Annotated in this window: 66 protein-coding genes, 1 rRNA gene and 1 other RNA gene; 16 read left to right on the top strand and 52 right to left on the bottom strand. The window is 74.6% G+C overall.

Annotated elements, in window-relative coordinates:
* Positions 1 to 127: 127 nt before the first annotated feature.
* The 3 genes from ACIP60_RS34975 to ACIP60_RS34965 form a co-directional block, all read right to left on the bottom strand.
* On the bottom strand, positions 128 to 1,657 hold the full coding sequence (locus tag ACIP60_RS34975; RefSeq protein WP_400692662.1) for a hypothetical protein: 1,530 nt from the start codon (positions 1,655 to 1,657) through the stop codon (positions 128 to 130).
* Between the two features lie 7 nt (positions 1,658 to 1,664).
* Entirely contained in the window at positions 1,665 to 1,988 is a 324-nt protein-coding gene (locus tag ACIP60_RS34970; RefSeq protein WP_282205815.1) for a hypothetical protein, read from the bottom strand.
* A gap of 117 nt (positions 1,989 to 2,105) precedes the next feature.
* Positions 2,106 to 3,503 carry a S8 family serine peptidase gene (locus ACIP60_RS34965; protein ID WP_400692660.1) on the bottom strand — a complete coding sequence of 466 codons (1,398 nt, stop codon included), beginning with the start codon at positions 3,501 to 3,503 and terminating at the stop codon, positions 2,106 to 2,108.
* A 335-nt stretch (positions 3,504 to 3,838) separates the two neighbouring features.
* Here ACIP60_RS34965 and ACIP60_RS34960 point away from each other — a divergent pair, with 335 nt between their 5' ends.
* Positions 3,839 to 5,371, top strand: coding sequence for a hypothetical protein (locus ACIP60_RS34960; RefSeq protein WP_400692657.1), 1,533 nt, complete (start codon positions 3,839 to 3,841; stop codon positions 5,369 to 5,371).
* A gap of 7 nt (positions 5,372 to 5,378) precedes the next feature.
* On the opposite strand, the gene ACIP60_RS34955 is transcribed toward ACIP60_RS34960, so the two are convergent.
* From ACIP60_RS34955 to ACIP60_RS34930, 6 genes are all read right to left on the bottom strand, one after another.
* Positions 5,379 to 7,700: a xanthine dehydrogenase family protein molybdopterin-binding subunit gene (locus ACIP60_RS34955; protein ID WP_400692655.1), complete on the bottom strand. Its 2,322-nt coding sequence runs from the start codon at positions 7,698 to 7,700 to the stop codon at positions 5,379 to 5,381.
* Positions 7,697 to 8,719 (bottom strand): (2Fe-2S)-binding protein, encoded by a 1,023-nt coding sequence (locus ACIP60_RS34950; RefSeq protein ID WP_400692653.1) that lies wholly within the window; start codon positions 8,717 to 8,719, stop codon positions 7,697 to 7,699. Before ACIP60_RS34950 ends, ACIP60_RS34955 begins: the two co-directional genes overlap by 4 nt.
* Positions 8,716 to 9,612, bottom strand: a complete 897-nt coding sequence (locus tag ACIP60_RS34945) for a xanthine dehydrogenase family protein subunit M (protein WP_282205819.1) — start codon at positions 9,610 to 9,612, stop codon at positions 8,716 to 8,718. The genes ACIP60_RS34950 and ACIP60_RS34945 overlap by 4 nt, the downstream gene beginning before the upstream one ends.
* Positions 9,613 to 9,841: 229 nt before the next feature.
* Entirely contained in the window at positions 9,842 to 11,479 is a 1,638-nt protein-coding gene (locus ACIP60_RS34940; RefSeq protein WP_400692650.1) for a beta-N-acetylhexosaminidase, read from the bottom strand.
* A gap of 73 nt (positions 11,480 to 11,552) precedes the next feature.
* On the bottom strand, positions 11,553 to 11,828 hold the full coding sequence (locus ACIP60_RS34935) for a DUF3039 domain-containing protein (protein ID WP_030459614.1): 276 nt from the start codon (positions 11,826 to 11,828) through the stop codon (positions 11,553 to 11,555).
* 60 nt (positions 11,829 to 11,888) lie between these two features.
* Complete coding sequence (locus ACIP60_RS34930; RefSeq protein WP_400692647.1) at positions 11,889 to 12,458, bottom strand: YqgE/AlgH family protein; 570 nt, start codon at positions 12,456 to 12,458, stop codon at positions 11,889 to 11,891.
* A gap of 226 nt (positions 12,459 to 12,684) precedes the next feature.
* Between ACIP60_RS34930 and murA the strand changes: the two genes are divergently transcribed.
* Positions 12,685 to 14,040, top strand: coding sequence for a UDP-N-acetylglucosamine 1-carboxyvinyltransferase (murA, locus tag ACIP60_RS34925; RefSeq protein WP_100838067.1), 1,356 nt, complete (start codon positions 12,685 to 12,687; stop codon positions 14,038 to 14,040).
* Positions 14,041 to 14,115: 75 nt separating this feature from the next.
* Here the strand turns inward: murA and ACIP60_RS34920 are convergent, their stop codons facing one another.
* The 11 genes from ACIP60_RS34920 to ftsE all read right to left on the bottom strand — a co-directional run bounded on the left by ACIP60_RS34920 (position 14,116) and on the right by ftsE (position 27,251).
* A complete protein-coding gene (locus ACIP60_RS34920) occupies positions 14,116 to 14,397 on the bottom strand; it encodes an HU family DNA-binding protein (protein WP_030459611.1) in 282 nt (93 codons plus the stop codon).
* 441 nt (positions 14,398 to 14,838) lie between these two features.
* Positions 14,839 to 16,314, bottom strand: coding sequence for an NAD-dependent malic enzyme (locus tag ACIP60_RS34915; protein ID WP_400692643.1), 1,476 nt, complete (start codon positions 16,312 to 16,314; stop codon positions 14,839 to 14,841).
* Positions 16,315 to 16,637: 323 nt separating this feature from the next.
* Positions 16,638 to 18,932 carry a HelD family protein gene (locus tag ACIP60_RS34910; RefSeq protein WP_400692639.1) on the bottom strand — a complete coding sequence of 765 codons (2,295 nt, stop codon included), beginning with the start codon at positions 18,930 to 18,932 and terminating at the stop codon, positions 16,638 to 16,640.
* 129 nt (positions 18,933 to 19,061) lie between these two features.
* Positions 19,062 to 20,234, bottom strand: coding sequence for a uroporphyrinogen-III synthase (locus ACIP60_RS34905; protein ID WP_233533496.1), 1,173 nt, complete (start codon positions 20,232 to 20,234; stop codon positions 19,062 to 19,064).
* A gap of 174 nt (positions 20,235 to 20,408) precedes the next feature.
* A complete protein-coding gene (locus tag ACIP60_RS34900; protein WP_400692636.1) occupies positions 20,409 to 21,782 on the bottom strand; it encodes a nitrate/nitrite transporter in 1,374 nt (457 codons plus the stop codon).
* Between the two features lie 185 nt (positions 21,783 to 21,967).
* Positions 21,968 to 22,346, bottom strand: a transfer-messenger RNA (tmRNA) gene (gene ssrA / locus ACIP60_RS34895).
* Between the two features lie 151 nt (positions 22,347 to 22,497).
* On the bottom strand, positions 22,498 to 23,763 hold the full coding sequence (locus tag ACIP60_RS34890) for an alpha/beta hydrolase (protein WP_400692634.1): 1,266 nt from the start codon (positions 23,761 to 23,763) through the stop codon (positions 22,498 to 22,500).
* A gap of 67 nt (positions 23,764 to 23,830) precedes the next feature.
* Positions 23,831 to 24,313: an SsrA-binding protein SmpB gene (smpB, locus tag ACIP60_RS34885; RefSeq protein WP_123555373.1), complete on the bottom strand. Its 483-nt coding sequence runs from the start codon at positions 24,311 to 24,313 to the stop codon at positions 23,831 to 23,833.
* A 44-nt stretch (positions 24,314 to 24,357) separates the two neighbouring features.
* Positions 24,358 to 25,590, bottom strand: coding sequence for a S41 family peptidase (locus ACIP60_RS34880; RefSeq protein WP_400692631.1), 1,233 nt, complete (start codon positions 25,588 to 25,590; stop codon positions 24,358 to 24,360).
* Positions 25,591 to 25,644: 54 nt separating this feature from the next.
* Positions 25,645 to 26,550, bottom strand: a complete 906-nt coding sequence (ftsX, locus tag ACIP60_RS34875; protein ID WP_100838059.1) for a permease-like cell division protein FtsX — start codon at positions 26,548 to 26,550, stop codon at positions 25,645 to 25,647.
* Between the two features lie 11 nt (positions 26,551 to 26,561).
* Positions 26,562 to 27,251, bottom strand: a complete 690-nt coding sequence (ftsE, locus tag ACIP60_RS34870; protein WP_035863161.1) for a cell division ATP-binding protein FtsE — start codon at positions 27,249 to 27,251, stop codon at positions 26,562 to 26,564.
* Between the two features lie 261 nt (positions 27,252 to 27,512).
* On the opposite strand from ftsE, the gene ACIP60_RS34865 reads away from it, so the two are divergent.
* Positions 27,513 to 27,704, top strand: coding sequence for a hypothetical protein (locus ACIP60_RS34865; RefSeq protein WP_400692627.1), 192 nt, complete (start codon positions 27,513 to 27,515; stop codon positions 27,702 to 27,704).
* Between the two features lie 157 nt (positions 27,705 to 27,861).
* On the opposite strand, the gene prfB is transcribed toward ACIP60_RS34865, so the two are convergent.
* The 3 genes from prfB to ACIP60_RS34850 form a co-directional block, all read right to left on the bottom strand.
* Positions 27,862 to 28,965 carry a peptide chain release factor 2 gene (gene prfB / locus ACIP60_RS34860; RefSeq protein ID WP_100838057.1) on the bottom strand — a complete coding sequence of 368 codons (1,104 nt, stop codon included), beginning with the start codon at positions 28,963 to 28,965 and terminating at the stop codon, positions 27,862 to 27,864.
* A 34-nt stretch (positions 28,966 to 28,999) separates the two neighbouring features.
* Positions 29,000 to 30,253 (bottom strand): protein kinase, encoded by a 1,254-nt coding sequence (locus tag ACIP60_RS34855; protein WP_400692623.1) that lies wholly within the window; start codon positions 30,251 to 30,253, stop codon positions 29,000 to 29,002.
* A 142-nt stretch (positions 30,254 to 30,395) separates the two neighbouring features.
* On the bottom strand, positions 30,396 to 32,261 hold the full coding sequence (locus ACIP60_RS34850) for a protein kinase (protein ID WP_400692621.1): 1,866 nt from the start codon (positions 32,259 to 32,261) through the stop codon (positions 30,396 to 30,398).
* Positions 32,262 to 32,602: 341 nt separating this feature from the next.
* Here ACIP60_RS34850 and ACIP60_RS34845 point away from each other — a divergent pair, with 341 nt between their 5' ends.
* Positions 32,603 to 35,341 (top strand): FtsK/SpoIIIE domain-containing protein, encoded by a 2,739-nt coding sequence (locus ACIP60_RS34845; RefSeq protein WP_400692619.1) that lies wholly within the window; start codon positions 32,603 to 32,605, stop codon positions 35,339 to 35,341.
* 102 nt (positions 35,342 to 35,443) lie between these two features.
* Here the strand turns inward: ACIP60_RS34845 and ACIP60_RS34840 are convergent, their stop codons facing one another.
* The 7 genes from ACIP60_RS34840 to sbnA all read right to left on the bottom strand — a co-directional run bounded on the left by ACIP60_RS34840 (position 35,444) and on the right by sbnA (position 60,294).
* Entirely contained in the window at positions 35,444 to 40,381 is a 4,938-nt protein-coding gene (locus ACIP60_RS34840; RefSeq protein ID WP_400692616.1) for an NAD-glutamate dehydrogenase, read from the bottom strand.
* 293 nt (positions 40,382 to 40,674) lie between these two features.
* Entirely contained in the window at positions 40,675 to 42,300 is a 1,626-nt protein-coding gene (gene pruA / locus ACIP60_RS34835; RefSeq protein ID WP_400692665.1) for an L-glutamate gamma-semialdehyde dehydrogenase, read from the bottom strand.
* A 94-nt stretch (positions 42,301 to 42,394) separates the two neighbouring features.
* Positions 42,395 to 43,060 (bottom strand): HAD family hydrolase, encoded by a 666-nt coding sequence (locus tag ACIP60_RS34830; RefSeq protein WP_400692613.1) that lies wholly within the window; start codon positions 43,058 to 43,060, stop codon positions 42,395 to 42,397.
* 183 nt (positions 43,061 to 43,243) lie between these two features.
* The gene (locus tag ACIP60_RS34825) at positions 43,244 to 44,068 is read right to left on the bottom strand and encodes an ABC transporter permease (protein ID WP_400692610.1); all 825 of its coding nucleotides are present in this window, start codon (positions 44,066 to 44,068) and stop codon (positions 43,244 to 43,246) included.
* The gene (locus tag ACIP60_RS34820) at positions 44,065 to 51,279 is read right to left on the bottom strand and encodes an amino acid adenylation domain-containing protein (protein ID WP_400692608.1); all 7,215 of its coding nucleotides are present in this window, start codon (positions 51,277 to 51,279) and stop codon (positions 44,065 to 44,067) included. Before ACIP60_RS34820 ends, ACIP60_RS34825 begins: the two co-directional genes overlap by 4 nt.
* Complete coding sequence (locus ACIP60_RS34815) at positions 51,279 to 59,261, bottom strand: amino acid adenylation domain-containing protein (RefSeq protein ID WP_400692605.1); 7,983 nt, start codon at positions 59,259 to 59,261, stop codon at positions 51,279 to 51,281. Before ACIP60_RS34815 ends, ACIP60_RS34820 begins: the two co-directional genes overlap by 1 nt.
* 52 nt (positions 59,262 to 59,313) lie before the next feature.
* Positions 59,314 to 60,294 carry a 2,3-diaminopropionate biosynthesis protein SbnA gene (gene sbnA / locus ACIP60_RS34810; RefSeq protein ID WP_100838049.1) on the bottom strand — a complete coding sequence of 327 codons (981 nt, stop codon included), beginning with the start codon at positions 60,292 to 60,294 and terminating at the stop codon, positions 59,314 to 59,316.
* Positions 60,295 to 60,557: 263 nt separating this feature from the next.
* Between sbnA and ACIP60_RS34805 the strand changes: the two genes are divergently transcribed.
* A complete protein-coding gene (locus tag ACIP60_RS34805) occupies positions 60,558 to 61,205 on the top strand; it encodes a response regulator transcription factor (RefSeq protein ID WP_100838048.1) in 648 nt (215 codons plus the stop codon).
* A 36-nt stretch (positions 61,206 to 61,241) separates the two neighbouring features.
* Here ACIP60_RS34805 and ACIP60_RS34800 read toward each other — a convergent pair whose 3' ends face one another.
* The 7 genes from ACIP60_RS34800 to ACIP60_RS34770 form a co-directional block, all read right to left on the bottom strand.
* On the bottom strand, positions 61,242 to 62,393 hold the full coding sequence (locus tag ACIP60_RS34800; RefSeq protein ID WP_400692602.1) for an acyl-CoA dehydrogenase family protein: 1,152 nt from the start codon (positions 62,391 to 62,393) through the stop codon (positions 61,242 to 61,244).
* The gene (locus ACIP60_RS34795; protein WP_400692600.1) at positions 62,390 to 63,091 is read right to left on the bottom strand and encodes a hypothetical protein; all 702 of its coding nucleotides are present in this window, start codon (positions 63,089 to 63,091) and stop codon (positions 62,390 to 62,392) included. Before ACIP60_RS34795 ends, ACIP60_RS34800 begins: the two co-directional genes overlap by 4 nt.
* Positions 63,061 to 63,957 carry a hypothetical protein gene (locus ACIP60_RS34790; protein WP_400692597.1) on the bottom strand — a complete coding sequence of 299 codons (897 nt, stop codon included), beginning with the start codon at positions 63,955 to 63,957 and terminating at the stop codon, positions 63,061 to 63,063. The genes ACIP60_RS34795 and ACIP60_RS34790 overlap by 31 nt, the downstream gene beginning before the upstream one ends.
* A 2-nt stretch (positions 63,958 to 63,959) precedes the next feature.
* Positions 63,960 to 64,232 (bottom strand): phosphopantetheine-binding protein, encoded by a 273-nt coding sequence (locus tag ACIP60_RS34785; RefSeq protein ID WP_100838045.1) that lies wholly within the window; start codon positions 64,230 to 64,232, stop codon positions 63,960 to 63,962.
* A gap of 122 nt (positions 64,233 to 64,354) precedes the next feature.
* On the bottom strand, positions 64,355 to 65,623 hold the full coding sequence (gene lysA / locus ACIP60_RS34780) for a diaminopimelate decarboxylase (RefSeq protein ID WP_400692593.1): 1,269 nt from the start codon (positions 65,621 to 65,623) through the stop codon (positions 64,355 to 64,357).
* A complete protein-coding gene (locus tag ACIP60_RS34775; RefSeq protein ID WP_400692591.1) occupies positions 65,613 to 67,043 on the bottom strand; it encodes a hypothetical protein in 1,431 nt (476 codons plus the stop codon). The genes lysA and ACIP60_RS34775 overlap by 11 nt, the downstream gene beginning before the upstream one ends.
* 26 nt (positions 67,044 to 67,069) lie before the next feature.
* The gene (locus ACIP60_RS34770; RefSeq protein ID WP_400692589.1) at positions 67,070 to 67,999 is read right to left on the bottom strand and encodes a 3-oxoacyl-[acyl-carrier-protein] synthase III C-terminal domain-containing protein; all 930 of its coding nucleotides are present in this window, start codon (positions 67,997 to 67,999) and stop codon (positions 67,070 to 67,072) included.
* 432 nt (positions 68,000 to 68,431) lie between these two features.
* Between ACIP60_RS34770 and ACIP60_RS34765 the strand changes: the two genes are divergently transcribed.
* Together ACIP60_RS34765 and ACIP60_RS34760 are read left to right on the top strand one after the other, a co-directional pair.
* A complete protein-coding gene (locus ACIP60_RS34765) occupies positions 68,432 to 69,475 on the top strand; it encodes a hypothetical protein (protein WP_400692586.1) in 1,044 nt (347 codons plus the stop codon).
* Positions 69,476 to 70,086: 611 nt separating this feature from the next.
* Complete coding sequence (locus ACIP60_RS34760; RefSeq protein WP_400692584.1) at positions 70,087 to 70,842, top strand: BTAD domain-containing putative transcriptional regulator; 756 nt, start codon at positions 70,087 to 70,089, stop codon at positions 70,840 to 70,842.
* A 61-nt stretch (positions 70,843 to 70,903) separates the two neighbouring features.
* Here ACIP60_RS34760 and ACIP60_RS34755 read toward each other — a convergent pair whose 3' ends face one another.
* From ACIP60_RS34755 to ACIP60_RS34720, 8 genes are all read right to left on the bottom strand, one after another.
* The gene (locus ACIP60_RS34755) at positions 70,904 to 71,632 is read right to left on the bottom strand and encodes a 4'-phosphopantetheinyl transferase family protein (protein WP_400692581.1); all 729 of its coding nucleotides are present in this window, start codon (positions 71,630 to 71,632) and stop codon (positions 70,904 to 70,906) included.
* Between the two features lie 4 nt (positions 71,633 to 71,636).
* Entirely contained in the window at positions 71,637 to 72,584 is a 948-nt protein-coding gene (locus tag ACIP60_RS34750) for an ATP-binding cassette domain-containing protein (RefSeq protein ID WP_400692578.1), read from the bottom strand.
* Between the two features lie 3 nt (positions 72,585 to 72,587).
* A complete protein-coding gene (locus ACIP60_RS34745) occupies positions 72,588 to 72,794 on the bottom strand; it encodes an MbtH family protein (protein WP_100838039.1) in 207 nt (68 codons plus the stop codon).
* Between the two features lie 167 nt (positions 72,795 to 72,961).
* Entirely contained in the window at positions 72,962 to 75,154 is a 2,193-nt protein-coding gene (locus ACIP60_RS34740; RefSeq protein WP_400692575.1) for an MMPL family transporter, read from the bottom strand.
* Between the two features lie 260 nt (positions 75,155 to 75,414).
* Complete coding sequence (locus ACIP60_RS34735; protein WP_400692572.1) at positions 75,415 to 76,725, bottom strand: sensor histidine kinase; 1,311 nt, start codon at positions 76,723 to 76,725, stop codon at positions 75,415 to 75,417.
* Between the two features lie 198 nt (positions 76,726 to 76,923).
* Entirely contained in the window at positions 76,924 to 77,751 is an 828-nt protein-coding gene (locus ACIP60_RS34730; RefSeq protein WP_400692569.1) for an aldo/keto reductase, read from the bottom strand.
* 32 nt (positions 77,752 to 77,783) lie between these two features.
* The gene (locus ACIP60_RS34725; RefSeq protein WP_400692567.1) at positions 77,784 to 78,968 is read right to left on the bottom strand and encodes an MFS transporter; all 1,185 of its coding nucleotides are present in this window, start codon (positions 78,966 to 78,968) and stop codon (positions 77,784 to 77,786) included.
* Between the two features lie 694 nt (positions 78,969 to 79,662).
* Positions 79,663 to 80,172 (bottom strand): DUF6912 family protein, encoded by a 510-nt coding sequence (locus tag ACIP60_RS34720; protein ID WP_100838034.1) that lies wholly within the window; start codon positions 80,170 to 80,172, stop codon positions 79,663 to 79,665.
* 334 nt (positions 80,173 to 80,506) lie between these two features.
* Between ACIP60_RS34720 and ACIP60_RS34715 the strand changes: the two genes are divergently transcribed.
* Positions 80,507 to 81,109, top strand: coding sequence for an Rv3235 family protein (locus ACIP60_RS34715; protein ID WP_400692563.1), 603 nt, complete (start codon positions 80,507 to 80,509; stop codon positions 81,107 to 81,109).
* 89 nt (positions 81,110 to 81,198) lie between these two features.
* Here the strand turns inward: ACIP60_RS34715 and secA are convergent, their stop codons facing one another.
* Complete coding sequence (gene secA / locus ACIP60_RS34710; protein ID WP_400692560.1) at positions 81,199 to 83,979, bottom strand: preprotein translocase subunit SecA; 2,781 nt, start codon at positions 83,977 to 83,979, stop codon at positions 81,199 to 81,201.
* Positions 83,980 to 84,198: 219 nt separating this feature from the next.
* Between secA and ACIP60_RS34705 the strand changes: the two genes are divergently transcribed.
* Positions 84,199 to 85,410 carry a winged helix-turn-helix domain-containing protein gene (locus ACIP60_RS34705; protein ID WP_400692557.1) on the top strand — a complete coding sequence of 404 codons (1,212 nt, stop codon included), beginning with the start codon at positions 84,199 to 84,201 and terminating at the stop codon, positions 85,408 to 85,410.
* A 133-nt stretch (positions 85,411 to 85,543) separates the two neighbouring features.
* On the opposite strand, the gene ACIP60_RS34700 is transcribed toward ACIP60_RS34705, so the two are convergent.
* Positions 85,544 to 86,269 carry a response regulator transcription factor gene (locus tag ACIP60_RS34700; RefSeq protein ID WP_100838030.1) on the bottom strand — a complete coding sequence of 242 codons (726 nt, stop codon included), beginning with the start codon at positions 86,267 to 86,269 and terminating at the stop codon, positions 85,544 to 85,546.
* Between the two features lie 261 nt (positions 86,270 to 86,530).
* The gene (hpf, locus tag ACIP60_RS34695; RefSeq protein ID WP_400692553.1) at positions 86,531 to 87,223 is read right to left on the bottom strand and encodes a ribosome hibernation-promoting factor, HPF/YfiA family; all 693 of its coding nucleotides are present in this window, start codon (positions 87,221 to 87,223) and stop codon (positions 86,531 to 86,533) included.
* A 369-nt stretch (positions 87,224 to 87,592) separates the two neighbouring features.
* Here hpf and ACIP60_RS34690 point away from each other — a divergent pair, with 369 nt between their 5' ends.
* Positions 87,593 to 88,360, top strand: a complete 768-nt coding sequence (locus ACIP60_RS34690; protein WP_400692550.1) for a ComF family protein — start codon at positions 87,593 to 87,595, stop codon at positions 88,358 to 88,360.
* Here ACIP60_RS34690 and ACIP60_RS34685 read toward each other — a convergent pair.
* Genes ACIP60_RS34685 through mtrA form a run of 3 tightly spaced genes read right to left on the bottom strand, consistent with a single transcriptional unit; the run spans position 88,348 to position 92,985 of the window.
* Positions 88,348 to 90,231: an LpqB family beta-propeller domain-containing protein gene (locus tag ACIP60_RS34685; RefSeq protein ID WP_400692547.1), complete on the bottom strand. Its 1,884-nt coding sequence runs from the start codon at positions 90,229 to 90,231 to the stop codon at positions 88,348 to 88,350. The genes ACIP60_RS34690 and ACIP60_RS34685 overlap by 13 nt on opposite strands.
* A complete protein-coding gene (gene mtrB / locus ACIP60_RS34680) occupies positions 90,206 to 92,305 on the bottom strand; it encodes an MtrAB system histidine kinase MtrB (RefSeq protein WP_400692544.1) in 2,100 nt (699 codons plus the stop codon). Before mtrB ends, ACIP60_RS34685 begins: the two co-directional genes overlap by 26 nt.
* Before the next feature lie 2 nt (positions 92,306 to 92,307).
* Entirely contained in the window at positions 92,308 to 92,985 is a 678-nt protein-coding gene (mtrA, locus tag ACIP60_RS34675; RefSeq protein ID WP_030459579.1) for an MtrAB system response regulator MtrA, read from the bottom strand.
* Between the two features lie 225 nt (positions 92,986 to 93,210).
* On the opposite strand from mtrA, the gene ACIP60_RS34670 reads away from it, so the two are divergent.
* The 6 genes from ACIP60_RS34670 to ACIP60_RS34645 all read left to right on the top strand — a co-directional run bounded on the left by ACIP60_RS34670 (position 93,211) and on the right by ACIP60_RS34645 (position 99,462).
* On the top strand, positions 93,211 to 94,284 hold the full coding sequence (locus tag ACIP60_RS34670) for a glycerophosphoryl diester phosphodiesterase membrane domain-containing protein (protein WP_400692540.1): 1,074 nt from the start codon (positions 93,211 to 93,213) through the stop codon (positions 94,282 to 94,284).
* 4 nt (positions 94,285 to 94,288) lie between these two features.
* Positions 94,289 to 94,966, top strand: a complete 678-nt coding sequence (locus tag ACIP60_RS34665; protein ID WP_400692537.1) for a DUF4129 domain-containing protein — start codon at positions 94,289 to 94,291, stop codon at positions 94,964 to 94,966.
* Positions 94,963 to 96,204, top strand: coding sequence for a DUF4350 domain-containing protein (locus ACIP60_RS34660; protein ID WP_400692534.1), 1,242 nt, complete (start codon positions 94,963 to 94,965; stop codon positions 96,202 to 96,204). The genes ACIP60_RS34665 and ACIP60_RS34660 overlap by 4 nt, the downstream gene beginning before the upstream one ends.
* Positions 96,183 to 97,199, top strand: a complete 1,017-nt coding sequence (locus ACIP60_RS34655) for an AAA family ATPase (RefSeq protein ID WP_400692532.1) — start codon at positions 96,183 to 96,185, stop codon at positions 97,197 to 97,199. Before ACIP60_RS34660 ends, ACIP60_RS34655 begins: the two co-directional genes overlap by 22 nt.
* 68 nt (positions 97,200 to 97,267) lie before the next feature.
* Complete coding sequence (locus ACIP60_RS34650; protein WP_400692529.1) at positions 97,268 to 98,581, top strand: DUF58 domain-containing protein; 1,314 nt, start codon at positions 97,268 to 97,270, stop codon at positions 98,579 to 98,581.
* Between the two features lie 68 nt (positions 98,582 to 98,649).
* Positions 98,650 to 99,462, top strand: coding sequence for a hypothetical protein (locus ACIP60_RS34645; protein WP_400692526.1), 813 nt, complete (start codon positions 98,650 to 98,652; stop codon positions 99,460 to 99,462).
* A 305-nt stretch (positions 99,463 to 99,767) separates the two neighbouring features.
* On the opposite strand, the gene rrf is transcribed toward ACIP60_RS34645, so the two are convergent.
* Positions 99,768 to 99,855 (bottom strand): 5S ribosomal RNA (gene rrf, locus ACIP60_RS34640); the annotation flags it as partial.

Genomic DNA, 99,855 nt, shown 5'->3' with positions numbered 1-99,855 from the left:
CCCCCCCCCCCCCCCCCCCCCCCCCCCCCCCCCCCCCCCCCCCCCCCCCCGCCCCGCCCCCCCCCCCCCCCCCCCCCCCCCCCCCCCCCCCGCCGCACACCCCTACCGACTCCGGTCGAGCCGACTGCTACTCGATGACGCCGGGGTTGGCCTCGCCACCGCGCCAGGTGTCCTCGTCCTCGACCAGGTAGTCGGGACGGTGCCCCTGGTTCTTCTTCTTGCTGCCGCCGCTGCCCGAGCCGCCGTGCATCCCGGCCGCGCCCGCCTGCCCGGCACGCCCCTTCCCGATGCCCGACCCGCCCTCGGTGAACGCCCGTCCACCGGCACCGGCCGCCTTCGCACCGCCGATCGTGCCACCGGCCTTGCGCACCAGGCCGCCGGCAGCGCTCTTGCCACCGGCCGCACCGCCCCGCGCACCACCGGCGCCACCGCCGTGCATGCCGCCCATCCCGCCGGCGCCCGCGACACCGCGGGCCCCCGCGGCACCCGAACCCGAGCCACCGGCCCCGGAACCGGCAGCCCCACCAGCGGCGCCCCGGCCGGCCCCACCCGCAGTACCCGAGCCACCGGCCCGACCACCACCGGCGCCACCGGCCCCGGACAACCCGCCAGTCGACACCCGGCCACCACCGCCGAGCCCGCCACCGGGCAGGTACCCACCGCCCAACCCACCGGGCACGTACCCGCCACCACCGGTCCCACCACCAGCGGACCCACCACCGGGCAACGTCCCCACCCCACCGGGCAGCCCACCGACCGACCCCGGAGGCGTCAACCCCACGGACGGCGGGTCGACCCCCAGGATCCCCGTGGACGGCGGCACCGGAGTCGGCGTGAACGTCGGCGGAGTGAACGGCGGCAGATCCCCACCGGGCGGCACCGACCCCACCGGCGGCACCACCGGCACCACCGGATGCCCGGGCTGCGTCGGCTGCGGCACCGAGGGCAGGCCCGGCGAGACGTTCGACGGAGTCGTCTGCTGCGGCGGCACCCCACCCGGGTACTTCGGGTTGGGCATGCTCGGCGGCGTGTGGCCGGGAGGCACGACCGTGGCGGGCGGGTCCGGCGGGAACTTCTGCCCCGGCTCCGAAATGCTGGGCTGACCACCGTCCATGTATGCCGCGGCCTGGGTGTACTGCGGGCCCAGGTGCTCCATCACGCCGATCGCGTACTGGTGCGCGACCTCGGTGGCGGACAGGTCGTGCGCGTTCTTGTTGACCGCGTCGATCCGGTTCATGCCCGACGCGAGGTCGCGCTTGAACCCCTCGTCCGAGCTGGCGAAGCCGTCGCTCAAGGTCTTGCCGACCCGGTCCATGAAGCTCGGGACCTTGATCTGGTCCATGGTCGACTTGGTCTGCTCGAGCGCGCTCGCCGCGTAGGTCATCGCGACGGACGTGTTCTGCGCGTGCGCGGCGGTGTTGGCCATGCCTTCCTGGATCTGCGAGCCCTTCGTCGCGAAGCCCTGCGCAGCTGCACCGGTCCAGTTCGCGGTGGCATGTTCGATCGCCGCCCTCAGGTCCGCGGCGGCCTGGGTCAGCTCCTCGTGCACGTTCTGCCAGTGCTGCCCGACTTCCTTGATCCGCTCGGGACTCGAGCCGGAAACCATGTTCTTGAGCGGGATCAGGGCGTAGCTGTCGAATGGAGTCGTCTCGGCCATCTCTGACTCACCCTGCCTGAATCTGGTTCATGGTTGACTGGCCGTCGTCCTCACGCCCCACATAACGGTCGTGGACGAGCTGGGTCTTGTCGCCGTACTCGGTGATGAGCGCGTCGATGGACGAGATCGTCTGGGTCAGGAACGCCTGCATGTTCCCATGCGCGCTGTACAGCGCCTGGGCCTCGGCAAAGTTGCCGCCGAAGGCATCCTGAGTGATGTCGGTCTTGTACTTGGTGTTGGTCCCGCAGGTGCTGATGTTCTGCTGGAGGGTCCGCAGTCGCTTGACGACTGCCTCCAGCTCTGCAGGGTTGACGCTGTATCCGTCGGACACGAGGCCCTCTCCCCCTGGAGTGTCGAAACTTCCCCGTGGTAGCAATCCAGCTGATGAGTTGTCTGTCCAGCCAGAGCATTCGATCGTATCGCGCTTGGACAGCTTACTGATACACCGTCAACGCGATTGGTTTCCGTCCTGGTACGGGTTACCTCCGTAGGGCGGCTGCTGCTGCGGATAGCCGTACGGCGGCGGTGGCTGCTGACCCGGCTGACCGTACGGCTGCTGACCCGGCTGGCCATACGGCTGCTGGGCCGGAGGCCACCCCGGTGCGGCACCGTACGGGGCACCGGCCTGGGCCTGGAGCCCCTGCGCACGGCGCCGCTTCCGGCCGCTCGCCACCGCAACCGCGATGACCACGATGAGCAGCACGACCAGAGCACCGCAGATGCCCAGGACCAGCGGCAGGGACGATCCCGACGACGACTGGTGGATACCCGATACGGCCTCCGGGGACTTGATTCCACCGGTGCCCGTACCGCCGTTGTCCGAACCCGCCGACACCTCGGGGCCAGCGGACGGGGCAGCAGCACCTGCGGCCAGCGGCCCCTGTGCGGACCCGGCAGGAATGTTCTTGGTCAGTGCCGCGTACGGCTGGACGACTCCGTATCCGTAGTGTGCGTCCGGCAGTTGAGAGGCACCGGCGGGAGTCGCAGCCGTCTTCACCAGCCGGTTGGCCACCTGGCCCGGAGTGAGGTCGGGGTACTTGGCGAAGACCAGGGCTGCCGCGGCGGAGACATAGGCGGTGGAGTCCGAAGTACCGTCGGCCTTGCAGTACTGGCCCTGACAGGAACCTAGTCCCTCGACGCCTGCCATCACCATGTCGGCGCCCGGCGCCGTGAGCATGACCTCAGGACCGTAGTTCGACTTCGCCCAGACCTTCTGGTTCTTGTCCACCGCGCCGACCGCCAACACCCCGGGCACGTTCGCCGGGGTGCGGACCGGGCCGGCATCGTTACCGGAGCCGGCCACGATCAGCACCTTGTGCTGAAGGGCGTAGGCCACCGCTTCGGCGAAGCCGTCCTCCACGCCCCTGGGCGTGACCTGGGAGATGTTGATGACCTTGGCGCCGTGGTCGACCGCCCACTTGATGCCTTGCGGCATGGCATCACTGGTGGTGGTCGTCGTCCCCCGATAGATCGGCAGGATCTTGGCCCCGGGCGCGAGACCGAGTATGCCCTCACCGTTGCCGTGACCGTGGCCGGCGATCAGGCTCGCCATACCCGTTCCGTGTTCCTCGGTCGGCTTGGCCTCCCAGCCATGACCGCTCGGGTCGTACCCCGGCAGCACCGACCCCACCAAGTCAGGGTGGTTCGCGTCGACGCCGCTGTCGATCACCGCGACGATCACGCCGTCGCCCTTGCTGACCGACCACACCTTGTCCAGGTCGAAGTACGCGTTCGCCCACTGCGCGTCCCGCACCTGGTCCGCCGACGCCGCCGGTGCGCCGGCGAACAGCATGCCCGCTGTCAAAGCGGTCGCGCCGAGCGCGCCCGTCAGTCTGGCCAGCCCCATCAAACACCCCGTCAGTAGACAGCCCGTTCGCTCTCGCAGCGCCCCCGGAACACAGGACGGTTCGATCGTATCGTCCGTCACCCGCCCTGGCACCGGCCTCTCGTGGCAGGGCCACTACATTTCACCGCCCCGCGGCGACTGCGGACGGTCGGGCGGCGTTTCCGACCGCGCGCCACCGCGGCACCGGCGATACGGGGTGGGGCCGGACGAGGGCCGCTGGACGCCCACCGCCGGGGAACCGGTCTCGTTCGTGCACCGCCGGTGGGGGAAAGGGCTGGTGGGGGTGGTCGGGGGCTGTGCTATGAATGGCGCGTCGTTCGTCCTTGGGGGAACTCTTGACGCATCCGCCGCAGTCCGGCGCGCCCGTGCCGGGGCAGCAGTCGTACCCGGGGTTCCCGCCCCCGCCGTACCAGGGCCGGGGCCAGGACTGGCAGCCCGCGTACCCGCCGCCGCAGCCGCCGGGGCGGGGGTCGCGGGCGCTGGGGGTGCTGGGGATCGCGCTGGTGGTGCTGGTGGTGGTGGCCGCGGTGGGCGGGACGGCGTACCTGCAGGTGGGGCGGAAGGGGGCGACGACGCCCGCGTACGTGGTGGAGCAGGAGAACTGGCGGCGGGTCGCGGACGGGTTGACGCGGGCGCTGGCGGCGGGGGACGAGGAGGGGTTCGTCCGGCCGTTCGCGGCGGGGGAGGTGAAGGAGCGGCAGCGGCTGGTCTTCCGGAACCTGCTGAAGGTGCCGTGGGAGACGGCGCGCTGGGAGGTGTCGAACTCGCCGTTGAACGGGCGGCTGCGGGTGGACTTCGTGCACCAGGTGAAGGACGTGGACAACCTGCCGATCGCCGAGGAGTACGGGTGGCAGGTGCTGCCGGTGGAGTCGGGCACCGAGGTGATAACCGGGGTCGGGGCGGTGCGGGACCACCAGGGCAAGAGCCTGGACGCCGGCTACTACCCGGCCCCGTGGGACGTGTACGACGACCTGTCGGTGCGGGTGCGCGACCACCTGGTGGCGATGGCGGACAAGGGCCAGGAGGCCGAGCTGGACCGGGACGTCGACGTGCTGGCCCGGGCGGCGGGGGACGACCTGGCGGCCTGGCAGCAGTACGCGCCGGTGCCGGCCGGCGGTCGGCGGGGCGCGCGGGGGTTCTTCGTGGTGCTGGAGAAGAACCGGGAGGTCTACAACAAGCTGTACCAGGGCGACGGGAAGCAGGACGACAGCCTGGAGGCCGGCGTCAACATGCCGGTGGTGGCGGCCGAGGGGGCGGCCCGGAGCACGGCGGGCGGCGGGACGGCGGGCGGCGGGACGGCAGGCAGCGGGATGACGGTCGGCGGGATGACGGTCGGCGGCAGCCGGATCGTGATGGACACCACCGACAGCCGGTTCACCGGCTCGCGCTGGCAGGACGGCGTGACGGACATCGGCCGGCACGAGATGGCGCACGCGATCGTCGCGACGCTGCTGTCCGAGTGGCCCTCGCCCACCGGCAAGGGGCAGCCGCACGACTGGGTGGCGGAGGGCTTCGCCGAGTTCATGGCGCTGCGCGGCGAGGACGCGGCGGCCCGCGACGAGCTGGTCGGCGACCTGCGCGAGGTGCGCTTCGACGGCGGACTGCCGGGCGAGCAGGGCGAGTTCTACGCGGACACCGCCGGGGCCAGGTCCGCGAACTACGCGCTGAGCGGCGACGCCGTGCGGTACCTGGCGGCGACCTACGGGGAGGCCCGGGCGTTCGCCTTCGTCGCCGCGCACTACGCCAGGCCGAGCGAGTACGCCCAGCAGCTGGCCGAGGCGACCGGCGGGAGCGCCGACGCGTTCCAGGCGGCCTGGGCGGAGCACGTCCGCACCACGACGGCGGCGGCGACCTCCCGGAAGAAGTGACGGGGCGTCAGACGGGCAGCGTGGCGTCCTCCGGCGGGATCGGCAGCCGCCCGACCGGCAGCCCGGTCGCGGCGCGGACGGCGGCGGCGACCGCCGCGGGGGCGACCACGGCGGGCACCGCGCTGACCGCCTTGGCGCCGAACGGGGCGACCACGTCGCGCTCCTCCAGCAGGGCGGCGATCCGGACGTCGGGGGTGTCCAGGGCGGTGGGGAGCCGGTAGCCGGTGAGCGAGGCGTTGACGGGGACGCCGCCCTCGGTGCGCAGGTTCTCCAGCAGGGCGAGTCCGACGCCCTGGGCGACGGCGCCCTCGATCCGGTCCTCGATCTGCCGGGGGTTCAGCGCCCGGCCGACCTCCTGGGCGACGGTGACGTCGACGACCCGGACGGCGCCGAGTTCGATGTCGACGTCGACCACGGCGCGCATCGCGCAGAACGCGATGGAGACGAAGGCGTCGCCCTGCCCGGTCTCGGGGTCGAGCGGCTCGGTGGGGTGCGGCCGGCACTGGGCGGTGGCCCAGAGCTCGCGGCCCTCCAGTGCCTCGCTGACCGGCATGCCGAGCACGCCGTCGTACGAGGTGATCTTCCCGTCGGTGATGGTGAGCAGTTCGACGGACATCCCGAAGTCGGCGGCGATCGGCTGCAGCATCTGGTGGCGGACCATCAGCGCGGCCCGCTCGACGGCGCCGCCGGAGACCCAGGTGTGCCGGCCGCGGGAGGCGGGGCCGGCCGCGGACTGGTCGGAGTCGACGGGCGCGATGTACACCTCGCTGACGCCGAGCACCGACTGGACGATCTGCCGGGCCAGGGTGGCGAAGCCCTGGCCGGAGTCGACGGCCGCGCAGATCACGGTGGCGTGGTCGCCGGAGACCCGGACGGTCGCGGTGGAGACCTCGTCCTCGCCCTCGGCGCCGAGCATGTGCACCATGCCGACCGCGTAGCCGATGCCGCGGCGCACCGCGGCGGGGTCGCCCGCGCCGCCGGGGCCGCCGGGCAGCAGCCAGTCGGCCTCCGGGTCGTCCAGCGGGAGGGCGGGCAGCGGGGAGGCGTCGAGCGCGTCGAGCAGGGCCTCGACCGGGGCGGGGCAGGTGACGGCCTGGCCGGTGGGCAGCGGGTCGCCGGTGGTCATGGCGTTGCGGCGGCGGATCTCGACCGGGTCGATGCCGAGCTGCCTGGCGAGCTGGTCGAGCTGCGACTCGTACGCGAAGCAGGTCTGCAGGGCGCCCTCGCCGCGCATCCGGCCGGCCGGCGGGTTGTTGGTGCGCACCGCCCAGGCGTCGACGAAGACGTTGGGGCAGGTGTAGGGGCCGACCGAGAAGGCGACGGCGGCGGCCAGCGCCTCGGCGGAGACGTCGGCGTAGGCGCCGCCGTCGAGCAGGATCTGCGCCTCGACCTTGACCAGCCGGCCCTCGGCGTCGGCGTGGTGGCGGTAGCGCAGCAGGGCGGGGTGCCGGGTGGGGTGGGACTGGAAGGACTCGGCGCGGGTGAGGGTCATCTTGACCGGTCGGCCGCTGCGCAGCGCGAGCAGGGCGAGGGTGACCTGGAAGGAGAGGTCCTCGCGGTCGCTGGTGGCGCCGGGGACGCCGGTGACGACCAGGCGGACCCGGTCGGGGTCGAGGCCGAGGCGGGCGGCGGTGCGGTCGCGATCGCCGTGCGGGTCGGTGGAGGACAGGTGCAGTTCGACGCCGCCGTCGGGGCGGGGGACGGCGAGTCCGGCCTCGGCGCCGATCGGGGCCGGGTCCTGGCGGCCGACCTGGTAGAGGCCCTCGACGACGATCGCGCCGACCGCGTCGGGGTCGCCGGTGCGCAGCGGCAGGTGGCGCAGCAGGTTGCCGTCGGGGTGCAGCGGGGGGGCGTGGAAGGCCGCCTCGGGGTCGGTGACGGGCTCCAGCGGCTCGTACTCGACCAGGATCGCGGCGGCGGCGAGCCGGGCGGTGTCGGGGTGGTCGGCGGCGACCGCGGCGACGGGTTCGCCGTGGTGGCGCACCACGCCGGCGGCGAGGACCGGGCGGTCGGCGGCGGCCGACCCGGCGGGGCCGCCGTCGGGGGTGCCGTCGGGGCCGGCCGGGAGGTCGGCGGCGGTGACCACGGCGTGCACGCCGGGGATGGCGAGCGCGGGGGCGGTGTCCACCGAGACGATCCGGGCGTGCGGGTGCGGGGAGCGCAGCACGGCGCCCCAGAGCAGCCCTTCGGCCCACAGGTCGGCGGCGTAGGGGTAGATGCCCAGGGCCTTGGGGAGGGCGTCGGTGCGCAGCGGGGAGGTGCCGAGGCCGGTGGTGCCGGTCTCGTGGTCCGCGGGGGCGGCCGCCGGGAGCTCGGTGGCGGAGGTCATGCGTTCTCGTCCTCGTGGAGGCGGATGCCGTGGGCGGGGGTGGCGTCGTAGCCGGTGGCGTCGTGGCCGGTGTACTGGCCGTAGCCGTCGGTGGCGTAGACGGTGCCGTCGTAGGGGCCCGCGTCCTGGTAGGCCGTGGTGCCGAACGGGTCGGTACCGCCGGGACCGGCGAACGGGCCGGGAGCACCGGCGCCGCCGGGGGCCCCGGGGTCGGCGGCCCAGTCGGCCGGGACGGGGGTGCCGTGCGGCGGGGTGGGCGGGTAGGCGTAGCCGCCGGTGCGCAGGGTGCCGTCGTCCTGCCCGGCGGGGGGCGCGGGCGGGGCCAGCTGGTCGGCCTCGTGCCAGAGCTCGGAGTCGGCGTACAGCGGGAGTTCGCCGGCCTGGTCGGGGTAGGACGGCGGCCCGGCGGCGGGCGCGGGCGCGCCGGCGGCGGGAGCGCCGGCCGGGAGCGCCTGTCCGGCGGCCTGCTCGGCGGCCTCCAGTTCGGCTTCGAGGGCGGCCTCGCGGGCGTCGGCGACGGCCTGGACGGCGGCCAGCGCGCCCCGGTAGCCGGTGCAGCGGCACAGGTTGCCGCACAGCGCCTGGCGGGCCTCGACCTCGCCGGGCCGGTGGTTGCGCTGGAGCAGGTCGTGGACGGCCATCGCCATGCCGGGCGTGCAGTAGCCGCACTGGACGGCGCCGGAGTCGGCGAGCGCCTGCTGGACGTCGCTGGCGCCGCCCGCGCCGGACAGTCCCTCGACGGTGTTGATCTCGCTGTCGGCGGCGAGCGCGGCGGGCACCAGGCAGCCGTTGACCAGCTGTCCGTCGACCTGGATCGAGCAGGCCCCGCACTCGCCCTGCTCGCAGCCGTCCTTGGCGCCGGCCAGGCCGAGCCGCTCGCGCAGCACGTACAGCAGGCTCTCGCCGATCCAGGCGTCGGTGACGGGCCGGTCCACGCCGTTGACCCGCAGCGTGTACGAGGCGGTGGGGCGCACGTCGGCGGTGAGCGCCCCGGGGTGGTTCAGCAGTTCGTCCGTCACTTGAGCGCCCTTCCCAGTGCCCGGCGGGCCAGCACCGCCACGGTACGCCGCAGGCGGGCCGCAGCCGCGCCCGCCCCCTCTCCGTGCGCCCCGTTCTCGGGGACGCACGCGCCCGCCACGTACTCGCCGAACGCGGCGAGCGCGGCGGGGTCGATCAGCACCGCGCCCTCGGCGCCGCGGGCGTCCCAGTCGATGCAGCCGGCCACCCAGCTCTCGGCCTCCAGCGGCCGCAGCGGGACGGGGGCGACGGCGCCGACGGCGCAGCGCACGCCGCGCCGGGCGGGGTCGAGGACCAGGGCGACGGAGGCGGTGGCGCGGGCCGGGCCGCTGCGGCCGGTGGACTTGAGGAAGACCTGGGGGGCGTGCAGCAGCGGGACCCGCACCCAGGTGAGCAGTTCGCCGGGGCGCAGCGGGTCGAGGCCGGTGAGCAGGTGGCTGATCGGCACGTCGCGGACGGCGCCGGCCCGGGCGAGGGTGGCGGTGGCCTCCAGGGCGGCGAGCACCGGCAGGGTGTCGCCGGCCGGGTCGCCGGCGGCGACGTTGCCGCCGAGGGTGCCGACGTTGCGCACCTGCGGGGGTCCGGCGGTGCGGGCGGCGTCGGCGAGGGCGGGGATGAGCGCGGCGAAGTCGGGGCGGTCCATCCGGGCGTGGGTGAGCCCGGCGCCGAGGACGGCGGTGCCGCCGTCCTCGTAGCGCCAGCCGCGCAGTTCGGTGATCCGGCCGAGTCCGATCAGGGCGGCGGGCCGCAGCCGCCCGGCGTTGACGGCCTCCATCAGGTCGGTGGCGCCCGCCACCGGCACCGCCCCCGGGGTGGCGGCCAGCGCTTCGACCGCCTCGTCCACCGAGGCCGGCAACATGATCGTCCGGTTCACCAGGTTCCCACCGTGCTCCATTTGCAGTGCGGACTGCCGCCCGTAGGGTACGGGCGATCGGTGCGGGTTGGGCAACTCTGGCACACAAAGACCGCTGATCATTTCCCGGGTGGCGGACAGGTCCGAACAACTCGGGACAACTCCGGGCGCGACCGCGATCAGGTCGTGGCCGGGGTGATCGGTTGTTCACCCGGTCATGACGAGCGGTCCTCGCCCGGAGTTCCCCGCCGCTGACGCTCCGTCACCGGCGTCAGGGGGCGGTGTGCTCGCCGGACGGTCCGGGCGGGCCGTCCAGCGGGCGGCCGACGATGCCGGGCTTGCGCTGCCAGGGGAGCGGTCCCCCGGGGCGGCGGTACTCGATGCCGAGCGCGTCCAGCCGCGGGTAGTGGCCGGCCATCCGGCGCTCGAAGTCCGCGAAGTCGCGGTCGGCCGGGTCGCGCGGCAGGTCGGACCAGGCGACCTCGGCGAACGCGGCCAGCCGCGGGAACGCCTTGTAGTCGACGTCCCGGCCGTCGTTCATGAACTCGGTCCAGAGGTTCGCCTGGGTGCCGATGACGTGCGCGGCGGCGGCCGCGTCGAGCTGCGGCGGGACGGGCTCGAAGCGGTAGACGTCCTCCAGCGTGCGCACCCAGCCGACCGGGACGGGCTCGTCCGCGCCGTCGGCCTGCCGGTGGTCGAGGTAGACGTGCTGCTCGGGGCACATCACCACGTCGTGCCCGGCGTTCGCGGCGGCGATCCCGCCCTCGTAGCCGCGCCACGACGACACGGCCGCGCCGGGGGCCAGGCCGCCCTCCAGGATCTCGTCCCAGCCGATCAGCCGGCGGCCGCGCTCGGCCAGCCAGCGGTCGAAGTGCCGGATGACGTGGCTCTGCAGCTCGAACTCGTCCTTCAGGCCGAGTTCGGCGATCCGGGCCTGGGCGGCGTCGGACTGCTTCCACTGGTCCTTGGGGCACTCGTCGCCGCCGAGGTGGACGAAGGTGGAGGGGAAGATCTCCAGCACCTCCTCCAGCACGTGCTCGTAGAAGCGCAGGGTGGCCTCGGAGGCGTTCAGGATGTTCGCGCTGACGCCCCAGTCGGTCCAGGTGCCGAGCGCGGCGGTGTCGACCACGTCGGTGTTGCCGAGCGCGGGGTAGGCGGCGATGGCGGCCTGGTTGTGGCCGGGCAGGTCGACCTCGGGGACGACGGTGATGTGCCGGGCGGCGGCGTAGGCGACGATCTCGCGCAGGTCGTCCTGGGTGTAGTAGCCGCCGTGCGGCTGGTCGTCGTGCCGGCCGCCGGCCCGGTAGCCGACCATCGAGCGCTCGCGCCAGGCGCCCGCCTCGGTGAGCTTCGGGTAGCGCCGGATCTCGATCCGCCAGCCCTGGTCGTCGGTCAGGTGGAAGTGGAAGACGTTGAGCTTGTGGGCGGCGAGCTGGTCGATGAAGCGCAGTACGCCGGCCTTGGGCATGAAGTGCCGGGAGACGTCCAGCAGGGCGCCGCGCCAGCCGAACCGGGGCGCGTCGCGGATCTCCACCGCGGGGACCGTCCAGTCCGCGCCGGGCAGCGGGGCGCTGCGGTACGCGGCGGGGCCGAGCAGCTGGCGCAGGGTCTGCGCGGCGTGCGCCAGGCCTGCGGCGCTGCCGCCGGTGAGCCGGACGGCGGCGGCGTCGGCGCTCAGCCGGTACTCCTCGGCGCCGAGCTCCGGGTCGAGCGCCAGCCGCAGGTCGCCGTCCTGCCCGGCCGGGGCCGGGTCCAGGTCGAAGCCGGTGGCGGCGGACAGCTCGGCGCGCAGCCGGCGGGCGGGGGCCTCGGCGCCGGGGGCGGCGGCGATCCGGGAGCCGGCGTGCAGGACGAAGGGCGGGGCGTCGCTGCGGGCCTGGACGTGCGACGGGGCGGGGATGAGGTCCATGCGCCTCATCCTGCCCCGGACCACCCCGATTGGCATAGACCACTCGGGAGGTGTTCGCGCAGGTCGTGCGCCGTCAGTCCTTCTTGTCGTCCCCGCCGGGGTTGTTCAGCCCGTCGAAGATCTCCTTGCACATCGGGCAGACCGGGTACTTCTTCGGGTCGCGCCCGGGCACCCAGACCTTGCCGCACAGCGCCACCACGGGGGATCCGGAGAGCGCGCTCTCCATGATCTTGTCCTTCTGGACGTAGTGGGCGAAGCGCTCGTGGTCGCCGTCCCCGTGCGACGTCTGCGGGACGGGCTCGACCAGGGTGCCGGTGCCGAGACCGCGCTCGGGCTCAAGAGTGCTCATGGGTGCCAAGTCTATGGGGGCCGCCCGGGACCGGGCCACCGCGTGCGCCGGGCTCCTCGGTCAGTTCAGCAGCGGGTCGTCGGGATAGGTGGCGAGCATCGCCAGCGGCCCGCGCTGGCGGCGCAGCACCTCGCGCCACAGCCGGTCCGGCTCGGCGCAGGAGACGTCCCCCGCCTCGCAGTCCACCAGGTGCCAGGCGCCCTCGGCGAGCTCCTCCTCCAGCTGCCCGGGCGACCAGCCCGAGTAGCCGGCGAACACCCGCATCCCGCCGAGCACCCCGGCCAGCACCTCGGGCGGCGCCTCCAGGTCGACCAGGCCGATCGCGCCGTGCACCCGGCGCCAGCCGAGCGGCGCGGCGCCGTGCTCCTCGCCGGGGACGACGGCCACCGCCAGCGCGGAGTCCAGGGCCACCGGCCCGCCCTGGAAGAGCACCGGCGGGTCGCCCGCCAGCGGCGCCCAGCCGTCCAGCACGGCGGCCACGTCCACCGGCGTGGGGCGGTTGAGCACCACCCCGAGCGCGCCCTGGGCGTCGTGGTCGAGCAGCAGGACCACCGACCTGGTGAAGTTCGGGTCGGTCAGCACGGGCGTCGCCACGAGCAGTCGCCCGGTGAGCGAGGGGGCCGCTTCCATGTCTGACATCATGCCCCGTACCGGCCCTCCCCGGACACCCGGCGGTCCACCCCGCGGGCCACCCGTCCGGCCCAGTGGCGATGCCGCGGAGCCTCCCCCACAGCATGATCACCATGAGGACACACCGGAACCAATCGCCCACCCCCTACCATCTAGTGGTGGTGAAGGGCCCTTCCCCCAACTCCGCAGCCGAAAACCTCCCCTGCGCACCCGGATTGCGAGAACGATGACCGACGACGTCCTGCTGGTCCACGGCGGAAACCCGCTCGAAGGCGAGATCCAGATCCGCGGCGCCAAGAACCTGGTCCCCAAGGCCATGGTCGCCGCGCTGCTCGGCCAGGGCCCCAGCAGACTGCGCAACGTCCCGGACATCCGGGACGTCAAGGTCGTCCGCGGCCTGCTGCAGCTGCACGGGGTCACCGTCCGCACCGGCGACGAGGACGGCGAGCTGATCCTCGACCCCTCGCACGTGGAGTCCGCCAACGTCGCGGACATCGACGCGCACGCCGGCTCCTCGCGCATCCCGATCCTGTTCTGCGGCCCGCTGCTGCACCGGCTCGGGCACGCCTTCATCCCGGGCCTGGGCGGCTGCGACATCGGCGGCCGGCCGGTCGACTTCCACTTCGAGGTGCTGCGCCAGTTCGGCGCGACCATCGAGAAGCACCCGCAGGGCACCTACCTGGTCGCCGCCCAGCGGCTGCGCGGCACCAAGATCGAGCTGCCCTACCCGTCGGTCGGCGCGACCGAGCAGGTGCTGCTGACCGCGGTCCTCGCCGAGGGCGTCACCGAGCTGCGCAACGCCGCGATCGAGCCGGAGATCGTCGACCTGATCTGCGTGCTGCAGAAGATGGGCGCGATCATCTCGCTGGGCACCGACCGCACCATCCTGGTCACCGGCGTGGACGAGCTGGACGGCTACACCCACCGGGCGCTGCCGGACCGCCTGGAGGCGGCCTCCTGGGCGTGCGCGGCGCTGGCCACCAAGGGTGACATCTACGTCCGGGGCGCCGAGCAGATCCCGATGATGACCTTCCTGAACACCTTCCGGAAGGTCGGCGGCGCCTACGAGATCGACGACGCGGGCATCCGGTTCTGGCACCCGGGCGGCGAGCTCAAGGCGATCGCCCTGGAGACCGACGTGCACCCGGGCTTCCAGACCGACTGGCAGCAGCCGCTGGTGGTGGCGCTGACCCAGGCCACCGGCCTGTCGATCGTGCACGAGACGGTGTACGAGTCGCGGCTGGGCTTCACCGGGGCGCTGAACCAGATGGGCGCGCACATCCAGCTCTACAGCGAGTGCCTGGGCGGCACGCCGTGCCGGTTCGGGGCGCGCAACTTCATGCACTCCGCGGTGGTCTCCGGCCCGTCCAAGCTGATGGGCGGCGAGCTGGTCATCCCCGACCTGCGCGGCGGCTTCTCGTACCTGATCGCGGCGCTGGCCGCCGAGGGCACCTCCACGGTGCACGGCATCGACCTGATCAACCGCGGCTACGAGAACTTCATGGACAAGCTGCGCGACCTGGGCGCGCACATCGAGCTGCCCTCGGAGGCCGAGGCGCCCGAGGTCCGGCTGACCGCCTGAGCGCGGCGGGCCGGAAAGCCGGTGGCCGGCCTCCCCGAGGGGAGGCCGGCCACCGGTGCGTTCAGCTGCGGGGGGTCACTTGCCCTTCGCGGCTTCCTTCAGCTTCGAGCCGGCGCTCACCTTGACGCTGTAGCCCTCGGCGATCTGGATGGGCTCGCCGGTCTGCGGGTTGCGGGCGGTGCGGGCGGCGCGCAGGGTGCGCTCGAAGGTCAGGAAACCGGGGATGGTGACCTTCTCGTCGCCCTTGGCGACGACCTCGCCGGTGATCTCGGCGAAGGCGGCCAGCACGGCGTCGGCGTCCTTGCGGGTCACCTCGGCGCGCTCGGCCAGCGCGGCCACCAGCTCACTGCGGTTCATGTGTACTCCTGTGGTCTGTTGCTCTGCCGTGCGCGGAGGCATGGCCGGTCCGCGCGACGGTGCTCGTTCAGGCGAGGGGTTGGTCAGGGGCCGGGCTCGCACCGCGAAGCGCCACAAACTGCCCGCCTGGGTACGAATCCTGCCCCGACCGGCACTGAGAAAGCCAATCGGGAACCGGCGTGGTTGACCCGAACAGCGCCCGCCGGACGGAGGTGTGACGCTCCGTCGGCTCCGGAGTGGCCGGAGCGGGCGGCGGCCGGGACGACACGCCGTGGCGCAACTGGGGACGTACCGTACTTGTCGGACACGCCTCCCCGTCGCAGGGCTACCGTACGCCCTGGCACCGACAAGCCCAAACACGCCCCTTGCCCTTGTGTCGCAAGGGCTCCGCGCGGTTCGCCGCGAGCGGGGCCCGGCGGGCGGGCCGGGCCCCCTCCGGACTCAGAACCGAACGGCCGGGAAAGTGCCGGTGTCGAGCGTCCCGACGATGCCCGCGGTGGGCCTCTCCGGGGCGGCCTCCGCGTCGCCCCGGGCGGCCACCGCGGCGTCCCGGACGGCCGCCGCGACGGTCTTGGCCACCCCCGGGTGGAAGACGCTGGGGATGATGTAGTTGGGGTTCAGCTCCTCGTCGGTGACGGTGGTGGCCAGCGCCCGGGCGGCGGCCAGCATCATCTCGGTGTCCACGCTGGCGCTCTGCGCGTCCAGCAGGCCGCGGAAGACGCCCGGGAAGACCAGCACGTTGTTGATCTGGTTCGGGAAGTCGCTGCGGCCGGTGGCGACCACCGCGGCGGTCTGCCGGGCCACCGCCGGGTCGACCTCCGGGTCGGGGTTGGCCAGCGCGAAGACGACCGCGTCCTTGGCCATGGTGGCCAGGTCGTCGCCGTCCAGCACGTTCGGGGCGGAGACGCCGATGAACACGTCGGCGCCGGCCACCGCCTCCTTGAGGGTGCCGGTGCGGCCGGAGCGGTTGGTGTTCTCGGCGATCCAGCGCAGGCTGTCGTTCAGGTCGTCCCGGTCCCGGTGGACCACGCCGCGGACGTCCGCCACGGTGGCGTGCTCGACGCCCGCGGCCATCAGCAGCTTGAGGATCGCGGTGCCCGCGGCGCCGGCGCCGCTCATCACCACCCGGATCTCGCCGATCTCCTTGCCGACCACCTTCAGCGCGTTGGTCAGCGCGGCCAGCACCACGATCGCGGTGCCGTGCTGGTCGTCGTGGAAGACCGGGATGTCCAGCGCCTCGCGCAGCCGGGCCTCGATCTCGAAGCAGCGCGGCGCGGAGATGTCCTCCAGGTTGATGCCGGCGAAGCCCGGCGCGATCGCCTTGACGATCGCCACGATCTCGTCGGCGTCCTGGGTGTCCAGGCAGAGCGGCCAGGCGTCGATGCCCGCGAACCGCTTGAACAGCGCCGCCTTGCCCTCCATCACCGGCAGCGCGGCCTTCGGGCCGATGTTGCCCAGGCCCAGCACGGCCGAGCCGTCGGTGACCACCGCGACGCTGTTGCGCTTGATGGTCAGCCGGCGGGCGTCCTCCGGGTTCTCCGCGATCGCCATGCAGACCCGGGCCACGCCGGGGGTGTAGATCATGCTCAGGTCGTCGCGGTTGCGGATCGGCAGCTTCGAGGACATCTCGATCTTGCCGCCGAGGTGCATCAGGAAGGTGCGGTCGGAGACCTTGCCGATGCTCACGCCGTCGATGGTGCGGAGCTTCTCGACGATCTCCTGGCCGTGCGCGACCGAGGAGGCCGCCACCGTGACGTCGATCCGCAGCGCCTCCAGGCCGGAGGCCGTGACGTCGAGACCGGTGACCGAACCGCCGGAGGACTCCACCGCGGTGGTGATCGAGCTCACCGCGTTGCCGGTGGCCGGGACCTCCAACCGGACCGTGATCGAGTTCGAGACACTGGGCACCGTCGCCATCGACGTCCTTCTTCCTGGATCAACAAACTGTTGAAGTTCCATGCCGCTCGGCATGCTAGACCTCGATGGTCGCACCGACCAAGGGCCCGCCAGAAATAACGTGCGTGGAGTGTGCGGACCCGACAAACCGGCCGGAGCGGGACGCGGCCTCCTTGCCCGTCGGCACGGATGCGTTACATTGGAACGGCACCGGCTCGATCCAAGCCCCCGGGCCCAACCTTCGTCCCTTCGAGGGACCACTTGCCGCGAGGCGAGCATGGCGGGCCGGTGTTCAACGTGGCGGAGGCCCCCACCCGACGGGTGGGGGCCTCCGTGCTGCCCGGCTACTTCAGCAGCGCGGGAACGCCCGCGGCGTCCGGCAGGTCGTCCGGGCCGGACAGCACGGTCAGCCGCTGGGTGGCCCGGGTCAGCGCCACGTACAGCACCCGCAGGCCCGCCTCCGACTCGCCCGCGATGCCGGTCGGGTCGGCCACCACCGTGGCGTCGTACTCCAGGCCCTTGGCCTCCAGGCTGCCCAGCGCCACCACCCGCCCGCCCAGGCCCTCGGCCCAGCCCGCCGCCTCGGCCCGGCGGTCCATCGGGACCACCACCGCGACGGTGCCGTCCACCTCGGCCAGCAGCCGCTCCAGCTCCGCCCGGGCCGCCGCGCCGAACGCCGCCGGGTCCGGCTCGCGGACCGCCGCGAACCGCGGGTGCGCGCCGGTGGCCCGCACCGCGCTCGGCGACGGGGTGCCCGGAGCGGCCAGCTCCAGCACCTTCGCCGCCACCTCGGCGATCTCCGCCGGGTTGCGGTAGTTCACCGTCAGCGTGTGCCGGCGGCGCGGCTTGCCCGCCAGCACCTCGTCCATCGCCGCCTGCGCCTCCTGCGGGAACGGCCAGGACGACTGCGCCGGGTCGCCGACGATCGTCCAGGTCGCCATCCGGGAGCGCCGCCCGACCATCCGCCACTGCATCGGCGTCAGGTCCTGCGCCTCGTCGACGATCACGTGCGCGTACTCCCGGCGCTCCTCCGCGACGCGCTCGCGCCGGCCGTACGTCCGCTCGCCGTACGTGGTGACCTCGTCCAGGCCGGTGAGCGCGTCCACCGCGTCCACCTCGCGGACCTTCGGGCGGGCGGGCTCGCCGAGCAGCACCTGGAGCTCGTCCACCAGCGCCACGTCGTGCGCCGACAGGGCGCCCGCGCCGCGCTCGTCCAGGTGCCGCCAGGACGCCGCGAGCAGCCGGGCCTCCTCCGGGGTGACCGCGCGGCGGGCGATCCGGTTGGTGTGCCGGTGCTGCCGGAGCGTGGCCAGCACCCGGCGCGGGGTGACGGCGGGCCACCAGGCGTCCAGGAAGTCCAGGAACACCGCCTCGTCGGAGACGTACTCGTCGAAGGACTCGCGCTCCTCCTGACGCTGCTCGCGCTCGGCGTACGTGTTCGGCTTCGGCAGGTCGCGCACCGCCTCCGACCAGAGCGCGTCCAGCAGCAGGCGGCGGGCCCGCGGGCGCAGCAGGTTCAGCGGCGTGCCGCCGCCGCCCACCACGTTGCCGCGCACCGCCTTCAGCCGGCCCGCGTCCAGCCGCAGCGCCCGGCCCCGGGCGAAGACCCGCAGCTCGGCGGGCGCGCCCAGCTCCAGGGCCCCCCGGGCGGCCCGGCGCAGCAGCTGCACCATCCGCGCCGAGCCCTTGATCCGGGCCACCTCCGGGCTGTCGTACCGGGTCGCCTCGATCCCGTCGACCAGGCTGCCGACCGCGCGGATCGCCACCTGGCCCTCCTCGCCCAGCGAGGGCAGCACGCCCTCGGTGTACGAGACCAGCAGCGGGGTGGGGCTGACCACCAGGATGCCGCCCGCGTACCGGCGGCGGTCCTGGTAGAGCAGGAACGCGGCCCGGTGCAGGGCGACGGCGGTCTTGCCGGTGCCGGGGCCGCCGGTGACCAGGGTCGCGCCCGCGGCGGGCGCCCGGATCACCTCGTCCTGCTCCTTCTGGATCGAGGAGACGATGTCGCGCATCGAGTGGCCGCGGGCCCGGCCCAGCGTCGCCATCAGCGCGCCGTCGCCGACCACGGCGAGCTCCTCGCCGTCCAGCGTCGGCGCCAGGTCGGGACGGAGCAGGTCGTCCTCGACGCCGACCACCTTCCGGCCCTTGGACCGGATCACCCGGCGCCGGACCACCCGGCCGGGCTCCAGCGGCGTCGCCCGGTAGAACGGCGCGGCGGCCGGGGCCCGCCAGTCGATCACCAGCGGGCCGTACTCGGCGTCCAGGACGCCCAGGCGGCCGATGTGCAGGCTCTCGGCGACGGCCGGGTCGGCCGGGTCCAGCGGAGTCTGGGACGGGATCCCGTGCTCCTCCGGCGCGTCGGCCTGCTGGAGGTCGATCCGGCCGAACAGGAAGTCCTCGAACTCGTTGTTCAACCGCTGCAGGTGGGCGCCGGCCCGGTACACCTGCGCGTCGCGCTCGGCGAGCGCGCCGGGGGTGCCGACCTGCACCCGCTTGGCGGCGTCCTCCAGGATGTACTCGGCCTCGGCCAGCTTCTCCTCCAACCGCCGGTAGACGGTGTCGAGATGCCGCTGCTCCCCGGCGATCTCGCGGTCGCGGACAGTGTCGGATCGGTGCTCGGTAGAACCGTGCGCGCCCAAGGAGCCCCCAAAGGTGCGGAGAAAAAGGCGGACGGAAGATCCTACAGGGAACCGGGGGCCGCTCCGAACGGCGGGGCGGGCGGGGAGCGGGCGGGGGCGGGGGCGCGGGCGGGGGCGGGGGCCCGGGCCTCAGTGGTCGAGGGTCAGCCGGTACCCCCGCTTGACGACGGTGGTGATCAGCCGGGGCGCGCCGAGCGCCTGGCGCAGGCGCGCCATCGCGGTCTCCACGGCGTGCTCGTCGTCGCCGCTGCCGGGCAGGGCGCGGAGCAGGTCGGCCCGGGGGACGACCCAGCCGGGGTGGCGGGCCAGGGTGCGCAGCAGGGCCATGCCGGCCGGGGGGACGGGGCGCAGCCGGCCGTCGACCAGGGCGGCCTGGCCGCGCAGTTCGAGCAGGTGGCCGGCCACCCGGAGCGGGCGGGCCCGGCCGGGCAGCGCCGCGGTGAGGGTCTGCACCATCGCGCCCAGGCGCATCCGCTCGGGCCAGACGGTCGGGACGTCGAGCGCGTCGAGCGGGGCGGAGGTGACCGGGCCGACGCAGACCGCGAGGACGTCGCGGCGCAGGGCGTGCAGCAGTTCCTCGGTGCGGCCGCGCTGGGCGGCCCGCTCCAGCAGGCTGATCGCGGCGGGGGCGGAGGTGAAGGTGACGGCGTCGAGCGCGCCGGCGCAGGCCGCGTCGAGCAGGCGGTCGAGCGGGCCGAGGTCGACGGGCGGGAGCCAGCGGTAGACCGGGACCTCGACGACCTCGGCCCCGGCGGCGCGCAGCGACTCGACGAAGCCGGGCAGCGGGGCGCCGTGCAGCTGGACGGCGATCCGGCGGCCGTCGACGCCCTGGTCGAGCAGGTGGGAGAGCACCTCGGCGGAGGACTCGGTGGCCGCGGAGAAGGACTCGCGCAGCCCGGCGGCCCGGATCGCGCCCTTGGCCTTGGGGCCGCGGGCGAGCACCGCGGCGTGGCCGAGCGCCCCGCGCAGCTCGTCGCCCAGGTCCCAGCCCTCGGCGGCCTCCAGCCAGCCGCGGAAGCCGATGCCGGTGGTGGCGACCGCCAGGTCGGGCGGGTCGGCGATCAGCGCCCGGGTCGCGGTGTGCAGTTCGGTGTCGTCGGCGAGCGGGACGATCCGCAGGGCGGGGGCGCGCAGCACGCTGGCGCCGCGGCGCTGGAGCAGGGCGGCGAGTTCGTCGGCGCGGCGGGCGGCGGTGATGCCGACGGTCCAGCCCGCGAGCGGGCCGGCCTCGGTGCTCTCGGTGCTCCCGGCGGTCCCGGCGGTCCCGGGTCCGTCCGGCTGGCGTCGGTTCGGGTCGGCCATGCGGTGTCGTCCTTAGCTGCGCGGCCCGGGTGTCCTGGCTGGGGACGGGCCGCGGTCGGGTGGGTGATCAATCGTGTCCGGTCGCGGTGTCACCCCCGGGTCGCTCCGATTACCGGCGTGTTTCGCCGCTGGTCGGGGCGGTCCCGGGGGCTGGGCGGTCCCGGGGGCGGGGGTTCAGACCCGCGCGAGGGCGGCGCCGTCGCCGGCGGCGGCGGGGGTGCCGGCGGGGCGGCGGAGGTACACCGTCCAGGTGAGGGCGGAGCAGACCGCGTAGGCGGCCAGGAAGGAGGCGAAGGCCGGGGTGCCGGACCCGGCGACCAGGAAGGACTCCCGGAAGGCCAGGTTGATGAACAGCCCGCCGAGGGCGCCGACCGCGCCGATCACGCCGATCGCGGAGCCGGACATCCGCCGGGACCAGGCGGCGGCCTCCTCCGCGGTGGCCCCGGCGGCGATCCGGTCCTGGGCCTTGGCGTCGAAGATGCCGGGGATCATCTTGTAGGTGGAGCCGTTGCCCAGTCCGGCGAGGGCGAACAGGGCGACGAACCCGACCAGGAAGACCGGCAGCGAGCGGATCGACGAGGCGTAGGTGACCACGCTCGCGGCGGCGGCCATCGCGGCGAAGTTCCACAGCGTGATCCGGGCGCCGCCGAACCGGTCGGCGAGCTTCCCGCCGAGCGGGCGGACCACCGAGCCCAGCAGCGGGCCGAGGAAGGTGAGCTGGGCGGCCTGGAGCGGGGTGCGGCCGAACTGGTTCTGCAGCACCAGGCCGAAGGCGAAGGAGAAGCCGATGAAGGAGCCGAAGGTGCCGACGTACAGCACCGACATCAGCCAGGTGTGCCGATCCCGGACGACCGCGGCCAGCGAGCGGGTGTCGGCCCGCACCGGGGCCAGGTTGTCCATGAACAGGGCGGCGCACAGCGCGGCGAGCACGATCAGCGGCAGGTAGACGCCGAGGACGATCCGCGGGTGCCCGGCCCCGGCCCAGGCGATCACGCCGAGCGCGACCAGCTGGATGACGGGCACCCCGATGTTGCCGCCGCCCGCGTTGAGGCCCAGCGCCCAGCCCTTGTGCCGGGCCGGGTAGAAGGCGTTGATGTTGGTCATCGAGGAGGCGAAGTTGCCGCCGCCGAACCCGGTGAGCGCCGCGACCAGCATGAACGCGGTGTACGAGGTGCCGGGGTGCATCACGTACCCGGCGGCCAGGGTGGGCAGCAGGAGCAGCAGCGCGGAGACCACCGTCCAGTTCCGGCCGCCGAACCGGGCGACCGCGACGGTGTAGGGGATGCGGACGAAGGAGCCGACCAGGGTGGGCATCGCGACCAGGAAGAACTTCCCGGCCGGGTCGATGCCGTACTCCTTGCCCATGAAGAGCACCATCACCGACCACAGGCTCCAGATCGAGAAGCCGACGTGCTCGGAGAGCACCGAGAAGGCGAGGTTGCGGCGGGCGGTGCGGCGGCCGGTGGCCTCCCAGAACGCGGTGTCCTCCGGGTCCCAGCGCCGGATCCAGCGGCCGCCCGTCCTGCCGCGCGTGGTGGTGCCGTCCATGGGCTGCTCCTTCGCGTTCCGTTGCCCTGTGCCACTGACGCTAGGAGTCCACGATTTCGGAACCGTTGTGCGGTGTGAAGGGTGCGGAACCGTCCTCTCACCCGGGGCGGGGCGGGGGTGTGAGGGGGCCGGAACGCACGAGAGCCGCCCTCCGGACGGAGGGCGGCTCTGCGGTGCACATGGGGCGGTGGAGATGCCGGGAATCGAACCCGGGTCCAGTGAAGTGGATTCAGGACTTCTCCGAGCGCAGTCCGCTGTGATTTTCTCGGCCCTGGCGGTCACGCGGACAAGCCGCCAACAGGCCCAGCCACTGTTTGGTTTCCCCGCCACCCCCGTGGCCCGGGTGGCGGGTTGAGTTCCCTAGATTATGCCAGGATCCGGGTCGGGAACGCCCCGGGCTGACACCCATTCACTTTCGCAGATCAGGCTGCGAGAGCGAACTGCTGGGAATCGCGCTTAGAGTTGGCGATTATTTTTTTGCGACAGGTGGTTAACGAGATCATTGCCGCGTTCCTCGGCTCGCTTCTCCTGTTTCGACTGTCACTGTCGAAACCGATCATCCCCATGTTGTGTTGAGAAACAGCGCCGGCGGGCGGGCCCGCCGGGTGGTGCGCTGCCATAGTACTCAACCCGCGCGTCAAGGGTCCAGCGCATTGACGGTCGGCGCGGGCCCGGCGCGGGTCCGCACCGGTCCGCGCCGGTCAGTTCGCGCCGGTCAGTTCGCGCCGGGCAGGCCGGTCCGCTGGGCCAGCCAGGGCAGCGCCAGCTTGAAGCCCGCGCCGCCGAACTGCCAGTCGTGCTTGCCGGGGTGCACCTCCACCTTGGTGTCCAGGCCGGCCTGCCGGGCGGCCCGGTCCAGGGCCTGGGCGTTCTCCAGGTGCTTGCCGCCCTCGTCGGCGCCGACCAGGAAGTAGCCGCCGGAGCCGCGGTAGGCGTCCTTCCCGGCCCGGCCGAGGACGGTCAGCGGGTCGTGCGCCTCCCAGGCGGCGGCGTCCCCGCCGTACAGGCCGTCGACGGTGGCCTGCCGGCCGCCGAGGTTGGGGCCGAGGTCGCCGGAGATGTCGACGAAGTGGCCGAACACCTCGGGGTGCACCACGCCCAGGTCGACCGCGCAGGTGCCGCCCATCGACCAGCCGACCACGGCCCAGGAGCGCGGGTCGGTGGCGGTGCCGAAGGTCCGGGCGACGTACGGCGGGACGTCCTTGACCAGGTGGTCCTCGGCGTTGCCGTGCTTGCCGTTGACGCACTCGGTGTCGGTCTTGAAGTTCCCGGTGGCGTCCGCCATCACCAGCACCGGGGCGTAGCCGTTGTGGGCGGCGGCGTACGCGTCGGCGGTCTCGACCGCCGCGCCGGCCCGGATCCAGTTGTCGGGGGCGGCGAACTGGCCGCCGATCATCTCCACCACCGGCAGCTTGGGCCGGGCCTTGCTGCGGAACCAGGCCGGCGGCAGGTAGACCAGTTCGCGGCGGTGCTTGAAGCCGCTCGGCTCGGCGGGGACGTCCACCGCGACCACCCGGCCCTCGGTGGCCCGGCCGACGGTGGCCAGGGCCTCCTCCAGGGTCATCTGCTGCGGCACCGGGGCGTCGGACAGGTCGCCGACCGCCGCCTCCACGTCGGGGTAGTAGCCGGTGGAGATGTTGATCGAGTTGGCCGCGCACAGCAGGGACATCGCCACCGCCACCGGGACGGCGGCCAGGTTCCACCACCTGGAGCGGCGCACCCCGGCGGCCAGGCCGCCCAGGCCCAGCAGGGCGCAGCAGACCCAGAGCCAGAGGCCGGGCGGCAGCGGGTCCTGGACGTCGCCGAACGCCAGCACCAGCAGCGCGGCCAGCCCGGTGCCGGCGGCGGCCCCGCCGACCACCCAGGGCAGCCGGCGGCGGACCCAGAACGGGCTGCCCCTGAACAGCGCCGCCGCGACCGCCACCACGGCCAGTATTCGGAAGGTCCACGGCAGCCAGCCACTCAACAGCGAGATGTCCACCCGGAGATGATACGGAGACGCTCCATCACGCCGGTTGGCCGGGCCCCGTCAGGCGCTTGACGGCGGATCAGCCCTGGCCGGAGCGGCGGCGGGCGGCCGCCACCGCGCGGTCGGACTCGCGGCGGTCCTGGCGCTCGCGCAGGGTCTGCCGCTTGTCGTAGAGCTTCTTGCCGACGGCGAGGGCGAGTTCGAGCTTGGCGCGGCCGTCCTTGAAGTACAGCGACAGCGGGACGAGCGTGTGGCCGCTCTCCTTCGCCTTGGACTCGATCTTGCGGATCTCCATCTTGTGCAGCAGCAGCTTGCGCTTGCGCCGCGCCGAGTGGTTGGTCCAGGTGCCCTGGGCGTACTCGGGGATGAAGACGTTGTCGATCCAGGCCTCGCCGCCCTGGATGTACGCGTAGCCGTCGACCAGGTTGGCCCGGCCCTCGCGCAGCGACTTGACCTCGGTACCGGTGAGCACCATGCCGCACTCGTAGGTGTCGAGAATGGTGTACTCGTGCCGCGCCTTCTTGTTCTGCGCGACCAGCTTCTTGCCCGTTTCCTTTGCCATAGCCCGGCCATTCTCGCACTTCGGCGGCGGACGCGGCAGCCCCTTTACGGCGCGGCGGGCGCGGGCGGCGCGGAAGGGGCCTCGGCGGGGCCGGGGCGGGGGCCGTCGGGGGCGGTGGCGGGCGCGGTGGCGCCCGGGCCGGCGGTGGGTGCGGCGGCGGCGGGCGCGTCGGTGGCGTCGGGGGCGGAGCCGCGCAGCCCGGCCAGCACCTTGAGGGCGAGCGCCTGCGGGTCCTCGCCGGCGGCCGGCACGTCGGGCTGGACGCCGGTGCCGTCCGGGGAGCGGCCGGCCGGGGTCTGGTAGCGGCCGACGGTGAGCTCCAGCACGGAGCCGTCGGCGAGCCGGCTGGGCTGCTGGACGGTGCCCTTGCCGAAGGTGCGGCTGCCGACCAGGACGGCCCGGCTGCGGTCCTGGAACGCGCCGGCCAGCAGTTCGGCGGCGCTCATGGTGCCGCCGTCGACCAGCACCACCAGCGGGACGGCGGTGTCGCCGCCCGGGGCGGCGGTCAGTTCGCGGTGCTCGCCGTGCACCTGGTAGCTGGCCACCGGCCCGCCGTCGAGGAACACCGAGGCGGTGCCGACGGCCTCGCCGACCAGTCCGCCGGAGTTGCCGCGCAGGTCGAGCACCACGCCCCGGGAGCCGGCCGCGGCGGCCCGCACCTGGTCGGCGACGCCCTCGGTGAAGGCGTGCACGGCGATCCGGACCACCCCGGGCGCCGGGTGCGCGACCTCGACCTCGCGGGTGGACAGCTCGGCCCGGGTCAGGGTGAGTTGGCGCACCGGCCCGGCCGCGTCCCGGACGCCCACCGCGACCGCGCTGCCGGCCGGGCCGCCGCGCAGCCGGGAGACCAGTTCGGTGACCGGCAGTTGCTCGGCGGCGGCGCCGTCCACGGTGACCAGCAGCTCGCCGGGCGCGATGCCGGCCCGGGCGGCGGGCGAGCCGGGCGCCACCTCGGCGACCAGGGTGGGCCCGCCGGCCTCCCGGTCCACGCTCAGCCCGACGCCCGCGTACCGGCCGCCGGTGAGGTCGGCGTACTGCTGCGGGCTCAGGTAGGCCGCCCAGCGGTCGCCGCTGGCGCCGACCAACTGCCTGGCCTGCTGCGGGGTGAGGTCCGCCCCCGCCAGGTCGGCGGCGGGCGGCAGTCCCTCGGACGACGAGGGGGCCCGGAGCGAGCCGTCCGGCTCCCCCCAGGCTCCCGAGGCCGCTCCGGCGAACAGCACCGCGCCGAACACCAGGCCCAGCGTCATCCCCTGGCGTACCCGCGGTGCAGTCGGCATGTGCGCGAGTCTAGTGCCGCGACGGGCACGTGGACCTGTGACGCCGACGACCCGTCAGACCTTCAGGTACTTGCGCAGGGTGAAGAACGCGGCCACGCCCGCCATCGCCATGCCGACCACGACCAGCAGCGGGATCACCGCCAACACCGAGGACAGGCCGATGAAGTGGATGAACGCCACCTTCTTGGCCAGCCACTCCTGGACGAAGAAGTGCCCGCCCAGCAGCAGCGCCGAGGCCAGCGCCGAGCCGAGCAGCGCGGCGAACGCGGCCTCCGCGATGAACGGCATCTGCACGTAGAAGTTGGACGCGCCGACCAGCCGCATGATGCCGGTCTCGCGGCGGCGGCTGAACGCGGACACCCGGACGGTGTTGACGATCAGCAGCAGCGCGACGAACAGCATCAGCACCATGATCACGAAGGCCGCGGTCTGCAGGCCGCGCAGCAGGCCGAACAGGTTCTCCAGGATCTTCCGCTGGTCCTCGACCGACTTCACGCCGGGCTTGCCGGCGAAGGCGCTCTGGATCACGTCGAACCGGGTCGGGTCGTTCAGCTTGACCCGCCAGGACTGCGGCATGGAGTCCGGACCGACCGCCGCCAGCAGCGGGTTGTCCGGGTTGCTGTCCTTGAAGTGCTTGAACGCTTCCTGCGAGTTCTCGAAGGTGTAGCTCTGCACCAGCGGCATCTTCGCCAGGCCGTCCTTGACCGCCTGGATCTGGTCCTGGGTCGCCTCGCCGTCCGCGCACTGCGGCGAGTTGTGCTCCGCCTTGGTGCAGAAGTAGATGCTGACCTCGACCTTGTCGTACCAGTAGTCCTTCATGGAGTTGACCTGGTCGCGGACCAGCAGCGAGGCACCGGCGAGGGCGAGCGACAGCGCGACACTGACCACGACGGCGATGGTCATGGTCAGGTTGCGGCGGAGACCGACGCCGATCTCCGACAGAACGAACTGGGCGCGCATGCTTCTCTCTTCTAGCTCTGGTAGCCGTAGACGCCGCGGGCCTGGTCACGGACCAGCAGGCCCTTGTCGAGCTCGATGACGCGCTTGCGCATCTGGTCGACGATGGCCTGGTCGTGGGTCGCCATCAGCACGGTGGTGCCGGTCCGGTTGATGCGGTCGAGCAGCTTCATGATGCCGACCGAGTTCTGCGGGTCGAGGTTGCCGGTGGGCTCGTCGGCGATCAGCAGCATCGGGCGGTTCACGAACGCCCGGGCGATCGCCACGCGCTGCTGCTCACCACCGGACAGCTCGCCGGGCATCCGGTCCTCCTTGCCGCCGAGGCCGACCAGGTCGAGCACCTCGGGCACCACCTTGTTGATGGCGCTCTTCGGCTTGCCGATGACCTCCAGGGCGAACGCCACGTTCTGCCCCACCGTCTTGTTCGGCAGCAGGCGGAAGTCCTGGAAGACCGTGCCCAGTTGGCGCCGCATGTGCGGCACCTTCCAGTTCGAGAGCTTGCCCAGGTCCTTGCCCAGCACGTGCACCGCGCCGGTGGACGGGCGCTCCTCGCGCAGGCACAGGCGCAGGAACGTCGACTTGCCCGAACCCGAGGAGCCCACCAGGAAGACGAACTCGCCCTTCTCGATCTCCAGCGAGACGTTGTCCAGGGCCGGACGGTTCTGCTTGGGATAGGTCTTGGAGACGTTGTCGAATCTGATCACGGCTGCATCACGGGGGCCATCCTAGGTGGATCGGAGCCAGTGACCTTACGCGATGCCCAACCGCACCCGCAGTCGCGGGGCGCGTACTGAACGTGGTTTCGTCAGGTGTTGTTCGGGTTCGCCCCGGAAATTGCGAGGTACGTCACAGATCGATAACCCTTCTCCTCCGGGAGCCGAGGGGTACGGAACCTGGCAGAGTGGTAAGCAGTCGGAACCGAATCCGCCTCCGGCGCGTTGGCTATGCAGCAAGGAGGAGATCGCATGACCTGCGACCAACTGGTGTGCGCCAACTGCAACGGCCGCGTGATCGACGGCCGCTGCCCGGTGTGCCGCGCCAACCGGGCCCGGCTCCAGCAGGAGCCGCACGGGCCGTTCGCGACGCTCAACCCCGCGGTGCTGCTGGGCCTGCTGTTCGTCGCGGTGCTCATGCTGGCCCTGCTGCTGCTGCACTGACCCCGAGCGCTGAACGGGAGGGGCCCCACCGCCGCGGCGGTGGGGCCCCTCCCTTGCTGTTCGGGCGTGCTCAGCTCTCCCGCTGCTCGCGCCACCGGATGCCGGCCTCGATGCTGCGTCCGACGTTCATCTCAGCCGGCCTCCTCACGCCGTGGAATCAGCTCTCCCGCTGCTTGCGCCACCGGATGCCGGCCTCGATGAAACCGTCGATGTCCCCGTCCAGCACGCCCTGCGGGTTGCCGACCTCGTACTCGGTGCGCAGGTCCTTGACCATCTGGTACGGGTGCAGGACGTAGGAGCGCATCTGGTTGCCCCAGGACGAGCCGCCGTCCTTGAGCGCGTCCATCGCGGCGCGCTCCTCCTGGCGGCGGCGCTCCAGCAGCTTGGCCTGGAGGACGTTCATCGCCGAGGCCTTGTTCTGGATCTGGGAGCGCTCGTTCTGGCAGGAGACCACGATGCCGGTCGGCAGGTGGGTGATCCGGACCGCGGAGTCGGTGGTGTTGACGCCCTGGCCGCCGGGGCCGGAGGCGCGGTAGACGTCGATCCGCAGGTCGCCCTCGTCGATGTCGACGTGGTCGGAGGTCTCGACGACGGGGAGCACCTCGACGCCGGCGAAGGAGGTCTGGCGGCGGCCCTGGTTGTCGAACGGGGAGATCCGCACCAGGCGGTGGGTGCCCTGCTCGACCGAGAGGGTGCCGTAGGCGTAGGGGGCCTTGACGGTGAAGGTCGCGGACTTGATGCCGGCCTCTTCGGCGTACGAGGTGTCGTAGACCTCGGTCGGGTACCCGTGCCGCTCGGACCAGCGCAGGTACATGCGCATCAGCTGCTCGGCGAAGTCGGCGGCGTCGACGCCGCCGGCCTCGGCGCGGATGTTGACCAGGGCCTCGCGGGCGTCGTACTCGCCGGAGAGCAGGGTGCGCACCTCCAGCTCCTCGACGGCCTTCTTGACCGACACCAGCTCGGCCTCGGCCTCGACGCGGGTGTCCGCGTCGTCCTCGGCCTCGGCCAGTTCGAACAGGACGCCCAGGTCCTCGACCCGGCCGCGCAGGGTCTCGAACTTGCGCAGTTCGCCCTGGAGGAAGGAGAGCCGGCTGGTGACCTTCTGTGCGTTCGCGACGTCGTCCCACAGGGTGGGGGCGGCTGCCTCCTCCTCCAGGGTCGCGATGTCGGCCCGGATCTTGTCCAGGTCGAGGACGGCCTCGATCGACGCCATGGTCGAGTCGAGGTTCTTGAGCTCTTCGGAAGGATCGACGGCTGCCACGCCTCAAGGGTAATGGTTCCGCGGGGGGGCTCGGCTACAACCGGGGGTACCAGGTGGTGCGCACCGCCGCGGAGGGGCCCGCGGGAGGCTCGGCGGCGAACGCCGTCCACGCGGCGGCGGCGCCCGCCAGCAGCAGGACGACGGCGATCAGCACGGCCAGGGTGCGGCGGCGGCGGATCATCTGGGCCCGGGTGCGGCGGTGCGGGCCGGAGCCGGGGCGGTCGCGCTGGGCCCGGGACTCCTCGGCGTAGGAGGCCAGCTCCTGGGCTGAGGGGCGGCGCAGGCTGGTGTGGGTGTCCCGGGTGGAGTCGGGCTGCGGGCCGGGCACCAGCGGGACGGCGGGGCCGCGGCGGCGGCGGTGGGCGCCGCCGGCGAGTGCGTCGCTCTCGGCGTAGACCGCCTCGCCGGGGGTGGGCACCTCCTCGGCGGCGGCGCGCTGGGCGGGCACCGCGAGCGGGCCGAGGCCGGCCAGCTCGGGGAGCAGGGCGCGCAGCCGGGCGGCCAGCTCGGCGGCGCGCAGCCGGGAGGCGGGGGCCTTGGCCAGGCACTCGGAGATGATCCGCCACAGGCCGTCCGGCATGCCCTCGACCGGGGGGACGTTCTCGGTGACGTGCCGGCGCAGCACCGCGCCGGTGTGGCCGCCGCCGAACGGGGTGGCGCCGGTGAGCAGCTCGTACAGCACGGTGGCGGTGGCGTAGATGTCGACGGCGGCGCGCGGCTCCAGGCCCTCGATGATCTCGGGGGCGAGGTAGTCGGGGGTGCCGATGATCCGGGTGGCCCGGGTGCGGCGGGGGGCGTCGACCAGGCGGGCGATGCCGAAGTCGGTGAGCTTGGCGCGCGGGGCGCCGCCGGGGCCGGGCGGGGCGGCGAGGTCGAGCAGGACGTTCTCCGGCTTGACGTCGCGGTGCACGATGCCGGCGGCGTGCGCGGCGGCCAGGCCGTCGGCGACGTCGGCGATCACCGAGGCGGCGACCAGCGGGCTGAGCACGCCGTCGCGCTCCAGCCGGGTGCGCAGGTCGCTGCCCCGGACCAGGTCCATCACCAGGGCGAGGTCGCTGCCGTCGACCACCATGTCGTGGACGCCGACCACGTGCGGGTGGTCGAGGCCGGTGAGGGCGGCGCGTTCCTGGACGAAGCGGCCGACCAGCACCTGGTCGGCCGCGAGGTCCTCGCGCAGCAGTTTCACCGCGACCGGGCCGTCCGGGCCCTCGCCGAGCCACACGGTGCCGGCCGAGCCGCGGCCGATCACCTGGTGGACGGTGTACCGGCTGCCGATCTTGCGTGCCAATGCTGCTCCGTGGGCTCGTGAGGTCGGTGCTCGCCGAACAACCTACGCGCCCGCGGCGGTCGCGGGGGCCGCGGAGGGCCCCCGGCGAGGTACCGATCCGGTGGAATTTCGCGGGATTGTCGACAAAGCGTCAATTACCCGGTCAGGTGTGGCTGGTGACCCAGTTCCGGGCCGTGTCGTACCAGCCGACCACGTTGTCCCAGTAGTGCGGCAGCGGCGTGAAGTTCCACAGCGCCAGGCAGCCCACGGCCAGCACCACCAGCACCAGCAGGCAGCCCTTCAGGCAGCCCAGGCCGGGGATGCGCATCCGGTTGGGGCTGCGCCGCCGCGGCTCGCGCTCGCGTTCGCGCTCCCGCTCGCGGGGCGGCTCCGGCTCCGGGCGGCGCTGCGGGGCCGGCGGCTCGGAGCGGCGCTGCGGGGCGCCGTAGCCCTGCGGCTGCCCGCTGTAGGCGGCCGGCGGCTGCTGCTGGGCCTGGTACGGCGGCGGGGCGACCGGCGGGCGGCCGCCGGAGCCCGGCCGGGACTGCCGGCCGCCCTGCGGCGGGTGCGGCTGCTGGGCCTGGTACGGGCCCTGCTGCGGGGCGTAGCGGCCGTCCTGCGGGGCGTACCGACCGTCCTGCGGAGCGTAGCGGCCGTCCTGCGGGGCGTAGCGGCCGTCCTGCGGGGGCCGCTGGTAGGACTGCGGGGCGGCCGGCGGGCGGCCGGCGGGGCCCGGCTGCGGGTACTGGCCGCCGTGCTGCGGGGGCTGGCCGGCCTGGTACAGGCGCGGGGCGACCTGCGGCTCGCCGGAGCCGTCCGGCTCGAACCAGCCGACCTGGGTCTGCGCGTTGCGGTCCCGGGCGGCGCGCAGCTGGGTCTGCCAGGGGTGCGGGCCGTCCGGCTGCGCGGGGGCCTGCTCGGGGGCGGGCGGCACCGCGGGCATCACCCGGGTGCGCTCCGCGGCCGGGGCGGCGGGCGGCGGGCCGATCAGCTGGGTGCGGTCCTCGGCGCCGGGCGCGGGCGGCCGGTGCGCCATGACCTGGGTGGCGGCGGCCGGGTCGTACCCGACCCCGGGCAGGGTGGCGTCGTGCGGGGAGACCGCGGGGGCGGCCAGCGCCGGGTCGGGCACCAGCAGGTCGCCGACGGCCAGCGCGGCCTCCACCGCGGCCGGGGCGGAGTGCACGCCGACGCCGGCCGCGACCACCCGCAGCGCCTCGGCCAGCGCGACGGCGGTGGGGCGCTGGGCCGGGTCCTTGCGCAGGCAGCGCTCGACCACCGTCCACAGCGGCTCGGGCATGGTGCGGGGGCGCTGCGGCTCCTGCGCGAGGTGCGCCTGGAGGATCGCCAGCGGGTTGTCGCCCTGGAACGGCGGGCGGCCGGTGACCAGCTCGTACAGCATGATGCCGGCGCCGTAGACGTCCACCGCGGCGGTCTGCGGGCGGCCGCCGGCGGACTCGGGGGCGACGTAGGCGGGGGTGCCGACGAACTCGTGGGTGCGGGTGATGCCCGGGGAGTCGGCGAGCCGGGCGATGCCGAAGTCGGTGAGCATCGGGTGCATCCGCTCGTCGCCGTCCACCGCGAGGGTGGCCAGCAGCACGTTGGCGGGCTTGAGGTCCCGGTGCACGACGCCGTCGGCGTGGCTGGCGGCCAGCGCGTCGGCGATCTGGGCCATCAGCAGCGCGCCGGCGATCGGCGACAGCGGGCCGGACTCGCGCAGGTAGCGGTACAGGTCGGGGCCGTCGACCAGGTCCATCACCAGGGCGAGCAGCTCGCCCTCGACCACCAGGTCGCGGGTGCGGACGATGTTGGGGTGGGTCAGCCGGAGCAGGACGGAGCGCTCGCGCAGGAAGCGCATCACCACGTCCGGGTCGGCGGCCAGCTCCTCGCGCAGCACCTTGACCGCGACCGCCTGGCCGGGCACCAGGCCCGGCACGGCGGCGTCCTCGCGCACCCGGCCGCGCCAGACCGTGCCGGTCGCTCCGCGCCCGAGGCTCTCCTCCAACAAGTACTTGCTGCCGACAGGCCGCACCTGTGCACTCCGTTCGGTCACCCGGCGCCCGCTGCCGGGGCCGCGTTCCGGCACTCCCCCGTTCCCGTGAACGGCGCCGGGGCCTGGGGAGTCCGCCCGGGCGGACGGGCTCCCGTGTGTCCGGCAACTCTAACGGTGCCCGAGCGGGTTTCCGAGGTGTTGCCCGGCCGGGGCGCGCGCGGTCGGCCGGCGGGGTGCCCGGGGCGCCTTGACCTGACTCCCCGTCGGATTCACCATGGCGATGATCGCAAGATCGTCAAATCCGGTACCGTGCGCGGACTGTCCGTCCCGAGTGGCAGGATGGCACGCACCACACGTGTGCAGAAGGGACCCCGGGCGAGATGCAGATCCGGCTCACCGTCCTTCGACCGCGCAGCGGGCCGGCCGCCCCCGGCAGCGCCGGCAGCTCCGGCAGCGCCGGCAGCTCCGCCGACGTACTGGTCACCGCGCCGGCCGGGACGGCGCTCGGTGCCGTCGCCGCCGCGCTGGCCGGCGCGGTCGGCGTCCGCGGTCCCCGCTCCGCCACGCACGTCCACCTCTACGACGGGGAACGGCGCCTGGACGAGCAGACCCCGCTCGGCCACCCCCCGCTGGTGGACGGCGCGGTGCTCGCCCTCGGCGAGCCCGACCCGGACGCGGAGGGCCCCGACGAGCGCCCCGCCGCCGAGCTGCGGGTGGTCGGCGGCCCCGACGCGGGCGGCGTCCACCGCCTGCACGGCGAGCGGATCCGGATCGGCCGCTCCGCCGAGGCCGACGTCCCGCTCGACGACCCCGACGTCTCCCGGCTGCACCTCGCCCTGCACCTGGCCGCCGACGGCCGCGCCACCGTCCAGGACCTCGGCTCCACCAACGGCACCCGGCTCGACGAGCACTGGCTGCGCGAGGAGAGCGCCGACGTCGCCCCCGGCACCCTGCTGCGGATCGGCGAGTCCACCCTCCAGCTCGCCCGCGCCGAGGACATGGCGGCCCGGCCCACCGCACCCGACGGCGAGGGCCGCCTCCGACTCGCCCCGCGCACCGGCGCCCGCCCCGCCCCCGGCCGCCCGGCCGCGCCCGCCGGGCCGCCCGAGCCCGCCCCGGCCCCCGCCGCCGCCGGGCGCGGCGGCCGCTGGCTGCGCCGCGGCCGGAACGAGCCGCCCGCCGCCGACACCGACCGCCAGCACGACGCCGCCCGGCTGCGCCAGGCCGCCCACCAGCGCGAGCGCTGGCCCGACCCGGCCGCCCTGCTGCTCACCGCGCTCGGCACCGGCCCCCGGCTGTGGGAGCGCGGCCCCGACCACCCCGACGCGCTCACCCTCCGGCTCGGCACCGCCGACCTGCCCGGCGGCCCCGGCACCGCCCCCGGCAGCCTGCTGCCCGCCGTCCCCGTCACCGTCGACCTGCAGACCGCCGGCAGCCTCGGCCTGGCCGGCCCGCGCCACCGCCTCACCGGCCTGGCCCGGGCCGCCCTCGCCCAGCTCGCCGCCCTGCACCCGCCCAGCGGCCTCGCCCTGGTCGTGGTCGCCGCCGAGCGGCCCGCCGAGGACTGGGCCTGGGCCCAGTGGCTCCCGCACCTGCGGCCCGCCCACGGCCAGTCCTGCCGCCTGCTGTACGGGCTCGGCCCCGAGCAGGCCGAGGCCCGCCTCACCGAACTCGCCGCCGCCACCGCCGGCCCGCCCGCCACCGTCGTCCTGGTCGACGGCGACCCGGGCACCGAGGCCGCCCGGCACGCCCTCGGGCTGCTGCTGCGCCAGGGCCCCGCGGCCGGCGTCTTCGCCCTCTGCCTGGCCGAGTCCCCCGAGGAGCTCCCCACCGGCCTCGGCGCGCTGGGCACCGTCACCGGCGAGGTCTCCACCCGCCTCACCCTCGACCGCCCGGCCGCCGGCGCCCGCGAGCGCCTCACCGACGTCGCCCTCGACGCGGTCTCCCCGGCCTGGGCCGAGCGCCTCGCCCGCACCCTCGCCCCGCTCACCGAGGCCGACACCGGGGCCTCGCCGCGCGGCCCGCTCCCCGAGGCGCTGCGCCTGCTCGACCTGCTGCGCTCCGAGTCGCTCTCCCCGGCCCGGCTCGCCGAGAGCTGGCAGGCCCTGCCCGCCGGGGCCGGCGGCGCCGCCGCCCTGCTCGGCACCGCCCGCGGCCCCGGCGGCGAGGAGAACTGCGCCGTCGACCTCGCCGAGGACGGCGACCACCTGCTGATCGGCGGCGGCCCCGGCTCCGGCAAGTCCGAGCTGCTGCGCAGCCTGGCCGCCTCCCTCGCCGTCTCCGAACGCCCGGACCGGCTCGCCCTGCTGATGGTCGACGGGGACCGCGCGGAGGACGGCGGCCTGGCCGCCTGCACCGACCTCCCGCACGTCACCGGCCACGTCAACGCCGCCGAGGACCCGCGCGGCGCGCTGCTCGCCGCCGAGCGGATCAGCGACGAACTCGCCCACCGCGAAGCCCTGTTCGACGGCCTGACCTTCACCGACTGGCACACCAGGCGGGCCCTCGCCCTCGCCCGGACCCCGGCGCTGGTCGGCGGCCCGGCCGACCCGGCCGCGCCGCTCCGGGTGGTCGAACCGCGCCGCTCCCCCGACGCGCCCCCGGCCGACGCGGCACCGCCCCGGCTGGTCGTCCTGGTCGACGACTACGACGCGCTGCTCGGCCCGGCCTCCCCCGGCGGCCGTCCGCTCGCCCGCGCCCTCGCCGCCGTCGCGGTGCACGGCGCCCGGCTCGGCGTGCACGTGGTCGCCGCGACCGGCGCGCCCGAGAGCACCGCCGGCACCGAGCTGGACGAGGCCGCCCAGCTGCGGATCGCGCTGCGCACCGAGCAGGCCGGCGACTCCGACCTGCTGATCCACCTGCCCGACGCCGCCGCGCTCCCCGGGGCGACGCCCGGCCGCGGCTACCTGCGCCGCCCGGACGGGGCGGTCACCGCCTTCCAGGGCGCCCGGGTCAGCGGCCGCATCCCCCGCACCGCGACCCTGCGGCCCACCGTCGTCGCCCAGCGCCTGGAGGACCACGGCGCCGCGCCCTCGCCCCGCCCGGTGCGCGAACTCGGCAACGGGCCCACGGACCTGGCGCTGCTGGCCTCCGCCCTGCGCCGGGCGACGGAGAGCTGAGGGCCGGGTGCCCGGCGGCCCGGGGAGCCGCCGGGCACGCGGCCGGGGGGCGGGGGCGGTCTCCCGCCCCCGGCCCCCGGCCGGCTCCGAACTACCGCTCCCTCACCTGCCGTTGCGCAGCAGGGTGCGGATCACCCGCATGGCGACGGAGAGGCTGGACAGCTCGTAGTTGCCCGAACCCCTTATGTCGTCGAGGGTGGTGCGGGCCCGGCTGAGCAGGGTGCTGTTGAGGTCGGCCCAGGCCGTGTAGCGCTCGTCGGTGCCGGAGCCGGCGGGCCCGGCGGCGAGCACGTCGGCGGTGAGGGCGGCGTGCGCGGCGAACAGGTCCTCGCGGATCGCGGCGCGGGCCATCGAGGACCACCGGTCGGTGCGCGGCAGGTCGATGATCCGGTCGAGCAGGTGGCTGATCTGGAGCCGGTCGCCGAGGTCGTAGTACAGCTCGGCGACCTCCATCACGTCGGCGTCCGAGCGGTCCGCGACGCCGACGATGTCGAGGGTCGGGAACGCGGAGGACAGGCCGGCGATCCGGGTGGCCAGGTCGTCGGGGACGCCGGCCTCGGACAGCTCGCGGTGGACGGACTCGAACCAGGCCAGGTCCTCGCCGGCCAGCGGCTTGGGCAGCGCGTCCCAGACCTGGTTGACCCGGTCGTGGAAGAACGCGATGGTGTCGGCGATGTCCAGCGGCTGGCGGTTGTTGAGCATCCACCGGGTGGCGCGCTCGACCAGGCGGCGGGCGTGCAGCCGCATCCGGGTCTGGACCCGGGCGGCGACCTTGTTGTCGAGCCGCTCGACCTGGTCCCAGATCTGCTCCAGGCCGAAGACCGCGCGGGCGGCGGCGTGGGTGCGGGCGATCTCCTCCATGGTCGCGCCGGTCTCCTCGCGGAGCCGGAACGCGAAGGTGCAGCCGCCGCGGTTGATCGTGTCGTTGACGATCAGGGTGGTGATGATCTCGCGGCGCAGCGGGTGGTGGTCGATCTGCTCGGCGAACCGGGCCCGCAGCGCGCTGGGGAAGTACTCGTGCAGCACGTCCCGGAAGTACGGGTCGTCGGGCAGGTCGGTGGCGAGCAGCTCGTCGGCCAGGGTGATCTTGGTGTAGGCGAGCAGCACCGACAGCTCGGGCTGGGACAGGCCGCGGCCGGCCTGCTGGCGGTCGCGGATCTGCTTCTCGGTGGGCAGGTACTCCAGGGCCCGGTCGAGCTGTCCGTTGGCCTCCAGCCGGTTGATCATGCGGGAGTGCACGTTGACCATGCTGGCGGCCTGGGCGACGGCGTTGGCGAGCACCACGTTCTGCGCGTAGTTGTTGCGCAGCACGAGGTGGCCGACCTCGTCGGTCATCTCGGCGAGCAGGGCGTTGCGCTGCTTGACCGTCATGTCGCCGTCGGCGACGACCTGGTTGAGCAGGATCTTGATGTTCACCTCGTGGTCGGAGGTGTCCACGCCGGCCGAGTTGTCGATGGCGTCGGTGTCGATCCAGCCGCCCTCGCCGCGCGGGCCGCCGGTGGAGGCGAACTCGATCCGGCCGAGCTGGGTGCAGCCGAGGTTGCCGCCCTCGCCGATCACCCGGGCCCGGACGTCGCCGCCGTTGACCCGGATCGCGTCGTTGGCCTTGTCGCCGACCTCGGCGTTGGTCTCGGTGGCGGCCTTGACGTAGGTGCCGATGCCGCCGTTCCAGAACAGGTCGACGGGGGCCTGCAGGATGGCCTTCATCAGCTCGGCGGGGGTGAGCTTGGCGGTCTCGATGCCGAGCCGCTCGCGGACCTGCGCGGAGAGCTGGACGGACTTGGCGGAGCGCGGGTAGACGCCGCCGCCGGCCGAGATCAGCGACCTGTCGTAGTCGTCCCAGGAGCTGCGCGGCAGGTCGAACAGCCGGCGGCGCTCGGCGAAGGAGGCCGCGGCGTCCGGGTTCGGGTCGAGGAAGATGTGCCGGTGGTCGAAGGCGGCGACCAGTCGGATGTGCTCGGAGAGCAGCATGCCGTTGCCGAACACGTCGCCGGACATGTCGCCGATGCCGATGACGGTGAAGTCCTCGGTCTGGGTGTCGACGCCGAGTTCGCGGAAGTTGCGCTTGACGGACTCCCAGGCGCCGCGGGCGGTGATGCCCATGCCCTTGTGGTCGTAGCCCGCGGAGCCGCCGGAGGCGAACGCGTCGCCGAGCCAGAAGCCGTACTGCTCGGCGACGCCGTTGGCGATGTCGGAGAAGGTCGCGGTGCCCTTGTCGGCGGCGACCACCAGGTAGGTGTCGTCCTCGTCGTGGCGCACCACGTCGAGGGGGTGCACGACCTCGCCCGCGACCAGGTTGTCGGTGATGTCGAGCAGCGCGGAGATGAAGGTCTTGTAGGAGGCGACGCCCTCGGCGAGCCAGGCGTCCCGGTCGACCGCCGGGTCGGGCAGCTGCTTGGCGACGAAGCCGCCCTTGGCGCCGACCGGCACGATGACGGTGTTCTTGACCATCTGGGCCTTGACCAGGCCGAGGATCTCGGTGCGGAAGTCCTCGCGCCGGTCGGACCAGCGCAGGCCGCCGCGGGCGACCTTGCCGAAGCGCAGGTGGACGCCCTCGACCCGGGGCGAGTACACCCAGATCTCGAAGGCGGGGCGCGGCGCGGGCAGGTCGGGGACGGCCTTGGGGTCGAACTTCATCGACACGTACGAGTGCCAGTGGCCCTCGCTGTCGTGCTGGAAGAAGTTGGTCCGCAGGGTGGCCTTGATCAGGTGCAGGAAGGAGCGCAGGATGCGGTCCTCGTCCAGCGAGACGACCTCGTCGAGGGCGCCGGTGAGCTCCTCCAGGATGCCCTCGGTGAGCTCGTCGCTGCCGGACCGGTGGCTGGGCGAGAGCCGGGCCTCGAACAGGTTGACCAGCAGCCGGGTGGTGTGGGTGTTGTTGCGGAGCGCGTCCTCCATGTAGTCCTGGGAGAACGTGGAGCCCGCCTGCCGCAGGTACTTGGCGTAGGCGCGCAGCACCACGGCCTGGCGCCAGGACAGCTTGGCGGTGAGGACGAGCTCGTTGAAGGCGTCGTTCTCGGCCTCGCCGCGCCAGGTGGCGGCGAAGGTGTCCTGGAAGCGCTCGCGGTCCTCCTCGTTGAGGTCGGTGCCCTCGCGCAGCCGGAGGCCGAAGTCGACCACCCAGGCGGTGCTGCCGTCGGTGCGGCGCAGCGCGTACGGGTGCTCGTCGAGGACCTCGACGCCCAGGCGCTGGAGGACGGGGAGCACCTCGGTGAGCGAGATCGGGCCGCCGACCCGGTAGATCTTGAAGCGGCGCTCGTCGTCGCCGGCGCCGACCGGCTGGTACAGGTTGAGCCGGAAGTCGCCCTCGCCGGTGAGGGACTCGATCTGCTTGAGGTCGGCGACGGCGGTGCGCGGCGGGAAGTCGGCGCGGTAGCCGTCGGGGAAGGCGGTGGCGTACTTGTGGGACAGCTCGGCGGCCCGCTCCTCGCCGAACTCGCTCTGCAGCTGGTCGTTGAAGCCGTCCATCCAGAACCGGGCGGCCTCGGCGAGCCGGTTCTCGATCCGCTCGACGTCGGCGTCGGACAGCTGCGGCAGCTCGGTGCCGGGGGCGACCCGGATCACGAAGTGCAGGCGGGTGAGCACCGACTCGGTGGCGTACACCGTGTAGTCGATGGTGTCGCCGTTCAGCTCGCTCTTGAGGATGTCGGTGAGGGCGAGCCGGATCCGGGTGGTGTAGCGGTCGCGCGGCAGGTAGACGTACGCCGAGTAGTAGCGGCCGTACTCGTCCTGGCGCAGGAACAGCCGCAGCCGGCGGCGCTCCTGGAGGTAGAGGACGCTGGTGGCGATCGACTGGAGCTCGGCGGCGGCGGTCTGGAACATCTCGTCGCGCGGGAAGGTCTCCATGATCTGGAGCAGGTCGCGCCCGTCGTGGCTGTCGCCGGAGAAGCCGGCCCCGTTCATCACCTCCTGCACCTTGCGGCGCACCACCGGGATCCGGGTGACGGACTCGGTGTAGGCGGCGGAGGAGAACAGGCCGAGGAAGCGGCGCTCGCCGATCGGCTCGCCGGAGGCGTCGAACTTCTTCACGCCGACGTAGTCGAGGTAGGCGGTGCGGTGCACGGTGGAGCGGCTGTTGGCCTTGGTGAGGACCAGCAGCTTCTTCTCGTGCGCCTTGGCCCGGACCGGGGCGGAGAGCCGGCCGAACGCCTCGGAGACCGGGTGGTGGTCGCTGTCGTGGCTGAGCGGGTCGGCGCGCAGCACGCCGAGGCCGGTGCCGGCCACGGCCTTGAGCACCTCCTCGCCCTCGTGCTCGACCAGGTCGTACTCGCGGTAGCCGAGGAAGGTGAAGTGGTCGTCGGCGAGCCAGCGCATCAGCTCCCACGCCTCGCCGACCTCCTGCTCGGGCAGGTGCGCGGGGGGCTGCTCGGCGAGTTCGTCGGCCAGCCGGAGCGCGGAGTCGCGCATCTTCGACCAGTCCTCGACCACCTCGCGGACGTCGCCCAGCACCCGGCGCAGGCCCGCCTCCAGGGTGCGCAGGTCGTCGCGGTCGGTCTCGCGGTCGATCTCGATGTGCATCCAGGACTCGACCACGGCGTCGGCGGGCCACTCGGTGCCGGCGGCCTGCGCGCGGTTGCACGCGTCGGTGTCGAGGATCTCCAGCAGCTTGCCGGTGATGTCGCGGCGCACCGCGAGCTGCGGGTGCACGACCAGGTGGATGGCGCGGTCCAGGCGGGTCAGCTCGTTGGTGACCGAGTCGACCAGGAACGGCATGTCGTCGGTGACGACCTCGACCACGGTGTGGCCGCAGGACCAGCCGTTCTCCTCGACGCTCGGGGTGTGCACCCGGACCTCGGCGGTGCCCTGCGGGCGCTTGAGGCCCAGCCGGTAGTGCGAGGCGGCGGCCCCGTACACGTCCACCGGGTCCCGGTTGACCACGTCCTCGGGGGCGGTGTGGAGGTAGTAGTGGTGCAGGTAGGCGGCCAGAGCACCGTTGCTCAGGCCCTCCCCCGGCGCCGCTCCCCCCACCTGGCTGTTCTCAGCGGCTGCTGCTGCTTTCCTGAGCAGGTCGGCCTTGGCTGCGTCCAGCTTGGTCTGCATGGCTGTTTCGGCTCCCGTCGCGCGCCGTTGCGTGACTCGGTGATGACTGTGGGTGCACCGCCGGGCCCCGTCGGCAATCCTCCCGCACGCGTGGGGTGAAAAGCGCTCAAGGCACGCATGAGTCGCGTTCCGCCCGGGTACGACAGTACGTTTGGCCTGCCTGACCGATAACCGGCGACGTCGTCAGCCTAGCCTGACGAAACGAAGGTGTCAGGGGACACTGAGGAGCAAACCCGCAGGAAGATCGGGCCTTCCTGGACACCTTGTCCAACGCATGCCCACTCCGCTGTCCGTCATTCGGGTGACCACTCCATGTGCGGGTGGACGTAGTCGGTCGGCGGGGTGAACGTCTCCCGGATCGAGCGGGTGGAGGTCCAGCGCAGCAGGTGCTCGGCGGTGCCCGTCCCGGCCGCGGCGGACCGGCCGCCGGACGGCCACCGGCCCGCCGGGCCGGCCGGCTCGTCGTTGACGTGGAAGTCGCCCGCGGCGAACCGCAGCCGCTCCACCGCCCGGGCGATCGCCCGCCGGTCCCGGGCGACCACCGAGCCGCTCAGGCCGTGCGGCGCGCCCCGGCCGATCCGCTCCAGCGCCTCCTCCCAGCGGAGGTCGTCGTAGACCTGCACGGCCAGCAGCGGGCCGCCGTACGCGGTGGAGAAGATCTCGCCGTCGCGGTCGCCGCCGAGCAGCACGGTGGGCCGCACGAACCAGCCGATCGCGTCGTCGTACTGACCGCCCGCCAGCAGTTCCACCCGCGGGTCCGCCTTGGCCCGCTCGATCGCGCCGGTGACCTTGGCGAACGCCCGGGCGTCGATCAGCGCGCCCATGAAGTTGCCCGGGTCGGTGGCGTCGCCCACCGCGAGCGCGTCCACCTCGCCGAGCAGGTCGTCCTTGATCCGCCGCCACAGGCTCCGCGGCAGGTACGCCCGGGACAGCGCCGAGCAGCGCTGGCCCTGGTACTCGAAGGCGCCGCGGATCAGCGCGGTGCGCAGCACCGCCGGGTCGGCCGAGGGGTGGGCGACCAGGAAGTCCTTGCCGCCGGTGGCGCCGACGATCCGCGGGTAGGTGCGGTAGCGGGCGATGTTCACCCCGATCTCCCGCCACAGCCGCTGGAGGACCTCGGTGGAGCCGGCGAAGTGCAGCCCGGCCAGCGCCGGGTCGCGCAGCGCCACCTCGGTGAGGGCCTGCCCGTCGCCGGTGACCAGGTTGACCACGCCGGGCGGCAGCCCGGCCTCCTCCAGCAGCAGCACCAGCAGGTGCGCGGTCAGGGTCTGGGCGGGCGCGGGCTTCCACACCACGGTGTTGCCCATCAGGGCGGGCGCGGTGGCCAGGTGCCCGGCGACCGCGGTGGAGTTGAACGGGGTGACCGCGCAGACGAAGCCCTCCAGCGGGCGGTGGTCGGCGCGGTGCCAGCCCCCGGGCGGGGAGGGCGGCTGCTCGGCCAGCAGCCGGCGGGCGCGGTGCGCGTCGAACCGCCAGGAGTCGGCGAGTTCGCACACCGCGTCGGCCTCCGCCTGCCACACCGGCTGGGACTGGCCCAGCACGGCGGCGGCCACCAGGGTCTCCCGCCAGGGCCCGGCCAGCAGGTCCGCGGCCCGCAGGAACACCGCGGCCCGGTCGTCGAACGGGAGTTGCCGCCAGCCCTCGGCCGCCGCCAGCGCCGCGTCCACCGCGGCCCGCACGTCGGCGGCCGTCGCGTTGCCCAGCACGCCGAGCCGCGCCGCGTGGTGGTGCGGCTGCACCAGCTCGGTGCGCTCGCCGCCGCCGAGCCGGCGCTCCCCGCCGATCACCATCGGCAGCGAGGTGTGCCGCCCGGCCAGTTCGGCCGTCCTGCGCTCCAGCCGGGCCCGTTCGGCGCTGCCCGCCGCGTACCCGCGCGGCGGCTCGGTGACGGGCGGGGGGACGTTGGTGACCGCGTCGATCGGCATGGTGCTGAGGTGCTCCGTAAGGGTGCTGGTACCTGCTGGGACTTCCCCAGCCTGGACGCGCCTGCCCCCGCCGCGCGCCGTGACACGCCTACCTGTCGTACCCGGCGAGTTCCTCCGCCACCGCGACGGCCTCGGCGAGCGAGTCCACCACCGGCACGCCCAGGTGCGTCAGCTTCTCCCGGGTGTGCGAACCCCCGGTGTAGAGCACCGACTTGATGCCCGCCGCGAGCGCCGCCTCGGCGTCGTCCGCGGCGTCCCCGATCAGCACCGTCCGCCCGCGGTCGATCCCGTCGCCCAGCGCGTCCAGGTGCACCGCCAGGTGGCCGGCCTTGCGCCCGCCGGACTCGCCGCGCCGGCCGTCCACCCGCGTGAAGTGCGAGGTCAGGCCGAAGGCGTCCACCGCGGGCACCAGCTGCTCGTGCGCGTACATCGACAGCACCGACTGGCTGCGCCCGCCCGCCGCCCACCGCGCCAGCAGCGCCTCGACGCCCGGGGTCAGCCCGCACCCCGGGAACAGCTCGGTGTACTTGACGTGGAACGCGTCGTCCAGCGCCAGCCACTCCGCCGGGCTGGGCGCCCGCCCCAGCAGCCGCTCGTAGAACCGCGGGATCGGGATCTCGTACTGCGCCCGGTACTCCTCCAGCGTCAACGGCGGCAGCCCGACCGTCGCGAACGCGGCGTTGCTGGCCCCGACCACGGCCGCCATGTCGGACAGCAGGGTGCCGTTCCAGTCCCAGACTATGTGTGTGCGCACCCGGCAAGGGTACGCGGGGCTAGGCCCTGTCCGGTCGGTCTTGTCGGATCGGCGCGCGGCGTCGGGGGCCCGGCTGGGAGTGCCGGCGGAACGCCCTCGTACTGGATGTACTCGGGTGTTTCGCCGGTGCTTCCAGGCGGGATGCCCGGCGTCGCGCGCCCGGCAGGATCGGCCGGACAGGGCCTAGTCGGCGGCCCGGCGGAAGGTGCGCAGGCTGAGCCAGGCGGTGCCGGCCAGCAGGGCGGCCAGCCAGAGGGCCGCCACCAGGTGGGGGTGCTGGCCGGGGAAGCCGCCGTCCGGGACGTAGGGGTTGCCCCAGAGGCGGCGGCAGGAGTCGGAGACCGCGCTGATCGGGTTCCACTGGACCACCGGGTGGAGCCAGGACGGCATCGCCTCGGCCGGGAAGACCGCGTTCGACAGGAAGGTGCAGACCACCAGGACCAGCGCGCCGATCGAGTCGATCGACTCGACGTTGCGCACCACCAGGCCGATGGTGATGCCGACCCAGACCATCGCCAGCACGAACCCGGCCGCCACCGCGAAGCCGGCCAGCACCGACAGCGGGCTGCCGTGGGTGCGCCAGCCGACGGCCAGGCCGGCCGCGCAGACCACGGCCAGGACGGCGAGGCTGACCAGGAAGTCGCCGATCGCGTGCGCCACCAGCACCGAGGCGCGTGCGATCGGCAGCGAGCGGAACCGGTCCATCAGGCCGGCCTTGAGGTCGAGGGCGACGCTGATCGCGGTCGGGCCGATGCTCGCCAGGCCGACCTGCATCGCGATGCCCGCCATCAGGTACTCCTGGTAGCTGCCCCCGGCCGGGGCCTTGATCGCGTTCTTGAACAGGTAGCCGACGGCCAGCAGCATGACCATCGGGTTGAGCACCACGCCGATCAGCCGGCCGGGGGCCCGGCGCAGGTGGCGCAGCCGGCGTCCGGCCAGGGCGAGTGTCTCGACGGCGGAGCCGCCGATCGGGGCCGCGGCGAGCGGTCCTGCGGCGAGAGTGCTCATGAGGTCCTTTCCGAGCGGGGGTTCCGGGCGAGCCGGCGCAGCCGGGCGTCGACGAGGGCGCCGATCTCGGCCTGCGGGGCCGGGTGCATCAGGTATTCGTGGGCGTGGTCGATCCCGTGGACCACCACGCCGCCCGCCACGTGCGGGGCCCAGCGCCGGGCGGCGTCGGCGACCTCGCGGGCGGTGCGGCCGGCCGTCGCCACGAACAGCGTCATCTCGCCGTCGAAGCGGCCCGGGGTGAAGCGTTCGGCGAGTTCCACGTGGTGGCGCATGACGGCGACCAGCCGTTCCACGTCGGCCTCGGTGAGGGTGGCGAACGGTCCGCCGTGCCGGGACAGCACCCGGGCGACGGCGGCCGGGTCGACCGCGTCCGCGGCGGCCGCGGCCTGCTCCTCGCCGAGGTACTCCAGGAAGCTCGTCAGCAGCCCGTCGCGGCCCGGCATCTCGCCGTCGAGCGCGCGGTCGTACGGGAAGGCGTCCAGGTTGGCCAGGTAGGCCACCCGCTCGCCCGCGGCCCGCAGCCGCACCGCCACCTGGTGGGCCAGCAGCCCGCCGAAGGACCAGCCGAGCAGGTGGTAGGGGCCGTGCGGCTGGATCGCCCGGATCCGGGCCAGGTACGCGTCGGCCTGCTCCTCGAGGCTCGCCGACGGCCCGCCCGCACCGCTGACCTGCGGCGCCTGCAGGCCGATGACCGGCCGCCGCTCGTCGAGGTACCCGGCCAGGCCCAGGTAGGGCAGGCTGGTGCCGAGCCCGCCGTGCACGCAGAACAGCGGCGGCAGTTCGCCGGTCGGGCGGATCGGCAGCACCGGGCCGAACGGGTCCGGGTCGTCGGCCAGGCCGCTCGCGCGCAGCTGGCCGGCCAGGTGGGCGGCGCCGTTGGGCCGTTCGCCCCGGTGGTCGAGCAGCGCGCCGAGCGCGGCGGGGGTGCGCTGGGTGAAGACCTCCGTCACGGCCAGCCGCAGCCCGCTCTTGGCGGCCCGGGCGACCAGTTGGACGCTGCCGATGCTGTTGCCGCCCAGGGCGAAGAAGTCGTCCTCGGCGCCGACCGACGCGCGGCCGAGCACCTCGGCGAAGGCGGCGGCCAGCGCCCGCTCGGTCGCGGTGGCCGGGGCGCGCCCGGGGCCGGCCGTCCGGTCGGGGGCGGGCAGGGCGTCCCGGTCGAGCTTGCCGTTCACCGTCACGGGCAGTTCCGGCAGCGTGATCAGCGCCGGCGGCACCATGTAGTCGGGCAGCCGCCGGGCCAGCCGGCTGCGCACCTCGGCGGGGTCGACCGCGGCCCCCGGGGCGGGCACCAGGTAGCCGGCCAGGGTCTGCAGGCCCGGGTGGTCCTCCCGGGCGACCACCACGGCCTGGTCGACCAGCGGGTGCTCCAGCAGCACGCTCTCGATCTCGCCGAGCTCGATCCGGAAGCCGCGCACCTTGACCTGGTGGTCGGTCCGCCCGAGGTAGTCCACCGTGCCGTCGGGCCGCCAGCGGACCAGGTCCCCGGTGCGGTACATCCGGGCGCCGGGCGGGCCGTACGGGTCGGCGACGAAGCGTTCTGCGCTCAGCGCGGGCCGGTTCAGGTAGCCGCGGGCCAGGCCGGTGCCGCCGAGGTAGAGCTCGCCGGTGACGCCGACCGGCACCGGGGCCAGGGCGGCGTCCAGCACGTACGCGCGGTGGCCGGCCAGCGGGCGGCCGATCGGCGGGCGGCCCGCGGTGACCCGGTCGCTGACCAGGCAGACCGCGGTGGTCTCGGTCGGGCCGTAGATGTCGTGCAGCCGCACCGCCGGGCCCCAGCGCTCGACCAGTTCGGCGGTGACCGCCGCGCCGCCGACCGTCATCACCAGGTCCGCCGGGAGTTCGGCGTCGGCGGGGAAGGCGGCCACCACCACCGGCGGCAGCAGGCAGAGGTCGATCCGCTGCCCGGTCATGAAGTCGGCCAGCGGCCGGCCGGCCCGCAGCTCGTCGGGGACCTGCACCAGGGTGGCCCCGGCCAGCAGCGAGCAGCACAGCTCCCAGACCGCCGCGTCGAAGCTGAAGGTGGCGAACTGCAGCACCCGGGTGTCGGGGCCGATCGCGAACCGCCGCCGGTGGTCGGCCGTCAGCTCGGCCACCGTGCGGTGCACGACCAGCACGCCCTTGGGCTGGCCGGTGGAGCCGGAGGTGTAGATCACGTAGGCGGGGTGGTGGTCGCGCAGCGGGCCGCGGCGCTCCCGGTCGGTGAGCGGCGCCGGGGAGCGCCCGGCCACCCGGGCGGCGGTGGCCGGGTCGTCCAGCAGCAGCACGGCGGCGGCCCGGTCGGCGGCCCCGGCGGGCAGCGCGTCGGCGGGCAGCGCGCCGGCGGCGAGCGTCCCGGTCGAGGTGAGCAGCAGCCGGGCGTCCGCGTCGGCGAGCATGTGGGTGATCCGGTCGGCCGGGTAGGCCGGGTCGACCGGCAGGTAGGCGGCGCCGGACTTGAGCACGGCCAGCAGGGCGACCAGCAGCTCCTCGGAGCGGGGCAGCATCAGGGCGACGATCGCCCCGGGGCCGGCGCCCCGGTCGGCGAGTTCGCGGGCCAGCCGGTTGGCCCGGGCGTCCAGTTCCCGGTAGGAGAGGGTGCCGCGGGCGGAGACGAAGGCGGGGTGCTCGCCGCGGCGGGCCGCCCAGCCCTCGAACAGCTCGGGCAGGGTGGCGCCGGTCGGCGCGGCCGGGGGGAGGGCCGGGACGGCCCAGTCGTCCAGGATCTGCCGCCGCTCGGCCTCGTCGAGCACCGGCAGGCCGCTCAGCGGCGTCCCGGGCGCGTCGACGGCCGCCGCCAGCAGCCGCAGGAAGCGGGCCGCCATCCGCTCGGCGGTCGCGCGCCCGTACAGCTCGGTGGCGAACTCCAGCCGGCCGGCCAGCCCCTCGCCGGGGCCCTGCTCGGTGAACTCGAAGACCAGGTCGAACTTGGCCGCGGTGCTGCCGGTCTCCCGGAAGGAGGAGCGCAGGCCGGGCAGGTCGAACCGGGGGGCCTCGGTGTTCTGGAAGGCCAGCATCACCTGGAACAGCGACTGCCGGGCGAGCGAGCGGACCGGGGCGAGCGCGTCCACCAGCCGTTCGAACGGCAGGTCCTGGTGCTGGAAGGCGGCCAGGTCGGTGTCGCGGACCCGGTGCAGCAGCTGCTGGAAGGTGGGGTCGCCGCCGAGGTCGGTGCGCAGCACCAGGGTGTTGACGAAGAAGCCGACCATCGGGTGCAGCGCCTCGTCGGCGCGGCCCGCGACCGGCACGCCGATCGGGATGTCGGCGCCCGCGCCGAGCCGGCCCAGCGTGGCGGCCAGCGCGGCCTGGACCACCATGAACGGGCTCACCCCGGACGAGCGGGCCAGCCGCACCAGCCGCCCGTGCAGGTCGGCCGGGACGGCGAAGCGCACCACGTCGCCCCGGTAGCCGGCGATCGGCGGGCGCGGGTGGTCGAGCGGCAGGCCGAGCTCCTCCGGGATGCCGCGCAACGCCTCGGTCCAGTAGGCCAGTTGGGTGTTCTGCAGGCTGTCGGGGTCGTCCTCGGCGCCCAGCATCCGGCGCTGCCAGAGCGCGAAGTCGGCGTACTGGAGCGGCAGCGGCTCCCAGTCGGGGAGGGTGCCGGCGGTGCGGGCCCGGTAGGCGAGGGCCAGGTCCGCGGCGAGCACCGGGGTCGACCAGCCGTCGAAGGCGATGTGGTGGACGACCAGCAGCAGCACGTGCTCCTGCGGGCCGAGCGCGAACAGCCGTACCCGCAGCGGCAGGTCGCGGGCCAGGTCGAAGGTCCGGTCGGCCTCCTCGGTCAGCCGCCGCTCCAGGTCGGCGCCGGCCACCGGCTCCGGCTCGGGCGCGGGGCGGGCCTGCTCGGCGGCGAGCACCACCTGGCCCGGCTCGTCCCCGAGGTCGGGGAAGACGGTGCGCAGGATCTCGTGCCGGTCGGTCAGGTCGCCCAGGGCGGCGCGCAGCGCGACCGGGTCCAGGGCGCCGTCCAGGTGGACGGCCAGCGGGACGTGGTAGCCGCCGGCCTCCGGGTCGAGCCGGTTGACGAACCAGAGCCGGCGCTGGGTGTGCGACAGCGGCAGGAAGTCCGGCCGGTCGGCGGCCCGCAGCGGCGGGCGGGGGGCCGCCGGGGCGGCGTCCAGCCGGGCCGCCAGCGCGGCGGGCGTGGGGTGCTCGAACAGGGTGCGCACCGACACCTCGGCGCCGAGCGCGCCGCGCACCCGGCCGGCCAGCCGGGTGGCCAGCAGGGAGTGGCCGCCGAGCTCGAAGAAGTCGTCCTCGGCGCCCACCGCGGCCAGGCCCAGGACGTCGGCGAACAGCCCGCAGAGGATCTCCTCGACCGGGTCGGCGGCCTCCCGGCCGGGGGCCGCCGCCGGGTCGGGGGCGGGCAGCCGCGCGCGGTCCACCTTGCCGCTCGGGTTGAGCGGGAAGGCGTCCAGCCAGACGAACGCGGAGGGGACCATGTACCCGGGCAGCGTGCCGCGGACGCCCTCGCGCACCGCCGCGGTGTCCGGCGCGGCGCCGGGCGCGGCCACCAGGTGGGCGACCAGCCGGGTGTCGCCGGGGGCGAACTCGCGGGCCGTCACGACGGCCCGTTCGACCTCGGGCCGGGAGGCCAGCGCGCTCTCGATCTCGCCGAGTTCGATCCGGTAGCCGCGCACCTTGACCTGGTGGTCGGTCCGCCCGAGGTAGTCCAGCGCGCCGTCGGGGCGCCAGCGGACCAGGTCGCCGGTGCGGTACATCCGGGTGCCGGGCGGGCCGTACGGGTCGGCGACGAAGCGTTCGGCGCTCAGCGCGGGCCGGTTCAGGTAGCCGTGGGCCAGGCCGGCGCCGGCGATGTGGAGTTCGCCGACCGCGCCGACCGGCACCGGGCGCAGCGCGTGGTCGAGCACGTACACCCGGGTATTGGCGATCGGGCGGCCGATCGGCGGGGCGCCGGCCGGGGTGTCGTCCAGCCGCTCGGCGGTCGACCAGATGCAGGTCTCGGTGGGCCCGTAGACGTTGAACACGGCGCCCGCGCGGCGGCGCAGTTCGGCCGCCAGGGGTTCGGGCAGCGCCTCGCCGCCGACCAGCACCCGCAGCCCGGCCAGGCTCTCGGGGGCGGTGGCGACCAGCGCCTGCCAGTGGCTCGGGGTGGCCTGCATGAGGGTGGCCCGGCCGGTGGTGACGGCCGCCGCCAGCGCGGCCGGGTCGACCGCGGTGGCCCGGTCGGCCAGCAGCAGCCGGGCGCCGGCCAGTTGCGGGACGAACAGCTCCAGCATCGCGATGTCGAAGCCGAAGGTGGTCACCGCGAGGAAGCGGTCGTCCTCGGTGACCTGGAGCCGGCGGCACATGTCGTCGACCAGGTTGGCGAACGCGCCGTGCGGGACGACGACGCCCTTGGGCCGGCCGGTGGAGCCGGAGGTGTAGATCACGTAGGCGGGCAGCGCGGCGCTGAGCGCGGCGCCCCGTTCGGCGTCGGTGAGTTCGCCGTCGGGGAGCAGGGCGCGCTCGGCCTCGGCCACCGGGTCGTCCAGCAGCAGCGCGGTGCCCGTCCAGCCCAGTCCGGCGAGGGCGGGCGCGGTGCTCAGCAGGACGGCGGGGGCGGCGTCGGCGAGCATGTGGGCGATCCGGTCGGCCGGGTGCTCGGGGTCGACGGCGAGGTAGGCGGCGCCGGTCTTGAGCACCGCGAGGGCGGCCACCACCAGGTCGGCGGAGCGCGCCAGGGCCAGGCCGACCACGCTGCCGACCCGGGTGCCGCGGTCGATCAGCTGGCGGGCCAGCCGGTTGGCCCGGGCGTGCAGTTCGCCGGCGGTCAGCTGTTCGTCGCCGCACTGCACCGCGACGGCGTCGGGCCGGGCGGCGGCCCGGTCGGCGAGCAGCCGGGGCAGCAGCGCGGCGGGCGCGGGCGCCTCGGTGCGGTTGCGGGCGTGCAGCAGCTCGTCGCGTTCGGCGGGTTCCAGCAGGTCCAGCCGGGCGAGCGGGAGGTCGGCCGCTTCGGCGATCCGTCCGAGCAGGGCGGCCAGCCGGTGGGCGAGCCGTTCGGCCTCGGCGTCCGCGAACAGGTCCGGGCGGTACTGGACCCGCAGTTCCAGTTCCCGGCCGGGCAGGGCGACCAGGCTCAGCGGGAACTCGGTGGCGTTGCGGATCTCGGAGCCGTGCAGGGTCAGGCCGGTCAGCTCGGCGAAGGCCGTCGCCGCGGGCATCGGGTAGTTCTGGAACATCACCGCGGTGTCGAACAGGCCGCCGAGGCCGGTGAGTTCCTGGATCTCGGCGAGGCCCAGGTGGCGGTGCGGGAGCAGCTCGGCCTGCTGGTCCTGGAAGTCGGCGAGCAGCTGCGCCACCGTCCGGGCCGGGTCCGGCCGCAGCCGGGTGGGCAGCGTGTTGGCGAACATGCCGACCATCGACTCGACGCCGGGCAGGTCGGCGGGGCGGCCGGAGTCGACCACGCCGAAGAGCACGTCGGAGCGGCCGGTCAGCTGGCCGACCAGCAGGCCCCAGCAGCCCTGCACCACGGTCCCGAGGGTGAGTTGGCGGGCGCGGGCCCACTCGGCCAGCCGGGCGGTGTCCCGCGGCGCCAGCGCGGCGACCGCCGTCCGGGGCAGCAGCGCGGCCCGGGCGGCGTCCGGCAGGACGGTGTGGGTGGGCTCCTCGACGCCGGCCAGCGCGGCGCGCCAGGCCGCCCGGGCCGCCGCGCGGTCCTGCCGGTCCAGCCAGGCCAGGTACTCCCGGGGGTGCGGGACGGGCGCGGTCGGCGCCGGGCCGCCCGCGTACCGGGTGAAGAGCTCCTCCAGCAGGATCGGCATCGACCAGCCGTCCAGCACGATGTGGTGGACGGTCAGCAGCAGGCGCAGCCGGCCGCCGCCGAGCCGCACCAGGGTGGCGCGCAGCAGCGGGGGGCGGGTCAGGTCGAACGGCTCGACCCGGTCGGCCTCGGTCAGCCGCTCCAGCGCGGCGGCCCGCTCGTCCCCGGCCGTCCCGGACAGGTCGTGCTCCCGCCAGGGCGGTTCGACGGCGGCGGGCACCACCTGCACCGGCTCGCCGGAGCGGCGGGCGCGGAAGCAGGCCCGCAGGCCGGCGTGCCGCTCCAGCAGGCCGGACAGCGCCGCCCGCAGCCGCCCGGCGTCCAGGTCCCCGGCGAGGTCGGCGACCAGTTGCAGCACGTGGACGTCGACGCCCCGCTCCACGAAGTCGGCGTGGAACACGAAGCCCTGCTGCAGCGGTGAGAGCGGCAGGAACTCGCTCGTGCGGCCACGTCCCACGGTGCGTCCCATCATGACTCCAGCTCGATGTCGAGTTCGTCCATCTCGTCCTCGCTCAGCTCCAGCAGCGGGGCGGGCGCGGCGGCGCGGGCCGCTTCGGCCGGCGCGGCGGCGGCCACCGCCGCGAGGGCGGCGGGGGTGCGGTGCCCGAAGACGTCCCGGGGGGTGATCCCGAGGCCGCGGGCCCTGGCCTGGGCGGCCACCCGGATCGAGCTGATCGAGTCGCCGCCCAGGGTGAAGAAGTTGTCGTCGACGCCGACCTCGGCCAGGCCGAGCACCTCGGCGAACACCTCGCACAGCACCCGCTGCGCCCCGGTGGCCGGCCGCCGGCCGGCGGCGGGCGCGGCCTGGTCGGGCGCGGGCAGCGCCTTGCGGTCGACCTTGCCGTGCGCGGTCAGCGGCAGGGCCGGCAGCGGCACCCAGGCGGTGGGCACCAGGTGGTCGGGCAGCACCCGGGCCAGCTCCTCCCGCACGGCGGCCGGGTCGCCGCCGCCCACCACGTACCCGACCAGCCGGGTGGCCCCCGACCGGTCCCCGACCGCGGTGACCGCGGCGTCGGTGACCCCGGGCAGGGCGCGCAGCGCGGCCTCGACCTCGCCCAGCTCGATCCGGTGGCCGCGCACCTTGACCTGGTGGTCGCGCCGCTCCAGGAACTCCACCTGCCCGTCGGGGCGCCACCGGACGTGGTCGCCGGTGCGGTACATCCGGGCACCGGGCGGCCCGTACGGGTCGGCGACGAACGAGGCGGCCGTCCTGACCGGGTCGTGCAGGTAGCCGCGCCCGACGCCCGCGCCGCCCACGTACAGCTCGCCGACCGTGCCCAGCGGCACCGGCCGCAGGTCGTCGCCGAGCACGTACAGGCGGGTGTTGCGCACCGGCGCGCCGATCGGCACCCGCGGGCCCACCTCGTCACCGGCGCACAGCAGCGCGTGGGTGACGTCGTCCGAGCACTCGGTCGGACCGTACGCGTTGACCAGCGGAATCTCCGGGCAACGCGCCCACCAGCGGTGGCAGAGGTCCGGCGGCATCGCCTCGCCGGTCACCACCAGCCGCCGCAGCCGGCCGGCGGCGGGGGCCGTACCGGCCGCGTCCCAGGCGTCCAGGGCGGCCCGCAGCAGCGAGGGGACCACCTCCAGCACCGCCGCCCGGTCGGCCTCGGCCACCGCGAACAGCGCGTCCGGGTCGGCGGCCGTCGCCCGGTCGACCACCCGGACGGTACCGCCGACCAGCAGCGGCGCGAGCATCTGCCAGACCGACACGTCGAAGGTGACCGGCGCGTTCTGCACCACCGTGTCGCCCGCGGCCAGGCCGAGGTCCTCGACCTTGGCGAGCAGGTGGTTGGCCATCCCGGCGCGGTGCACCATCGCGCCCTTGGGCTTGCCGGTGGAGCCGGAGGTGAAGATCACGTAGGCGAGGTCGTCCGGTCCGCCCAGCGGCTCGGCGAGCCGGTCGAGCGGGACGGCGCCGGTGCTGAACTCCCCGTCCAGCGACCGGACACGCGGTGCGGCGCCGCCGGTCGGGGCGGCCCGGGCGGTCAGCTCGGCGGTCAGCTCGGCGGCCAGGTCCCGCTGCCCGGGGCCGACCAGCAGGTGGCCGACCCGGGCGTCGGCGAGCAGCGCGGCGGTCCGGGCGGGCGGCGCGTGCACGTCCAGCGGCAGGTAGGCCGCGCCGCTCTGCAGCACGCCCAGCACCGCGCCGACGAAGGCGGTCCCGGGTTCGGCCAGGACGCCGACCAGGGTGTCCGGGCCGACCCCGTCGGCCGCCAGCGCCACGGCGAGTTCGTCGGCCCGGCCGACCAGTGAGGAGTAGGAGGCCGCGGTGCGGCCGTCGCTCACCGCGAGCGCCGCCGGGGTGCGCAGCGCGAATTCCTGCACCTGCTCGACCACTCCGGCGCGGATCGCCCCGGTGGCCGGGCGGGCGGTGTCGTTCCACTTGCGCAGCAGGCCGGTCTCGTCCTCGGTCAGGACGTCCAGCTGCCCCAGCCGTGCGGCGGTTCCGGCCGCCAGGTCGAGCAGCAGCCGGCGGAACCGGTCGGCGATCACCGCGACCTGGTCCTCGGTCAGCAGGTCGGGGGCGTAGTCGAAGCGCACCTCCAGCCGTCGGCCCGGCAGGACCACCAGGCTGAGCGGGTAGTGCCGGGCGTCGCGGGCGGAGACCTCCTCGATGCGCAGGCCGGTGCCGGCCGCGGCGTCGGCGGCCCCGTCCACCGGGAAGTTCTCGAACACCAGGGCGGTGTCGAAGGGTTCGCCGAGGCCGGCCAGCGCGGGGTTGCCGTCGAGCATCTCGGCGAGCCCCAGGTGGTCGTGGTCGCGCAGCGCGGCCTGCGCGTCCTGGACCCGCTGGAGGTGGGCGTCGACCGGGTCGGCGGGGTCGAGCACGGCCCGGACCGGCAGGGTGTTCAGGAACGGGCCGACGATCTCCTCCACCCCGGGCAGCGCGGCCGGGCGGGTGGAGACGACGGAGCCGAACAGCACGTCCGAGCGGCCGGTCAGCCGGCCCAGCAGGATCGCCCAGCCGCCCTGGAAGACGGTGTTGACGGTCAGGCCGCGGCGGGCGGCGAAGCCGGTGACCGCGGCGGTCTCCTCCTCGCTCAGCAGCAGCGGCAGGCGGGCGGGCGGGGCCGGGCGCCGGTCGGGGGCGGCGGGGCGGAGCAGGGTGGGCTCGGCCAGTCCGGCCAGCGCGGCGCGCCAGGCGGCGCGGGCCCGTCCGCGGTCCTGGCCGGCCAGGTGCGCCAGGTAGCCGCGGAACGGGACGGCGGGGGGCAGCGCGTCGGCCGCGCCGCCGTGCCGGTAGCAGGTGAGCAGTTCGCGGACCAGCAGCGGCATCGACCAGCCGTCCACCAGGATGTGGTGGAGGGTCCAGATCAGCCGGTGCCGGTCCTCGTCCAGGCGCACCAGCGTCCAGCGCATCAGCGGCGGGCGGGACAGGTCGAAGCCGCGTGCGCGCTCCCGGTCGGCCAGCCGGTCCAGCGCGGCCGTCCGCTCGGCCGTGCCGAGCCCGGAGAGGTCGTCGGCGGCCAGCGGCACCCGGACGCCCGCGCGCAGCACCGCCACCGGGTCGCCGGCGGGCCGGTGGTGGAAGGCCGCGCCCAGGTGGGGGTGGCGTTCCAGCAGGGCGGCCAGCGAGTCCTCCAGTGCCGTCCGGTCCACCGCGCCGACCAGGTCGGCGGTGACCTGGAGGGTGTACGGGTCGGTGCCGTCCGGGTCGAACTCGGCCTGGAAGAGCAGGCCCCGCTGGAGCGCCGTCAGCGGCAGCACGTCGGTGACCGGGCCGCCCTCGCCCCGTTCGATCTGCTCGATCTCGGGCTGGCCGAGCGCCACCAGCGGCAGGTCGGACGGGGTGCGGCCGCCCGCGCCGGGCGTCGCGGCGTGGTCGGTCAGGGCGCGCAGCACGGCGAACCAGGTCTCGGCGAGGTCCCGGACCTCGGCCCCGGTCAGCACGCCGTCCGCCCAGAGCCAGTCGGCCACCAGGTGGGGGCCGTCGGCGCGGTCCTCGGTGACGGGGGTGACCGCGAGGGGGTGGCGCAGCGGCATGTCGGGGTGCACGCCGGTGCCGACCACCGCGCTGCCGCCGTCCAGCGTCCACGGGCCGGTGCCGCCGTCGACCCGGAACCGGCCCAGGTAGTTGAAGCCGAGCGCGGGCGCGGGGGCGGCCGCCAGCAGGCGGGCGGTCTGCGGGTTGAGGTGGCGCAACAGGCCGAAGCCGATGCCGCGGTCCGGGACGGCGCGCAGCTGCTCCTTGACCCGCTTGACCGCGGCGCCGAGCGCCGGGCCGCCGGCCAGGACCTCCGCGCGGTCGTGGCGGCCGGGGTCCAGCCGGACCGGGAAGACGGTGGTGAACCAGCCGACCGTGCGGGCCAGGTCCGCCTCCTCGGCGATCTGCTCGCGGCCGTGGCCCTCCAGCTCGATCAGCACCGGCGCGCCGCCGTCGGCCCCGTGCCGGGCGCGCCAGTCGGTGACGGCCAGGGCGAGCGCGCCGAGCAGCACGTCGTTGATCTCGCCGTGGAAGGCCGCGGGCACCGCGGTGAGCAGCGCCGCCGTCCGGTCGGCGGGCAGTTCCAGGCGCAGCCGGCCGGCCGTGCCGTAGGTGTCCCGGGCCGGGTCGGGGGCGCGCCGCCCGAGGAGCGGCTGGTCGTCGGTCAACTGCTCTCGCCAGTAGGGGAGTTCCGCGATCCGGGCACTGCTGCGGGCCTGTTCGCCCAGGATCGCGGCCCAGCGCCGGTAGGAGGTCGGGACGGGCTCCAGGACGGGCGGGCGGCCGGCGGCCAGGGCGGTCCAGGCGCGTTCCAGGTCCGCGACCAGGATGCGCCAGGAGACCCCGTCGACCACGGTGTGGTGGGCGAGCAGCAGCAGTCGGCCGTCCCTCGCGGGGCCGCCGTCCAGCAGCACCGCCCGCAGCGTCCCGGCCTCGGCCGGGACGAGCCGGGCGCGGGCGGCCCGGACCTGCTCGGCGACCAGCGCATCGAGCGCGGCCGGGTCGCCGAGCGCCCCGGTGGCGTCGACCGCGTCGACCAGCCGGGCGGCGTCGACGGCGCCGGGCGGCCGGGTGCGCAGCGTCCAGACGCCGGGCGCGGTCGCGGTGACGGCCATCCGGAGCGCGTCGTGGCGGGCGAGCAGGGCCGCCAGCAGCTCGGTGAGCCGTTCGACGGTCAGCCCGGGCGGCGTCCTGACCACCACGTACTGGCTGAACTCGCTTGCCGGGCCATCGAGTTCGCCGAGGTCTTCGGTGAGCTGGGCGATGATCGGGGTCGGCTCGACCTCGCCGACGCCGTCCTCGGCGTCGGCGTCGGCGTCGGGGCGGACGGTCCGCCCGGCGGTGGGGCCGGCGGCGGTCGCAGCCAGTGCGGCGGGGGTCTTGAGGGCGAAGACGTCCCGCGGCAGGAGCACGACGCCCCGGGTCCGGGCCCGGCTGACCACCTGGATGGAGCTGATCGAGTCGCCGCCCAGGGTGAAGAAGTTGTCGTCGACGCCGACCTCGGCCAGGCCGAGCACCTCGGCGAACACCTCGCACAGCACCCGCTGCGCCTCGGTGCGCGGCCGCCGACCGGCGGCGGGCGCGGCGGCGGCGCCCCGGCCGGGGTCGGCGGCGGGGGCGGGGGTGCCGGGGGCCGTCAGCGCCTTGCGGTCGACCTTGCCGTGCGCGGTCAGCGGCAGGGCCGGCAGCGGCACCCAGGCGGTGGGCACCAGGTGGTCGGGCAGCACCCGGGCCAGCTCTTCCCGCACGGCGGCCGGGTCGGTGCCCGGCGCGACCAGGTGGGCGACCAGCCGGGCCCGGCCGGCGGCGTCCCTGGGCGCGGTGACGGCCGCGTCCAGCACCCCGGGCAGGGCGCGCAGCGCGGCCTCGACCTCGCCCAGCTCGATCCGGTGGCCGCGCACCTTGACCTGGTGGTCGCGCCGCTCCAGGAACTCCACCTGCCCGTCGGGGCGCCACCGGACGTGGTCGCCGGTGCGGTACATCCGGGCACCGGGCGGCCCGTACGGGTCGGCGAGGAAGGCGCCGGCCGTCCTGACCGGGTCGTGCAGGTAGCCGCGCCCGACGCCCGCGCCGCCCACGTACAGCTCGCCGACCGTGCCCGGCGGCACCGGCCGCAGGTCGTCGCCGAGCACGTACAGGCGGGTGTTGCGCACCGGCGCGCCGATCGGCACCCGCGGGCCCACCTCGTCACCGGCGCACAGCAGCGCGTGGGTGACGTCGTCCGAGCACTCGGTCGGACCGTACGCGTTGACCAGCGGGATCGCCGGGTAGCGCTGCCACCAGCGGTGGCAGAGGTCCGGCGGCATGGCCTCGCCGGTCACCACCAGCCGCCGCAGCCGGCCGGTGGCGGGGGTGGCGTCGAGCGCGTCCCAGGCGTCCAGGGCGGCCCGCAGCAGCGAGGGGACCACCTCCAGGACGGTGACCTGCTCGGTGGCGGTGACGGCGAACAGCGCGTCGGGGTCGGCGGCCGTCGCCCGGTCGACCACCCGGACGGTGCCGCCGACCAGCAGCGGGGCGAGCATCTGCCAGACCGACACGTCGAAGGTGACCGGCGCGTTCTGCACCACCCGGTCGCCCGCGGCCAGGCCGAGGTCGTCGATCTTGGCGTCGAGGTGGTTGCGCAGGCCGTCGCGGTGCACCATCGCGCCCTTGGGCTTGCCGGTGGAGCCGGAGGTGAAGATCACGTAGGCGAGGTCCTGGCCGGCGGCCCGCGGCGGCAGCGGGTCGAAGAGCGGGACGGGGTGCGCGGTGAGCCCCGGCGGCAGCGGGTGGAGCCGCGTCCCGGCCGGGGTGGTGGGCTCGGCGGTCACCTCGGCGGCCAGGTCCCGCTGCCCGGGGCCGACCAGCAGGTGGCCGACCCGGGCGTCGGCGAGCAGCCCGGCGGTCCGGGCCGGCGGCGCGTGCACGTCCAGCGGCACGTAGGCCGCGCCGGCGGTGAGCACCGCCAGTACCGCGCCGACGAAGGCGGTGCCGGGCTCGGCCAGGACGCCGACCAGGATGTCCGGGCCGACCCCGTCGGCCGCCAGCGCGGCGGCCAGCTCGTCGGCCCAGCCGACCAGCGAGGAGTAGGAGGCCGCGGTGCGTCCGTCGCTCACCGCGAGCGCCGCCGGGGTGCGCAGCGCGAACTCCCGCACCCGTTGCGGCACCGAGCCGCCCGGTGCGCCGGCCGGTCCGGTGCCGGCCCGCGCGAGGCGGGCGCGTTCGGCGTCGGTGGCCAGGTCCAGGCGGCCCAGCGGGGTGTCCGGGTCGGCGTCGGCCAGGCGGCGCAGGAAGGCGCCGAAGCGGTGCAGGTGGTCGGTGACCTCCTGTTCGCCGTAGAGCGCGGGGTTGCCGTTGAGGTGCAGTTCGACGCCGTCGTCGGGGCCGTCCAGGACGGTGATCATCAGGTCGTCGACGATCCCGGTGGAGAGGTTGTTCAGCCGGGCCTCGCACGGGCCGAGCCGGAACTGCGGGGTCTGCGGGAGCACGTTGACGAACGGGCCGAACGGCCGCCGGTCGTCGGCCCGCAGGCCGATCGAGCGGCGGATCCGGTCGGCCGGGTAGCGCTGGTGGCGCAGCGAGCGGGCCAGCGTCCGGGAGGTGTCGCGGAGCAGTCCGCCCACCGTGGTGGCGGGGCCGACCCGGGCCGGCAGCGGCAGGTAGTTGGCCACCATGCCGGGCACCGAGCGGGCGGTGGCGGTCAGCCGGGCGGTCATCGGCAGGGTGAGCAGCACGTCCGACAGGCCGGCGGCCTTGCCGGTGTACGCGGCGGCGGCGGCGATCGCGAAGGTCGGCCAGGTCACCTCGGCGGCGCGGGCCGCCGCGCGCAGCGCCCGGGCGGTGGGCGCGTCGAGCGCGAGGCTGCCGCGCAGGAACGCGGTGCCGGGCACCGGTGCGCCCGCGGCCAGGCTGGTGGGCCCGGCCGGGCCGCTCAGGTGGCCCTCCCAGAACGCGCGGTCGCGCTCCACCGCGGCCGACCCCAGGTAGTCGGCCTCCTCGCGCAGCAGCAGCTCCAGTCCGGGCAGCGCGCCGTCCGCGACCGGCTCCCCCGCGGCCTGCGCCCCGTAGACCTCGCTGAGCCTGCGGTAGACCGCGAGGCGGCTGTAGCCGTCGGAGAGCAGGTGGTGCATGGCCAGGTAGAGCAGGGAGCGGTCGGCGGCCACCCGGAACAGGACGGCCCGGAACAGCACGCCGCCGAGCAGGTCGAAGGGCCGGTGCAGGTCCTCGTCCATCAGCCGCAGCGCCTCGCCCACCGGGTCCCGGTGGTCCGTCAGGTCGACGGTGCGCAGCGGGAGTCCGTCCAGCGGTTCGATCCGCTGGACCGGCAGGCCGTCCGCCTCGGAGAACCTCGCCCGGGTGCACTCGGCCTCGTCCGTCACCCGGGTGAGGGCTCCGACGAGCAGCCGGTCGTCCAGCGGGCCCCTGATGTCCAGGTAGTCCGCCATGTTGTAGGCGAGGCGTCCGCTGGCGAGCTGCTCGTCGAACCAGATGCCGGTCTGGGCGCCGGTCAGCGGGAGGGTCGAACGGGTGGGCGAGGTCATGACGTCTCCATCGGGGTACTGCGGGCTGGTGAGGACGGTCCGGACCGGGGTGTCAGCGGGCCTCGGCCCGGAGCGTGTCCTGGAGCACGTCGGGGCCGTACAGGTCCGTCACCCACGTGTCCTGGTAGACGGTGTCCAGGTAGCGGTCGCCCAGGTCGGGCGCGATGGCGACGGCCGACTCGCCGCCGTCCAGCGGGTGTTCGGCCAGGAAGGCGACCGCCCCGCTCACCACCGTCCCGGTGGACCCGCCGAACAGGAAGCCGTGGCGGGCCAGCCGGCGGCAGGCCCGGATGGTGTCGGGCTCCGCCACCATCACCACGTCGTCCACCACGGACTCGTCGAGCAGCGCCGGCCGCACGCCGGTGCCGAGGCCCGGGATGTGCCGCGGCTCGGGCGGGCCGCCGAAGGTGACCGAGCCGACCGCGTCGACCGCCACGATCCGCACCGACGGCTTCTGTTCGCGCAGGTAGCGGGCGCAGCCCATCAGCGTGCCGGTGGTGCCCGCGCCGACGAACAGCACCCCGAGGTCGGGGAAGGCCTTGAGGATCTCCGGGCCGGTCAGCCGGTAGTGCGCCTGCCAGTTGTTCGGGTTGGCGTACTGGTTGAGCCAGAGGAAGCCCTCGTTGTCCGCGCAGAGCCGGCGCACGTGCCGGATCCGCGCCCCCAGCAGCCCGTCGACCCGGTCCGGCTTGGTGATGACGTGCACCTCGCTGCCGAACACCTCCATCAACTGGCGGGCGCCGAGGGTGCAGCGGGAGTCGGTGACGCAGATGAACCGGTAGCCGCGGCTGGCGGCGACCAGGCTCAGCGCCACGCCCAGGTTCCCCGAGGAGCTCTCCACCAGGGTCGACCCGGGCCGCAGCCGGCCCGACCGCTCGGCGGCGCTCACCATCGCGTGCGCGGCCTTGAGTTTGATGGAACCGGCGAAATTGAAGCCCTCGCACTTGAGCATCAGGCGTTGTCCGACGACCGTTTCGAGATTGACGAAAACGTCCTCGGCATTGAATTCGTACGGAGCGGAGATGACTTGAATGGGACACCGTCCACGTCGATATCGCCGGCGGGATGATTTTCGGGCCGGCTCGGTTACAGCGGTGGATGCCTTCGTCGGTCACGCGTCGTGGAATCCCTTGCAGCGCCTGACCTCACGATCATTTCAAACGGCGCTGACAGGCAGTTGACCAGGCGCTGACCGATTGCGGCTTGCTTGCTTGGCCATGGGGGCATTGCTAGCTTGTGGCCGGAGGGTTTCCGGCCCGGCGGCCGGGACTGACGGGGAGACACGGGGGACCGATCATGCGCCTGGTACTCGCGGAAGACCAGTTCCTGCTCCGTGAGGGCCTGTCCCGGCTGCTCGAACTGAACGGTTTCGACATCGTCGCCGCGGTCGGGTCGGGTCCGGAGCTGACCAGGGCGCTGGCCGAGCACGAGCCCGACGTCGCGCTGGTCGACATCCGGATGCCGCCCACCCACACCGACGAGGGGCTGCGCGCCGTCTTGGAGGGCCGCCGACTGCGGCCCGGACAGCCCTCGTTGCTCCTCTCCCAGTACGTCGACCAGCTCTACGCGCAGGAGTTGCTGGCCGACGGCGACGGCGGGGTCGGCTACCTGCTCAAGGACCGGGTCTTCAACAGCGACCAGTTCATCTCGGCCCTGCACCAGGTCGCCGCCGGCGGCACCGTGATGGACCCGAACGTCGTCTCCAGGATGCTCAGCCACAGCTCGCAGGACCAGCAGATCGCCCGGCTCACCGAGCGCGAGCGCGAGGTGCTCGGCTACATGGCCGAGGGCCGGTCCAACGCCGCCATCGCCGCGGCCCTGGTGATCACCGAGAAGGCCGTCGCCAAGCACATCAACAGCCTGCTCGCCAAGCTCGACCTGCCGCCGTCCAGGGACGACAACCGGCGGGTGATGGCCGTGCTCGCCTACCTCAACCGGGTCTGACCGGGCGGGGTGCGCGCTGCCGTCCGCGGGGCCGGCTCACCCGTCCACCCGGCCCGACAGCAGGCCCTGGAACAGGTTCAGGTGCTGGATGTTGCGGGTGCCCTCCATGAACTCCACCCCGCGCGCGTCGCGCACCAGCTTGTCCAGCAGCGGGTGGGTGGCCCGGGCGGCGGGCGCCAGCAGTTCGCCGGCCTCCAGCGTCACCTCCTCGGCCAGCCGGCAGGCCCGGGCCTTCGCCGCCGAGGCGAGGTACCCGTCGCCGGTGGCGTCCACGGCGGCCGCGGCCCGGTGGACGAGGGCGCGGGTGGCCCCGATCCGCCGGCCGATCCGCTCGATCCGCTCCCGGGCGGTGCCCCGGGCCGCGGCCCGGTGCTCCAGCAGCAGGTCGTGCGCCGCGCCGGCGACGCCGAGCGCGAGGGCCGCCACCGAGGGCCGCAACTGGTTGAAGACCTGGACGGAGGCCCAGATCCCGCGCCGGGTCGGCGACAGGTGCCGGCCCAGCACCCGCTCCGGGTCGACCCGCACCCGGTCCAGCGTGACGGCGCAGATCCGGGCGCCGCGGACGCCGAGCGAGTCGAGCGGTTCGGCCCGGTAGCCCGGGTCGCCGGTGTCCACCAGGACCGCCGTGACGCCGAGCGGGCCCGGCCGGGTGCGGGCGAAGACCGCGGCGACCCGGGCCCGCGAGGCGTTGCCCACGTACCGCTTGGCGCCGGTCAGTTCGAGCGTGCCGTCCCCGGCCGGGCGCAGCGCGGTGTCCAGGGCCGAGGCGTCGGAGCCCCGGTCGGGTTCGGTCAGGGCGAAGCAGGTCCAGGTGGGCTCCGCGAGCACCCGCCCGTAGAACCACTCCCGCTGGGCCCGGTCGCCGAGCTGTTCGACCAGGACGCCGGACATCGAGGGGCCGGGCGCGGCCAGCGTCATGCCGATGTCGCCGCGGGCCAGTTCCTCCAGCACGACCGCGCGTTCCAGCGCGGTGGTGCCCTCGAACCGGTGCGGTCCGATCCGCAGCGGCGGCCGGCCGAACTCGGCGGGGACGCCGAAGGTGCTCATGAAGCGGACGCCGGGCAGGTCGAGGTGGTCCGCGATCCGGTCGGGGTCGCGGTCCAGGTCGAGCGCGGCCGCCGCGAACCCGGCGCCCCACTCGCGGGCCCGGTCGCGCAGCGCGGCCAGGCGGCCGTCCGGCGCGGTCACCGGTCCTCCTCCGCGGGCAGGTGGACGTCGGCCAGCAGCTCCGAGACGTGCGCGGTGGCGCCGGGCCCGTCGGCCAGGTAGCCGTGGGCGCCCAGCAGCCGCAGCAGGGCCCGGCCGGTGTCGGTGAGCTGGCGGTGCAGGTCCCGCAGCGCGGGGCCGGTCAGGTCCGGCGGCGCGGTGGCGTCCAGCAGCGCGGCGAGCTCCAGCTGGTGCCCGAGCGCCTCGGCCAGCTGGCCCTTGACCAGCTGCTGCATCAGGACGGTGCTCCCGCCGCTGGCCCGTCCGGCCAGGTGCGCCAGGCAGGCGTCGCGCAGGCCCTGGACCAGGCCGAGCCGCAGCCGCAGCAGCGCCGTCCGGTCGACGGCCGCCCCGGCGCGGGCCGCCCGCGGGTCGTGGACCAGGACGACCGCGCCGCCGGGCAGCGGGTGGCGGCGCACCGGGTCCGGGCCGGCGGCCGGCTCGGGCAGCAGCGTGTGGCCGGTCGGCCCGAACGGCGGGGTGTCGCCGTGCGCCTCCAGCAGCAGGCGCAGCGCGGGGAGCAGCCCCTCGGTCCGCGCGACCCGCTGGAGCTCCGGCGCCGAAGCCGGTGCCGGTGCCGGGGCCTGCGCCGCCAGTCCGGGGGCCTGCGCCGCCGGGGCGTGCGCCGCCGGGGCGTGCGCCGCCGCGGTCACGGTGCCGGGGCGGGGTCGACGCGGCACACCGACAGGTCGCCCAGGGCGGGGTCGTACTCGGCCAGCAGGACGGGCGCCCCGGTGGGCAGCCCCTCGGCGAGCAGGCTCAGCGGGGCGGTGCACGGGTAGCCGGCCGCCGCCCGCCGGGCGACGGGTCGGCCGGGGTCGGGTTCGGGGCCCGCGTCGGGGCCGGCGTCGAGGCCGGGTCCGGCCAGCAGCGCCGCGGTGCCCCGCGGGTCCAGTTCGGCGGCCAGCTCGCGCAGCGCCCGGCCGGCCTGCCGCGGGTCCAGTCCGCAGACCTGGCGCACCTGGTAGCCGTCCGGCCGGCCGGCGTCGACGGCCTCCAGGACCAGGGCCGCCGCGCTGTCGCCGGCCAGGCGCAGCGGCCCGTCGGCCGGGACCCGGTAGGGCAGCACCGTCTGGTCGAAGGCCAGCACCAGGGCCCGCCGGAAGCCGTGCCGGTGGGCGTAGCTCTGGGCCAGCGCGAGGGCGCTGAACGGCGCGGAGCGGCCCTGGTCGGTGACCGCGAGCAGCAGCGGGCGGCCGGGGAGCCGTTCGGCGAGGGTGGGCGCGGTCAGGGTGGTGGGCAGCAGGTCCGGGGTGGCGTAGGCCAGGACCATCAGGTCGGTCGCGGGCTGGGGGCCGAGCCGGTCGAGCAGGTCGGCGCCCATGTCCTGGAACCGGTTGCCGGTGGCGCCTTCGAGCACCGCCCGGTCCAGCACGAGGCCGGCGTGGCCGGTGTGGTCGAGGAGGTAGCCCCGGTCGACGGGGTTGTCGAGCCGGGCGGTGCCGGTCGGGAAGAACCGGTGCGCCGCCGCGGTCACCGCGAGGCCCGGGTGCCGGGCCGGGCCGCGCGCGGCGGCACCGGCCCGCTCCGGTGCTGAGACGGACATCCTCAGGCGTCCAGCTCGGCGGTGATGAAGTCGGCCAGCGACCGGACGGTGGCGAAGTGGCTCATCTCCAGCTCGTCGGTGTCGAACTCCCCGTCCAGCAGCTCCTCCAGGCGCAGCAGCAGGTCGAGCACGCCGGTGGAGTCCAGGCCCAGGGTATCGAAGAGCTTGGTGTCGGGTGCCAGGTCGCCCAGGTCGCGCTGGAGCACGGCGCCGAGCGCCTCGGTGATGGCGGCGACCACCCTGGTGCGGTCGGTGGTCTCGATGGTGTCGGTCATGTGGATCGCGCCCTTTCGTGGCGTGGTGGCGTGGTGGCGTCGCGGTGGGGTGCCTCGGTGGTGCGGTGCCGTCGCGGCGGAGTGCCGTCGCGGTGCGGTGGCCCGGGCCGCCGGGTCGCGGGTCAGTCCTGCTCGACCAGGCGCTGCTTGCGCAGCAGGTCCTCGGTGCTGTCGGCCTCGCGCACCAGGTGGGCCCGGCCGTCCTGGACGAGCACCTCGGCGGGGTGGCCGTGGCTGAGGAAGAGCACCGGTGAGGCGCTCGGCCCGTAGGCCCCGGAGCGCTCCACCCCGAGCAGGTCGCCGGCCCGCAGGTGCGGCAGGCGGACCTTCTTGCCCAGGGTGTCGTTGGGGGTGCAGAGCGGGCCGGTGACGTTCCAGACCTCGTCGGCCGGCTCGTCGTAGCGGTTGAGCAGCCGGATCGGGAAGTTGCGCTTGACGAAGGAGCCGATGCCGACGGCGGCCATGTGGTGGTTGGTGCCGCCGTCCGCGACCGCGAAGTTCTCGCCCATCGAGGTCTTCGTGTAGCGGACCCGGACCACGTACGTGCCGCTCTCCGCGGTCAGGTAGCGCCCCAGTTCCATGATCATCCGGGTCCGGGGGTGCGCCTCGGCGAACTCCGCCAGCACCGGGTTGACCTCGCGGGCCAGCAGGGCCAGGTCCAGGTCCCGCTCGCCCTCGAAGTAGGAGACGCCGAGGCCGCCGCCGATGTCGACCATGTCGAGTGCGAACTCGTGGTGCGCGGCGATCCGCCGGGCCAGTTCCAGGATGCGGACGGTGTTCTGCACCACCGCGTCCTCGTTCAGGATCCGGGTGCCCATGTAGACCTGGACGCCCATCAGCCGCACGTGCTCGTACTGCTTGCCGAGCGGGGCGCCCTCCAGCAGCCGGGCCTCGTCGATGCCGAACTGGCGCGGCTTGCCGCCCATGGTCAGGCCGGAGCCCTTGACCGCGAAGCTCGGGTTGACCCGCAGGGCCACCGGGGCGACCAGGCCGAGCCCGGCGGCCAGTTCCTCGATCAGCTCCAGTTCGGGCAGCGACTCGCAGATGACCGCGTAGACGCCCTGGGTCAGGCACTCGGTCAGCTCGGCGCGGCTCTTGCCGGGCCCGAGGAAGACGATGTCCTGCGGCGCGACGCCGGCCCGGCGGGCGGTCAGCAGTTCGGCGAGCGAGGAGACCTCGGCCCGGGCGCCGTGGCGGTGCAGCAGCGCGCAGACCGCGATGTTGGGGTTGGACTTCATCGAGAAGAACACCTCCAACCGCGGGTGCAGCAGCGCGCGCAGGTCGGTGATCCGGCGCCGCAGCGCCTCGCCGTCGTACACGTACAGCGGGGTGCCGAACTCCTCGGCGAGGGCGGTGGCGTCCAGGCCCTGGACCTGGAATTCAGCGCTCATGCTGGTCCCTTTCGACTGCGGCCGGGGACGGGCCCTGGGGCCGGGCGGGGGTGGGGGCGGAGGCCGCGGCGCGGCCGAGCCGCTCGGTGACGGCGGCGTCCAGCGCGGCGAGCTCCTGCGCGGAGCCGCCCATCAGGAGGCCGTAGAGCCGGCCGTTGAACGGCGTGCCCGCGGCGGCGCCGGCGTTGACCGTGGCGAAGTTGTTGACCACCAGGCCGGTCCCGCCGGGTTCCCGGAGCAGCAGCCCGTCCAGCAGGTCGCGGACCGCGCCGAACGGCAGCGGCGCGGTGAGCGTCAGCGGGTAGTGGCGGGCCAGCGCGGTGCGGCCCGGGCCGAGCAGCTGCTCCTGGAGCCGGACCTGGTAGGTGGACATGTTGTTGCGCGCGTTGATCTCGATGACCGGGTAGAGGCCGCCGTCCGGGTCGGTCATCGCGTCCACGCCGACCACGCCGTGGAAGCCGTCGGCGGCGAGCCGGGAGCCGAGCAGTGCGGCGGCGCGGCCGAGTTCGGCGAGCTGCTCGGGGCGGAGGTCCGGCGGGAAGCGGTGGCCCAGGTGGACGCCGTTGGCGGTGATGGCCTCCTTGACGAAGTCCAGGTGGACCGAGCCGTCGCGGCCGATGGTGAACTGGTAGTTGAGGTCGGCGGCCTTGGCCACCCGCTCCTCGATCACGAAGGCGATCCGGTCGGTGCCGGCGGCCTTCGCGGCGTCGGCCACCATCCGCCGGGTGCGCTCCAGCCGCCGGGCGCTCTCGATCACCGAGATGCCCTTGCCGGAGACCCCGAGCGCCTCCTTGAACAGCAGCACGGCGCCCTCGTCCAGCAGCGCCGCGGCGGCGGCGACCGCCTCGTCCAGCTCGGCCGTCGTCGCGCAGGCCCAGCCGCGCGGCTGGCGCAGGCCCAGCTCGTCGGCGATCCGCCGGCTGTGGACCTTGCTGTTGACGGCCTTGCACAGGGCGGCGGGCGGCCCGGCGATCCCGATGCCCGCCTTGGCGGCCAGGTCCTCCTCCAGTTCGGAGACCCCGTGCGGGAGCAGCAGCGCGCCCTGTTCGCCGAGCTTGGCCAGCACGGCGAGCAGCCCGGGGTCGGCCAGCGCGTCCCGGGTGACGGTGTTGCCCGGCAGCTGGTCGGCCACCACGTGGACGGTGGGCAGGCGCAGGCCCAGTCCGCGCAGGTAGTGGAGGTACTCCCGGTCGGGGGCGGTCTTCAGCACCACGTGGTCGTCGGCGCCGCCGAGCAGCAGCGCGAACTCGTCCATCCGGTTGACCACCGCGGTGTTGCCGGCCGAGGTGAGCCGGGGCAGTCCGATCTCGCCGCGCGCCCACTGCTCCTCGACCTCGAAGTTGCCCAGGAACACCAGGGCGGTGCGGTCGTCCTCGGTCACCGCGGCCTTCAGCCGCTGGTTGAATCCCGGTTCGGTCATGCCCTGTCCTCCCGTCGCGTTCACGTTCAGTGCTCCACGACCATCGCGGCGAAGCTCGCGCCGACCCCGACCGAGACCATCAGGTAGCGGTCGCCGGGCCGGAGCCGGCCGAGGGCCTGGGCGCTGGCGTAGTTGATGAAGGGGTCCGCGCCGAAGCAGTGGCCGGTCTGCGGGATGTTGTCCAGGAAGATCCGGTCCACCTCGACGCCGAGGCGGTCGCTGAAGCGCACCCAGGCGATCCGGTTGACGTTGTGCGGCAGTACCAGGGCGATGTCGGCGACGGTCAGGCCGGCGTCGGCCAGCGCCTCGTCGATGACGCCCATCAGCATGTCGGGGTAGATGTCGCGGAAGGCGGCGAAGCCCTCGTCGGACATCACCAGGCCGGGGTCGCCCACCGAGACGGTGCGGGTGGCGAAGCCGAGCACCCGGTCGCGGGTGGCCGCGGCGGAGACCAGCACGGCCGCCGTGCCCTCGCCGGTGATGCCCATGCCGGCCAGCACCTGGGCCACCTGGGTGTACGCCTTCTCGCCGACCAGCACCAGGGCCAGCGCCTCCGGGTCGGGGTCCTCCGCCAGCAGCATGCCGGCCACGTCGACGGCCACCAGGCCGGAGGCGCAGGCCTGTTCGGTCAGGGCGAAGGTCTTCGCGTGCCGCAGTCCGGCCTCCCGGCGCACCTCGTGCAGCGGGCTGAGCGGGTACGGCGAGAGGAAGCGCTGGGTCCGCGGCCGGAGCACGTAGCGGACCTTGTCCTCCCGGCCGCGCAGCGCGGTCAGCTTGCCGACGGCGGCCAGCAGGCTCTCGGTCTCGCTCTCGGTCTCGTCCCAGCAGACCTCGGACAGGCCGAACCCCCGTCCGTAGCGCCGCAGTTCGGTGTCTGTCAGGCCCAGCGCCCGCTGGCGGTCCGCGATGGACACCTGGGTGGGCCAGTGGGTGGATACCTCGATCAGTGAGGTCACGGCTAGCCGGCTCCTCTCAGCCGCAGTCGACGGTTCGGCGTGGTGATCCGGGGCGGACACCGTCGTGGGTGCCGGGCGGTGGCCTGGACAGGCACCGGCCGGGTGCCGTGCCCCTGCACGGCTGGTCCCCCGGGCGGCACGCCCAGGGGGACGGGGATCAAGCTAGTGGACCGAATTGACAAACGACTGACCGAATACTGACCACGCGACGATCGAGGATGACCACTGTGCCGGCCGCCCACCGGACCGCCGGGACGAGCTAACGCACCCTCAACTCGCTTGCCTGCCAAGGAAGATGATCAGCTAAGCTGCGATGGCTCATCGGACGAGGCGGGCCGGAGCCGCTCGCCGGCGCACGCGCGCCCCCGACCCGGCCACCGCCCGGACGCCGCCACGGAGCACCCCACACCCCCCTTCGAACCGAGGAACGCCATGTCCCAAGAGAGCCTGCTCTTCCTCAACCGACCGGCCGTGCTCGCCTGCCTGGAGAAGCTCGACCCGGTCGAGGTGGTGGCGGAGGTCCTGCGCGACCAGGCCGCCGGGCGGACCGAGATCCCCGCCGAGGGCTACCTGCCGTGGCACAACAGCAACGGCGCCTACAGCCGGGCCATCGCGATGCTGGGCGCCCTGCACCGCGAGGAGGGCTCGGTCTACGGCATGAAGCTGATCAACGCGGCCGTCGACAACCCGTCCCGGGGCATCGAGCGGGCCGGCGGCCTGAGCTTCGCCTTCGACCCGGAGACCGCCCGGCCCGGGCTGATCGCCGAGGCCGGCTACCTGAGCGCGATCCGGACGGCCGCGTACACCATGGTCAGCCTGCGCGAACTCGGCCCCGAGCGGTGGGACGGCCTCACCCTGCTCGGCACCGGCGCGCTGGCCCGGGCCCACCTGGACCTGCTGGTCCGCACCTTCCCCGAGGCCCGCCGGGTGACGGTGTTCGACCTGTCCGCCGAACGCTCGGCGCAGCTGGTCGCCTGGGCCGCCGAGCGGCACCCGGGGCTGGCCGTCACGGTGGCCGCCACCGCGGCCGGGGCGGTCGCCGCCTCCCCGGTCACCGTCACCCTGACCACCAGCGACGACCCGTACGTGCCGGCCTCCTGGATCCGGCCGGGCAGCTTCCTCGCGCACGTCTCGCTGGGCGACCTGACGGAGGAGGTCTTCCTCGGCGCCGAGGCCGTGTACGGGGACGACCTCGACCTGATCGAGGAGAACCCGCGCCGCATCCTCGGCCGGCTGCTCCAGGAGGGGAGGGTGACCCGGCCGGGCACCGCGTCCGCGCCCGGCACCGGCCCGGGGCGGCCGATCGACGGCACCCTGGGCCAGGTGCTGCTCGGGCGGGTCCCGGCCGTCCGGCCCGGCACCGGCTACGTGGTCAGCAACCCGTTCGGGATGTCCATCCTGGACGTCGGCATGATCGACGCCGTCCGGCGCACGGCCCTCGAACTCGGCGTCGGACAGCGGCTCGACCTGCTCTGACGGTACGCCGACACTCCAGCACCCCCGCGTGGCACTGCCTGACGGGGCATCAGGTAGCGTCCGCGGGGCGGGTGTTGGAGGTTTACCGGGGCCCTGGAATCGGCAAGGAATTCGACCGATCGTGTTAGGTTGATCCGGGCCGCATTGCCGACTGCGGTCGGCGCCGGCGGTCGGCCCACGCCTGCTCACCCAGGAAATACTCGGTACACGTCCGCCCCTCGGAAGGGCGCGGGCGATTCGGACGGACACGACGGGGGAAATCAATGATCAACCGCTTGGTCTTTTCTCCACCCGGGCGCCTGGGCCGCCCGGTCCCGCTACCGGGGCAATGTCACCTTCTGCCGTAGCGCTGCGCCACGAAAGCACGCTACGGGCGGGCCATTGGCCCGCCCGTCGGCCTTAGGCCGCATCCCACCGCACACCACCCCATTGACCGGTTGTAGGGATCAGCGCCGCCCAGTGGAGACAGGCCGGGCGACGCATGCGCAGACGTGTCCTTATGCGGTCAGAGCCTCGGAATCGGGTCGCAGAAAATGAGATATTACCACCCAGTAGAAAGCCGGTTCGACGCCAGGAACCGGGTATCCATCGAAATCCTCGGATCGCTGCGGGTGTCGATCGAGGACCGGCACGACAGCATCGGCGCGAACCGGGTGCGGACCCTGCTCGCGGTGCTGAGCTTCAGCCCCGGCGAGGTCGTCTCGATGGACGTCCTGATCGAGGAGCTCTTCTCCGACCAGGCCTCGAAGAACCCCAAGAACGCCCTGCAGGCGAACATGCGCCGGCTGCGCACCTCCCTGGAGGCGGTCACCGGCGTCCCCGGGAACCTGCTGGTGCCCACCTCCGCCAACGGGTACCTGCTCGACCTGCCCCCGGAGGCGGTCGACGCCCGAAGATTCGACGCGCTGGCCGCCTGCGGCGCCGCGCTGCTGCGCGACCAGCCGTACGAGGCGGCGCAGCGGCTGGAGGAGGCGCTGCGGCTCTGGCGCGGACCGGCCCTGCTCGACGTCTCCGGCGGGCTGCGCTGCCACAGCCAGGTCAACCGGCTCAACAGCCGCCGGCTGGACGCCCTGGAGGACCTCTACGAGGCCCGCCTGAGCGTGGGCGCCGAGGGCAACGCGGTCAATGAGCTGGAACAGCTGGCCTGCGAGCACCCGGAACGGGAGCGGATGTCCGAGTTACTGATGCTCGCGCTCTACCGGGCCGGCCGCCAGGGCGAGGCGCTGGCGACGTTCCAGCGGGTCCGTTCCTGGTTGAACAACGAACTCGGACTGGAACCCCGGAAGAAGATGCGCGGTCTCCAGCAGGCCATCCTGGCCCAGGACCCGTCGATCGACGCCGGCCTGGTCTGGGCCGACGCGCGGTGACCGGCTGAGTTCCCCCCTTCCGTTCGGCGGGCCCCTCCGGCTGTTCCGGCAGCCGGAGCGCTCACGGCACGTCCAGCGGGCCGTCGAGGTCCCACTCGGCCAGTTCGATCCGCCCCGGGGTCTCGACGGCCAGGGCCGCCGCGTACCCGGGGCCGGGATGCAGGTCGGCCATCGCGATGGCCGGCGGGCCCGCGCCCCCGGCCCCGGGGACGCCGCTCCAGGACAGCAGCGCCGCGCGCTGCCCGGGCGCGGCCAGGGTGAGGCCGCGCAGCGGCACGGAGAGCCCGCGGCCGACCGCCTTGAGGACCGCCTCCTTCCTGGTCCAGTAGACGTGGTAGGCCGCCGGCCGGTCCTCCGGGCGGATCTCCCGGAAGTCCGCCAGCTCCCGTTCGGAGAGCACCCGGGGCGCCAGCCGGTCCACCTCGCGCGCGGCGACCCGCTCCACGTCCACCCCCGGCTCGGCGTGCTCGGTGACGGCCAGCACCACCCGCCCGCCGGAGTGCGACAGCGAGAACCGCGCGGCGGCGCCGGGCACCCGCGGTTTGCCGTGCGGGCCGCCGCAGTACCGGCACCGACGGCTGAACGCCACCGCCCTCGGCGCCACCCCGGTGGCCCGGCCCAGCGCGGTGCGGACCAGGGCCCGGGCGGTGGCGTACCGGGCCCGGTCCTCGCGCGCGGCCAACTGCCCGTACCGGGCCCGTTCCTCGTCGGACATCAGGGCGCGCACCCGGGCCCGGTCGACCACCGGCGACCAGAGCACCCGGCAGCTGACCGCGTTCGGCTGTGCCATCGCGCTACGCGGCCTGGTGGCCGGTGAGTTCCAGGAACACGTCGTCCAGCGAGGGGCGGCGCTGGGCGAGGCCGCTGACCTGGATGCCGGCCGCGTGCAGCGCGGCGGCGGCGGCCGAGACCCCGGCCAGCCCGTCGTTCAACTGCACGCCCAGCACGCCCCTGCGGTCGTCCCGGGTCAGCTCGCCGACCATCAGCGGGTTCAGCGCGGACAGCGCCGCCGGCAGGTCGGCCGGATCGGCCACGGTGACCTCCAGCCGCTCCTGGCCGACCTTGCGCTTGAGCTCGTCGGCGGTGCCCTCGGCGGCCACCACGCCCTTGTCGATCACCACGATCCGGTCGGCCAGCTCGTCGGCCTCCTCCAGGTACTGGGTGGTCAGCAGGACGGTCACGCCGTCGGCCACCAAGTCCCGCACCACGGACCACAGGACCAGCCGGCTGGACGGGTCGAGCCCGGTGGTCGGCTCGTCCAGGAAGATCACCTCGGGGCCGCCGACCAGGGTGCTCGCCAGGTCCAGCCGGCGCCGCATGCCGCCCGAGTAGGCCCGCAGCGGCTTGTCGCCGGTGTCCGCGAGGTCGAACCGCGCCAGCAGCTCGTCCGCCCTGGCCCGGGCCCCGGCCCGGCCCAGGTGCAGCAGCCGGCCGAGCAGGACCAGGTTCTCGCGGCCTGTCAACTCCTCGTCCACCGCGGCGTACTGGCCGGACAGGCCGATCCGGCGGCGCACCTCGCGCGGCGCGGCGGCGACGTCGAACCCGGCCACCGCGGCCCGACCGCCGTCCGGTCCGAGCAGGGTGCTGAGGATGCGGACCGTCGTGGTCTTGCCCGCCCCGTTGGGGCCGAGCAGCCCGAGCACGGTGCCCGCCGGGACGTGCAGGTCGATCCCCTTGAGGACCTGCTGGTCCCGGTAGTTCTTGCGGAGGCCCTCCGCCTCGATCGCCGCCTGGGCCGCCACGGCTCAGGCCCCGCGCTCGATCAGGCTGAGCGGCCGCAGGTCGGTCCAGTTCTCGTCGACGAAGCGCACCGCCTCCTCCCGGGGCACCGAGCTGAGCGCCTCGCGCCAGCCCGCCGGGACCTCGGCGAAGGCGGGCCACAGGCTGTGCTGGTTCTCGCCGTTCACCAGTACGTGGAACGTGCCGTCGGGATCGTCGAAGGGGTTGCTCATCGAGGTTCCGTCCTGTCCGTCTTCCAGGGTCAACTCCGTTGACCACTATGCTCCATGGCTGCTGACGCGGAACTGACGAACGGCTGATCGCCGCCGTCCGCCGGGGCCGCGCCGGGACCGGGGCGGGGTCCTCGCGACCCCGCCCCCTCCGACGTCCGCCGGGCCGGTCAGACGTCCACCGGCTCCTGGTACGCCCCGTCGCTGCGCCGCGGCAGGTCCGCGGTGACCGCCCGGCCGGTGCGCGAGGGCCACCAGTTGGCCCGGCCCAGCAGGGTCATCGCGGCCGGCAGGACGAAGATCCGGATCACCGTGGCGTCCAGCACGATGGCCACCGCCAGCCCGACGCCGATCTGCTTCAGCTCGATGAAGGTCAGCGTCCCGAAGGTGGCGAACACCGCCACCATGACCGCGGCCGCGCCGGTCACCACGCCGGCGGTCCTGGTGATGCCGTCCAGTACCGCGTTGCGGGTGGTCATGCCGGCCACCACGCCCTCCCGGATCCGGCTGACCACGAAGACGTGGTAGTCCAGCGACAGGCCCGACAGGATCACGAAGAGCAGCACCGGCACCCAGGAGACCACGTGCCCGGTCGAGTGGTAGTCGAGCAGCCCGTCCGCCCAGGTGTGCTGGAAGACCAGGCACAGGAAGCCGAACGAGGCGGCGACCGAGAGCAGGTTGAGCACCACGGTGGTCAGCGCCACCACCACCGAGCGGAACGCCAGCACGATGATCAGGAAGGTCAGGGCGAACACCACGCCCATCACCATCGGCAGCCGGTCCTTCAGGTTGGCGGTGTAGTCCATGTCGTCCGCCTGGTCGCCGCCGACCGCGTACTCCACGCCCGGCAGGTCCTTCAGCGCCGCCGGCACCAGCACGTTCCGCAGCCGGTCGACCGAGTCCCGGGCCGGGGAGGTGCCCGGCGGCGTCGGCGTGCCCGCCTCCAGGACGGCGCCGCGCCCGTCCGCCGAGACCCGGACCGTCGGCGGGATGTCCCTGGCGAACAGCGGTTCCCGCCCGAGCTGTTCGGCCAGCTGCTCCAGCCGCCCGCGGACCGCCTCCTGCTGCCCGGCCGGCGCCTTCACCGCCACCACGTCGGTGTTGGCGTTCGAGGGGAACTCGGCGAGCAGCCGGTCGTAGCTCTGCATCGTGGCCAGGGTGCGCGGGTAGTCCGCGATCTGGGTGGCCTTCAGGTCCATCCCCAGGGCGGGCAGCGCCAGCGCCACCAGCGCGCCGACCGCGAGCACCAGCGAGACCAGCGGGTGCCTGGTGGCCGGGCGCAGCAGGAAGTTCCAGGCCCGCGGGTTGCTCCGGCTCCGGGTGAGGCGCCACACCAGCGGGATCCGCGGCCGGTCGACCGCCCGGCCCAGCTTGACCAGCAGGGCCGGCAGCACGGTGACCGCCGAGAGCATCGCCACCGCGACCACGATGATCGCGCCGGTGGCCATCGAGGCCAGCATCAGGTCGCCGGCCAGGTAGAGCCCGGCCATCGAGACCAGCACCGCGACGCCGGAGACCACCACCGAGTGGCCGGAGGTCGCCGCGGCGATCTCCACCGCCGAGGTCGCGCCGTAGCCCTTGGCCGTCTCCTCGCGGAAGCGGCGCAGGTAGAAGAGGCAGTAGTCGACGCCGACCGCCAGGCCCATCAGCACGATGACGTCCGTCACCGTGCCGGGGTCGGGCACCACCTGGGAGGCCAGCGCCCACAGGCCCAGGGTGGAGGCCACCGCGGTCAGGCCCAGCAGCACCGGCACGCCGGCCATCACCACGGCGCCGAAGATCAGCGCCAGGATGACCAGGGTGACCGGCACGCTGATGGTGGTCGCCTTCTGCAGGTCCTTGCCGAGCCAGTCCTGGAAGTCGCTCTTGATCGAGGCTTCACCGACCTCCTCGACCCGCAGGTCGGGGTGCGCCTGCTGGACCGCCCGGGTGGCCGCCAGCAGCGGCGCGACCCGGTCGTTCGCGGTGTCGGGGTCGCCCTCGACGGCGACCTGCAGCAGCAGGACCCGCTGGTCGGCCGAGGGGATCGGGTCGGACACCGAGGCGACCCCGGCGAGCGCGCCGAGCTGCTGCTTGAGCTCGGCGGCGGCCGCGGCGGACGCGTCGTCCAGCCGGCCGTCGAGCGGGCCGACCAGCACGTTCTCGGTGGCCGGGCCGCGCAGGCCGTTCTCGTTGACGATCCGGTCGGCCGTGGCCGCCTGCCCGACCAGGAGTTCCTGGTTGGTGGCCTCCCGGCCCTTCACCACCGTGCCGATGGAGAAGGCGACCACGGTCAGCAGCAGCCAGACCAGGACGGCCCACCACGGATGGTTGGCGCTCCACCGGCCCATCCGCGAGGCGAAGTGGCGTTTCTTGCCCGTCATGTCGATCGGTCCTTCGGTCAGGAGCGGAAGAGGAGTCGTGTCTTCGGCGGGCGGGGACCGCCCGGCGGGCCGGGGGGAACGGGTGCGGGCCGCTTCCGGGCATGCCGGGGGAAGGGCCGTCGGGCACGCCGGAGGAGGAGCCGCCGGGCATGCCGGAGGAGGAGCTGTCGAGCATGCCGGAGGAGGGGCCGTCGCGGGGCCCTGCGGCCGGGGAGGGGCGCCGCCGGCCCGCGGCGCCCCCGTGTGGCCGGTGGCGGGGGCTAGTCGCCCTGGGTGGTGCCGGTGTCGGGCAGCAGGTCGCAGCCGATGGAGAAGGCCGCCATGGTCGGGCCGCCGGCGGGGCTGTTGATCGCGAGCAGGCCGTCGAAGGCGGCCAGCCGCCGCTCGACCCCGCGCAACCCGCTGCCGCGGCCGGCGTCGGCCCCGCCGACGCCGTTGTCGTGCACGGAGACCCGCAGTTCGCGGTCGACGTAGTGGATGTCGACCGTCACCTCGGTGGCCTTGCCGTGCTTGGTCACGTTGTTGAGCAGCTCGGCGATCGCGAAGTAGGCTGCCGACTCCACCGGGGCGGGCAGCCGGCCCGGTACCGAGCCGGTCAGCTGGACCCGCTGCGGCAGTTCCAGCGTCAGCGTGCGGACGGCGTCCACCAGGCCGCGGTCGGCCAGCAGCGGCGGGTGCACGCCGTGCACCAGGTCGCGCAGTTCGTTGAGCGCCTTGGCCGAGTTGTCCTTGGCCTCGGCGAGCAGCGCGCGCACCGCCGCCGGGTTCTGCTCGATCAGCGACTCGGCGGCCGACAGCGTCAGCCCGAGGGCGACCAGCCGGACCTGGGCGCCGTCGTGCAGGTCGCGCTCGATCCGGCGCAGCTCGTTGGCCTGCATGTCCATCGCGTCCGAGCGGGAGTTGGCCAGGTGCTCGACCCGGTTGGTCAGGTCGGCCCGGGTGGAGCCCAGGACCAGCCGCACCCAGCGGCCGTGCAGCCCGAGCATCAGCCTCGGCAGCAGCAGCACGCCCACGGCGAGCTCCACCGCGCCCAGGACGGCGGCCAGGATCGCGGTGCCCTGGCTCCGGACCGGGACGAAGGTGAACCAGATGCCGTCCCAGGACTCGCTCAGGCCCTTCCACGCGAACGGCAGCGCCAGGCCCCAGAGGCCGCCCAGGATCGCGACGGCCGGCAGCAGCGCCAGCACCGGACCGACCACCGGGTTGACCAGCGTCCAGAGCAGGTCCCGCCAGGTCGCGCGCTCACCGAGCATCCGGTGGGCCCGCCGCAGGCGGGTCCGGGCCGGGCCGTCGGCGGGCTCCGGCGGGTAGGCCGCGTCCACCCGGACGCCGGACCAGCGCAGCGCCAGCCGGCGCTGCAGGCGGGCGTCCGCCCGGATCGCGTCCAGCGCGCCGGGCAGCAGCAGCAGGCCGACGCCGACGAAGCTGAGGCACACCACGAGGCAGAACCAGAGCAGCAGCAGCGCCTCCCCGAGGGCGATCCCGGTCAGGGACACCCCGCGGAGCACCAGCGCGGCCGCTCCGCCGAGCTCCGGTCGGGTCTTCTCCGTTCCTTCCACACGTGCACTCATGTCCTGGCCCCATTTCGCCTTCACCGAATCACTGTGCTTCCAGCATGACGGCCCGTCAGGCGGATTTCGGGGGTGCTAGTACCCCTCTTGCCCGGGGTACCACCACCCCCGGCGGGGGTACGGCACGGTGCCCCGGACGCCTGGGCGTCCGGGGCACCGTGCCGTGCTCGCGGGGAGGGCGGGTGAGAGCCGGCGGGGTCAGTTGAAGGTGTCCGGGTCCGGTCCGGTGCGCAGGCCCCGGTCGGTGGCCGCGATCGCCGCCAGGTCGTCCTCGGTGAGGGCGAAGTCGAAGACGTCCAGGTTCTGCCGGATCCGGGCCGGGGTGACCGACTTGGGGATCACCAGGTTGCCGAGCTGCAGGTGCCAGCGCAGCACCACCTGGGCGGGGGACTTGCCGGTGCGCCCGGCGATCGCGGTGATCGCCGGGTCGTCCAGCACGGCGCCCTGGGCGAGCGGGCTCCACGCCTCGGTGGCGATGCCGTGCGCGGCGTGGAAGGCGCGCAGTTCGGCCTGCTGGAGGCCGGGGTGCAGCTCCACCTGGTTGACGGCCGGGACGGGGCCGCCGGACTCGATCAGCCGGGTCAGGTGCGCGGGCTGGAAGTTGGAGACGCCGGCGGCGCGGATCCGGCCCGCGGCGGCGAGCTCCCCGATCGCCCGCCAGGAGTCGGTGTACCGGTCCCGGGCCGGGGTGGGCCAGTGGATCAGGTACAGGTCGACGTACTCCAGGCCGAGCCGGTCGAGGCTGGCGTCGAAGGCCCGCAGCGTCTCGTCGTGGCCCTGGTCGGCGTTCCACAGCTTGGTGGTGACGAACAGCTCCTCGCGCGGCAGCCCGGACGCGGCCAGCGCCTTCCCGACGCCGTGCTCGTTGCCGTAGACCGCAGCGGTGTCGATGCTGCGGTAGCCGGCCTCCAGGGCGGCGGCGACGGCCGCGGTGGTCTCCTCGTCCGGGACCTGGAAGACGCCGAAGCCGAGCTGCGGCATCTCGACGCCGTTGTTGAGGGTCACGTGGGGGACGGTGGTGCTCATGTTCCTTCTCCAGTCGGGGAGTTCGAGGGTTCTCAGTGGTTCAGGACCGGAACGCGGGCGGTGGCGGGGGCCGGTGCGCGGCGCTCCAGCACCGCCGAGGCCACGGCCAGCAGCAGCGCGGAGCCGGCCAGCAGCGCGCCCACCCAGTTCGGGGCGGTGTAGCCGAACCCGGCGGTGATCACCGCCCCGCCGAGCCAGGCGGCCAGCGCGTTGCCCAGGTTGAATGCTCCGATGTTGACGGCCGAGGCCAGCGTCGGCGCGCCGTGCGCCTGGTCCAGGACCCGCTTCTGCAGCGGCGGCACGGTGGCGAAGCCCAGCGCGCCGATCAGCAGCAGGGTGACGGCGGCGGTGACCCGGTGGTGCGCGGTGACGGTGAACAGGGCGAGCACGACGGTCAGGGCGCCCAGGGTGGTGAACAGCATCGGCATCAGCCGGCGGTCGGCGAACCGCCCGCCCAGCAGGTTGCCCAGGAACATGCCGACCCCGAGCAGCACCAGCAGCCAGGTCACCCCGCCCTCGGAGAACCCGGCGACCTCGGTCATCATCGGCTTGACGTAGGTGATCGCGGCGAACACCCCGCCGAAGCCGAGCACCGTCATGCCCATCGCCAGCACCACCTGGACGTTCCTGAACGCCGCCAGTTCCCGCCGCAGGTGCGCCCCCTCGGGCCGGGGCAGCTCGGGCACCAGCCGGGCGATGCCGAGCAGCCCGACCACGCCGAGCACGGCGACGGCGGCGAAGGTGGCCCGCCAGCCGACCTGCTGGCCGACGAAGGTCCCCAGCGGCACGCCGACCACGTTGGCCACCGTCAGCCCGGTGAACATGGTCGCGATCGCCCCGGCCTTCCGCTCCGGCGCGACCAGCTCGGCGGCGACCACCGACCCGATCCCGAAGAACGCGCCGTGCGCGAGCGAGGCGACGATCCGCCCGGCGAGCATCGCCCCGAACCCGGGCGCCAGCGCGGACAGCAGGTTGCCCGCGGTGAACAGCACCATCAGCAGCATCAGCATCCGCTTGCGGCTGATCCGGGTCCCGAGCACGGTCATCAACGGAGCCCCGACCACCACGCCGAACGCGTAGCCGGTGACCAGCAGACCGGCGGTCGGGATGCCCACCCCGAAGTCGGCCGCGACCTCGGGCAGCAGCCCCATGATCACGAACTCGGTGGTGCCGATCCCAAACGCCCCGATGGCCAGGGCGAGAAGCGCGAGGGGCATGACGCGAACCTCCATACAATTGCCAGTGCGCCTTACGAGCTTCGACAATAATTGCACACGCACACACTTGCAAGCGCAACGAACTCCCGAGCAGCGCGCCCCCCGACGCCCCCACCCCGGAGACCCCCGCCACCCACCCCGGGGACGCCGCAGGCCCGCCCCGACCCCGCGAAGCCGCCTGCGGCGAGCCCACAGCGACACCACGGACACCCGCTGACAGAAACCCACCCGCACCCATCGAGCCCCCCAGCACGCACGACAAGGCTCACCCCGGGCAACCGGGCGGCGAAGAACCACCCGTACTTGCCCAGCACCTGCCCCAAAGCCCTCCGCCCCCGCGAAGCCACCTGCGACCGAGCCCACAGCGGCACCCGCCGACAGAAACCGCCCGCACCCGCCCGGAAGGCCGTCCACCGACCCCCAACGAGCGCCGGCCCCCGCCCTCGACGGCCACGCCCGCGGCAAGACCCACCCCCGGCACCGCCGACAACCGCCCGCGCCCGGGGTCGCCGAAGGCCCCGCCCCGGCGACCTGCCCCGGCGCCCCGCTGCCCCGGTGGCGAGCCCGCCGGGCGGCGCTGAACCCGTCCCGTGGAGCGCCGCAGGCCCGTCCCACCCCGACCTGGCCCGCAACGCGGAGACCCCGCCACGGCCGGGGCCGTGGCGGGGTCTTCGGGTGGTGCGGGGTCGGGCGGTCAGGCGATCAGGCCGGGGATCTCCTGGATCGCGAACCAGAGCAGTTCGTGGTCCTCCGCGCCGTCGACGGTGAACTGCGCGTCCTGGTCGCCGCCGTCCGCGGCGGTGACCGCGCCGGCGGCGGCCGTCACGTCGGCCAGGACGTCCGGGTCGGTGTCGTCGGCGTGGACCGCGGCGGCCTTGGCGAGGCGGATCGGGCCGGCCAGGACGACCCGGCCGAGCGAGGCCTGGTCCTGGTACTCGTCGCCGGGGAAAGGCGTCACCGCCGAGTCTGCGACCTCGACGGCCAGCACCACCCGGCGGCGCGGGGCGTCCGGGTCGGCGGCCAGCAGCCGGACCGAGGAGAGCGCCGCCCGGTTGAGGGCCGCGTACTCCAGCTCCTCCAGGTCGTCGCTGACGTACCACTCGCGCAGCGCGGGCGTCACGGCGTAGGCGACGCTCTGCTCCAGGACGCCCTCGGGGTGCGCCACCGCCAGGTCCTTCAACGTGGTCGGCACGTACACGCGCATCGGGGCACCCTTCTGACGGTCTCACTGTGCGACGGGTCAAGAATACGCAGCCCGCCGGGCGGCCCGCGATGGCCCTCCGGCGCCCGGCCCCTGCGCCGATCAGGTCACCGCCGACGTCCCCCTACGGGCCGTTCCGCTGCCCGAGCCGCCGTCAACTCCGCGCCCCGGTACCGGCCGCGCCACCGTTGCGCCCGACGGGCCGCCACCCGTACGGGTGGATTTCCGGGCGCCGCCGCAGCCGCCGGAAACCCCTTGGCCCGCCCTCCGCCCGCCCGGTAGCAAAGGCCCCGGCAGCATCACTGCCACTGACACTCCCGCCACCGAGAGGGCCACGATGACCGAGCAGATGACCGAGCAGCAGCTCACCCGGACGCCCGGCCCCCGGATCCGTCCACTGGTCCGCCCCGCCCCCGCCACCCGCCGACCGGTCCGCCACCCCCACCCGACCCCGTCCCCGGCCGCGCCCGCGCACCCGCACCCGCACCCGCCCGGCGACGGCCCCCGCCCGCCGCACCCGCCCGGCGACGGCCCCCGCCCGGTCCGCAGCCCGCGCGCGGCCTGCGACGGGCCCCGCCCGCCGTACCGGCCCCGGACGGCCGCGCCCGGCAGCAGCGGGCACGCCGAGCTCGCGGGGCGGTTCGCGCACCGGCTGGTGGAGGTGCTGTGCGGGGCCCGCCCGGTGCACCAGTTGCAGCGGCACACCACACTGCCGGGCTTCCACCAGCTCGCGGCGCTGGTCCGGACCGGCCCGCTGCGCCCGCGCGGCCGCACCCAGCGCCCGCGGCTGGGCCGGGTGCACGACTGCGCGCCGGGCCCGGGCGCGGTGGAGGCGTGCGTACGGGTGGAGCTCGGCCCCCGGCACCACCTGCTGGCCTTCCGGCTGGAGCGGCACACCCGCACCGGCCAGTGGCAGTGCGCCGCCGTGGAGACCGGATGAGGCCCGGGAACGCGGCGGGGCGCCGCCCCCCGGAGGAAGCGGCGCCCCGTGCAGCGGAAGCGGCAGCCGGTGCGGATGCAGGTCCGGGCTCAGGCCTTGCGGCGCCGGCCGCCCTTCGCCGCCTTGGCGGCCTTGCGGCGCTCGGCGCGGGTCAGGCCGTCGCCCTCGTCGAGCGGGCCGTCCTCCTCGAAGTCGCCCTCGATCACGCCGCCGCCGACCTGGTCGGACGGGGCGATGTAGTGGAGCTTCTTGCGCTCGGGGGCCTCCAGGCCCTTGGCGCGGATCTCCGGGCGGGCGGCCGGGACGGCGGCGTCCTTCTCCAGCTTGTCGAGCAGCACCTGCTCGTCGTCCGGGACCGGGACCTCCTCGACCTGCTGCTCGACCTGGACCTCCAGGTTGAACAGGTAGCCGACGGACTCCTCCTTGATGCCCTCCATCATCGCGGAGAACAGGTCGAAGCCCTCGCGCTGGTACTCGACCAGCGGGTCGCGCTGGGCGTAGGCGCGCAGCGCGATGCCCTCCTGGAGGTAGTCCATCTCGTAGAGGTGCTCGCGCCAGCGGCGGTCCAGCACCGAGAGGACGACCCGGCGCTCCAGCTCGCGCATGATCTGCTCGCCGAGCTGGTCCTCGCGGCGGCCGTACGCGGCGGCGATGTCCTCCTGGATGACCTTGGTGAGGTACTCGGGGGTGAGACCGCCCTGGTCCGCGGCCTCCTCCTCCAGCTCGTCCAGGTCGAGCGAGACCGGGTAGAGCTGCTTGAGCGCGGTCCACAGCTTGTCGAGGTCCCAGTCGTCCTCGAAGCCCTCGCCGGTGGCGGCGTTGACGTACGCGGCGACGGTGTCGTCCATGAAGTGGCCGACCTGCTCCTGGAGGTCCTCGCCCTCCAGGACGCGGCGGCGCTCGCCGTAGATGACCTCGCGCTGGCGGTTGAGGACCTCGTCGTACTTGAGGACGTTCTTGCGGATCTCGAAGTTCTGCTGCTCGACCTGGGTCTGCGCGGAGGCGATGGCGCGGGTGACCATCTTCGACTCGATCGGCACGTCCTCCGGGACGTTCGCCATCGACAGCACGCGCTCGACCATGCCGGCCTTGAACAGGCGCATCAGGTCGTCGCCCAGCGACAGGTAGAACCGGGACTCGCCCGGGTCGCCCTGGCGGCCGGAGCGGCCGCGCAGCTGGTTGTCGATCCGGCGGGACTCGTGCCGCTCGGTGCCCAGGACGTACAGGCCGCCGATCTCCTGCACCTCCTCCTGCTCCGCCTTGACCGCGGCCTTGGCCTTCTCCATCGCGGCCGGCAGCGCGGCCTCGTACTCCTCCGGGGTCTCCTCCGGGGTGATGCCGCGCTGGGCCAGCTCGGCGGCGGCCAGGTGCTCGGGGTTGCCGCCGAGCATGATGTCGGTGCCGCGGCCGGCCATGTTGGTGGCGACGGTGACGGCGCCCTTGCGGCCGGCCTGGGCGACGATCTGCGCCTCGCGCTCGTGGTGCTTGGCGTTCAGCACCTCGTGCGGGATGCCGCGCTTGCGCAGCTCCTGCGACAGGTACTCGGACTTCTCGACCGAGACGGTGCCGACCAGGACCGGCTGGCCGTCCTCGTGGCGCTTGGCGATGTCCTCGACCACAGCGGCGAACTTGGCCGGCTCGGACTTGTAGATCAGGTCGGGCTGGTCGATCCGCTTGGGGTTCTTGTTGGTCGGGATCGGGACCACGCCGAGCTTGTAGATCTGGTGGAACTCGGCCGCCTCGGTGGTGCCGGTACCGGTCATGCCGGACAGCTTGTCGTACAGGCGGAAGAAGTTCTGCAGGGTGATGGTGGCCAGCGTCTGGTTCTCGTTCTGGACCTCGACGCCTTCCTTGGCCTCGATCGCCTGGTGCATGCCCTCGTTGTAGCGGCGGCCGGCCAGGATGCGGCCGGTGTGCTCGTCGACGATCATGACCTCGCCGTTGATGACGACGTAGTCCTTGTCCGCCTTGTAGAGCTCCTTGGCCTTGATGGCGTTGTTCAGGAAGCCGACCAGCGGGGTGTTCACCGACTCGTAGAGGTTGTCGATGCCCAGGTAGTCCTCGACCCGGGAGACGCCCTCCTCCAGGATGCCGACGGTGCGCTTCTTCTCGTCGACCTCGTAGTCGCGGTCGATCTTGAGGCGCTGCACCAGCTTGGCGAAGTCGTTGTACCACTTGGTGGCCTGGTCCGCCGGGCCCGAGATGATCAGCGGGGTGCGGGCCTCGTCGATCAGGATCGAGTCGACCTCGTCGACGATCGCGAAGTTGTGGCCGCGCTGCACCAGTTCGTCCTGCGACCACGCCATGTTGTCGCGCAGGTAGTCGAAGCCGAACTCGTTGTTGGTGCCGTACGTGATGTCCATCCCGTACTGGCGCTTGCGCTCGGCCGGCGACATGTTCGCCAGGATCACGCCGACCTCCAGGCCCAGGAAGCGGTGCACCCGGCCCATCCACTCCGAGTCGCGCTCGGCGAGGTAGTCGTTGACGGTGATCAGGTGCACGCCCTTGCCGGTCAGCGCGTTCAGGTACGCGGGCAGGGTGCCGACCAGGGTCTTGCCCTCGCCGGTGCGCATCTCCGCGACGTGCCCGTAGTGCAGGGCGGCGCCGCCCATGATCTGCACGTCGTAGTGGCGCTGTCCCAGGACGCGCTTGGCGGCCTCGCGGACGGTCGCGAACGCCTCGGGGAGGATGTCGTCGAGGCTCTCGCCGTCGGCCAGGCGGGTCTTGTACTCGTCGGTCAGCGCGCGCAGCTCTTCGTCGGTGAGGTTGACGAAGTCCTCTTCGATCGAGTTGACCTGGGCGGCAATCCGCTGCAGTTTGCGGAGGATCTTGCCCTCGCCTGCGCGCAGGATCTTGTCGAAGACGGACACGTGAGCGGGCTCCTTGCCTCATTCGGCTCTGGATGACTGCCGGTGGGGAGTCCACCCCACCGTACGGGCCATCGTATGCGAGGAGTCCGAGCGGCCGGGAGGTCCGTCAGCACGGTATTCCTGTGTCACCCCTGGGAGCACATCGTCCGATGCCGGGTCCAAACGGTCAAAGCGGTTCGCCGACGGCCGGTTGTCAGTGCCTGCGCCTAGCCTCGCCCCATGGCCGAGACCTTTGCCGAGACGTTCTCCGAAACCTCCGCCGCGGCCGCCGCGACGCCCGCGCCCGCCGTCCGGATCACCGCCGACCACGCCCGCCGGCTCGCGCTGCGCGCCCAGGGCCTGCTCGGCTCCCCCGACCGCCGCTCCGGCCCGCAGGGCGTGCTGCGGCAGCTCGGCGCCGTCCAGCTGGACACCATCTCGGTGCTGGCCCGCTCGCACGAGCTGGTGCCGTACGCCCGGCTCGGCGCGGTCGGCCGCCGCCCGGTCGAGCAGGCGTACTGGGGTCGGGGCACCGCCTTCGAGTACTGGTCGCACGCGGCCTGCGTGCTGCCGATCGAGGAGTGGCCGCTGTTCGCGTTCCGCCGCCGCGCCTACCGGGACAAGGGCCGGGTCTGGGGCCACCGGGTCCCGCCGGAGGCGTACGCCCGGGTGATCGACCAGCTGCGCGCCGAGGGCCCGCTGACCTCCACCGCGCTCGGCGGCGCCAAGCGGACCTCCGAGTGGTGGGACTGGTCCGACACCAAGATCGCCGTGGAGCGGGCGCTCGCCTTCGGTGACGTGGTGGTCACCGAGCGGCGCGGCTGGAAGCGGGTCTACGACCTGGCCGAACGGGCCGTTCCGGCCGAGCTGTTCGGGCAGGACCCGACCGACGCCGAGTGCCTGGTGCGGCTGGTGGCGCAGGCCGGGGCCGCGCTGGGCGTGGCCACCCGGGCCGACCTGATGGACTACCACCGCCTCAAGGGCGCCCAACTGGCCGCCGCGCTCCCGGAGTCGGGCCTGGTCCCGGTCGAGGTGGAGGGCTGGGGCGCCCCCGCCTGGGCCGACCCGGCGGCGCTGGCCGCGGAGCCGCGCGGGCGCCACCGCACCACCCTGCTCTCCCCGTTCGACTCGCTGGTCTGGGACCGCCCGCGCACCGAGCGGATCTTCGGCATGAGCCACCGCCTGGAGGCGTACACCCCCAAGCACAAGCGGGTGCACGGCTACTTCGCGATGCCGCTGCTGGCCGCCGGCCGGCTGGTCGGCCGGGTCGACCCGGCCCGCGAGGGCGGCACCCTGGTGGCCCGTCAGGTCTCGCTGGACGCACCGAAGTTCGTCCCCGCGCTGGCCGAGGCGCTGCGCGAGGCCGCCGACTGGGTGGGCTGCTCGGACGTCCGGGTGGAGCGGCTGGCGGACGAGTCGCTGCGGCCGGAGCTGGAACGGCTGCTGGGCTGAGCCGCGGCCGGGCCGAGCCGCCGCCCGGCCGAACGGACGCCGGGCCGAACGGACGCCGGGCCGAACGGCTGCGCGGTCGAACGGCGACGGCCGCCGGGCCCGGTCGGGTCCGACGGCCGTTCCCGGCTCGCGCTCAGCCTATTTCGAGGATCTTCTCACGCATCGCGTACACCACCGCCTCCATCCTGGAGTGCAGTTGGAGCTTCTCCAGGATGTTGCGCACGTGGTTCTTCACCGTGTTCTCGCTGATGAACAGCTCCTTGGCGATCTCCCGGTTGTTCATCCCGGTGGCCACCAGCTTGAGCACCTCCAGCTCCCGGTCGGTCAGCCGGGGCGCGGGCAGCAGCTCCCGGTCGTCCGAGCGGCGCTGGATCATCGACTTGAACTCGGTCAGCAGCTTGGCCGCCATCGACGGGCTGATCTGCGACTGCCCGTCGGCCACCGCGCGGATCGCGGTGGCCACCTCGTCGGTGGAGATCTCCTTCAGCAGGTAGCCGGTGGCCCCTGCCTTGATCGCCTCGTAGAGGTCGGCCTCCTCGTCGCTGATCGTCAGCATGATGATCTTGGCGCTGGGCACCACGTCCTTGATCGCGGTGCACGCCTCGATGCCGCTGCGCCGGGGCATCCGGACGTCCATCAGGATGATGTCCGGCAGCAGGTCGGCGGCCTTCAGCACGGCTTCCGCGCCGTCCCCGGCCTCGCCGATCACCCGGATGTCCGGCTCCTCGGCGAGCACGATCTCCAGGCCGCGGCGGAACAGCGCGTGGTCGTCCACCACCAGCACCCGGATCGGCTCCTCCCGGCGCGGCGGGAAGCCGGCGTCCTCGGGCCCCAGCCCCTCGCGCGAAAGCTCCGCCATCCGCTCCTCCCCCGCCCTCCGGTCACGTCCGACGCGCCCATCATTCCACGGCCCGGACCCGCCGCGATCACCCTGCGCCGTCGAACCGCCCGGCTGGGTGACCCCGTCCGTCCCGCCCGCCCCGCCCGTCCCGGCGGCCGCACCGGCGGCCCCCGCACGCGCCGGTGGCCTCCCGCACGCGCCGGCGGCCCCGGCGGCCGGGAGGGCCGCCGGGGCCACCGTGGTGCTCCGGCCGCGGGCGGGGCCCGCCGTCAGTCCCGCCTACTCCTCGTCGGGCCCGTTGATCGCGCCGCCCGCCCCCGCGACGTCCGCGGCGGCGGCCTGGTCCTCCTTGAGGTGGATCACGCCGTAGTGGTAGCCGTGCCGGCGGTAGACCACGCTCGGCAGGCCGCTGTCCTTCTCCTGGAAGAGGTAGAAGTCGTGGCCCACCAGCTCCATCGCGTACAGCGCCTGGTCCAGCGACATCGGCGCCGCGGCGTGGGTCTTCTCGCGGACCACCAGCGGCCCGTCGCCCTCCACCTCCAGGCTGCCCGCCACGGTCCGGCGGGCCGCGCCGTCGGTCTCCGGGGCGGCCTCGGCGGCGGGCAGGTCGGCCAGCGCGGCGGTCGCCGCGGCGACGCTGAGCGGCGTCCGCCCGTTGACCCCGCCCTTGTGCACCCGGCGGCGGTCCGCGGACTTGCGCAGCTGCGCCTCCAACTTCGCGGAGGCGAGGTCCAGCGCCGCCCACGGGTCGCTGGCGGACGCCTCGGCCCGGATCACCGGGCCCCGGCTGCGGAGGGTGATCTCCACCCGGTCGGCGCGGTCGGCCTGGCGCGGGTTGGGCTCCTTGGACACCTCGACATCCAGGCTGATCGCCTTGGTGTCGAACTTCTGGACCTTCTCCAGCTTCTCGGCCACGTGCTCGCGGAACCTCTTGGGCACCTCGGTCTTGCGGCCCTTGACGACGATGTCCACGCAGAACTCCGATCCCTCGTGCTGACCGGCTCGGAGTGCGTCCCGAACCGGCGTGAGACCCAGCCGGACCAGTCGGTCACCGCCCGCCCCCCAGGACACCGCCCGGGGAACCCGCGAGGACCACCGGCCCTTACCTCACTTCCTCCCCACCAGGAGAATTCGAAACCCCTGGAAACCTCATGCAACACCTGACGCGGGGATCTCGCCTCCCCAGTCGGACGACCGTAACGAGGTCCGGCCGGCGGCCCGGCTGTTCCCCCCTGTCTACCCACCTACGGGTGAAACACCGGCGAACGGCTGGACAACACGCCCGGCACCGCCCACCGTATGGCTGATGCCGCCGCCCGGCGGGCGTTCCGGAGGGGTTCCGTGACCAGCCGCAGCACCGCCCACCAGGCCGGATCCGGTCCGGCCCCGGTCCTCGCCGCCCTGCTCGACCTGCTGCTCCCCGCCCGCTGCGCCGGCTGCGGAAGCGGCCTCACCGGCCTGTGCCCGCCCTGCCGCGCGCTGCTGGACGGCGCCGCCGCCGGGCCGGCCGGGCCGCACCGGCCGCCGCCCGGGCTGCCGCCGGTGCACGCCGCCGCCCGCTACGCCGGGCCGGTGCGCCAACTGCTGCTCGCCCACAAGGAACGCGGCGCGCTCCGGCTGGCCGCCCCGCTGGGCACCGCGCTGGCCGCCGCCGTGCGCTCCGCGACCGGCGCGGGCGCCGCCCCGCTGCTGCTGGTGCCGGTGCCCTCGGCCCGGTCCGCCACCCGGGCCCGCGGCCACGACCCGACGCTGCGGCTGGCCCGGGCCGCGGCCCGCGAACTGCGCCGCGGCGGCGTCGCCACCCTGGTCGCGCCGGTGCTGCGGCACAGCCGCCCGGTGGCCGACCAGGCGGGCCTGGGCGCCGCCGAGCGCCGCCGCAACCTGGACGGGGCGCTGGCCGTGCCGGCCCGGGACGCCCGGCGGCTGGCCGGGCACCGGCTGGTGCTGGTGGACGACCTGGTGACCACCGGGGCGAGCCTGGCCGAGGCGGCCCGGGCGCTGCGCGCGGCGGGCTGCCCGCCGCGGGCGGCCGCCACCGTCGCGGCCGCCGCCCGGCGGGACCGGGGAGGCCGGGGAGGCCGGGGCCACGGGCGGGCTCAGCCCGGGTAGACGAACGCGGTGGCGGCCTTCCCCTTGGTGGGCACCTCGTGCCACTGGTTGTCCTTGAGCAGCGACAGGCCGCGCTCCGAGGAGGCCAGCACGGCCGAACCGGCCGGGCCGCCCGAACCGACCGAGCCGCTGGGGCCGGCCGGCAGCCGGGCCTCGGTCGCGGACAGCGCGGTCATCGACTCGCCGCCCTGGAGCGGGGAGTCGGTGGACTGCGAGCCGTCGGTGCCCAGGAAGTGCAGCTGCTGGAGCCGGTCGGCCTCCTTGCCGAGCACCACCAGCTGGTCGGTGTCGCCCCAGGAGACGGCGGCGACCTCGGTCAGCTGCGGCGCGATGTCGCGCAGCGCGGTGATCCGGGCGGTCGGCTGCTGCGCGGTGCCGCCGTGCTGGACCAGGCCGAGCAGCAGGGTGGTCGGGCCGGTGCCGCGGCGGACCAGCAGGGCGATCCGGGTGCCGTCGGAGGAGATCCGCAGCGACTGCACGCTCTGCCCGCCCAGCCCGTCGACCTGCACCGGGACGACGGTGCGGTCGCGCACCATCAGCACCTTGGGCGCGGCCGGGTCGCGGTCGACCAGCCACAGGTCCTGCCGCCCGTCCCAGCTGGGCGAGGCCAGGCCCTGGTCGGGCTGGGGGGCGCGGCTGTGCACGATCGGCTCGCCGTACTTGGCGCCGTCGCCCAGCTCGGCCTCGACCAGGTCGCGGCCGTCGGCGCCGACCACCGCGGCGGCGCCGCCGTCCCGGCGGACCGCGACGGCACCGTTGCCGGGCCGGAACTGGCCGGGCTGCGGGGCCTGCCCGAGCACCCCGGGGACGGGTACCGGGTCGAGGCCGGTGTCCTGGTAGCGGGTGAGCCGGCCGTCGTCCAACTGGATGTACGCGGCGACGCCGTTGTCGGTGCCGGCCAGCACGCCGGGGGCGACCAGCGCGGCCTCGGCGCTGCTGAGCGAGCAGCCGCCGCCGGTCATCGACAGGTCGAGCCGGTCCAGTTTGCTCTGCTGGTCGGCCAGGGTCTGGAAGAGCTGCTGGGCCATCTGCTTGCAGGCGGCCGGGTCGCCGCCCTCCAGCCGGACGGTGGCCGTCCGGTTCTCGCCGACCGAGGCGCCGAGCACCCGGACGTCGTCGAGCCTGGAGGTCACCACCGGGCCGAGCCAGCGCGAGGGCCCGTCGGCGGTGGCCTGGGCGGCCTCGGTGAGCGGGTCTATTCGGCGGCGCAGGTAGATCGGGTCGGGCACCAGCACCGGGGAGGTCTGCGGGTGGGCGGCGGAGGGGTCGACCTGGGCGAAGAAATAGCGGTGGACCGGCTTGTAGGTGTTCTTGAAGTTGGTCTGGTCGACGATCAGGCCGTCGGGCAGGTCGCTGATCCGCCACTCGCCCTTGTTCGGGCCGTCGGACTCCTTCACGAAGACGAAGGTCTGCTCGTACGGGTCGTTGGAGTGGGCCTGGTAGCTGTGCTTGGCGTCGAGCGCGGCGACCTGCTTGCCCGTGACCTGCAGTTCGACGGAGACGGTGTTCTCCGCGGGGGGCAGGCCGAGGGGCGAGCTCGGGGCGCCGGCCAGCACCACCACGCCCGCGTCGGGCCTCCAGTTCTGGGCCGCGACGGCGGTCAGGTACTGCTTGGCGGTGTCGTAGTCGGCCTGGTCGGCGTTGGAGGAGTCCAGGAAGCCGGCCAGCAGGTCCCGGGGGGTCTCGCCCTTGTGCGGGGCGACGGGGTAGACGTGCACCTGGAGGGCGTCGGCGGCGTTCTGCGAGACCTCCAGGCGCTGCGGGGCGCCGCCGGAGGGCATCGAGACGCAGCCGGTGGCGGCGGTCGCCAGCAGCACCGCCCAGCCCACCGCGAGGACCCGCCGGTCAGCCGTCCTGTCGGTCCTGCGCACCGGCGGTCCCCTCCTGGTCGGTGTCGGCGCCGCCCGGTGCGGGCGGGCCCGGCTGGGTCGGCCGGGCCCGGTCGACCACGATCTGCGCGCCGGTGGCGCCGTAGCCCGTGACGTCCGACGGGTCGGAGACCGGGGCGGCGGCGGGCCGGCCCAGGCCGGGGCCGATGCTGAGCACGCCGCCGAGGCCGGAGCCGAAGGCGTGCCGGTCGGTGTCCGGGGTCTCCGGGACGGCGGTGGACTCGCCGCCGGACAGCGCGGCCGTGCCGCGCGCGGTGCGCCGGTAGGGGGCGCCGGCCGAGGACATCCCGCGGTTGTAGCGGGAGTCCTCCGGCTCCAGCCGGAACGGGGCCCGGGAGATCTCGCCGCCGCGGGTGCGCGGCAGGGTCAGCCGGAAGTGCGAACCGCCGCCGGGCTCGCCCCAGGCCTGGAGCCAGCCGCCGTGCAGGTGGGCGTCCTCGACCGCGATGGACAGGCCCAGGCCGGTGCCGCCGGTGGTCCGCACCCGGGACGGGTCGGCCCGCCAGAAGCGGTGGAACACCCGGGACGCCTCGCCCGGCTTGAGGCCGATGCCGTAGTCGCGCACGCCGACGGCGACCGCGCCCTCGGCGGAGCCGAGCCGGATCACCACGTCCCGGCCCTCGCCGTGCTCCAGCGCGTTGACCACCAGGTTGCGCAGGATGCGCTCGATCCGGCGGCCGTCGACCTCGGCGAGCACCGGGTTCTCGGCGCCGCGGATCAGCACCGCGCTGCCCTTGGCCCGGGCCAGCGGGTCGGCGGCCTCCACCACCCGGGTCACGATGTCCCGCAGGTCGACCGGTTCGGCGTCCAGGATCGCCGCGCCCGCGTCGAACCGGCTGATCTCCAGCAGGTCGGCGAGCAGCGACTCGAAGCGGTCCAGCTGGTCCTGGAGCAGCTCGGCGGAGCGGGCCGCCATCGGGTCCAGGTCCTCGCGGCTGTCGTAGATCAGGTCGGCGGCCATCCGGACGGTGGTCAGCGGGGTCCGCAGCTCGTGCGAGACGTCCGAGACGAACCGGCGCTGCACCCGGGACAGCTCCTCCAGCTTGCGGATCTGCGCCTGCAGGCCGTTGGCCATCCGGTTGAACGACTCGCCGAGGCGGGCGATGTCGTCGGTGCCGGTGACCTTCATCCGCTCGTCGAAGTGCCCGGCGGCGAGCCGCTCGGAGATCCCGGCGGCCATCCGCACCGGCGTGACGACCTGGCGGACCACCACCCAGGCGATGCAGCCGAGCAGGATCACCAGGAACAGCCCGGCGGTGGCCAGGGTGCCGATCACCAGGTTGAGGGTGGAGGTCTCCTGGTAGAAGGAGAAGACGTAGTAGAGCTGGTACGGGTTGCCGTCCGGGCCGGTGAACTGCTTGCCGATCGCCAGGCCCTTGTCGTCGTCGGGCTTGGCCTGGCTGTCCGGGGCGCGGTGCAGCCTGACCTGCTGCTCCTGCGGGTTGGCCTGGTCGGCGGCGACCTGGGCGCGCAGCGCGGGGGTGATCGAGTCGGGCAGGATCGAGCCGGAGTAGCGGGCGCCGCGCAGGTCGGCGCTGGAGGCGCTGGCCTGCTGGCCGCCGGGGGCGAGCGCGATCACCGAGTAGACGCCGGCGCCGCCGGAGGCCAGGTCGGAGACCTGCTTGGTCAGCCAGGCGTTGATCTGGTCGCGGGTCGGGTCGGCGGTGGCGCCGGCCTTGTTCTGGAGGTTGATCGCTTCGTTGATCTTGTCCTGCTCGATCTGGAAGCCGCCGAGGGCCTGCCCGTGGGCGGACTTCTGCTTAGTCTCCAGCAGGCCGGTGCGCACCTGGGCGACCACCACCACGCCGAGCACCAGCACCACCACGAAGGACAGCAGCAGTGTCATCGCGACCACCCGCAGCTGGATCGAGCGGCGGTACAGCGCCAGCAGCCGGCCCACCGGGTGCCGGAACGGGCGGACCACCGGCGCGAACAGCGCCGCCCACCACCGCCGGCGCGGCCGGCCGGTGGTGGAACTCAGCACGTCGCCGCGCACAGCGTGCTCCCCGCCGGAGTGCTCCTCCGACGGGGAGCCGTCAGCCCTCGCCTCGCTCATCCTCAGCTGGGCCCGGCCTTGTACCCGACGCCGCGCACGGTGACCACGATCTCCGGACGCTCCGGGTCCTTCTCGATCTTGGAGCGCAGGCGCTGCACGTGGACGTTGACCAGCCGGGTGTCGGCCGCGTGCCGGTAGCCCCAGACCTGCTCCAGCAGCACCTCGCGGGTGAACACCTGCCAGGGCTTGCGGGCCAGCGCGACCAGCAGGTCGAACTCCAGCGGGGTCAGCGGGATGCCGCGGCCCTCGCGCTTGACGGAGTGCCCGGCGACGTCGATCACCAGGTCCCCGATGGTCAGCTGCTCCGGAGTGGGCTCCTCGGCCCGGCGCAGCCGGGCCCGCACCCGGGCGACCAGTTCCTTGGGCTTGAACGGCTTGGTCACGTAGTCGTCCGCGCCCGACTCCAGGCCGACCACGATGTCGACCGTGTCGGTCTTCGCGGTCAGCATGACGATCGGGATGCCCGACTCGGCCCGGATCTGCCGGCAGACGTCGATGCCGTCCCGTCCGGGCAGCATCAGGTCCAGCAGTACGAGGTCCGGCTTGGTCTCCCGGAAGGCGGCCAGCGCCTTGTCCCCGTCAGCGACGAAAAACGGCTCAAAACCTTCACCCCGCAGCACGATGCCGAGCATCTCGGCCAGTGCGGTGTCGTCATCGACGACGAGGACGCGTCCCTTCATGTCTCCATCTTCTCATCACCTGAATGTGACCTGCGCCGCACGGCCCCGCCGTCCCGCGCCCCGACCCCCACCGAAGCAGTCATACCATCGCAAAGGTTGTGACCCGGGGCCCTCGGCCGGACCGTTGTGGATCAGCAACGGGACACCCCTGGGGTGCGCGTGCGCACCGTGGCACGATAAGCACCCCGAAGCACCCGAGCCAGGGTGCCCCGACGAGGAGCCTCGATGACCGAGACCCCGGGCTGGACCTCACCCGGTTCTCCTGAGCCACCGCCCGGCACCGCGGAAACCGGCCACCCGGCCCCCGCCGCCGCCCTCGCTCCCGGCGCCCCCGCGAACCCCGCCCCGGCGACGGCCGCCCCGGCGACGGCCGCCCCCGCCCTCCCGGGCACCCCGCCGGTCCCGCTGCGGCCGCTCGGTTTCGGCGAGCTGATGGACGGCGCGTTCGCGCTGGTCCGCCGCAACTGGCGGGCCGCGTTCGGACTCGGCCTGGGCCTCGGCGTGGTCGTCGAACTCGTCCAGGCCGGCGTCGACTGGTGGATCCACCTCAACGGCACCGACGTCGAGGCGGCGTTCTCCTCGTTCTTCACCCGCCCGGTCGCCGCCCTGGTCAGCATCCTGGCCGCCGGACTGCTCGCCCCCGTCGTCGGCAACGCCCTCACCGGCCGGGACACCACGCTCCGGGAGGCCTGGGCCCAGGTCCGCCCCCGGCTCGGCCGGCTGCTCGGCCTGTACCTGCTGGTGGCCGCCGTCCTGATCGGCGCGCTCGCCGTCCCGGTCGGCCTGCTGGCCCTGCTGGCCGCCGCCACCGACCAGCCCGGCTGGCTGGTCCTGCTGGTCCTCGCCCCGCTGCCCGCGGTCTGGCTCTCGGTGCGGCTGCTGCTCGCCCTGCCCGCGCTGATGCTGGAGAAGCAGTCCGTCGGCCACGCCCTCAAGCGCTCCTGGCGGCTGGTCCGCGGCGCCTGGTGGCGGGTCTTCGCCCTGCTGCTGGTGTTCTCGATCTGCCTGTACTTCCTCACCGAGGTGCTGCTCGTCCCCGGCCGGCTGGTCGCCGACCTGGTCGTCGGCCTGTCCGACGGCTTCGGCAGCGACGACACCGACGCCACCGTCGGCATCGCCGTCACCGCGGTCGGCGGCACCCTCGCCCACACCGTCACCGTCCCGCTGGCCGGCGCCCTGTTCGCCCTGGTCTACGCCGACCGGCGGATCCGCCGCGAGGCGCTCGACCTGGAACTCACCGGCGCCGCCGGCCGACCCGGCCCCGACCGGGCCGCCGCGCCCGCCCCCTCGGGGGTCTGACCGGATGGGGACCAGGGGGGAGGGGGCGCTGCTCGCGAACGGCGCCCCCGTCGACGTACCGCGCGACGCGGCCCGCGACGCCGCGCACGAGGAGCTCCGCAAGGCCGTCTACCACCAGCACGACCCCGGCGTCGTCGAACGCGTCACGGACTGGATCGGCAACCGGATCGGCCGGGCCTTCGACGGCTTCGCCGCACCGCTCGGCGGCGGCGGCAACGCCGCGCTCGTCGTGCTGCTGGTCGTCGTGCTGGCCCTGGCCGGCCTGGCCTGGTGGCGCTACGGCGCGCCCCGCCGGACGGCCCGCTCCACCGGCACCCTGTTCGCCGGCGCCGAAGGACCGCGCAGCGCCGCCCGGTACCGCGCCGACGCCGCCGCGCACGCCGCCGCCGGCGCCTGGGCGGACGCCGTCCGCGACCAGATGCGCGCCCTGGTCCGCGGGCTGGAGGAACGCACCGTGCTCTCCCCCCGGCCCGGCCGCACCGCCGACGAGGCCGCCGCCGAAGCAGGCCGCGCCCTGCCCCCACACGCCACCGAACTCGCCTCCGCGGCAAGGCTGTTCGACGACATCGCGTTCGGCGACCACCCCGCCGACGAACGCGCCTACCGGCTGCTCGCCGACCTCGACCACGCCCTCGGGCGCACCCGCCCCACGCCCGTCCCGGCCGGCGGAGGAACCGCATGACCGCCACCGCCCCGCCGCCCGCCACCGCCGAGCCCGCCGACGACCCCGCCGGCCCGCCGTCCGCCGGACCCGCCCGGCCGGCACCCCGCACCCGCCCGGGCGCGCTGTGGCGGCGCTCCCGCTGGTGGCTGCTGGCCGCCCTGGTCCTGGCCCTGGTCGGCACCCTGGTCGCCGGCATCCCCGGCAGCTCCGCCTACGACCCGCTCGACCCGCGCTCCGGCGACCCCGACGGCACCCGCGCCGCCGACCAGCTGCTGCGGCAGCACGGCATCGACTCCCGCACCGCCGCCGGCCCCGCCGAACTCGCCGCCGCCCTGCGCGCCGACGACACCACCCTCGTTCTCACCCGCCCCGGCGAACTCGCCTACCACGACCTCGCCGCCCTCGCCGCGCTCACCCCCGGCCGCCGCAGCCGCCTCGTCCTGATCGCCCCCGACCAGCCGGCCCTGAACGCCTTCGCCCCCGGCGTCGACGCCCTCTCCGGCAGCGGCGCCACCCTCCCCGTCGCCCCGTCCTGCCCGCTGCCCGAGGCCGCCCGGGCCGGCACCGCCACCCTCGGCGGCCAGAGCTACCAGGGACGCCCCGGCGACACCGGCTGCTACCCCGCGGCCGGACACCACCTGCTGGTCAGCCGCACCCTCGGCGACCAGCAGGTGATCGCCCTGGGCACCGGCGCCCCGCTCACCAACGGGCTGCTCGACCACGAGGGGAACGCCGCACTCGCCCTCGGCCTGCTCGGCGCCGACCCGCACCTGGTCTGGCAGACCCTCGGCCCGAACGACTACGCCGCCCCCGAACAGCCCAAGACCCTGGGCGACTTCATCCCCGCCGGCTGGTACTGGGGCACCCTGCAACTCGCCGTGGCCGGCCTGCTCGCCGCCCTCTGGCGCGGCCGCCGCCTCGGCCCGGTGCTCACCGAACGGCTGCCCGCCGTGGTCCGCGCCTCCGAGACCACCGAGGGCCGCGCCCGGCTCTACCACCGGGCGAACGCCCGCGGCCACGCCGCCGAGACGCTGCGCCGCGCCGCCCGCCACCGGGCCGCCGCCGCCCTCGGCCTCCCGCACACCACCGGGGACCCGGACCCGGCCGCCCTCACCGAGGCCGCCGCCGCCCGGCTCGGCCGCCCCGCCGCCGACCTCCAGCACCTGCTGTACGGCCCGGCCCCCACCGACGACGCCGCGCTGCTGCGGCTCGCCGACGACCTCGACGACATGGAATGGCAGGTACGACAGCCGTGACCGAAGCCGTGACCGACCAGCTGCTCAAGACCGTCCCGGACCGGTCCGGCGACGCCCGCGCCGCCCTCACCGGCCTGCGCGAGGAGATCGCCAAGGCCGTGGTCGGCCAGGACGCCGCCGTCACCGGCATCGTCGTGGCCCTGCTCTGCGGCGGCCACGTCCTGCTGGAGGGCGTCCCCGGCGTCGCCAAGACCCTGCTGGTGCGCACCCTGGCCACCGCCCTCGACGTGGGCACCAAGCGCATCCAGTTCACCCCCGACCTGATGCCCGGCGACGTCACCGGCTCCCTGGTCTACGACACCCGCACCGCCGAGTTCTCCTTCCAGCCCGGCCCGGTCTTCACCAACCTGCTGCTCGCCGACGAGATCAACCGCACCCCGCCCAAGACCCAGGCGTCCCTGCTGGAGGCCATGGAGGAGCGCCAGGTCACCGTCGACGGCGAACCCCGCAGGCTCCCCGAGCCGTTCCTGGTCGCCGCCACCCAGAACCCGGTCGAGTACGAGGGCACCTACCCGCTGCCCGAGGCCCAGCTCGACCGCTTCCTGCTCAAGCTGATCCTCCCGCTGCCCACCCGCGACCAGGAGTTTCAGGTCCTGTCCCGGCACGCCAACGGCTTCGACCCGCGCGACCTCGCCGCGGCCGGCGTCCGCCCCGTCGCCACCGCCGCGCACCTGGCCGCCGCCCGCGCCGAGATCGCCGGGCTGACCGTCTCCCCCGAGGTCCTCGCCTACATCGTCGACCTGGTCCGGGCCACCCGGCAGTCGCCCTCGCTCGCCATGGGCGTCTCCCCGCGCGGCGCCACCGCCCTGCTCAACACCTCCCGCGCCTGGGCCTGGCTGGCCGGCCGCGCCTACGTCACCCCCGACGACGTCAAGGCACTCGCCCTGCCCACCCTGCGCCACCGCGTCCACCTGCGCGCCGAGGCCGAGATGGAGGGCACCACCGCCGACAGCGTCATCCAGGCCGTCCTCGCCCAGACGCCCGCGCCCCGGTAGCCCGCCCGGGCCGGGGCCCCGCCCCGGCCCACCGCCGTCCCCACCCCCAGAAAGCGAGCCAGCACCCCATGGCCCTGACCGGCCGAACGGCCCTCATCGCCGCCCTCGGCGCCCTCCTGGTGGGGCTGGTCCTGCCCTCCTGGACGGGCATCGGCGCGGTCGTGCTGCCCCTGCTCGCCGCCGTCGCCGCCGACCTGCTGCTCGCCGCCCCGGTCCGCCGCCTGCGCCTGGAACGCTCCGGCGCCCCCACCGTCCGCCTCGGCGAACCCACCACCGTCGACCTGCTCGTCACCAACCCCTCCGGCCGCCCGCTGCGCGCCCTGATCCGCGACGCCTGGTACCCCGCCGCCTGGGCCCCCGGCACCGCGTACGCCGCCTCCCGGCACACCGCCACCGTCCCCGCCGGCGAGCGCCGCCGCCTCACCACCCCGCTCGCCCCCACCCGACGCGGCGACCACCACGCCGGCAAGGTCACCGTCCGCTCGCTCGGCCCGCTCGGCCTGGCCGGCCGCCAGGCCACCCTGGACGCCCCCTGCCGCGTCCGCGCCCTGCCGCCCTTCACCAGCCGCAAGCACCTCCCCTCCCGCCTCGCCCGGCTGCGCGAACTCGACGGCCGCACCTCCGTCCTGACCCGCGGCCAGGGCACCGAGTTCGACTCCCTGCGCGAGTACCTCCCCGGCGACGACGTCCGCTCCATCGACTGGCGCGCCAGCGCCCGCCGCAGCACCGTCGCCGTCCGCACCTGGCGCCCCGAACGCGACCGGCACGTCCTGATCGTCCTCGACACCGGCCGCACCTCCGCCGGCCGGGTCGGCGACGCCCCCCGCCTGGACGCCGCCCTGGACGCCGCCCTGCTGCTCACCGCCCTCGCCACCAAGGCCGGCGACCGGGTCGACCTGCTCGCCCACGACCGCCACCGCCGCGCCGCCGTCGCCGGACGCTCCCCCGCCGAGGTGCTCCCCGCCTTCACCGACGCGATGGCCCTGCTCGAACCCGCCCTGATCGAGACCGACCTGCGCGCCCTCACCTCCACCGCCCTGCGGATGGCCCCGCAGCGCTCCCTGATCGTCCTGCTCACCGGCCTCGACGCGCACCAGATCCAGGAGTCGCTGCTCCCCCGACTCCCCCTCCTCACCAAGCGCCACGAGGTCGTCCTCGCCTCCGTCGCCGACCCCCGCCTGGACGAACTCGCCCGCGCCCCCCGCACCACCGTCCGCGACGTCTACGGCGCCGCCGCCGCCGAACAGACCCGCGCCGACCGCCGCCGCACCGCCGACCTGCTCACCCGCCGCGGCGTCACCGTCCTGGACGCCCCGCCCGAGACCGTCGCCCCCGCCCTCGCCGACGCCTACCTCGCCCTCAAGGCCGCCGGCCGCCTCTGACGACCCGTCTCCCGCCCCCGCCGGAAACCGCGTTGCCGCCCCCCGACCGCGGTTGCTTGGATGTCCGGGTGCTGTACCAAGAAGAGCTGATCGCCCGCGTCCGCACCGCCTGCGAAGCCGACCTCGGCCTGGACGCCGCCCTGATGTACGGCTCCTTCGCCGCCGGCGAGGCGGACGCCCACAGCGACATCGAGTTCTGGCTGTTCTTCACCCCGCACCGCCGCGCCGAGATCGACCCGGCCGCGTGGTGCGCCGCCATCGCGCCGACCAGCCACGTCCTGCTCAACGAGTTCGGCTCCCACGTGGCCTTCTTCCCCGGCCTGGTCCGCGGCGAGTTCCACTTCGCCACCGCCGACGACATCCCCACCGTCGCCACCTGGCCCGCCCGCGGCGCCGCCGTCGACCGCATGCTCCTGGTCGACCGCAGCGGCGCCCTGGCCCCCGTCCTGGCGGCCCTCCCCCGGCACCGCGCCCCCGCCCCCGACGACCCCGACGTCATCGCCCGCCACTGCGACCCGCTCGCCAACTGGCTGGTCCTCGCCCACCACCTGACCGCCCGCGGCGAACACCTCCGCGCCTGGGACGCCCTCGGCCACGCCCACCGCCACCTCCTCTGGATGGCCCGCCTCGCCGAGAACTCCACCGCCCACTGGCTGACCCCGTCCCGCGCCGCCGAACACGAACTCTCCCCCACCACCACGGCCGACCTCCGCGCCACCACCGCCCCCGCCGACCCCCACTCCCTCACCACCGCCCTGCGCGCCGCCAGCACCCTCGGCCAACGCCTCTGGACCACCCTCGCCACCCGCCACCGCCAGCCCTTCCCCACCGCCCTCTTCGCCGAACTCGACGCCGCCCTCGACACCCTCCCCACCCGATGAACCACCTCACCTTCCACCACCTCGGCCTCCCCGACCTGGCCCGCCGAGTGCCGAAACCGACCGCGGGCTCCGCCCCACTCACCGTCCTGCCGGTCGACCTCGAAGCAGACCTGCGCCTCAGCGACCCCGCCGACAACGACCGCACGATCTGGAACGAGACCGCCTTCCCCGTCGCCGAACTAGCTCCGACTCCCCGCCGGCGAAGGCAGACGGGAGGACTTCACCTTCGACTCGATGTCCTACGACGTCCCCGGAAATGCAGAAAGGGCCCCAGCCGTGAGGCTGGAGCCCTTTCTTGAAAGATTGTTCGGCGGCGTCCTACTCTCCCACAGGGTCCCCCCTGCAGTACCATCGGCGCTGTGAGGCTTAGCTTCCGGGTTCGGAATGTAACCG

Source organism: Kitasatospora sp. NPDC088783, assembly GCF_044750705.1.
Classification (GTDB): Bacteria; Actinomycetota; Actinomycetes; order Streptomycetales; family Streptomycetaceae; genus Kitasatospora; species Kitasatospora fiedleri.
Note: the sequence above shows the minus strand (reverse complement) of the source record. Positions and strands in the feature narration are given on the sequence as shown.

Bases quoted from the DNA above. Each gene is read 5' to 3' on its own strand.
- ACIP60_RS34975 (WP_400692662.1), bottom strand. From the start codon at position 1,657: ATGGCCGAGACGACTCCATTCGACAGCTACGCCCTGATCCCGCTCAAG.
- ACIP60_RS34965 (WP_400692660.1), bottom strand. From the start codon at position 3,503: ATGGGGCTGGCCAGACTGACGGGCGCGCTCGGCGCGACCGCTTTGACA.
- ACIP60_RS34955 (WP_400692655.1), bottom strand. From the start codon at position 7,700: ATGACCTCCGCCACCGAGCTCCCGGCGGCCGCCCCCGCGGACCACGAG.
- ACIP60_RS34945 (WP_282205819.1), bottom strand. From the start codon at position 9,612: ATGGAGCACGGTGGGAACCTGGTGAACCGGACGATCATGTTGCCGGCC.
- ACIP60_RS34940 (WP_400692650.1), bottom strand. From the start codon at position 11,479: ATGGACCTCATCCCCGCCCCGTCGCACGTCCAGGCCCGCAGCGACGCC.
- ACIP60_RS34935 (WP_030459614.1), bottom strand. From the start codon at position 11,828: ATGAGCACTCTTGAGCCCGAGCGCGGTCTCGGCACCGGCACCCTGGTC.
- ACIP60_RS34930 (WP_400692647.1), bottom strand. From the start codon at position 12,458: ATGGAAGCGGCCCCCTCGCTCACCGGGCGACTGCTCGTGGCGACGCCC.
- murA (WP_100838067.1), top strand. From the start codon at position 12,685: ATGACCGACGACGTCCTGCTGGTCCACGGCGGAAACCCGCTCGAAGGC.
- ACIP60_RS34920 (WP_030459611.1), bottom strand. From the start codon at position 14,397: ATGAACCGCAGTGAGCTGGTGGCCGCGCTGGCCGAGCGCGCCGAGGTG.
- ACIP60_RS34915 (WP_400692643.1), bottom strand. From the start codon at position 16,314: ATGGCGACGGTGCCCAGTGTCTCGAACTCGATCACGGTCCGGTTGGAG.
- ACIP60_RS34905 (WP_233533496.1), bottom strand. From the start codon at position 20,234: ATGGCCGACCCGAACCGACGCCAGCCGGACGGACCCGGGACCGCCGGG.
- ACIP60_RS34900 (WP_400692636.1), bottom strand. From the start codon at position 21,782: ATGGACGGCACCACCACGCGCGGCAGGACGGGCGGCCGCTGGATCCGG.
- smpB (WP_123555373.1), bottom strand. From the start codon at position 24,313: ATGGCAAAGGAAACGGGCAAGAAGCTGGTCGCGCAGAACAAGAAGGCG.
- ACIP60_RS34880 (WP_400692631.1), bottom strand. From the start codon at position 25,590: ATGCCGACTGCACCGCGGGTACGCCAGGGGATGACGCTGGGCCTGGTG.
- ftsX (WP_100838059.1), bottom strand. From the start codon at position 26,550: ATGCGCGCCCAGTTCGTTCTGTCGGAGATCGGCGTCGGTCTCCGCCGC.
- ACIP60_RS34865 (WP_400692627.1), top strand. From the start codon at position 27,513: ATGACCTGCGACCAACTGGTGTGCGCCAACTGCAACGGCCGCGTGATC.
- ACIP60_RS34845 (WP_400692619.1), top strand. From the start codon at position 32,603: ATGCAGATCCGGCTCACCGTCCTTCGACCGCGCAGCGGGCCGGCCGCC.
- ACIP60_RS34840 (WP_400692616.1), bottom strand. From the start codon at position 40,381: ATGCAGACCAAGCTGGACGCAGCCAAGGCCGACCTGCTCAGGAAAGCA.
- ACIP60_RS34825 (WP_400692610.1), bottom strand. From the start codon at position 44,068: ATGAGCACTCTCGCCGCAGGACCGCTCGCCGCGGCCCCGATCGGCGGC.
- ACIP60_RS34820 (WP_400692608.1), bottom strand. From the start codon at position 51,279: ATGGGACGCACCGTGGGACGTGGCCGCACGAGCGAGTTCCTGCCGCTC.
- ACIP60_RS34815 (WP_400692605.1), bottom strand. From the start codon at position 59,261: ATGACCTCGCCCACCCGTTCGACCCTCCCGCTGACCGGCGCCCAGACC.
- ACIP60_RS34805 (WP_100838048.1), top strand. From the start codon at position 60,558: ATGCGCCTGGTACTCGCGGAAGACCAGTTCCTGCTCCGTGAGGGCCTG.
- ACIP60_RS34790 (WP_400692597.1), bottom strand. From the start codon at position 63,957: ATGTCCGTCTCAGCACCGGAGCGGGCCGGTGCCGCCGCGCGCGGCCCG.
- ACIP60_RS34785 (WP_100838045.1), bottom strand. From the start codon at position 64,232: ATGACCGACACCATCGAGACCACCGACCGCACCAGGGTGGTCGCCGCC.
- lysA (WP_400692593.1), bottom strand. From the start codon at position 65,623: ATGAGCGCTGAATTCCAGGTCCAGGGCCTGGACGCCACCGCCCTCGCC.
- ACIP60_RS34775 (WP_400692591.1), bottom strand. From the start codon at position 67,043: ATGACCGAACCGGGATTCAACCAGCGGCTGAAGGCCGCGGTGACCGAG.
- ACIP60_RS34765 (WP_400692586.1), top strand. From the start codon at position 68,432: ATGTCCCAAGAGAGCCTGCTCTTCCTCAACCGACCGGCCGTGCTCGCC.
- ACIP60_RS34755 (WP_400692581.1), bottom strand. From the start codon at position 71,632: ATGGCACAGCCGAACGCGGTCAGCTGCCGGGTGCTCTGGTCGCCGGTG.
- ACIP60_RS34745 (WP_100838039.1), bottom strand. From the start codon at position 72,794: ATGAGCAACCCCTTCGACGATCCCGACGGCACGTTCCACGTACTGGTG.
- ACIP60_RS34740 (WP_400692575.1), bottom strand. From the start codon at position 75,154: ATGACGGGCAAGAAACGCCACTTCGCCTCGCGGATGGGCCGGTGGAGC.
- ACIP60_RS34735 (WP_400692572.1), bottom strand. From the start codon at position 76,725: ATGAGTGCACGTGTGGAAGGAACGGAGAAGACCCGACCGGAGCTCGGC.
- ACIP60_RS34730 (WP_400692569.1), bottom strand. From the start codon at position 77,751: ATGAGCACCACCGTCCCCCACGTGACCCTCAACAACGGCGTCGAGATG.
- ACIP60_RS34725 (WP_400692567.1), bottom strand. From the start codon at position 78,968: ATGCCCCTCGCGCTTCTCGCCCTGGCCATCGGGGCGTTTGGGATCGGC.
- ACIP60_RS34720 (WP_100838034.1), bottom strand. From the start codon at position 80,172: ATGCGCGTGTACGTGCCGACCACGTTGAAGGACCTGGCGGTGGCGCAC.
- ACIP60_RS34715 (WP_400692563.1), top strand. From the start codon at position 80,507: ATGACCGAGCAGATGACCGAGCAGCAGCTCACCCGGACGCCCGGCCCC.
- ACIP60_RS34705 (WP_400692557.1), top strand. From the start codon at position 84,199: ATGGCCGAGACCTTTGCCGAGACGTTCTCCGAAACCTCCGCCGCGGCC.
- ACIP60_RS34700 (WP_100838030.1), bottom strand. From the start codon at position 86,269: ATGGCGGAGCTTTCGCGCGAGGGGCTGGGGCCCGAGGACGCCGGCTTC.
- mtrB (WP_400692544.1), bottom strand. From the start codon at position 92,305: ATGAGCGAGGCGAGGGCTGACGGCTCCCCGTCGGAGGAGCACTCCGGC.
- mtrA (WP_030459579.1), bottom strand. From the start codon at position 92,985: ATGAAGGGACGCGTCCTCGTCGTCGATGACGACACCGCACTGGCCGAG.
- ACIP60_RS34670 (WP_400692540.1), top strand. From the start codon at position 93,211: ATGACCGAGACCCCGGGCTGGACCTCACCCGGTTCTCCTGAGCCACCG.
- ACIP60_RS34665 (WP_400692537.1), top strand. From the start codon at position 94,289: ATGGGGACCAGGGGGGAGGGGGCGCTGCTCGCGAACGGCGCCCCCGTC.
- ACIP60_RS34660 (WP_400692534.1), top strand. From the start codon at position 94,963: ATGACCGCCACCGCCCCGCCGCCCGCCACCGCCGAGCCCGCCGACGAC.
- ACIP60_RS34655 (WP_400692532.1), top strand. From the start codon at position 96,183: ATGGCAGGTACGACAGCCGTGACCGAAGCCGTGACCGACCAGCTGCTC.
- ACIP60_RS34650 (WP_400692529.1), top strand. From the start codon at position 97,268: ATGGCCCTGACCGGCCGAACGGCCCTCATCGCCGCCCTCGGCGCCCTC.